The organism is Candidatus Lokiarchaeum ossiferum (assembly GCA_025839675.1).
GTDB classification, from domain to species: domain Archaea; phylum Asgardarchaeota; class Lokiarchaeia; order Sigyniarchaeales; family Promethearchaeaceae; genus Lokiarchaeum; species Lokiarchaeum ossiferum.
Genome location: CP104013.1, coordinates 519,043 through 634,385 on the forward strand (window position 1 = coordinate 519,043; position 115,343 = coordinate 634,385).

Annotated in this window: 77 protein-coding genes (2 of these 77 only partly in view); 43 read left to right on the plus strand and 34 right to left on the minus strand. The window is 32.5% G+C overall.

Annotated elements, in window-relative coordinates; genetic code table 11:
* The 3 genes from NEF87_RS02315 to NEF87_RS02325 form a co-directional block, all read left to right on the plus strand.
* On the plus strand, positions 1 to 4,008 hold the 3' portion of the coding sequence (locus NEF87_RS02315) for a hypothetical protein (RefSeq protein ID WP_457918456.1). 882 nt of this gene lie to the left of the window's left edge; the window shows 4,008 of its 4,890 coding nt (coding positions 883-4,890); its start codon lies beyond the left edge, outside the window; its stop codon occupies positions 4,006 to 4,008.
* Positions 4,009 to 4,020: 12 nt separating this feature from the next.
* On the plus strand, positions 4,021 to 10,683 hold the full coding sequence (locus tag NEF87_RS02320; RefSeq protein ID WP_457918457.1) for an SBBP repeat-containing protein: 6,663 nt from the start codon (positions 4,021 to 4,023) through the stop codon (positions 10,681 to 10,683).
* Positions 10,684 to 10,881: 198 nt separating this feature from the next.
* Positions 10,882 to 11,349: an OsmC family protein gene (locus tag NEF87_RS02325; RefSeq protein ID WP_457918458.1), complete on the plus strand. Its 468-nt coding sequence runs from the start codon at positions 10,882 to 10,884 to the stop codon at positions 11,347 to 11,349.
* 173 nt (positions 11,350 to 11,522) lie between these two features.
* Here the strand turns inward: NEF87_RS02325 and NEF87_RS02330 are convergent, their stop codons facing one another.
* The 4 genes from NEF87_RS02330 to NEF87_RS02345 all read right to left on the minus strand — a co-directional run bounded on the left by NEF87_RS02330 (position 11,523) and on the right by NEF87_RS02345 (position 17,691).
* On the minus strand, positions 11,523 to 13,385 hold the full coding sequence (locus NEF87_RS02330) for a tetratricopeptide repeat protein (RefSeq protein WP_457918459.1): 1,863 nt from the start codon (positions 13,383 to 13,385) through the stop codon (positions 11,523 to 11,525).
* A 531-nt stretch (positions 13,386 to 13,916) separates the two neighbouring features.
* Positions 13,917 to 15,146, minus strand: coding sequence for a hypothetical protein (locus NEF87_RS02335; RefSeq protein WP_457918460.1), 1,230 nt, complete (start codon positions 15,144 to 15,146; stop codon positions 13,917 to 13,919).
* A 717-nt stretch (positions 15,147 to 15,863) separates the two neighbouring features.
* Positions 15,864 to 16,610, minus strand: coding sequence for a hypothetical protein (locus tag NEF87_RS02340; protein WP_457918461.1), 747 nt, complete (start codon positions 16,608 to 16,610; stop codon positions 15,864 to 15,866).
* Positions 16,579 to 17,691 (minus strand): ArsR/SmtB family transcription factor, encoded by a 1,113-nt coding sequence (locus NEF87_RS02345; RefSeq protein WP_457918462.1) that lies wholly within the window; start codon positions 17,689 to 17,691, stop codon positions 16,579 to 16,581. The genes NEF87_RS02340 and NEF87_RS02345 overlap by 32 nt, the downstream gene beginning before the upstream one ends.
* A 190-nt stretch (positions 17,692 to 17,881) precedes the next feature.
* Here NEF87_RS02345 and NEF87_RS02350 point away from each other — a divergent pair, with 190 nt between their 5' ends.
* The 5 genes from NEF87_RS02350 to NEF87_RS02370 are packed head-to-tail and all read left to right on the plus strand — an operon-like array spanning position 17,882 to position 27,121.
* The gene (locus NEF87_RS02350) at positions 17,882 to 18,157 is read left to right on the plus strand and encodes a thermonuclease family protein (RefSeq protein WP_457918463.1); all 276 of its coding nucleotides are present in this window, start codon (positions 17,882 to 17,884) and stop codon (positions 18,155 to 18,157) included.
* A gap of 29 nt (positions 18,158 to 18,186) precedes the next feature.
* Entirely contained in the window at positions 18,187 to 18,426 is a 240-nt protein-coding gene (locus tag NEF87_RS02355; protein ID WP_457918464.1) for an HNH endonuclease, read from the plus strand.
* Between the two features lie 2 nt (positions 18,427 to 18,428).
* The gene (locus NEF87_RS02360; RefSeq protein ID WP_457918465.1) at positions 18,429 to 21,575 is read left to right on the plus strand and encodes a hypothetical protein; all 3,147 of its coding nucleotides are present in this window, start codon (positions 18,429 to 18,431) and stop codon (positions 21,573 to 21,575) included.
* Positions 21,550 to 25,170 (plus strand): hypothetical protein, encoded by a 3,621-nt coding sequence (locus tag NEF87_RS02365; RefSeq protein WP_457918466.1) that lies wholly within the window; start codon positions 21,550 to 21,552, stop codon positions 25,168 to 25,170. Before NEF87_RS02360 ends, NEF87_RS02365 begins: the two co-directional genes overlap by 26 nt.
* Positions 25,171 to 25,189: 19 nt before the next feature.
* Positions 25,190 to 27,121 (plus strand): FRG domain-containing protein, encoded by a 1,932-nt coding sequence (locus NEF87_RS02370; protein WP_457918467.1) that lies wholly within the window; start codon positions 25,190 to 25,192, stop codon positions 27,119 to 27,121.
* Between the two features lie 65 nt (positions 27,122 to 27,186).
* Here the strand turns inward: NEF87_RS02370 and NEF87_RS02375 are convergent, their stop codons facing one another.
* Positions 27,187 to 28,251 carry a hypothetical protein gene (locus NEF87_RS02375; protein ID WP_457918468.1) on the minus strand — a complete coding sequence of 355 codons (1,065 nt, stop codon included), beginning with the start codon at positions 28,249 to 28,251 and terminating at the stop codon, positions 27,187 to 27,189.
* A gap of 223 nt (positions 28,252 to 28,474) precedes the next feature.
* Here NEF87_RS02375 and NEF87_RS02380 point away from each other — a divergent pair, with 223 nt between their 5' ends.
* The 8 genes from NEF87_RS02380 to NEF87_RS02415 all read left to right on the plus strand — a co-directional run bounded on the left by NEF87_RS02380 (position 28,475) and on the right by NEF87_RS02415 (position 52,207).
* Positions 28,475 to 33,166 (plus strand): ATP-binding protein, encoded by a 4,692-nt coding sequence (locus NEF87_RS02380; protein WP_457918469.1) that lies wholly within the window; start codon positions 28,475 to 28,477, stop codon positions 33,164 to 33,166.
* Between the two features lie 21 nt (positions 33,167 to 33,187).
* Positions 33,188 to 33,319 (plus strand): Smr/MutS family protein, encoded by a 132-nt coding sequence (locus NEF87_RS02385; RefSeq protein WP_457918470.1) that lies wholly within the window; start codon positions 33,188 to 33,190, stop codon positions 33,317 to 33,319.
* A 327-nt stretch (positions 33,320 to 33,646) separates the two neighbouring features.
* Positions 33,647 to 34,495 carry a CBS domain-containing protein gene (locus NEF87_RS02390; protein ID WP_457918471.1) on the plus strand — a complete coding sequence of 283 codons (849 nt, stop codon included), beginning with the start codon at positions 33,647 to 33,649 and terminating at the stop codon, positions 34,493 to 34,495.
* 535 nt (positions 34,496 to 35,030) lie between these two features.
* A complete protein-coding gene (locus NEF87_RS02395; protein ID WP_457918472.1) occupies positions 35,031 to 37,910 on the plus strand; it encodes a helicase-related protein in 2,880 nt (959 codons plus the stop codon).
* 6 nt (positions 37,911 to 37,916) lie between these two features.
* Positions 37,917 to 41,600, plus strand: a complete 3,684-nt coding sequence (locus NEF87_RS02400) for an Eco57I restriction-modification methylase domain-containing protein (RefSeq protein WP_457918473.1) — start codon at positions 37,917 to 37,919, stop codon at positions 41,598 to 41,600.
* 14 nt (positions 41,601 to 41,614) lie between these two features.
* Positions 41,615 to 45,715 carry an Eco57I restriction-modification methylase domain-containing protein gene (locus tag NEF87_RS02405; protein ID WP_457918474.1) on the plus strand — a complete coding sequence of 1,367 codons (4,101 nt, stop codon included), beginning with the start codon at positions 41,615 to 41,617 and terminating at the stop codon, positions 45,713 to 45,715.
* Positions 45,716 to 51,067: a DEAD/DEAH box helicase gene (locus NEF87_RS02410; protein ID WP_457918475.1), complete on the plus strand. Its 5,352-nt coding sequence runs from the start codon at positions 45,716 to 45,718 to the stop codon at positions 51,065 to 51,067.
* 234 nt (positions 51,068 to 51,301) lie between these two features.
* Positions 51,302 to 52,207 (plus strand): hypothetical protein, encoded by a 906-nt coding sequence (locus tag NEF87_RS02415; RefSeq protein ID WP_457918476.1) that lies wholly within the window; start codon positions 51,302 to 51,304, stop codon positions 52,205 to 52,207.
* 6 nt (positions 52,208 to 52,213) lie between these two features.
* On the opposite strand, the gene NEF87_RS02420 is transcribed toward NEF87_RS02415, so the two are convergent.
* The gene (locus NEF87_RS02420) at positions 52,214 to 53,164 is read right to left on the minus strand and encodes a hypothetical protein (protein WP_457918477.1); all 951 of its coding nucleotides are present in this window, start codon (positions 53,162 to 53,164) and stop codon (positions 52,214 to 52,216) included.
* A 600-nt stretch (positions 53,165 to 53,764) separates the two neighbouring features.
* Between NEF87_RS02420 and NEF87_RS02425 the strand changes: the two genes are divergently transcribed.
* Complete coding sequence (locus NEF87_RS02425; protein ID WP_457918478.1) at positions 53,765 to 54,745, plus strand: HNH endonuclease; 981 nt, start codon at positions 53,765 to 53,767, stop codon at positions 54,743 to 54,745.
* Positions 54,746 to 54,876: 131 nt separating this feature from the next.
* On the opposite strand, the gene NEF87_RS02430 is transcribed toward NEF87_RS02425, so the two are convergent.
* Positions 54,877 to 55,752, minus strand: a complete 876-nt coding sequence (locus NEF87_RS02430) for a YDG/SRA domain-containing protein (RefSeq protein ID WP_457918479.1) — start codon at positions 55,750 to 55,752, stop codon at positions 54,877 to 54,879.
* Positions 55,753 to 56,392: 640 nt separating this feature from the next.
* Between NEF87_RS02430 and NEF87_RS02435 the strand changes: the two genes are divergently transcribed.
* Positions 56,393 to 56,935 (plus strand): dienelactone hydrolase family protein, encoded by a 543-nt coding sequence (locus tag NEF87_RS02435; protein WP_457918480.1) that lies wholly within the window; start codon positions 56,393 to 56,395, stop codon positions 56,933 to 56,935.
* Positions 56,936 to 57,085: 150 nt separating this feature from the next.
* Here NEF87_RS02435 and NEF87_RS02440 read toward each other — a convergent pair whose 3' ends face one another.
* Positions 57,086 to 57,259, minus strand: a complete 174-nt coding sequence (locus NEF87_RS02440) for a hypothetical protein (RefSeq protein WP_457918481.1) — start codon at positions 57,257 to 57,259, stop codon at positions 57,086 to 57,088.
* A 498-nt stretch (positions 57,260 to 57,757) separates the two neighbouring features.
* On the opposite strand from NEF87_RS02440, the gene NEF87_RS02445 reads away from it, so the two are divergent.
* The 3 genes from NEF87_RS02445 (at position 57,758) to NEF87_RS02455 (ending at position 59,794) form a co-directional block, all read left to right on the plus strand.
* Positions 57,758 to 58,402 (plus strand): TetR/AcrR family transcriptional regulator, encoded by a 645-nt coding sequence (locus NEF87_RS02445; protein ID WP_457918482.1) that lies wholly within the window; start codon positions 57,758 to 57,760, stop codon positions 58,400 to 58,402.
* 81 nt (positions 58,403 to 58,483) lie between these two features.
* Positions 58,484 to 59,053, plus strand: coding sequence for a flavodoxin domain-containing protein (locus tag NEF87_RS02450; protein WP_457918483.1), 570 nt, complete (start codon positions 58,484 to 58,486; stop codon positions 59,051 to 59,053).
* 60 nt (positions 59,054 to 59,113) lie between these two features.
* Entirely contained in the window at positions 59,114 to 59,794 is a 681-nt protein-coding gene (locus NEF87_RS02455) for a hypothetical protein (RefSeq protein WP_457918484.1), read from the plus strand.
* A gap of 78 nt (positions 59,795 to 59,872) precedes the next feature.
* On the opposite strand, the gene NEF87_RS02460 is transcribed toward NEF87_RS02455, so the two are convergent.
* The 3 genes from NEF87_RS02460 to NEF87_RS02470 all read right to left on the minus strand — a co-directional run bounded on the left by NEF87_RS02460 (position 59,873) and on the right by NEF87_RS02470 (position 63,899).
* The gene (locus NEF87_RS02460) at positions 59,873 to 60,661 is read right to left on the minus strand and encodes an ASCH domain-containing protein (RefSeq protein WP_457918485.1); all 789 of its coding nucleotides are present in this window, start codon (positions 60,659 to 60,661) and stop codon (positions 59,873 to 59,875) included.
* 192 nt (positions 60,662 to 60,853) lie between these two features.
* Positions 60,854 to 61,222, minus strand: coding sequence for a VOC family protein (locus tag NEF87_RS02465; RefSeq protein WP_457918486.1), 369 nt, complete (start codon positions 61,220 to 61,222; stop codon positions 60,854 to 60,856).
* Positions 61,223 to 61,766: 544 nt separating this feature from the next.
* Positions 61,767 to 63,899, minus strand: coding sequence for a hypothetical protein (locus tag NEF87_RS02470; RefSeq protein WP_457918487.1), 2,133 nt, complete (start codon positions 63,897 to 63,899; stop codon positions 61,767 to 61,769).
* A 146-nt stretch (positions 63,900 to 64,045) separates the two neighbouring features.
* Here NEF87_RS02470 and NEF87_RS02475 point away from each other — a divergent pair, with 146 nt between their 5' ends.
* Positions 64,046 to 64,486: a hypothetical protein gene (locus NEF87_RS02475; protein WP_457918488.1), complete on the plus strand. Its 441-nt coding sequence runs from the start codon at positions 64,046 to 64,048 to the stop codon at positions 64,484 to 64,486.
* A 68-nt stretch (positions 64,487 to 64,554) separates the two neighbouring features.
* On the opposite strand, the gene NEF87_RS02480 is transcribed toward NEF87_RS02475, so the two are convergent.
* The 3 genes from NEF87_RS02480 to NEF87_RS02490 form a co-directional block, all read right to left on the minus strand.
* Positions 64,555 to 65,349, minus strand: a complete 795-nt coding sequence (locus tag NEF87_RS02480; protein WP_457918489.1) for a hypothetical protein — start codon at positions 65,347 to 65,349, stop codon at positions 64,555 to 64,557.
* Between the two features lie 379 nt (positions 65,350 to 65,728).
* Positions 65,729 to 67,849, minus strand: a complete 2,121-nt coding sequence (locus NEF87_RS02485; protein WP_457918490.1) for a tetratricopeptide repeat protein — start codon at positions 67,847 to 67,849, stop codon at positions 65,729 to 65,731.
* A 378-nt stretch (positions 67,850 to 68,227) separates the two neighbouring features.
* Positions 68,228 to 68,650, minus strand: a complete 423-nt coding sequence (locus tag NEF87_RS02490; RefSeq protein ID WP_457918491.1) for a hypothetical protein — start codon at positions 68,648 to 68,650, stop codon at positions 68,228 to 68,230.
* A 631-nt stretch (positions 68,651 to 69,281) separates the two neighbouring features.
* Between NEF87_RS02490 and NEF87_RS02495 the strand changes: the two genes are divergently transcribed.
* Complete coding sequence (locus NEF87_RS02495) at positions 69,282 to 70,853, plus strand: TIR domain-containing protein (protein ID WP_457918492.1); 1,572 nt, start codon at positions 69,282 to 69,284, stop codon at positions 70,851 to 70,853.
* 81 nt (positions 70,854 to 70,934) lie between these two features.
* Positions 70,935 to 72,473: a phytoene desaturase family protein gene (locus NEF87_RS02500; RefSeq protein WP_457918493.1), complete on the plus strand. Its 1,539-nt coding sequence runs from the start codon at positions 70,935 to 70,937 to the stop codon at positions 72,471 to 72,473.
* Between the two features lie 54 nt (positions 72,474 to 72,527).
* Here the strand turns inward: NEF87_RS02500 and NEF87_RS02505 are convergent, their stop codons facing one another.
* Complete coding sequence (locus NEF87_RS02505) at positions 72,528 to 75,110, minus strand: SIR2 family protein (protein ID WP_457918494.1); 2,583 nt, start codon at positions 75,108 to 75,110, stop codon at positions 72,528 to 72,530.
* A gap of 175 nt (positions 75,111 to 75,285) precedes the next feature.
* Positions 75,286 to 75,954 carry a hypothetical protein gene (locus tag NEF87_RS02510; protein ID WP_457918495.1) on the minus strand — a complete coding sequence of 223 codons (669 nt, stop codon included), beginning with the start codon at positions 75,952 to 75,954 and terminating at the stop codon, positions 75,286 to 75,288.
* A gap of 195 nt (positions 75,955 to 76,149) precedes the next feature.
* On the opposite strand from NEF87_RS02510, the gene NEF87_RS02515 reads away from it, so the two are divergent.
* The 3 genes from NEF87_RS02515 to NEF87_RS02525 all read left to right on the plus strand — a co-directional run bounded on the left by NEF87_RS02515 (position 76,150) and on the right by NEF87_RS02525 (position 79,861).
* Positions 76,150 to 78,204 (plus strand): beta-glucosidase, encoded by a 2,055-nt coding sequence (locus tag NEF87_RS02515; protein WP_457918496.1) that lies wholly within the window; start codon positions 76,150 to 76,152, stop codon positions 78,202 to 78,204.
* 139 nt (positions 78,205 to 78,343) lie between these two features.
* A complete protein-coding gene (locus tag NEF87_RS02520; protein ID WP_457918497.1) occupies positions 78,344 to 78,811 on the plus strand; it encodes a DUF3795 domain-containing protein in 468 nt (155 codons plus the stop codon).
* Positions 78,812 to 78,967: 156 nt separating this feature from the next.
* Positions 78,968 to 79,861 carry a hypothetical protein gene (locus NEF87_RS02525; protein WP_371804823.1) on the plus strand — a complete coding sequence of 298 codons (894 nt, stop codon included), beginning with the start codon at positions 78,968 to 78,970 and terminating at the stop codon, positions 79,859 to 79,861.
* Between the two features lie 39 nt (positions 79,862 to 79,900).
* On the opposite strand, the gene NEF87_RS02530 is transcribed toward NEF87_RS02525, so the two are convergent.
* Positions 79,901 to 80,506 (minus strand): hypothetical protein, encoded by a 606-nt coding sequence (locus tag NEF87_RS02530; RefSeq protein WP_457918498.1) that lies wholly within the window; start codon positions 80,504 to 80,506, stop codon positions 79,901 to 79,903.
* Between the two features lie 217 nt (positions 80,507 to 80,723).
* Here NEF87_RS02530 and NEF87_RS02535 point away from each other — a divergent pair, with 217 nt between their 5' ends.
* Positions 80,724 to 81,269 (plus strand): GNAT family N-acetyltransferase, encoded by a 546-nt coding sequence (locus NEF87_RS02535; RefSeq protein ID WP_457918499.1) that lies wholly within the window; start codon positions 80,724 to 80,726, stop codon positions 81,267 to 81,269.
* Positions 81,270 to 81,452: 183 nt separating this feature from the next.
* Here the strand turns inward: NEF87_RS02535 and NEF87_RS02540 are convergent, their stop codons facing one another.
* Positions 81,453 to 82,484 carry a helix-turn-helix domain-containing protein gene (locus NEF87_RS02540; protein WP_371804826.1) on the minus strand — a complete coding sequence of 344 codons (1,032 nt, stop codon included), beginning with the start codon at positions 82,482 to 82,484 and terminating at the stop codon, positions 81,453 to 81,455.
* 326 nt (positions 82,485 to 82,810) lie between these two features.
* On the opposite strand from NEF87_RS02540, the gene NEF87_RS02545 reads away from it, so the two are divergent.
* Together NEF87_RS02545 and NEF87_RS02550 are read left to right on the plus strand one after the other, a co-directional pair.
* A complete protein-coding gene (locus tag NEF87_RS02545; protein ID WP_457918500.1) occupies positions 82,811 to 83,248 on the plus strand; it encodes a hypothetical protein in 438 nt (145 codons plus the stop codon).
* A gap of 107 nt (positions 83,249 to 83,355) precedes the next feature.
* Positions 83,356 to 83,895 carry a hypothetical protein gene (locus tag NEF87_RS02550; RefSeq protein WP_371804828.1) on the plus strand — a complete coding sequence of 180 codons (540 nt, stop codon included), beginning with the start codon at positions 83,356 to 83,358 and terminating at the stop codon, positions 83,893 to 83,895.
* Between the two features lie 160 nt (positions 83,896 to 84,055).
* On the opposite strand, the gene NEF87_RS02555 is transcribed toward NEF87_RS02550, so the two are convergent.
* The 4 genes from NEF87_RS02555 to NEF87_RS02570 form a co-directional block, all read right to left on the minus strand.
* Complete coding sequence (locus tag NEF87_RS02555) at positions 84,056 to 84,958, minus strand: hypothetical protein (protein WP_457918501.1); 903 nt, start codon at positions 84,956 to 84,958, stop codon at positions 84,056 to 84,058.
* A gap of 27 nt (positions 84,959 to 84,985) precedes the next feature.
* Entirely contained in the window at positions 84,986 to 86,026 is a 1,041-nt protein-coding gene (locus NEF87_RS02560; protein ID WP_371804830.1) for a patatin-like phospholipase family protein, read from the minus strand.
* Positions 86,027 to 86,107: 81 nt separating this feature from the next.
* Entirely contained in the window at positions 86,108 to 86,314 is a 207-nt protein-coding gene (locus tag NEF87_RS02565; protein WP_457918502.1) for a hypothetical protein, read from the minus strand.
* 1 nt (position 86,315) lies between these two features.
* A complete protein-coding gene (locus NEF87_RS02570; protein WP_371804832.1) occupies positions 86,316 to 86,525 on the minus strand; it encodes a hypothetical protein in 210 nt (69 codons plus the stop codon).
* A 542-nt stretch (positions 86,526 to 87,067) separates the two neighbouring features.
* Between NEF87_RS02570 and NEF87_RS02575 the strand changes: the two genes are divergently transcribed.
* A complete protein-coding gene (locus NEF87_RS02575) occupies positions 87,068 to 88,177 on the plus strand; it encodes a hypothetical protein (RefSeq protein ID WP_457918503.1) in 1,110 nt (369 codons plus the stop codon).
* A 143-nt stretch (positions 88,178 to 88,320) separates the two neighbouring features.
* Here NEF87_RS02575 and NEF87_RS02580 read toward each other — a convergent pair whose 3' ends face one another.
* Positions 88,321 to 88,479, minus strand: a complete 159-nt coding sequence (locus NEF87_RS02580) for a hypothetical protein (protein WP_457918504.1) — start codon at positions 88,477 to 88,479, stop codon at positions 88,321 to 88,323.
* 223 nt (positions 88,480 to 88,702) lie between these two features.
* Here NEF87_RS02580 and NEF87_RS02585 point away from each other — a divergent pair, with 223 nt between their 5' ends.
* Positions 88,703 to 90,082, plus strand: a complete 1,380-nt coding sequence (locus NEF87_RS02585; protein ID WP_457918505.1) for a hypothetical protein — start codon at positions 88,703 to 88,705, stop codon at positions 90,080 to 90,082.
* Between the two features lie 20 nt (positions 90,083 to 90,102).
* Here the strand turns inward: NEF87_RS02585 and NEF87_RS02590 are convergent, their stop codons facing one another.
* The 6 genes from NEF87_RS02590 to NEF87_RS02615 all read right to left on the minus strand — a co-directional run bounded on the left by NEF87_RS02590 (position 90,103) and on the right by NEF87_RS02615 (position 95,914).
* Complete coding sequence (locus tag NEF87_RS02590) at positions 90,103 to 90,261, minus strand: hypothetical protein (RefSeq protein WP_371804836.1); 159 nt, start codon at positions 90,259 to 90,261, stop codon at positions 90,103 to 90,105.
* An 83-nt stretch (positions 90,262 to 90,344) separates the two neighbouring features.
* Positions 90,345 to 90,893, minus strand: coding sequence for a flavodoxin family protein (locus tag NEF87_RS02595; RefSeq protein ID WP_457918506.1), 549 nt, complete (start codon positions 90,891 to 90,893; stop codon positions 90,345 to 90,347).
* A gap of 105 nt (positions 90,894 to 90,998) precedes the next feature.
* Entirely contained in the window at positions 90,999 to 91,379 is a 381-nt protein-coding gene (locus NEF87_RS02600) for a nuclear transport factor 2 family protein (RefSeq protein ID WP_457918507.1), read from the minus strand.
* Positions 91,380 to 91,477: 98 nt separating this feature from the next.
* Positions 91,478 to 92,860: a DUF4097 family beta strand repeat-containing protein gene (locus NEF87_RS02605; protein WP_457918508.1), complete on the minus strand. Its 1,383-nt coding sequence runs from the start codon at positions 92,858 to 92,860 to the stop codon at positions 91,478 to 91,480.
* A gap of 221 nt (positions 92,861 to 93,081) precedes the next feature.
* Positions 93,082 to 94,572 carry a phytoene desaturase family protein gene (locus NEF87_RS02610; protein WP_457918509.1) on the minus strand — a complete coding sequence of 497 codons (1,491 nt, stop codon included), beginning with the start codon at positions 94,570 to 94,572 and terminating at the stop codon, positions 93,082 to 93,084.
* Positions 94,573 to 94,990: 418 nt separating this feature from the next.
* Entirely contained in the window at positions 94,991 to 95,914 is a 924-nt protein-coding gene (locus NEF87_RS02615; protein ID WP_457918510.1) for a hypothetical protein, read from the minus strand.
* A gap of 176 nt (positions 95,915 to 96,090) precedes the next feature.
* On the opposite strand from NEF87_RS02615, the gene NEF87_RS02620 reads away from it, so the two are divergent.
* Entirely contained in the window at positions 96,091 to 97,320 is a 1,230-nt protein-coding gene (locus NEF87_RS02620; protein WP_457918511.1) for a M28 family metallopeptidase, read from the plus strand.
* Between the two features lie 261 nt (positions 97,321 to 97,581).
* On the opposite strand, the gene NEF87_RS02625 is transcribed toward NEF87_RS02620, so the two are convergent.
* Positions 97,582 to 98,619, minus strand: a complete 1,038-nt coding sequence (locus NEF87_RS02625) for a tocopherol cyclase family protein (RefSeq protein WP_457918512.1) — start codon at positions 98,617 to 98,619, stop codon at positions 97,582 to 97,584.
* Positions 98,620 to 98,638: 19 nt separating this feature from the next.
* A complete protein-coding gene (locus NEF87_RS02630; RefSeq protein ID WP_457918513.1) occupies positions 98,639 to 99,718 on the minus strand; it encodes an aromatic ring-hydroxylating dioxygenase subunit alpha in 1,080 nt (359 codons plus the stop codon).
* 124 nt (positions 99,719 to 99,842) lie between these two features.
* Here NEF87_RS02630 and NEF87_RS02635 point away from each other — a divergent pair, with 124 nt between their 5' ends.
* The gene (locus tag NEF87_RS02635; protein ID WP_457920115.1) at positions 99,843 to 101,405 is read left to right on the plus strand and encodes a phytoene desaturase family protein; all 1,563 of its coding nucleotides are present in this window, start codon (positions 99,843 to 99,845) and stop codon (positions 101,403 to 101,405) included.
* Positions 101,398 to 102,591: an FAD-binding oxidoreductase gene (locus NEF87_RS02640; protein ID WP_457918514.1), complete on the plus strand. Its 1,194-nt coding sequence runs from the start codon at positions 101,398 to 101,400 to the stop codon at positions 102,589 to 102,591. The genes NEF87_RS02635 and NEF87_RS02640 overlap by 8 nt, the downstream gene beginning before the upstream one ends.
* Before the next feature lie 120 nt (positions 102,592 to 102,711).
* Here NEF87_RS02640 and NEF87_RS02645 read toward each other — a convergent pair whose 3' ends face one another.
* Entirely contained in the window at positions 102,712 to 103,380 is a 669-nt protein-coding gene (locus tag NEF87_RS02645) for a cysteine hydrolase family protein (protein ID WP_457918515.1), read from the minus strand.
* Positions 103,381 to 103,545: 165 nt separating this feature from the next.
* On the opposite strand from NEF87_RS02645, the gene NEF87_RS02650 reads away from it, so the two are divergent.
* Together NEF87_RS02650 and NEF87_RS02655 are read left to right on the plus strand one after the other, a co-directional pair.
* A complete protein-coding gene (locus tag NEF87_RS02650) occupies positions 103,546 to 104,685 on the plus strand; it encodes a hypothetical protein (RefSeq protein WP_457918516.1) in 1,140 nt (379 codons plus the stop codon).
* Positions 104,686 to 104,955: 270 nt separating this feature from the next.
* Positions 104,956 to 105,903 carry a 2-oxo acid dehydrogenase subunit E2 gene (locus NEF87_RS02655; RefSeq protein WP_457918517.1) on the plus strand — a complete coding sequence of 316 codons (948 nt, stop codon included), beginning with the start codon at positions 104,956 to 104,958 and terminating at the stop codon, positions 105,901 to 105,903.
* Positions 105,904 to 106,037: 134 nt separating this feature from the next.
* Here the strand turns inward: NEF87_RS02655 and NEF87_RS02660 are convergent, their stop codons facing one another.
* Positions 106,038 to 108,707 carry an ABC transporter substrate-binding protein gene (locus NEF87_RS02660; RefSeq protein ID WP_457918518.1) on the minus strand — a complete coding sequence of 890 codons (2,670 nt, stop codon included), beginning with the start codon at positions 108,705 to 108,707 and terminating at the stop codon, positions 106,038 to 106,040.
* Between the two features lie 384 nt (positions 108,708 to 109,091).
* Here NEF87_RS02660 and NEF87_RS02665 point away from each other — a divergent pair, with 384 nt between their 5' ends.
* Positions 109,092 to 109,886 (plus strand): tetratricopeptide repeat protein, encoded by a 795-nt coding sequence (locus NEF87_RS02665; protein ID WP_457918519.1) that lies wholly within the window; start codon positions 109,092 to 109,094, stop codon positions 109,884 to 109,886.
* Positions 109,887 to 110,004: 118 nt separating this feature from the next.
* Here the strand turns inward: NEF87_RS02665 and NEF87_RS02670 are convergent, their stop codons facing one another.
* A complete protein-coding gene (locus NEF87_RS02670; protein ID WP_457918520.1) occupies positions 110,005 to 110,556 on the minus strand; it encodes an EXPERA domain-containing protein in 552 nt (183 codons plus the stop codon).
* Positions 110,557 to 110,701: 145 nt separating this feature from the next.
* Here NEF87_RS02670 and NEF87_RS02675 point away from each other — a divergent pair, with 145 nt between their 5' ends.
* The 5 genes from NEF87_RS02675 to NEF87_RS02695 form a co-directional block, all read left to right on the plus strand.
* Positions 110,702 to 111,559, plus strand: a complete 858-nt coding sequence (locus NEF87_RS02675; protein ID WP_457918521.1) for an SDR family NAD(P)-dependent oxidoreductase — start codon at positions 110,702 to 110,704, stop codon at positions 111,557 to 111,559.
* A gap of 384 nt (positions 111,560 to 111,943) precedes the next feature.
* A complete protein-coding gene (locus NEF87_RS02680) occupies positions 111,944 to 112,396 on the plus strand; it encodes a hypothetical protein (protein ID WP_457918522.1) in 453 nt (150 codons plus the stop codon).
* Between the two features lie 100 nt (positions 112,397 to 112,496).
* Positions 112,497 to 113,321, plus strand: a complete 825-nt coding sequence (locus NEF87_RS02685) for a helix-turn-helix domain-containing protein (RefSeq protein WP_371804856.1) — start codon at positions 112,497 to 112,499, stop codon at positions 113,319 to 113,321.
* A gap of 317 nt (positions 113,322 to 113,638) precedes the next feature.
* Entirely contained in the window at positions 113,639 to 114,451 is an 813-nt protein-coding gene (locus NEF87_RS02690) for an ABC transporter ATP-binding protein (RefSeq protein ID WP_457918523.1), read from the plus strand.
* A 28-nt stretch (positions 114,452 to 114,479) separates the two neighbouring features.
* A protein-coding gene (locus NEF87_RS02695) for a hypothetical protein (protein ID WP_457918524.1) crosses the window boundary here: on the plus strand, positions 114,480 to 115,343 show its 5' portion. 828 nt of this gene lie beyond the right edge of the window; the window shows 864 of its 1,692 coding nt (coding positions 1-864); its start codon is at positions 114,480 to 114,482; its stop codon lies beyond the right edge, outside the window.

Consider the following 115,343-nt stretch of genomic DNA (forward strand, 5'->3'; position numbering starts at 1 on the left):
GATAACTATGATATCACGATAAACTCATTACCCATAGGATTTCACAGCATTCGAATGCAAGTTATGGATGAAACCACCAACTATACTTCAAGCTCAACAGTGAATCTGTGGATATCAAATTCAACCCAACCTACGGTACCCTATCTGCATGAATTTTATAATGATCTCACAATGGAGGGAAATTTTATCCTTGATTGGGATGCCTCAATCCCAACTACCCCCAATACAATCATTCAGACATATGATATTCAACAAACATCTCGCACCGATATTTTATACTTGGACGATCAAGAATATATCGAGGAACAATCCACTTTCTATAACATTTCTACCGAAACAACTTATAAAATGTTTGAGAATTTCACTTCGACAACTGATTTTACCAAGTATGAAGAGGGAAAAGTGTGGTTCCGGGTTCGGGCTGTCGATAGTAATGGTATTTATTCCCATTGGACTCAACCCATTGGAATGACCGTTGATCGGGCACCTTCAAATATATATTGTTCAGGTGTTTTTGGCGAAGACGCCGAAAGAATTGATCTCCATAGTACGGAGTATACTTCCCAGAAAGGTGAGATTATCGATGATCAAATCAATGATAATTTTTTAGAAACGGGAGAATTTCGACCGAACCCTGCATTTTTCGATCTATATGAGGGTCAATTCGAACAATCAGAAAATCGAAGTGAATTTGAAACGATTTATTCGCAGTTACCTTCCACTTCCATTGAGGAAGCAATTTCCATCTTGCAATACCAACCCTTTAGCATTCACTTACAACAGGTCAACAGTTCACTCCCAATCGATCCAGATACCGAGGCAAATCAATTGCGTTACACTCTTATTTCAGATTTGGATGGAAAATTATTTTCAGGAAAAGGTTATGGAGATACGATTCAAATCTCATGGGAGGAGCAGATTTATCCCTATTTAACCTCTCAAGAAATAGATTTTTGTGGTTTGAGTGTTGGGCACCATATCATGACCATTTTGATCCAAGATACTTTTGATTTAATATATCAACTCCCTTCCCTAGTGATAAATGTGTCTGAGTACATTCCCCTTTGGGAAAATATCACACTGCAAACAACTCCTGAAAGTTTTTATGACTATACAGGCGATGGTCGTCACGATTTATCTGAAATAGTATTACAAGGGGACTTGCCCCATCTTAATCCATATTATCCCAATTGGGAATCAATCAAACCACAATATATCAAATATTGGTACTTTCAAGTCTTCCAAGAGTACGGAAATCAAAGTTTTGAAGAAATTTTCCAAGTAAATGCATCACATGTAAATACGACAGCCACCTCTTTCACCTATCTCGTCCAAGGATTGATTTCAAGTAACTATACCTTCCATATTGCAGTTGAAGATGTTCATGGCCATGTATCCAATTGGAGTACCTCTCTTTTAATCGTCAATACATCTAATGCCCCTTTAGTAGCACCCTATGATCATAAATTACCCATTTTATTGGATGCGGATAATCCCCCTCCAAATCCTGTAATTGGTCTTATAAATACCTATTATGCCGATGAAATTTCCCAGATTTCTACCGATGAACTTTTACTCTTGAATGCCTCTCAATCATCGGATCTAAATGGAGACAGTTTGGAATATACATGGCATTTTGATGGCTCGGGAATTGAAACATGGTACGAAAGCTATGATCTCCATGCAGAAGTTCTGGAGGTTAGTCCGGAAATCTGTGGAAACGATTTAGATCCAGAATTTGAACTCGATATGCGTGATGGAGATCACTATGGGGATTGGGGTGTTCACGAAATCACCCTTGAAGTATTTGATGGAGTCACAAGTGTTAACACCAGTATTCTTGTGGAAATCATTCCTCCAAATGTCGCCCCTGAAATCACTGGACTCGCATTCTATAACGGTCATGTGGATGCTGCAACTTCACTAGCGTATATGTATGATGCCGAAACATGCATTCTTTATCCAGATCATCTCTTTCATTTTGATCATCTGCTAAACCCTCAAACTCTTAGTATTTCCTACATTCTTACCGATTTGACCAGCCAATCAACCTCATATTTAGGGACAAAATCGATCCCGCGAGAAGAATTTAGTTTTGAAAATCCTCTTTTGAATCCAAATCGAGCGTTAGAATATGGAATTATTCTCCAACAAATGCAACCCGGATTTTACGATATAAATGCAACGATTTCCGATGGATATGTTTCTATCTCGTGCAACTTTTCGTTCGAAGTGAAAGTTGACATCACACCTTATGATCTTGGGATAACCCTCAAAAATCAGAATGGTGGAGAAATTGAAAAAATTGACGGTAAATATACCATTTTACTCAACCAACCTTTAAAATTTGAACTCCAATGGATTGATAATCACCCGGATTCACAAGCAGAAATTTCGGTGTCCGCTTCAGGATTGGGTGTAATTTATGAAGGTCCGGGCATTCGATTGATTGATAGTTTATCGGAAAAAAGTCATTTTACTAAAGGAGGGGAGACAGAATTGACCTTCACAGTTCGAGATCAATGGGGAAAATCCAATTCAACCTCAATAACGGTGATGGTTTATTATGTCACCATCTTGAATGATGATAATACCAATACGGTTGCCCGGCAAATTGCAATTTCCAAGGAATATTTAGGACATGGATATTCGAAGCTGAATAATTTCGGGGATGTTGATCGTTCCGAGAAGTATGTTAATACGTGGAGTTCGGAACTCGGGGACGATCAAATTGATACTGATGATGGTTATTATGCAGATACATATCTAAGTTTGGATCCTTCTATTTTTATGGATGCGGAGTATGTTAGGGTCTGGTTTCAACTCGATTCCCGATTTGATAAAGATTACTTGGAGTTTTATGATGGAGATGGGGATCTAGTCTGGAAAATACGGCGACATTCAGATAGTGCAACAGCAGGATATCAATATCTCGCGGGAGACAATACTTGGAAGAGCCTTTATCAAATGCAACTTTCCAGTACTCGAGATAATCTTGAAACCAATTATTTAAGTACCACATGGGAGCATAGTATCAATTCCCGGTTAGTCTATGTGGTGGTTCCGGGGGACACCGTGACTATGAAATGGAAAACAGGTTCAAAAGATGGAGCGCTTGCAAATGTTTTTGGAAAACGAGGATTTCGTATCGCTTACTATGAAGCTCTAGGAGAATCGGAAATCAAATTACGTTCGCCTTTAGATTTAAATTTAGATAAGTTTAATGCCTTTTTGGGGTTGAATAAAAATGAACTTGTTGGAAATGTTTTAGGCACCGTCATAAAAGCGGTTTGGTATAAACTTATAGAAATCTGGTTTGAGAATGAGTGGGATTCTCGGTGGGTGGAATTTACAGAAGAAGTGGACTATTTAGGCGCATTAACCTTTGAAATTTCTGCAATGTATAATCGATTCACTTCCGAATTTCGAGTGAATCTCGATGTGGAATACGAGCCAAAAAAAACACCTGGTGTTGGTGCCGCCATGAACTCTGTTAAACTATCAGTTGGAGGATCGGGCACATTTGCCGCAATTATTGATCCTTTCCAATTAAAAGAAGCATCTATGAGCTTTTTTGGAAAGGCGAGCAAGGAGATCAGTATTGTCGCACTCATTGGGAAACTTCCAGGCATGTCAAAAATTGGATCGAGTATAAAAAAAGCCGATAAATACCTCGACAAATATGGATATGGATTCCCAAAAATTGATTTATATGTAGAATTTCGGATTTCTGGAGGATATCGATCGGATCTAGGGTGGTACGGATTATTTGAGGTTACTGTTGGGGCATCAATTACATTTTTCAAGAAATTAGTTCATCTAGGTGTTGATTTAGGAATGTATATTGGTGGAAGTCAGAAAAAAGGTTTTACTTGGGGAATTACCGCCAACGCGTATTTCAAAATTCGTCTGACATTAAAAGCACTAATAGGAAATTATTGGTGGGTTCCTGGAAGTACCCTATATTCCAAGAAATACACCATCCGGGTGGTACTACCATTCTTTTAGGAGGAAATCATAATGAATAACATATATCAAAAAACAAGAAAGAAACTCATATTTGGATTACTTTTCGGGTTGATACTAAATCAATATATATCAACTTCTTTCCTAACGACTTATAAACCATTAGATGACGAAGAAAACCAAACAAATTATTCCTCATTCCTGGATGAACTCACTCCGCTAGTGAATCAATCATCTATTACCAACAGAAATCAAGAAGATGAAAATTTGATTCAAAACACACCACAATCTCCCGCACCATCACTTTTGGAACAAATTTATAGAGGAAAAGACCAATTCACAGGATTTATAAAAAATGAAGGACAATTAGGAGATTTCAACAGTTATGTGGAATATTATCACAATTATGAAAAGGGTAAACTCGGATTTGGAAGAAATCAGCTTCATTATGTTTACGCTCCCGATGCCTTGAGCACAGCAAGCACGAGTTTTTCAGTTCAATTTTTAGAGATCCCCGATCCGAAGATTCAAGCCTTTGATCAGAAATCAAGCTATCATAATATTTTGACAGCAAATTCAGATTTTGCACGACTTCATTCCTACGAAACCTTAAAATATACTAGCCCTTCATTTAACATCGAAACGGAATTTTTTGGAGGAGATCATGGCAACATTAATGGATTGATTAAACTTCCTTCAATTTCAGCCTTGAAACAAGTTGTAATTCGAACTTCCGCTGGATTAAGTACCCATGTGATTGATAATCAGATTCAAGTTACACGGGAGAAATCATCTGAAGTCCACCAAAACCCTCTTTTGTCTTTGTCCGAAATCTATGCATTTAGTGAGCAAGGAGAACTTTATGAATTGGGCTTCATTCAATTGGATTCTTTGTCAGTTGGATTCCAACTCATGAATATAAAAGATCCTGGACCATTTTATTTATACTTCGGTTCAATTCTCCCCGGAATGCAGAAAAATTCCAAGTTACCTCAATTTCAATCAACTCTAACCCAGCCATGGAGTGCTGCTGACGATGAAGATCCTCCCATCATCACCAATGTGAATTATGATCCTCAAGATCCGACCCCATTGGACAATGTAAAAATAGTCGCCGATATAGAAGATATTTCTGGGATTAGTTTAGCCCGAGTCTACTACAGAGCATCAACCGATTACATTTGGCATAATTCCACCATGATTTTTGATACAGGAACAACATATAATGCATTCATTGGATATTTTGAAATGGAAACTTATATTGATTATTTTATTGAAGCGTTCGATAATTCAGTTGCATATAATTCGATCAATTCTACTACAGAATATTTTTACATCGATGTAATTGATGATGAAAACCCTCCAGAGGTTTCGAATATCCAAGTTTTACCGCTATATCCAAATGATCAAGATTCGATTTTAATTCAAGCCGAAATTATTGATATAAATAGTTTTTCTGCAGTCGTTCAATATCGAAACAAATCAAATGTTTGGAATAATGCAGATATGAATCATATAAGTGGAAATATTTATCAAACTTCCATATCAAATCAAACAGGCTTTGTAGAATATAATTTTTGGGTACAAGACAATTCAATGAATATGAACAGTGCGGTCGTAAAAAATTCTAGTGAAAATTTTAACTTCACTTCAGTCGATACTCAACCTCCTGTTTTCAAATATCAATCTATCGTCCCAGGGTTTCCTACACCAGATGAACTTGTAACCATAACTACAAGTATTGAAGATAAAGGGCAAATGCAAAATGTGACTATAATTTATCAAGTTAATAGTGGACAATGGCAAAGAAAAAATATGACAAAGAAATCTGATTCCTTATATGATTATATAATTGGGCCCTTTGTATTATCCGACCACATAAATTACTATTTTGAAGCCTATGATACATTAAATCATCAGATAACTGTCGATAATAGTGGAATGTTCTATTATTTTGATGTAGAGGATAGATCTACAGCATTTTCTGATTCCTTCTGTTCATATTTTGGAGCAGGTGCTCATTCTAAAATTAAAACCCTCCAAGTAGATTCGGATGGATTTATTTATATTGCTGGTTCAACTCAGTCTTATAATTTTCCCAGCACACCAGGTTCTTTCCAAGAAACGGGATTAAGTGAAGTGTGTGCATTTATCACAAAATTAACTCCAGATGGACGGGAAATGATTTTTTCCACATTAATAGGCTCTTCAACCAATGCCGTCTCGGCAGGAAATGAAACTATCATTGAGGATATTGCCTTAGATTCATCGAAAAATATTTATGCGGTGGGATCCACAATGGGGCACAATTTTCCAATACAAGGCGAAGATGGGAAAACTCCCGTTCAAGAATACTGGACTTGGGGTTTAGAAGGATTTTTGTTGAAACTGAAACCAGATGGCACAGAACTTAGCTTTTCCACCTTTATTGGGGCGAGCACTGGACATGAAAATATTACCGCTGTGATTTTAGATGAACTCCGAAATATTTATGTAACTGGTTCATCAACCTCATCTGATATGCAAACGACCGATGGCGCTTATCGCACTTCGAGTGACTTTACACTTCCAGCAGGAAATGCTTCAGGCATTTTGGCGAAAATTTCTCCTGATGGGACCACGTATGAATTCCTAACCTATTTGGGAGGTGAACGGGATTTTCGTCCCATGGATATTGCGTTAGACAGCCAAAAGAATATTTTTGTGGTAGGAAATGCAGAATGTGGTATGATGGATTGTACTATAGGAAGGATTGGCCCCTATCGGGAAGGTTTTATAACGGAAATCAGCAATGATGGAACATCGCTTATCATGCAAAGATTCACTATTGGAAATGAATCCGAATATATTGAATCAATAGTAATTAGTAAAGATGATTACCCAATCGTGGCTGGTTACACAAATTCTTCCAGGTTGGAGTACGAATTTGGAGGGTTGTATTCTGAAAATATGGGGGGAAAATATGATGGATTTATTCTTACTTTAAAAAATGATTCATCCGGAGAAATCTGCGCGGGAACATTTATTGGATCCGATCAGAATGATCAAATATATTCACTTTCACTAGATCCCCAAAATTCCGTATATGTCGGGGGAATTACAACATCCACCAATTTAACGCTTACGACTAATGCCTTCCAAAGTACCCATGGAGGCAGATTTGACAATTTCCTTTATAGATTGGATTTCAATCTAACCACCATCCTCTATGGAAGTTATTTTGGAGGAAATTCGACTGATATCCTAACGGATATGGTATTAGATCCGAATTACTTCGCATATTTTGTCGGCGAAACAAACTCTCCCAATCTAGCAACACAGGATAATGCACTTCAAAGCACTTATCAAAGTGAAAGCTCGTATTTATTAAAAATCACACCACAACTTGCTGAAACCTCTGTGATGTTAAGTTCCCCGGAATTTATTCTGGCAGAACTTGGAAGTTCATTCAATATCTCATTGGAAGTTCAATCCTTCACAGGGATTTTTAATGCATCGATTCATTATACCCTAGATAATCAGAATTGGATAACCATCCTCGCAGAAAGAAAAAATCTCACACACTATTCAGCTAGCTTAGGCCCATTTACAGCAGGTTCTAAAGTTAAATATTACCTTGAGGTCCGAGATCTTGCCGCACCAATGGAGCCGGTGATCAATAATAACTCAAATCAATTTTATCACATTATTTATCCTCAAGCGGATTCCAGCGGGGATTTTTCTTCCCCAAACTGGAATATGTTTGAAGCCGTACAAGATAAAAATATACTTCGATTTACAGGAAATGCCACAGATTTAAACGATATTGCAGTCGTCAAGTTACATTATTCAGTAGATGGGGGTGATGAGAAGAGCTTCATATGTCAAGAGATTGAAAAGACTTATAATGAAGGAGAAATCAAGTGGGAAGTTACTTATCAAGCAATACTAGACTTTCTTTCGTTCGGAGTCGATGTAGAGTATTGGTTTCAAATTTTAGATAATTCGCTTAATCACAATTCTATAAATTATCCAATCTATCATATTAGTTTTGAGGAAACGGATATAATCCCCCCCAATATCACTGAATTGACATTATCACCGATTTCACCAACACAGAAAGATGAGATTCTGGTGACCGTCACAATTAGAGATGAGAACTCTATTGGATATACATTTATTAGGTATAGTCTTAACGGAGGAGTTTGGCAAGAACAAACACTTCAAGCATTAGGCAATGATCGATTTCAAGCAAATCTTGGTAAATTCCAGGAGTTCACCTCCATAAAATATTTCATTGGAGCATATGATCTTTCGGTAAATTCAAATTACCAAGAATTGAATAATGAAGGTCAAAACTATACTGTGCAAATCTGCTATCTCGATGAAATCAAACCAGAAATTCTGAACCTAAATTATCCAACAGAACCAATGTATACCAATCAACAGATATCAATTCAATTTGATGTATTTGACATATCAAATATATCTCAAGTAGAAATATTTTATCAATATATGGGAGAAAACTGGAATAGCTCAATTTTATCGCTAAACCAATCAAATCATTATGATTTAGAATTCAATACAGGAGAAATTAGAAATGAATTCCAATTTTATCTCCGAGTAGTTGATAATTCTTCTCTCCATTTGTCAAAAATTTATAATAACCAAGGAGTGTTTTATAAGATTCCAATTCTTTCTCGTGAAACGGGTTCAATATGGCTAGACCATTCCACTAATGGAAATGAATTTTCAAATATTCGGGTTTTTGATCAAGATCAAAATCTAAATCGAAGGGAAATAGATTATATAACAGTGAATGTAACATCCTCAGTAAATTTGGTTGAAAAAGAAATCCCTCTTTATGAATCAGGACTGGATACGGGTGTTTTTGTCGGTATACTCTGGTATAGTCCATTTAACGAAAACTTGGACATACAAATAGAGAATAGTGCAAATATATCAATCCAATATATAGATCCATCTTCTAATGAATTGGAGATTCAAGCAATTACCTACAATTTCCAATGGTATGCCACTTCAATAGCACGCCTTACTTTTGATAAAATGACCTATTCGTTTAATGAGTCAATTTTAACTTCAATTATTGATCTCGATGCAAACAACAATTCAACAGAAATTGATACAGCTTACGTCCGAATTCGATCCACTTTAGATCGGAATGGTTTCCTTTTACCTCTTACAGAAACCCATCCAAATTCAAGTGTATTTTTCGGTGCTTTTTCTGTCAATGAACAAGAAACGCGTTCTGAGAGTTATGAGATTTTTTGTTGGGATGGATGGAATGTATTTGCTGAATACTCAGATACTACACCCACGGACACAGTTCAATCTACTCTTACTGAAGAAATTAAATACTTATCGGATTCATCTCAAAATTCTTTTCATACTACAATCTTCCCCATTCAACCTAAAAATGGTGATTTGGTAAGATTTATCATTAGCGTTCCTCTAAGGATGGGAGTTGAAGAAATTACAATTCATACAGAACAAAACCAGATAATTTTGAATAAGAGTTATTCATCCATATATGAAACAGTGTTTGTAGGATGGATTCTTGCTGAGGAAGAGGACCTTAAACTCACCTATCATATAAAATTGAAATTATTGGATGGAGAATTAATCGAAAGTAAGGATTACACTCTTGATCTATTACCAGCGAAAATTAATTTCCAATGCCATTATGAGCAAAGTGGAAGTAAGGCAAAGTTTGCTTTATTGTCATTTAATTCAAGAGATCAACCACTACCTGATGTGGAATACAATATATGGGGTTATAATTTAAACAATTATCAATATCTTGATATGGTGGTTATCACATCTGAATCGGGAATTTCAACGTTTTATCTTGATCCAACAGAATTAGATTTGTCCATAGGGAGTTATAATATTTGGTTTGAAGTATCTAAACCAGATTATGATAATGTCATTATTGAATACATGATTGAAATTGTGTATGGAATACCTATGCATCGAGGGAGAAATGCAATTGAAATTGATTATAATTTAAAAATATCTTCGGTATGCACTGCAAATTGTTGGTTAGTGCTTGATGTCATGGACACCCCCGACTTAAGTAAGAAATATCAAGGATATAGTTCATTACCATCTACATTTCTCGCGATGTATATCTATCAAGATTCTCCAAAAGCAAATTGGCCGGTTACTTCGATCACAATAGATACAGCTACTTCAAATGGTGCGTTATGGCAAAGTACATATGATTTTGAATCAGGTCAATTTATAACGAATGATTTCGAGGGAAATGTAGAAGTTGTTGAAAAAAACGAATCTCAGTGGAAGATCCGAAATTCATATATGTATAAAGGATATTGGACTTCCCTGCATAGATCGAATAGGATATATCTAGCCGACCAACAACGATTAGTGACAACTTACTATTCCAGCGATTATCAATACAGTGTCGAAAAACTTAATTTCTTCGCAACTTATGGTGTTATTGCCCGATCAGAGTTTGTCAATCAATATTATGAGGAGGATTCACCCTATTATGCTGCGAGCATCCCTTCATCGGATAGTATAATTTCGATGGTAAGAAATTTTACCAACCTATCTCAATCATCCAATTTAGAACCTGTTGAATCCGATCAACAAAAAAATGAAATACACGTTGGATGGGAAATTGTACTCGGGGTAGGGTTGATTGGGATAATTTCGAGCTCACTGGGTGTATTAGTTAAAAAGAAACGAACATAATTTTTTTTCATTTTTCTTCTTTACCACCGATACCATCCTACTACCATACTTCACCCTTAGAAATCTTTAAAACCGGAAAATCACTTCTTGGCATATTATTTTTTCCACTTCTGAGAATCCTCATTATGAATGCATCTTGGCGAGATTGTCAAAACCTTTTTAACTCGGCTTGCCCAAAGTAAACCTAAGAGGAATCCTATGAACTTTAAAATCGCCTTTAAGCAAACTGGTGCCGATAAAAAAAGTACCAATAATTTCCATCGCACGAATACCATGTCTGTTTCGGAAGAAATCCTCCCCATCACCGTGCAACTCCCGATCGCTTACAATGGTCCTGCAAACAGCCAGAACCGAGAAATGCATTATACACCAGAGGATTTGTATTTGGGAGCTTTGGCCGGGTGTTTCTTTACCACCTTTAGTGTCGTGTCCAAAAACTCCAACTTTGCCTATGAAGCCTTGGATATTCAAGCCACCGGGATCATGGAGGAAGTGGAAGGCGTGAAAATGATGTCGCAAGTCACTCTGACCGTTACATTAAGCATCTCCCCCGAGATAAGTGACAAATTGGCCTTCAAAATCCTTCAAATTGCCGAACAACGATGCCCCTTAGCCAATTCCGTGAAAACTAAAATCGAAACGAAGTTTATTCTCACCCATTCCTAAAAACCCTAAAAAAACCCTAAAACCGAGAAGTGTTTGCCATTTTTTTTCTCAAATATTTGCATTCCACCCGATTTTAGTCACTAAGGTCGCACTTTCTCGAGGAATTTAGCTCCTTTTTGGACCTTCCTTTGAGAAATCCCTAAATTTAAGTAATCGCTAAATCGAGTAATCCCTTATCCATCTCGCATTAATAATTTGTTGACATTCTTTTCTAACGCGATTAACTGTAATCTCTCGGAGATTGGTGCATTTTTGCTTTTAAGCTCAACCCATTTTTCAGCTTCCTTTAGATATTTGTCGTACTCGGTGGAAATTTTATCTAATAATTGAGACAGATTATGTTCTGCCGCAATTTTTTGAGCTTCAAGCATATAATTCGCATATTCATCGAGTTGAAAGTCTAATAATTTGAGTTTGGCTTGAAAAAAGTAAATTTCAGATAATAAGGAAAATGATTTTTCTTCCAATGCGATACTATGCAATTTATCCACTTGACTTTGAATTTCTGAAATAATTTCAAGATCGCTTGTTATTTCCAACTCTTTAAACAACAGATCACAAAGATTCACTAAAATTTGAATTTTTAACTCATTCTCGGCGGATTTTTCAATTAATAGATAGGTTAACAGTATTCTGGCTTCAATTATATTCCGTAACGACCCCTTTTTTTTCAGAATTAATCCTTTCGCTAAGGTGAACCGAATTTTAATTCGTAATAATTGATTATTTGCGTAGATTGCCTGTATCTTTTGAAGACAAGATTGAGCGGATTGCAGATTGTTTCGAGCTAAATAAATCTTCACTAAAATAAATAGCAATTCGACATGGAAGATATCATCTTTAAATTTTAATTGCACATCCAGACTTTCGACGATGGACTTTTCAGCATTGGTATAGTCACTTTTTTCAAAATAAATGCTCCCAATATTGGCTAAATTTATTGCTATTTCTCGATTGTCAAGTAGCTCTTTATTGGTTTCGAGCGCTTTTTCATAATGACTTAGCGCATTATCCAGCTTTCCTTGAAAGCGAAGAATTTCTCCAATATTATTATAGGACCTTGCCATCAACATTTTATCATTTAGAGTTTTAGCGATCTCCAATGCTTGAGTCGTAAATTTTAAACTTTCAGCAAAATCCCCCAATTGCATGTAGTAGAGCCCAACACAATGATTTCCCAAAGCTCTATCTTGGTCATTTCCATAATTAATACTTCCTTCAAGTTGCAATTTGGCTTGATCAAGGGCGTTTTCTAATTCACCGATTTGCCAAAAATATCGTCCCTTATTGTAATTAAGTACAAATTTGCGTTTTTCTATTATAGGCTGTGGTAAATCTTGAATTTGGGGAAAAAGCGAATCACATTGTATTATACAATCATTTGCTTTCTCAAGAAGGCCAAGTCTTAGACTGGCTTTGCCGATGGAAAGTAACGCATCTAACATTACTAAACGGTTTCCTATCGTTTTACTATTCTCATACACCCATTCCGCTGCTTTAAGGGCATCTTTGAACCAGCTTAAGGAGTAAAAAAGATCAATTTGTAAAAGAAAGAAGGCCAATTGCCCTTCTAAGGTTAATTTTTCCACCGAATCATAGTTAACTAATAATGTGAGTGCTTCGTGATATTGGAAGTGAGCATATTTTTCTTTGGCTTTCTTTAATATCCCATGAGAATAATCCGGGACAAAATTATTTGAAAATGTGCTCTCCGTATGTGTGTTTGAAAGGGTTTGTTTATTGATGTCACCATTTAGGAGTTCGGATGAAAAATGTCGTTCGAGTAGACTCGTGATCACATCTTGGGAGAGCTTTATCGCATCATCAAATTCGGTCCCACGAATATCTCCATGTTTGTCAATGAAAAGAGTTACGGAATGAACGGGGAGCCCATGGATATATCGGAAAGTAAAAGGATAATGATCCCTTTCCACTTGAAATACATCTTCGGGTATCTGGAATTCAATCTGTTTTTTACATTTCCCACAATACATTGCAACAACATGCATTTCCTTCGAATATTTCAACATCCCCATGGTTGTATAGAATAAAGCAATTTTTTCTCAAAAAATTTGGGGTTTTTCCAGATCATGTCTATTTTTTCCAAAAATTATTTTAGGACAAAAAAGAGTAGAAAGAGTTTCTTGAATACTATTTTTCTAATTTGAATATTTTAAGATATAAAATTCAATTTACCTCCAAAAAGGACTAATAATAACTTCTTCCACCCGATACCAAGAATACAATAATGATATCTAGATTTCTTTGCCAAGAGTTCCGTTGTCATCTGAGAATCTACAAAACCTGCATTCAGTTAAGTGAATTGAGCCCATGCAAAAAGAAATGAACATAATTTTTTTTTTTATTTTTCTCCTTCACCATAGATATCATCTCGCAAAAGAAGAGACAAACTGCATATGAAAATACAAATTTTTAATCAGATAATCCCTTTTAATTATTGATTTGTTCGTTAGGACTTTAGTAAACTTAAAATATGTATTTTTGGTAATTCAACCTTCGTTTTTTCTTCTATAGAAATGAAAGATAAAATAATTGTGTTTCTTGAATCAGTGATGATTTAATTCAGGTTTAATTTTTTCAATTATTTGCTTTTTGATTTCTTCTATAGAACATACCTTCTTGTTAAGACCAAAATTTTTATCATAAGGCCATAAAAATGCGGAAAAATACACAGATCTCTTCAATTTTAAACTGTCTTGATCAATAAACAACACATCAAACCAACGTTGATATTTCTGTTCAGTATCATTAAAAAAAGTTTTAGCTAAATCCCCAAAGACTCTATCGCTCTGATAACCCCATCGAGCCAGTCGCTTATCTCTAAAATTGGTTTTTTTTCCAACATTCTTTGATATTGTCATGTGCAGTGGAATTATCTTCTCATTAATCCTCCAATACATAATCCCCACTATTCCTTCATATTGAGTTTCATTTTTAATACATTTTTCAATCAAAGACTCAATGAGGGGATCAATTTCTTTTTCATTACGATATATTTTTTGTTCATTCTTATCAAATTTGACACAAAAATTTGAATCCAAATCAAAGATTTGAGTATCAAATGTGATATAATTTGATATCCAATCATCCCAATTAAGAAAATCATCATCTTCTAGTTCGAGTTTCAACCAATGGTAGTTTTTCTTCTCCATGAGTTCCCATGAATCAATAAAATTTTTCATTATAAACTGAATTTTATTATATTGGCGAAATTTGAAGAAATTCTTCACATTTGGTTGATTAAATTGTTGTAAAAATTGCATAAATCTTTTTTCTTCCGAGGAAATTCTATAATCGGAGAAATTTATCTCTTTTCTCCCATTTTCAAATATATTTTCAGCAAAAGAAATACTATCTGGGGATGGAGGTTTAATTTCTTGGATATTAGTATAATTCATTTCATCGTAATATGGGATATTCTCACTTCGTGAACGTACAAAATATTCAAAATAAGCCAAAAATTTGTTGAAATTGTCATTTGAATCAAATTTTTTGACATCTAGGGGCCATACTTCTAATAATTTCAGAGAAAAAAAATTATCAACGAGTTTACCTACTTCCCCCGCATCATTTTTTAAATGACGTTCAATTCGCTCCTTCATCAACTGAACTTTCTTCGTTGGATCTTTCTGTTTCTTCTTTATATAGTCATGACCTGATTTTCCTACATACAAAATGCAATTTTCGTTTTTAGTGAGGGGATCCAATCCACTAAAGCGATACACTCCAGGATTATTCAAAAATTCATAATCGGTGATTTTTGGTTCTTGTTTCATCTCTTAGCTTTAAATTATTGGATAAGGTTAAAAATGTATCGTCATTCAATTTTAGAACTAAATCTCCAATACCTATATTCAATTTATTCCCATCCTACTATAAATAAATATTGCTTAAATGAAAATTTTATTCGATTTTAGTTAAATATTATTAAAATAGGATATAAAGCATAATTATCAGTAAAATAGATATTGAAACATAAAATTTGGAGCATTTAGTTAATGAAATCTTATTCTTATAAAAAATAAGTTTTTATAAATTTATTAGGGGTTCGATTCCCCCTCAGAGCCGCCAATCTCGTATTACAAGTGTAATACGTAATGATGTACCACAGGTGTGTTACTGGTGTAATACACTGAAAAAATCTATAATTGAATTATTTTGATCTAATAATTATTCAATATTATAATTTTATTAATCATTATACCTAATTATGAAGTAATTATAGCTGATATTAAACAAATTTGTGAAATTAGTGAAAATAGGGAAGATTTTTTAGAAGAAATATGCAATAAATGGTATCATATTTCGATATCCCCTTATCCTTATGACTTTTTTGTAGCAGATAGAATTAATAATTCTTGGTATCCATCTTCAATTGAAGTAAACATCCTATAGTTATAATAGAATTTATTTAGCTTGTCAAAATAAAAGACCACATTTACTTAAAGTCATTTATTAATAATGTCTTAAAGGGTTTTCATGAATCTTCCTTGCTATAAATTGAAATCTGTAATGTATTTTTGTTTTGAAGTTTGTAGGACCCTCTGATTTTCTACAAACTCTTTAATTATTGCACTGATTAAATCAAATATATCCTGAGAGTGCATAGATCTAGAATTAAATTTTATCTCACCAGAGAGGTATAAACAAACAGTTTGGTATCTATTGTTGTAGGAATAACGTATACCAATCATTTTAAGAGGATATTTTTTAATATTAATTACAAATTTAGTGTGATCTATTCGAATTGATCCTTTTCCCCCAATTTCAGTAAGATTAGTGTTTCCTGGTGAATTTGGAATTACTTTAATCTCGACTAAATCATATTTTGTTAGAATTTTTTGAAATTGAGAAATAAAAAATTCGATTTTTTCAAAATTTATATAAGATTTCCCAAAAATCTCTAAAAAAAAGTTTTCAATATTCTTTTTTACTTTTTCGCTTATTTCAGAAGGTAACAATAAATAGGGAGTATCTAAATCAGTATTTACAACATATACATCAATTATTTCAATTTGAGGTGTTTTCTTCTTTACATAAGATTGATTGAATATTGTTCTTTTTATATCCTTTCCAAAAGTGAATAAATATGCATTTTTATCAATTTGTCGCATTTTAATAAAATGGATTTCAAATTGTTCAAAATATTTGTTGTTTATCTCTTTTTGGAGAAATAACTGAATCTTTGACTCAATTTTTTTTCTATGTTCATAAATTTTGTAAATTTCGAGTTTTGTCATTCAATTTTGCCTCAGTTCTAAAAAATATTTGGATATATGGTTCTAAATTTGGATTAATAGTATAAAAAATTGATCTTCCTTCAGGGTGATAAATAACGAACTTCTTTTCTTTAAGTTGGGATAAATGGTAAGAAACAGTGGCTTTTGTAAGATTGAATTTTTCAATTAGCTTGGATGCATAAACTTTCTGATTTCGGGATAAAATTAAGATTTCCTTTAAAAAATTCTTATGTTGATTGCTTAATTTTTCTAATTCTGTTATAAGGCTTAAATTCATTTCATCTCTCGCAAAATTTATTGATTCGAGAGTAAATTCATCTAAATTCAATAGAAATTGCTTTTTCACACTTTTTATGAAAAGTCGAATATACATTTCGGGATTCCCACCGGAATACTTGAAAAAAAAGGAGTTAAAACTCAAAATGTCTTGTTTATCTCCCTTAAATTCTTGAACCAATATATCAAGAAGACTTTCTGCATTCTTTTCTGTTAAAGAATTAATATAATAAGTATTAATATTAGGAAACAAATTTAAAATTTCATCATTATTATAGAAAAAAGTATCCACTGCCCAAGATGATATTATAAGTTTATTTTTGAAGTAATTTTCTTTTGAAGAGAATATATTAAAGAAATCTTTTCGTTTTTCACAAGAATCAAACAATAAAATATTGTACAATTGAGAATCATTTAGAATTTCATCTAATTTCTCCGGATTGTCCACATTTTGCCAATCAATATAGTTTACTTTTAAATTATCTTCAATTTCTTTAATTAAAGAGAGAATTGTATTAAGATAAAGTGTTTTACCACTACCTTTAACTCCGACAAGGGAAATATGGATTGGATCATCTTGATTATTAATGAAATACCCAACACTTTTTCCTAATTTGGCGATTAAGTCAAGATCCAGTGCAAGATATTCTAGATTATGAAATAAATATTTTTTTGTTAGGTTATAATTTAATAAATAGTTTGGAAATCCTTGATTTTCTAACCAGGACATGTAATTTTCAAATTTTCCATCTTTTCCTTCTTTATACGACAGTTTGAAAGCTTTTCTTAAATCAGTGTTTTTCATTTTTCATCCAGCATTAATAATTATATGAATTTCAAACAATTAAATCTTTTCGAACTATTAAAAAAGTGATGACAATTAAAATTTTTTAATTTAAACTAGGAAGAAAGTTTATATAAGGGAGTTAATTCTAATCGTTTGATAGGTTCGAAATGTATTAATCATTTGAAATTGAAAAAATGGATTGAGAAAAATGTCAAGGTATAAGGTAGTAAAGGTTATAGATGGAGATACTTTCGTTGTTTCACCTGGTTGGTCATGGAAAGGCAAAAAAGGAAATCGAGTTAGACCTGAAGGGTATGATGCCCGTGAATTGAACCAATATGGAGGAAAAACAGATATGAAAAAACTTGAGAAACTTATCTTAGGAAAAACAATTGAAATCACTAAAAATATAAAATTTAGCTATAATCGGTTGTTATATGTTGTAAAATATCGAGGAAAGGATTTAAAGAATTCTATGAAGTGAAGAGAAATTGTGGATGTGTGTGAAAAAAAGTGTATAGATTAACATATAGAGATAAAAATGGATACAAACGATATTGTAATTCGGGAAAATTGGTTCATCGTCATGTTGCCGAATGTAAATTAGGCAGAAAGCTTCGTCGAGGTGAAGTGGTGCATCATAAAAATCGAAATAAAATGGATAATAGCCGATCGAACTTGTGGGTATGTAAAAGTCAAACGCAACATGAATATTATCACAAAAAAGATAAACGAAACACTGGGAGATGGTAAATATGTCAAAAACTGCAGTTCCTGTAAATAATGAGTCTTTTACAGTCAAATTCTGGAAAAATTTAATAGATTATTATTTTGAAATGCCTAATTTATGGACAGAAGAATTTTTGAGTTTAAAGAACTTCTCCCATTTTCAAAGCAAAATAATAGGGCAAAGTTTGAAAGATTGTTCGAAGTATAGGTCAGATAAGGCAACAAATATACGAAACGTATGGGGTGAGATTTTAAAAGAACTTCCAAAACTTGATCAACGCCTTGGCCAAATAATATATCGCTACATTAAAACCAAAGTCAAACAAAATATAGAAACCATAAATGCAAGCAAATTTGGATTTGAAAAAGAATTTGATGCACAATTACTGATGGAAAATCAAACAATTGATAGTCATTTTTCAAATATTAATAAAGAATCATTGAAGAAAGGAGAATTCATAAGTACAGAGCATCAAGACCTCCTTCCGGCAACCTTAACTATCGAAACTGATCAAGAATCGAGAGAAATTAATATTCAATTGATGCAAGTTCTTCATAAAGTATTTATTTCAAAAATTAGTAAAGAAAATCGAAGAAATGCTCAAAAATTCTTTGATTCAATGTTGGAAGGATATAAAATATGGGAAACACAAAATCAAGGGAAAAAGAATTTTATTTCCCGTTCAAAAGACCAATATAAGAAATTAAAAAAGAATCTAAACATTCTAAAAGAATACTTAACTTCAGGGGAATTGAAAGATATATATTCTGAGCTGGTTGAAACATTAAATAAAACCTCATATAAAGGTGCCAGTTTTCCTTCATTTCCTGGAATTATTCGTAAGGAAGATCTTCAACATGCTCCCCCAACAAATTTGGATCTGTTTCAATTTATAATCCCAGCATTCGGTATGGGATGGGACTTTAATAAGAATATTTATCTCAATTTCATTGGAATTAATCAAGTACTTCTAGAAATTCAAAGAGAATTGGAAGAAGAAGATCCTAATTCATCTAAACTTCAAAAAATTAAGGAGATTCAAACCAAACTGGTGCAATTCTTTTCCAGAAATTACATAATTGACATAAGTGACTTTTCTCCCGATGATTTAATGGCAATATACGCGATAATGGAGGATTCTGGTAAGCAAAAAGAAATTTTTGGAGAAATATGCTCAGAATATAGAACTTCAATTGATGGGATACAATTATTTGACATTCAATTTGGGAGAAACAATTATCCTTTAGAAATTGAAACGAGTAATGAAATTACGAACAATACTCTCAATGTCTTCATTATGGTGAATAATTGGGGAAAATCCAAAGAATTTCCTTGGAAAGATGGTGTGAATAATATATTACCAGATATGTTGTTGACATTATTAGCTAATGCAGGTATTTGGCCAAGTAAAATTGCAGTTTATGTAAAGAGTATGGATTTTGAATTAGCCCAAGACGAAAGATGGGATTATGAAAAAAGGATCTACAGAATATTGAAATCAATATTAGATGGTACGATACTTAAAGTTTTAATGGATCTTGGAGGAAAAGAAAACCGAAACATTGACCAAGAGATGATTAGATTAAATTCAAATGATGATATCTTAGTCATCCCAATTCTTAATCAATTGTCTTCAAAATTAGGTAAAAAAAGCAATCTCCATCGGTATTACTATGAATTAATTGAAGTTACTACAATCTTAAATCGTATTATCGATCATAAAGAATTCGGCCCAAGTGAGAATTTTTCATCCAAAAACATGTGTCTTACTCATATACAAGAAAAAATAATTAATTCAATACAAAGTCAGGACGAGAAAAACTGCTTTATCATTCAAATGTTCAATCGATTATTTGATATGAAGAATTTATTTGAAACAAACAATATGTGGAATAAATTTAATGAAAATGAACAAAAAATGATTTTACAATTATTTAATGAGAAGTTTTCTCAAAATTTCGAGTTTCATGATGTGTATGATGTTAGTTATTCATCTCAAGAAGAAAACTTGAAATTGAGAGCGAGTCTTTTTGAAACAAAGTCAGGGACAAAAAAAATCCTCCCTTATTACTATATAATTCACAGGATATTACGAATTCGAGCAAAAGATACTCCATTACTAGATTTTTTAAAAGGTTGTGAGAATGATAGTATTGATTTATTCGAGCAAAAAATAAAGGAATATTTTGACGATCCCTTGACTAAAAAAGCTTTAACCTATTTACCGGGAATATTTGTTAAACCAGGTGCTTTATTTCCACGTTTAATGAATACTTCTTCATCTTTGAGAAAAAACTTTGGTCTTGGATTGCATTTAAAGTTTAAAGAAGAAAAAACAACATATTCGGATGTTTTAGTAATCAATATTGAAGGAACGACGCTCAATAGTAATCAATTTGATGAAAATCAGCAAGAACGTATTATTCGAATTAGTGTTTATCAATATTCTTTGAAGAAGAAACCGAGAGTAATTTTTGATGAATTTTTCTTTAAAAATTCGACAAAAGAAGTGGATTACGATAAAATCATAGAAAATACCGTGATTTCCACTTGTGCATCCACTAATATCCCCATTATTGTACGAGCAAAAAACCGTTCAAAATCTGGTGATTGGTTAGCAAATAAAGTGGATACTGAGGAAATATCAAAAAACGCATTAATCAATAATGAAACATGGCGTGATTTTATAAGATATTCAAGGAGTAAAGGAAATCAAGACAAGAATATACCCCTAGTTGGATATATCAAAAATTATGTGCCAATTCCTTATGTGAAATTAAAATCATCTAATTCATCAGTTCGGGTTTTAAAGTTGAAGTTTATTTCTCAATTCGTTGAGCAAACCGAAATGGAAGAGTATGAATCTTTCATATACTTAATTTTCAAGGGAACTGATCAGAAAGGGACAAATTTACTATATGCTCATGCAAGTGCCTTGCTTTCTTTCACAAAAAAAGGGGATGCTCTCACAAATTCTGAAGAAAACAATATCTTTGATCTTCTTATTTTAAGTGCGGCACTCGGTGATGAAAAAAGAAGTATTGGTCTTTCTGGATTAGAAAGATTATTTGTTTATCCTTATACGGATGTAAGCTTCCGGATATATGGTCCTGCAATATTCTTATATGGATTAGAGGCGATAACTTATGCAAAAAGAAATGAATACGAATAAAAATCCTATTCCAATTCCATTGTTATTTGGAGAAGCATACGAATTAGGTAATTATATGGGAATGCTTTCAGTTGTAGAAAGTATTAAGAATAAAAAGATGCTCTCGTTAAAAGCAAATGGAGATGTCTTTAATCCCATTGAAATTGACGTAGAATGCATTCAAGATTTTAGTATCCAATTTGAGAGAATGTATGGAATAAATTTTATTGAACTAAAAGAGATCTTTGCTCGACTAAGACCTTTAGGAGAAACAATTTCAATTGAAGATCAACTTTTTCGATTTAACTCGGATTTACATGAATTTGGAAAGACAATTGTTCACAGATCAGTTAAAAGTCGTAGTAATTTCGTCAAAGTATCCCAATCTGAAATAGAGATATTGATTAAAGAATTAACAAATGAAATTAATGGAGTAAATTTTGTATTAGAAATTATTTCCGGTTTTTTTGATGGTCAATCGTTTGTTGAATGGTGTGAATTGCAATTTCATGATGATTTTAACATTTTAATTGAAATGAATCTTTATGATGAGCAAAATCCAGAGAATCACGCAAAAAAACCAGATCTAATGGTAGTTCAAAACAAAAAAGTGGTTTTAATCGGCGATATTAAATCATATTTTCCATTCATTAGACAAAATCGAACAAATCGGTTAAAAGATGCCTTAAATCAAATTCCGGTCGAAGGATTAAATAGTGAAATGTTAAAAGATTCATCATTTGTTCCTGAAGCCCTGTATTTGAATGATTTTGTAAAACGATATAATCTTTTGACCCGGTATTTTAAAATGATGATGTATGTTGAGATCATTTATCAAAATAGTGATGAACTCTTTCAACAGAATCCTTTATTTAGTATTGTTGTGCTTCCTGGAAAATCTGTATTATTCCATTTCCAAAATTATTCCGATTTTGAAGAAAAACGCGAAATCCTCTTGAAAACAATTCCGTTTAAGATCAAAGATCCAAATTCTTGTGATTATGATATAAAAGAAAAGATACTTAATGAGCATCAAGTTGATTTGGAATATGATTTATTAACAGGAGATAGATATATCGAACCAAATAATGAGAAAGGACAGTATCTAATACGAGAAAGATACTATGATAGACCAGAAGACCTAACGATTCCCTTAGGTAAAATCCCCGTTTTTTCAGCAGCGGAAGAAATAAAAACAGCAATAGAACCTCCTATTGCTAAAGGATGGAAAGGTACACCTGTGTTAAATATTCAAACACTACATTTGAAGAAAATAATTAAAAAGTTAACACAGGAAAACTCAAAGTTCCACTGTATTATTGATGGATCAGACCAAGGAACAGGTAAAAATTTCTCGTTTGCTAAATATATCAAGTATCTTGATAATGAGGATATAGAACAATCTATTTTAATGGTCTGTCCTAGAAAAGACACGCTAAATGAAACGATTATTTCAATTTGCAATAATCTAGGTATTGAAGCACCTCACTTAGATGATTATGGAAATATTCAAGATTCAGAATTTAACCAAGGTAAGGTAAAAATTCGATTAATTCGTAGTGAATTTGGCCAACAAATCGTTTTCAACCAGAGAGGATGGATAAACCAGAAATTTACTTACGGAGGGGAAGGCGCTACAAGTAAATTAAATAATTTGATAAAAACACCTAAATCTGGAATTGAAATCACATTTCTAACCGCTCAAACTTTACCCTTCTATTTTCGGTCCCATAAGCAACAGAAACTCCCCCTCCAACATTATAAAAAATTTTATCAAAGATTTGATTTAATCGTCTTTGATGAACTTACCAATTCTCCTCCTTTAGTCAGAGAAGTGTTAATTGATTTAATTAATGGATATAAGCAAATCCAAACAAGAATTCCTAATATCATTCCAAAGATGCTAGTCTTGGATGCATCTATTACAAGTCCAGATTTATTTATTCAACAATTCAAACCTTTAATTTCTGCCGATTCAAAATTTTCAACGTTTTCGGAATATATTCAAAGCTATGAAGAAAATCCAATTGAAGATGTTTTTGAAGAAGTTTTCATCAAACTTGATTATTTCAGGTATCAATTGAATCAATCTTTAATATATGGTTATTCTTCAATTGGGTGGCAAGATGACTATGTATCTATGCCGTTTGAAGAGATAAAAAACCAAATTCAAGAACAAATAACAATAATTCAAAAAAAATATTGGCCAAATTTCCCTGATTTCGATACATTACTACAACATGGGGAAGTGATGTTCTTTATTGATAACAAGTCTCTAATTGAAGAATTTAATGATTGGATTATTGAATTGGGATATGATTGTGGAATTTCAATAGCTGAACAAAAAGAGAGAGCATTTTATGATTCAAAGAATATAATTGGGACAAATTCACTTGCTTTTGGGACCAATTTCCCTTCCAAAAAATTAATGATCATAATACCTCCCTATCAAGGGACAGACTATTTCAAGTATCGACAAAATATCGAATTACTCCGACAGGTAACCAAACGAATGCGAGGTTCTGATGAGAATGTTGACCGAATGGTAAGCTTTTTAGTTTTTCCTACTAAAGAGAACAATATAGATTTATCTCAGTCAGTATCGATTAATTTCTATAGAATAAGAAACAGCATCCGGGAATTCCTTTATCAGAAGAAATACCATCAGCTTCCATCATTTTCCTCATATCTGAATAATATTCCAAGCATAAATCCGAATTACGATACAAAATTAAGGAATTCTTCTATTTATACTCCCAAGGTTCCTTCATTTGGAATGAAGGATAAGAATCAAATAAGTTTAGAATTCTTTTTAGGAACCATTTTCCCTAAATTACGTGTTATTTTTTTAAAGTGGGGATTTCGCTGTCGAACGTCTTTTAAAATTGGCTTTAATAATGATAAATATATTGGGCTACCTTTATCTAATTTCATCTGCTATACATTAGATAACCAGGATTTCTCACGTACTTTTCAAATCGAAGTCTATGCATCTAAAGCTCTTTCTGATTTGTCTAAATTGAAAAAATATTTGGCAAAAAATACTGCGGAAGTCAGAAATGATTTAGCGTTTGTATATAGAATGATGCAATGGCATAATCAACATGAAAAACAACCAAGTAAGGCTGCTTATAACATAATTGATAGAGAGATTAAAAATATTGAACAATCTGAAACAGATGGCAAAAAATGTCTAATATTATTTGCGCATTTCATCCAAAACCTATTCAATGTGAATTCGTTGCCGCTGTCTGGAACTGCATATTTACTCACATTGAACATTGCCGAAAAAACAAGTAATACTTTTGGTAATAATCTAAATATTTATCAGCAGATAAGCTATCAGAACAAGGAATATGTAAGTCAATTGTTTAAAATGACATCTCCTTTGAAATCATTATATTTTGGTGCAGGGAATTACTTTGAGCAACCTGTCTTAGTTAACATTGAGAAGAAAGGATTAACGACCGTTGGATACTTATGTCATTATCCAAATTTTGCTCATTTTGATTTTTCCCAACCAAATTATCAATTATTGAAGTATTGCCTATTAAAAGAATTATACCGGGAGAACTATGTATATCTTCCAAATTTATTAAAAGGATCTACTTTATAGAAACTTGGAGTTGAATTATATGAAAAATGACAAAAAAAAACAAAAATTGGAAAATAATGAAATCATAATCAGATCATGTGAATTAGAAATCAATAATTTAGATGAATTCGAACAAATTGCTAATTTTTTTCAATCTTCAAGTTATGTTTTCCGAGGTTTATCAAATCATAAATATGAAATTACTTCAAAGTATGATCGTGCACGATTTAATACTGCAAAGTTAGATGCAACAAGAGCAACACCATATATTCTACAACATATTAAAAAATTGGTTCTAAACTTTAAAAATATATTAGATGACGCAACGAATTCTTATTTAATTAATGATAAAATCAAGAAATTTTTAAAAGCATTAAATTCTTCTACAACAGATATATCTGATTCAGAGAAAAATCTTGCTTTACTTTGTTTACTTCAACATTACGGTTGTTCTACTCCTTTAGTTGATTTCACACGAAATATCAATATCGCCTTATATTTTGCTTGTTCTGATAAAATAAATGAAAATGGATGTATTTGGGTAGTAATGCCGTCTCGGCTTCTTTGGTCTTCAGGTCATCAAATGGTCACAGATACATGGGAAGAAAGTAATTCTCGTTTTTTTTCATTTAAAGATATTGCAAATTTAATATTCTTAGAGAATTCAAATTACCTTCATCGTCAAATTGCTTTAATAGATTTTAATCAATTTTGCATTAACTATAATTTACCATCTTTTCCGAGAATTGAAAATCAAGAAGGAGTTTTTGGATTTGGACGAGCTGATGATAAATCTTTTTGGGAACAATTTCAATCACATTCAATTTTTACTGCATTTGATACTGATAATAAAGAGGAAATTATGCAAATCCTTAATTCTCAACAAGAAAATCCGATTTTAATTGCGAAACTAATCTTAACTACAGAATTTAAGAGAAATTGGTGGGAAACAAATAAAGAAAAATATAAAAAATATTGTAGTGTATTCTTATTCCCTGATCAACAAGGAATTTTTATTGAAACAGATCTTCAAACGAAATTTTCATTTAGTTATATGGATCGAATCATTTCTGATAAAAGAAAGTATAAAAGATTACTTCAATCTATTTATGGGAAAGATTTTACAGATAGAATTTTGAATTATAATATTAGGATAAAATCTGAAAATATCATATCAACTCTAAATAAATATTATAGAAATGATCAGAAAAGATGTATGAAATGTAAAGAATATTATAATCGATTAAATATAATTGAAAAACGGGATTTTTCACAACGCAATATGGATTTTCCAGCATGGTTAGGAAATCTTGATTATACTTTGGAAAAAGGAAAACCTTATCGAAAGAACATTATGATTATTGGAGAAAGTGTTACATCAAAATTCAAAAATAAAAAAATGAAATCAGGTAATAATTTATCTAATAAGCGAATAAATAATATATGTTTTGAATTAGGAACCATTACTAAAGATTTCTCAGAATCGAATGATCCCGAAGACTTGATCTCTATTTCCGTCTTCTGGGCGAAAATCCAAGAAATGTTTCAAATCCATTCTCCTGAATTTCTAAATAATTTTTATCTCACAGATGTGGGGAAATGTGATTGTAATAAGAATCATTATATGTTATTTACATGCGGTATGAATTATCTGCTAAAAGAAATTAAATTTATCCATCCAAAGATTATTTTAATTATGGGAAGAAGAGCACAAAGGCTTTTTCTTTCCCTATTAAGTTTTGATTCACAGGTAAAATCAATCAAATATGATAATAAAAATTTACCCGCTCTATCTTATTTTAAACCAAATATGAAAAAACCTGTGAAAGGTGAATTTAGCTATTTGAAAAATCTTGAAAATCCAATTCATTTTCTTTGCGTCCCACATACTTCATCTGCGAATAACAAATTTAAAGATTGGAATCAAATTGGCGATTTCATCAGACAACAATATAGTTTTAATTTTCATTAATTATGATAATGTTAGAACTGTAAGATTAATTGAAAAAGTTTTTACAAAAATCCTGATGAATAATATTAGTAAAGATTAACAATTTTTTCATCTAATATGTCAATATTAGCATCTTGTGTAAATTTTGTAGAACTTTTATTCAATATATGCTTTACAGAAGCATTAGCTTCATTACATACAATCAATAAGAGATCTGGTTTTTTTTTTAGTCTTTCTTCAAAATTTTTTAGATATTCAATATTAGATTTTCTGATTCCTGTAGATCTAATACCACAATACAATGAAAGAAGTGCACTTCCAAATTCTGCACAAAATTCTTCTTTAGCTTTTACAAGAATTCCATTTCTTTCAAGAATTTCTTGTTTTTTGCTCTCATCATAATTTGCTTCAATAATTTTTTTTTCATATTTTGCTTTACCCCAATCACGTCCTCTTCTATCTTTATGAGTCAAACTATGGATTAATTCATGGAAAAAATCTCGATAATACTGATAAGTCATACCCTCGTAAGAATTTATATGTTTTATCAGGATTTCATCAATATTTTTCTCATAATCGTATCTATATCTAGGGATTCCTTGGGAAATATTAATTATTTTTGGGATGTTTTGCATCTGAGTAATAATATCTGTCGCTTTCTTTACTATTCTGAATTTTGGTCTGAGAAGGGGATTTACTTGATCAATATTCCAGACTTCAAACAACTTGATATCGTATTCAATAGGTTCTTTCCATGGATGCTGCTCTTCTTTTGGGAGTTTATTGAATTTCTCCATTTGTTTGTAATAATGGTAATTTCTTATACTTCCTGCTATAAATGTAGGTTGCTCATACGAATTTATACAATATCCTACTTTTTGAACGGCATCCCGAGTTATCCATTGCCTAGTCTTAAATCTCTTTTCTTGCATTGAGAGTTCACAAATTCCCTGATTGAATATGGAATATGGAATTGAGGGAGTATAATAATTGGAATGATAGAGGGATATTTCTTTATTTGGTTGAATTTGAACAGTGTTTTCATCATCTTCAAAAATTATATAATCTGAACTTTTTAAAGTTTCAAAAATCTTCTTAGAATTAGTTCTTAGAAATTTTGTTAATGAGTTCCGATTTTTTATAATGGTCATTACACACAGTTAAAATAGAACCCTTTAAGAAAACATTTACTACCTAATTAATAGCAATCGTTGATAGTGATTCCTATGAATTAACCATCATAATACCAAAATCCATTTGAATGATAAGAGAGAAATAAGAAATTAGATGATCTAAATAATTACGACATTAAATCTCAGGAAATTATGTTTATATAGATCAGCTCCTTCTTTTTTTCTATCAAAGTGATTAATTATGGTCAAAGTCTTCTCAGAAATTGGATCAAATAAAATTAGTAAACAACATAAGAAAATTATCAGATGGATGGAACAATCATCCGAATTTAAGGATGCTGTTGTATTTTTAGAATTTCGATTTCATGGATTTGGATCTCGAGATGTGGATATACTTGTTTTACTAAATGATCGGATTCATTTGATTGAATTGAAAGGACACACATTTACAGATATTCCAATGAATGGGAAGTGGCAATTTTATGATCATAAAACTCATCAAAAAAAAGAATACCCTCCTGAGGGGAGGAGAAATCAAGAAACGCCATATCAACAAGCGATTAATACTGCAAATTCATTAAAGAAATGGATTCAAAATCATTGTAATGAGCTAACTGGTGAGCTCGCTGATAGCATAAACATTCAAAACTTCTTGAAATCTGAAGAAGAATTTGATATATTTCCAATTGTTTTCATTAATGATAATAAATTTTTGGACAAAAAGAAAATACAAGAACATCCTTGGTGTAAAATTTGTGTTGGGACTGCTCAATTGAAGAAGAAATTAAAAAGAAAATATGATACAAGTGTGAAACTAGACTCTATCTTTTTTGAAGAAATGGCAGATATGTTCAATATTTCTGATCAAAAAAAATCCAAAAAGGGTAGAATTAATCAAACTCTAATAAAAATTCTCAGATATATGAAAAAGAATAACCCGAAATGGAAAGATCAAGAAATAATTAGGGATACTGTGTTTGAATCTGGTGAATGTCGTAAAGCAGAAGTAAGAAAAGCAATCAAACGGGGAAAAAAAGAAAATATTATATTCCAATCGAGTGAAGGCTTGATATTGAATGAACTGTTTAGTAAACTAATTAATCTTCAAAAATCTTCAGAAAGTGCTTATAAAGAATGGGAACATATTACTTTGCTATCAATATACCAGAGAAATGGCCCTGAACTTTTCAAACTCTACGTAGATCATATTTATGGAAATCCAGTGGATTTAACTGCACAAGATCAGATGATAAAATCAAACCAAATTTTATCTTCTATCCAAATTATCCCTGGTAATCTTTTATATTATCTTTTTAGTGAAGAAATTCAATATAATTCCCCATCTCCTTCAGGTTTTTTCCGATCAGGAGGTATAATTCACTGTGATATCCAAGATCAAAACTACGCTCCGTTCATCGATAAAACAGGATTTGAAATGAGTCAACTATTGGCACAAAAATTACGCTCTGGTAAAATAGTAGGAATCGTTGGTGCAGCTGCATCAGGAAAGTCTACATTAACTCGTCTTATTGGGTTCCAATTGTTAGAAATGCAAAAATCGGTTATTTATTTCACACCTTCTGATTTTAATGATGAAATTGTTCATCGTATTATAGAATATGAAGGAAACGCCGAAAAAGACGAAAATTCCGAAATATACATAATTTGTGAAAATATTCACTTGTTTTCTGATGTTCAAGCCCAAAATTTGGTTAAGATTATATCAAAAGCCCATTCTTCTCGTTTTCTTGTTACAAGTCGATATATTGGTGACACCTTTTTGGAAAAAATTCCTACAAAAATCAAAGATAAGAATAGGATAGACATTATTGATTTAGATGATGAGGCACAAATCTTGCAACGATATGAAGGATTAACCAGAACTTTTCTTCAATATAAGTTTTCACAGATTACAGGAAAACAGATAGATCAAGTTGTCAAATACATTCTTAAAAATTCCACTAAGGTTGTTTCACTTATTCAAATTGAATTACTTTCAATTGTAGATGTTAAAAATATTAAGGAATTGACGAATAGATGGCTCTCTCCTAGTTTTCATAACCAATATTTTGAATCTACTTTAGAAAAATATGTAGAATCAAAGATCTCAACACTTATAGATGAAAATAGTAATAAAGAAGAAGAAATTAGAACCTTATTATATTGCATTGTAGTTTTTGCATCCCTTGAGATCCCTCTAAGACAAGATTTGCTTGTCACAATCAGTCAAATTAATCCTGAGAGTATCTATGAATATTTTACACAATGGGAATCTTTGAATGAATTCCAACTAAATGAATATGCAGATATATGCCTTCATCCGGTATTAGCGCAAAAGATCTTAGACATTCTACCAAAAATTTCAGAAAATTGGAACTTTTTAGAAAGTAGTTTAATGAAATTACATGCTAAAACACCGGGATTATCAATAAGTGATAAAGTCCGTCAAATTATTGTGGAAGAAGATCCCACCTTTTTAGGACAAATTCTCGGGAGTCAAGGAGAACGTTCTCCATTCTTAGATTTTCGTTCTATTGATATTAAACGTCTTGCCTTCTATTTTGATACCATTTCTTTTGAGGAATTTGTCGAAATTATTAGAATTGTTCGGTATTATAACCCATATTGGTCTCAATTGCGATGGAATGAGTTATTTGAGTTATTGACCATCCCAAATATAATTGAAATGATATTAGAATGTGAGTCGATTCAATCTCTATTAAGTTTCTTAAGAATACTAGACGAATCCAGATGGCCTGGTTTTTGGGAAATAATTGACTCCTTATCGGTTGATTTTCTTATCGATCTATTTGATGAGGAGTTCGATGATGCAGATCGATCATTACGACAACTCAGACAGTGGGGATATCCTAAAATCAATTATCTCGAATACCAAATTGTATTTGATGCGGTATTTAGAATGATAGAAAATCAAAGAAATAGACAATATTGGAGAATTCCCTTTGTAATCACTGAACCTGCTTTTTCAACCATTCAAAATATGGATGTAGATTCATTAATTCAAAATAAACTTAAAGCGGATTGGTTGAGCTTTACAAAATTTATTGAATTCATTGATACTAACGCTGCACGTCTCCATTGTGATAACAATCTCCGCGGAAAAATGATCAACAATGTTTTATCCGACAATCTTCAGAGATATGACATTGATATGTATTGCACGGCATTAAGGTTGATAAAAAGCACCGGTTCTGATCAAAATTCTGAGGTAAAAGAAATATTAGAAAATACAGATTATAACACCTTGCGTGAGAATTTCTTACAGTTGGACGCAAGTTGGCTTAAATTTTATATTTCCCTAACAATTAAATTCGAGATCCCTGAAATAGTCGATTTTCTGCATGGATTCTCTTTGCAAGACATCATCCAAATTTGGAATAATCCAAGAAATGAGGAAGAAGGGCAGAATTACTTGGATGAATTTTTGGTAAAATTACATGAAGTTCAATGGCCATATTTATCTGAGTTTATAGAATCTTTTGGACTGGATTATTATTCTCAAAGATTAGCTGCAGAAAACATTACAAAAAAACCTGAAGAATTCTATGATTCACGTCTTCTGTGGTTTCTTTTAACACATGAATGGCCATCAAAAAATCTTTTTATCGACCATTTTGATTTTATGACATTTGTACAAAATGAGAATGCCCATGCAGCTATCCATTTGTTAGAATTAATTGCACCTATTAATCTTTCAAATTTCATTAACTTAGTAAAAGAGCTTTTTTTAAAGGTATTCTATGAAGAGAGGCATTTTGATTTACATTATGTAATTAAATATTGTATCGATGAAAAGATCCCATGGACAGAATGGGTTGATATTCCCTATATTATTAATGAAACAGAACAGGATACTCGTGAATCCAAAAGATTAATTGAAATCTTAAAGGAATCCGGATGGGAACTCCCAGAACAAGTTAATCTTCTCCTTAAGCAACAAGATTCAAAGAAAAAACAAGACCATTTAAATCGGTTAAGTTCTATTTGGAAAGCCAATTATTATTTGGAGAATGGTCAGCAAGAAAAAGGTATAGAAATATATAAAAATACCATCAATGAAAGCAATATGAAGGGAAATATAGATAAAGCCATTAGAATAATTGATGGATTAAAAAGAATCGACTCAAAAATTAAAGCAAATCTCGCTAATCTCATCTCAATTGAACTTTTCCAATCGGCTCATATTAAGGTAGAAGATCAATTCCATGATGTAGGACATTTATTGAAACGCTTAATTGATAGTGGACATTCACAAATTCCTGAAATTCTTTATGAAATTTTCATTAGAATGTCTCCAAAAAATACAAATAAATTAGTGGAAATCATCTTGAGATATTGTTCATTAGAGCAATATTATGAAAATCTATGGCATTTATTATGGAAACATCAGAAATATGAATACTTGAATGGTTTGACGGATAAATTTGATGGGATAACTGCAAAAAATCAAAATGTAATAGAACCGAAACTTTTCATCGAATTGTTGGATAATTGGTTTCTTTGGGAAATGTATCTCCGGATTTGTATTTACGTTAATGAAGATTCTTCCCAAAAAGAACAATCACTTTTAGACAGTCTTTTCTCGGATAAGCTATCCATCGAAAGACTTTTGGGACTAATTCATATCGAAAAACGGACAAAATCAAGTATCATTCAAAGATTATTTACGTTAGATCAATCGACTTTGTATGGAATCATATCTCGTTCCTCTCCGACATCTTTTATTCGATTTCTACAATTGATGCAGAGTAATTGCCCATATTCTAGTTATGCTGAATTTATTCATCGAATTGAAAACGAGAAATGGGAAAACCTCTTTGAGAATCTCGATGATGAGATGAAAATGAGCGTCAAGATACTATTTATGAGTGTTGGTGTTTCAATTTTTGATAGTTTGGAAATCTATGATTAAAACTTTGAGAGGAAGGAAAAAATGGCAAGATTGGATTTACATAATTGTACTCTTGAGGATGCTAAAATGGAAATATTTAGTTTTCTTCAACACACGCTTGTCACTCGTGATCCAACTGTGGAAATTATCCACGGGCATATTCATGACACATAAATTCGAGATTTCATTGATTCCACAGATTTCCAAGAAAGATGTCAAAAAGAGGGGATCTGCATTGAAAATAAAATTCGACATAGCTAAGGTGGAGCTACGACATTTACAATCGAAATTCCTATAATGAATTCTCCAAACTCACAACAGGATTCTGAAAATCGTTGTATATGTTGAAGAATTGTAAAAAAATAACGCTTTAATATTATTTAGTTCATCTTTTCTTGAGATTTGTTCATTTATTTATTGACTACGAAGAAAAATTGATTATCTTCTTTGATGAATGTCAAAAATCAAAATTTTTTTATATTTCATTGAAAAGAAGATATTATGGGGCATTATCTTCGTCAAAAAGATTTAGAGTATTTATTTTCTTCAAAGATTACTGTATCCTCTATTGTTGAAGATTTAGATTTACTAGATATTTCTAATTCTGTAGAAGACTTCCACGAACAAATGAAAACTAATAATTTTGATGTTTTTGGAGTTAAAAAAGATGGAAAAAATATTGGATATGTTAATTTGGTGGATATTCAAGACCAATTAGAGAAAGAACCAGAAGAAAGGGATGTTATCGAAAATATTTATAAGGAATTTAAAATCGGAGAGCTGATATCTTCTCATACTCCAATTTTGAAAACCATCCTTCTAATGAAAGAAAAAAAGCGTTTATTTATTCTAGAAAATGAAAAAATCTCTGGCATTATAACTAAAGCAGATTTGCAAAAGATCCCTGTCCGAGTTGTCCTTTTTGGATATATTAGTATCTTTGAACATTTCCTCAATACATTAATTAATGAAAAAGCACCTGAAATTAATTTATCTGGAATTATTCCAGAAGAAAAGATACAAGAAGCAAATAGACTTCTTGAACAAAAAAAAATAAATAAAGAAGAAATCGATTTAATTGGTTGTTTGACTTTATCTTCTAAAGCTAAAATTCTCCATAAGGGAATAGAAGGTAATACTTGTGAGACAATATTCAATATTTCTAAATCTAAACTTAGCAAAATTTGTTCCCATGCAGATAAGATTCGAAATAGTATATATCATTCTCAAAAAACTATTAGTTTGAATATCAAGGACAAGATTATGGATAATCTCCTCGAAATGCAAAAAATTTTGGATAATCAACCATTATTTTTTGATAATTGGCCGACTAAGAGTCTTCCAAATTAAAGATCTGTAAAAGTTTATGGTTTTTTTTATGTCTTGAAAATCAACAAGGAAAGTATTGATCATACAGTTTCAACCGTTCATTTTCACTTTTATCATTTTGGTTTTTTTTTAAATGTAGTTGTGCATTCACTCCGGTTGGTGTCTGTTTCAGTAATAATGATCGAATTCTAGTATCTAACAAACCATGCATAATCACAGTCTATTAATGGTATCAATATCTAAATTTTCGAGTTTTCTGGAGAATGGTGGTTAAATTTGTAGTCTTTCAATACATCATGATGAACATTTCCCATATATTGTTCGTACTTCTTTAGAAAGGATTCATTTTTAATTACTCTAATATAAACAAAGTATATATTTTGTAAATTTAATCATAAGGAATTAAGAAGTTTTTTATGGAGACAATAACAAGTTTTAAAAAAGAAACAGACTGAATCTTTACTTTCATTTGTAAGACAAAGAAAAATAAACATTCAAAATAGAGGTTATTAAAATTAATAGTAAATCAATTCCCGATTTTAGTATTGGTGAGATAGTGACTGCCAGACAGCGTCTTTGGCGGATAGATCAAATCCATTTTGATGAAAACCAAGAATTCTATTATTACTCAGTAAGTAATGTTTCAGGGGTACCTTCTAATGAAGTACTCTTTCCTAGCATTGAATCGATTAAAAAAAGTGAAATACCTCCTCCCGCAAAAGATAAATTAGGTTCTCCTCGATATCAACAACTCCTACTACAAGCACTCCGATTAGATTTAATTTATGGCACAACTTCTTTTATCAGCCTTCAAAATTCAAAAGTAATCCCCATTTCATATCAAATGGTTCCTGTTCTCATGGCGCTGAATATGAAAAAGGTGCGTTTACTTTTAGCCGATGATGTAGGTCTTGGTAAAACCGTAGAAACGGGACTTATTTTACAGGAATTATTAGGACGGAAACGAATTAATCGTGTGCTTTTTGTAACTCCGGCGAATCTTCGGGAGCAATGGCAAACTATTCTTCGTAATTTCTTTGGAATAGATGCCGTTATTATGTCTCGTCGTAATCGACGTCATCTGGAATCGGAATTATTAGTAGGAGGTAGTCCTTGGGGATACTACAATTTTGTGATTACATCTGTAGATTATGCCAAACAACTTGATGTACGCAGCGAAATAATGCAATTTAATTGGGATATGGTAGTAATGGATGAAGCCCATAACATTATGATGCCACACGGAGGGGTAGATGATGTTGATAATAAAAACATTAAAAAAAGTTATTTATTTGCCCGTCAATTGACCGAAAAATATCCTCACCTTTTACTATTAACCGCGACTCCTCATAATGGCTATAAAGATTCATATACAAGCTTATTGAAGATGGTTAATCCCAATATTATTGAAGAGGTTGATACCGAAATTGAGATTGACAAAGATTTGGCAATTAACCATGTCTGCCAACGTCGAAGACATGATGTGGAACAATGGATCGGGGATCGCTATGAAAAAAGTCCATTTCCAGAACGCGATTCTGATGAGATTTTCATCACTCCTTCAGACCAATTCCACCATACTATGGAAAAACTCTCTAAATTTGCGAATTATGTTATGAATTACGTAAATAAACTCACCACTGAAGATAATCAACGCAGTTATTGGACAATCTTACACTTTTTCAAACGTGCAATCAGTTCACCGGAAGCATTAATATGTTCTATTGATAATCGAAATGATGAAATAGATAAAAAATTAAATGAAAAACATCAAGCGATTGAAAATTTAACACAGTTCCTTTCGATAGAAGAAGCCGGGCAATCAGTATTAGATGGTGCAGAAACCGATCGAATTTCGGAGGAAGAACGAGATATTCGAAACGATCGAATTGTTTTAGCACAATCAATGGATTTATTATCCCAAGAAAAGGGTTTATTACTTGAGGTACAGGTAGAAGCGGAGAAATTAAAGAAAAAAGACAGAAAAGTGGATGAACTTATCAATGAAATTATTCCTAATTTATTAAAGAATTCCAAAAAAGTCATTCTATTCACCCGATATATCGACACGTTGAAATATATTCACCAAAATCTCAAAGAAACCATAGATAGCGGATCGTTGCGATATAAAGGAATGGATCTCTTTTATGTGCATGGGCAACTCCCATCTCAAAAACGTATGGAAATTTATGACGATTTCTTAAAAAATCCTGCAGCGATTTTAATCTCCACGGATTGTATGGCAGAAGGGATTGATTTGCAATTTTCTGCCAATCAAATCATCAACTATGAATTGACCTGGAATCCGAACCGGCTTGAACAAAGGAATGGACGGGTGGATCGATTCGGACAACCGGAACCAAAGGTGTTCATCCGCACCTTGATCATGAAAGACACGATTGAAATGGATATATTAGAATTACTTGTTAAAAAAGCTCAGAATATTAAAGAAGAATATGGATTTGTCCCCGGGTTTTTCGGAGATCCAAAGGATATAATTGATCGCTTGACGAAAAGACGGAAAGAAAAACTAAAACCACAAGCAACTTTGGATAGCTATTTGAAATTAACTCCTAGAATAATGGATGATTTGGTCTCGACTTTCTACAATAAAGAAAATCTGGAAGAAATTCTGAAAGATTCATTTTACGGTCATAATAATATTGATTTACAAGAGATTGAACATCGGATGCAGATGAGTCAAGAAAAAATCGGTTCAAGCGCCACGATATTTGCATTCTTAAAATCTTCAGTGCAACTCTATAAAGGGAATCTAACTCAAGCTAAAGAAAACGAACATATTTTTGAGGTGCAATTACCACCCGAAATACTACATGATCTCAATGTAGAGGTGGAGGGCCCAATTCGGGTGACACAAAATATGAATCTTGGTGCTACACGAAAAGATGTTGATGCTTTGAGCTTAAAAAATGCTTTAATTGCTGGATTAATTGAAAAGGTAAAAAATGAAGCTTTTATTGAAGAAAAACAATTTTACGGTCGAACTGCAGCATTTACGTCTACACATGCCGAAACGGTAAAAGCAATATATCATCTGAAAATCCGGTATTATATAAACACTGATCCACCGAGTATCACTGAAGAGATTACCACATTGGGTATAGATTTATTTTCTGAAGATATCTTAACCGAAAAGTCTATCAATCAAATAATCTCCGGTGAAATGAATAATGCGGGGAAACCTGATGCATTTGTATTAAAACATATTGCCAAAGCATTAGAAAATACTGATCTGGAAATAAAATTTGAAGATCTTGCAAATCGACGAAAACAAGAATTGATTAATGAGCGTACTGATTTGATCCAACGATTACAGGAACAGGGTTTGACTGCAGATTTGCAGGGGATTTCAGATGTTAAAGTTGTGGGCACAGATCTTCTCACGATCGCTATAATCTATCCTCAAGGAGATTAAAGTTAGATGGCATCACAAGCAAAATTATTACGAAATATTACCACTAATGGAGGACTATTTACCGAAAATATTTTACTGAAATTACGGGATCGTCCCAATTCTAAGAATATTGGCAAAATAACTTATTTTTATTTTCCAGAAGAGATAGAAGAGATTCAAAAAACTGGAAATCCACCACAAACTCTCGATTCTCTTGAGATAAAGCAAAAACGGGAAAAGCTGAAATCCTTACAATCTTCTATTTTTAATTGGGGACAACGTAAGTGGGAAGAAACATATCCTGATTTGGAATTAAATAAATTGGAAGATCCAGACATAGAAACAAAATGGTTGCTTCCTTTATTAGAACAGATCGGTTATGAACTTGAGCCTTTTGACCGATCTTCTGATGATGGGACTGATACAGGGGTGTTAGGTGATTTTCAAATCAAATATCAAACAACAAATCCATCTATCCAATTGTTTTTTCATTTTGTTTGCCCTAATGATGATTTAGATAAAAAAATAAAAACAAATCCCAAACAACTTTCACATCATGATATTTGCCAGCAATATGTGAACTATCATCCAGATGTGAAATGGCTTATTCTTTCTAATGGTACTCAATTACGTCTCCTCTCTACATATTATTACTCATATTCTAAAGGTTATTTGGAGTTCAATCTAAAAGATATTTTTGGAGGAGATCTTCAGGAATTTTTAGTATTTTTTAATATATTGCATCCTTCTCGGTTTATAAAAATCGAACCGGATAAACATTCACTTATTGAAGATTTTCAAGCAGAATCACAGGAAGAAGGTGTAAAAGTAGGAAATAATCTTCGAGATAATGTGCATAATGCAATCGAAACTCTAGGGAATCAGCTTATCCAACAAAATAACGAATTATATACAAATATTAAAAATGAAAAGATCAATTTACAAGAGTATTACGCCGAATTACTGCGAATCATATACCGGATCATTTTCATTTTATATGCGGAGCAAAGAAATATGTTGCCCGGATCCGGAACGTTATATTTCAAAAATTTTTCCTTATCTTCCTTTCGGATGCTGGCAGAAAAACCAATTAAAAACGATTCCCAATCGGATTTATGGCAAAAACTTTTTGTTACTTTTCAACTAGTGAGAGATGGCAATAGTTTTATGGGAATACCTTGTTTTAATGGAATCTTATTTGATAATACCAATTTGTCTATTTTATTTCCAGATGGTAAAGAAAAAGGTATTATATATTCAGTTTCAAATGATATTACATTAGGGATCATCCGACTACTTACTACAGCCCAATTTGGAAACATTCGCCAACGCATCAATTTTATAGAAATTTCAGAGGAAGAAATTGGAGCTATTTATGAATCATTGCTTGAATATCGCCCAATATTTGATAAAAGAGGAAATTTTAATTTGGAATACGAATCTAATGAAAGGAAAGGTACCGGAACCTATTATACTCCAAAAAATATAATTGATATCTTTATTAAAAATACGATAGAACCAAAAATTCGATTTATATTAGATGAACATGCTGGAAATCCACAGATACAGGAAAATGAAATAAGAAAATTAAAAATATGTGATCCTGCTTGTGGTAGTGGCACATTTCTTCTTTCAGTATTAGATTCTATGGGTGAACATTTAGCCAAAATTCGTAGTCCAAATTCCTATCCAACTGAAATAGAATTAAGAAATGCACGACGTGAAATCTTACAACATTGCATTTATGGTGTCGATAAAAATCAACTTGCAGTGGAATTGTGTAAAATTTCTCTTTGGTTACGGGCATGTGTTAAGGATAAACCTTTGAATTTTCTCGATAATCATATTAAATGTGGAGATTCACTACTAGGTATTTTAGAAAAGAAAGAAAATTTAATGATTGAACCTACAAATTATAAAAATCTAAAGTGTAATCCTAATATCAAAAGGAAATTGATTCAACAATTAAAAAATGAGGTAAATTCTTTTAAAAAATCTAAAAATAAAATAGTACCTTTAACGAAATTCCTTGATTCTAATCAAATGGTTATATTCGACATAAAAAAATATGAAAATATCAATAGTTTACCAGAAGATACAAAAGAAGATATTATTCTGAAAATGAGTAAATATAATCACTTACATGATGATCTTAATTTCAAAAAACTAAAACTAATATCAGATACGTGGATTTCGAGTTTTTTATGGTCAATTGATAAAAACATTAAGAGTATTGCAGATTTTTCTTATCCAAATAATATTTTGCTTGAAGAAATTAAATTAGGAAAAATATATAAGAGAAATAATTCTGAAGACACTTCTCAAATTAGTAAAATTCAAAAAATGGCAAAAAAAGAGAAGTTCTTTCATTGGTATTTGGAATTTCCTGAAATTTTTAATAAACCTAACAAAGGCTTTGATTTTATTTTATCAAATCCACCATATGTCGAATCTCGTGGAATACCTGACTATTATTGGAATTGGTTACGACTTCACTACAAGAGTTCATATAAAAAGTTTGATCTCTCGGTTGTTTTTCTCGAAAGGATCGTTCAGTTATTGAAACCTAATGGAAAAGCAGCTATAATAACTTCAAATAAATGGTTAGTTGCAGATTATGGTTTGAAAATAAGAGAAATATATTTAAAAGAAACTAAAATTGAATCTATTTATGACATCTCCCATTTAAATGTATTTTCTGAAGCCGATACTTATCCTATTATCATATTTGTTACTAAACCAGAATTAATTTCAAAGATTGAAGGAAAAGATACTTACTTATTCAAGCCTTCATCATTTAAAGAATTGTGGAATAATGATTATAAAAAAGAAAAATATGCGATCTCTCAAGGTTTTTTTGAAAGATTTCCTAATATTATATTTCCAACTACTATAGAACCTAAAAACATTATGTTATTAACCCACATTTGGAATTTACTTCCAAAATTTGCTTTTCTTCTTGGTGGACTAAATAGTCCATATGTTCTGAAAAAAGGAATACATACAGGCAATATAAAAGAAAAATTAATCTTAAAAAATCCATCTGTTATTCATGATTCGTTTAAGAAATTAATTACAAGCCGAGAAAAAGTGGACAGATATCATTTTTCTTGGGAAGGATATTACGTTAATTATGATCCGAGTATTATTAAAAAGGAAAATGGAGAATATGGTAGCTTAAGAGAAAAATGGATATTTGAAAGTAATCCAAAAATTTTCATTAAATTATTTGGGAAGCGCATACAAGCGGCTTTAGATTCTGAAAAATATTATGCTAATAATTCTATTATTATAGTTGTAAAAAACAATAATGAATCTAAAGAAAACTCAGATGAAATATTATCCATAAATAATGAATTTTATTATCTTATAGGCATATTGAATTCTGATTTGATTTCAGTATTTTACAAAATAATATTTCATCATACTCATGTTCGAGGAGATTTTCTCCAATATTATATCAAAGATTTGGAAAATATTCCAATTATAAAGCCATCCACAGAAAATATTGAAACTGTTATTAAAATTGGAAAAATTGCAAAAAAGTTAATTAAATTATATATTACTGTAGAGATTAATAAAGATAAAATCCAAATCTTAGAAGATGAGTTGAATAATTTAATACATATTTTGTATAAGTTAGAACAATTAAATTTGGGTTCATCATGGAATGAATTAAAAAATCAATTCCTAGATTATATTGATTTTTAGGAGTTAACAAATCAATGACATCAAACGCAAAATTATTACGGAATATAACCACCAGTGGGGGACTGTTTACAGAAAATATTTTATTGCGATTACGAGATCAACCCAATTCAAAGAATATCGGTAAAGCTACATATTTTTATTCAGTAAAAGAAATAGAAGAGATAAAAAATACTGGAAAATCACCACAAACTCTTGACTCTCTAGGCATTAAACAAAGACAGGAAAGATTAAATTCCCTTAGAACCACAATTTTCGATTGGGCACAGCGGAAATGGGAAGAAATTTTTCCAGATATGAAACTACATAAAGTAATAAAATCCGATATTGAAAAGAAATGGTTACTTCCCTTATTTGAACAGATTGGTTATGAACTTGAACCATTTAACCAATCATCAAGTGAAGAATTCGATACCGAGGTTCTTGGCGATTTTCATATTAAGTATCAACCAAAAATCCCCAAAGTGCAAGTTTATTTCCATTTTGTTTCTCCCTATGATGATCTCGATCAAAAAGTAAAATCAAATCCAAAACAACTCTCCCATCATGAAATTTGTCAACAATTTGTGAACTATCATCCCAATGTGAAATGGTTAATCCTATCAAATGGCACACAACTGCGGCTCCTCTCAACATACTACTATTCTTATTCTAAAGGTTATGTAGAGTTTAATTTACAAGATATTTTTGGTGGGGATCTGCAAGAATTCAAAGTAATGTTCAATATGATACATCCTTCTAGGTTTGTCGGTATCGAATCAGAGAAAAAATTGCTTATTGAAGATTTCCAAGCAGAATCAAAAGAAGAAGGAGTAAAGGTGGGAGATAATCTCCGGGATAATGTACATAATGCAATCGAAATGCTCGGTAATAAGCTAATTCAACAGAATGATGAGCTTTATAAGCAAACTAAACAGGAAAAGATCGATTTACAAAAATACTATGCCGAATTATTACGGATCATCTACCGGATCATTTTCATTTTATATGCAGAACAAAGAAATATGCTGCCTGGATCTGGAACTCTATATTTCAAGAATTTTTCCTTATCTTCATTTCGGATGATGGCAGAAAAACCAATTAAGAATGATTCCCAATCAGACTTATGGCAAAAACTCTTCTTAACTTTTCAGCTTGTTAAAAATGGAAATAAAAAAATGGGGGTGCCATGCTTTAATGGAAGTCTCTTCGATAATACAAATTTATCAATTTTATTTCCTAATGGTGGAAAAGAAGGTATAAAATACATTATCTCAAATGATATCTTATTAAGAATCATCCGGTTACTCACAACTGCTCAAATAGGCAATATTCTCCAAAGAATTAATTTTATTGAAATATCTGAAGAAGAAATTGGAGCTATATATGAATCCTTACTTGACTATTTTCCTGTTTTTAGCAAAAGGGATCAATTTAAACTCCCCTATCAAACCACTGAGCGAAAGGGTACGGGTTCTTATTATACTCCCAAATCTTTAATTGATATTTTATTGAAAACAACGTTAAAACCATTGATAGACGATACACTTGCAAATATCGGAATTGATCCTTTTGACCAAGAAAAAGCGATATTAAGAATCAAAATTTGCGATCCTGCTTGTGGTGGAGGTACCTTTTTACTATCTGCTTTAGATTTTATTGGAGAAAAATTAGCAAAAATTCGTAAAACAGATTCAAGTCCAACAGAGGATGACTTACGACATGCTCGTCGCGATGTCTTACAAAATTGCATCTATGGTGTTGATAAAAATTCCCTTGCGGTTGAATTATGTAAAATATCTCTTTGGTTACGAGCATGTGTTAAGGATAAACCGTTGAATTATCTCGATAATCATATAAAATGCGGGAATTCCTTAATTGGATTTGGAAAAAACCCTGAAAGTTTATTAATTTCAGATAAAAATTTTAAGGCTTTGAAAGGAAATAAACAAACAGGAATTGAATCTGAAAATAAGAAATTATGGAATGAAATTAAAAAACAAGTTCAGGATGAATTAAAAAATCTAAAGAAAACAAAAGCAAAACCTGGAACTTTGACAAAATTTCTCCCTGGACAAGAACTAAAGTTGGATATTAAAAAATTTCAAGAAATCAGTAATATGACTGAAAATTCAATTGAAGAAATAAATCTGAAAAAAAAAAAATATACTGAATGTTTTAACCGAGAGATCTATAAATCTCTAAAATATTATGCAGATGCATGGACGGCCAGTTTTTTTTGGCCATTAGAAGAGAAAAATGTTAGATTTATTGATTATAAATATCCTAATAATACTTTATTAAATGATCTGAAAAATGGACGTATTATTAGCAAAAGTCAAAAAATATTAGAGAATATTTCTGAAATTTCTAAGCAATATCAATTTTTCCATTGGTATTTAGAATTTCCTGAAGTTTTTGATAAAAAAAAGCAAGGATTTGATTTAATTTTAGGAAACCCACCATGGGATGTTATTGAATTCAAAGAAAATGAATTTTTTATTGGAAAAGATTTGGAAATAACTCAAGCAGGAAATCAATCTAAACGCAGAGAATTGATTAAATCTCGCAAAAATACTAATCATTCTTTGTGGAAAACATATAAGCAAAATTATAATCAATTATTGAAAGAAAAACACTTTTATTCTCAGTCTAATTTTTACTTTTACACTGCTAAAGGAAAAATGAATTTATATCCACTTTTTACTGAAAAATTTAGCAATTTACTAACAAAACAAGGAAGACTTGGTTATATTGTACCTTCAAAACTCATTACAAATTATTTTATGCAAGATTTTTTTAACAAATTAGTCAATGAGAAGAAAATAATCTCTCTTTTTGATTTTAATAATAAAGAAAATCTTTTTAGAGGCATAAGTTCTCAGCAGAAATTTTGCCTGATTTCTTTAGGAAATGTGTCGAAGGAATCTAAATTTATCCCAATGGCTTTTGAATTGGAAAAAATTGAAGAAATAAATCCTGTCTTAAATTTAATGGAATATTATAATTTAGAAGATATTTCAAATCAATTAAATCTTGATTCAAAACTTTTATTATTAGAGAGTAATGATTTTCAAACTTTTAATCCGAATACAAAAACATGTCCAATTTTCACTAACAATTTCACTTACAAAATTTTTAAGAAAGCATATAAGTATCCAATTTTAATTTTAAGAGATGAATCAAATAATGAATTAAAAAATTGTTGTAATATCGAAATATCAACTATTTTTAATGCTGCTTCTGATTCAAATCTATTTATTGAGAAAAAAGATTTAGAAAAATTAAAAGTTGAATCAGAAAATAAATTATCCGGTGGAATATGGAAAGATGATAAAAATAAATATCTACCACTATACGCTGGAAAAATGGTATGGCAATATGATCATAGATATCAAGGAATAATTAAAACAAAAGCAGCACAAAGAAATGAAAAATCTTTCGCAATTTCTGAGGAACAGAAGAAAAATATTCAATTTTACAACATACCTGCATATTGGATCAAAGAAGAAGATTTTATGGCAAATCTTCCCAAAAAATGGAATAAAAAGTGGTTTTTTGCATTTAGAGATATAACAGGATCAAAAAACGAGAGATCATTAGTCTGTTCGATAATTCCATTTTATCCAAGCAATCATACACTTCCAATTGTATACCAAAAGGAAGATAATGAACATAATGCGGAAAATCTTTGTATACTCATCGCTAATTTTAATACTCTTATTATGGATTACATCGCCCGTCAAAAGATATCCAGTCAACATATGAGTTTTTATGTAGTTGAACAATTACCTGTCATTCCTTTTGAAAAATATCCTACAAATATAAAAGCCCTGATAGTGAACAAAATCTTAAAATTATCTTATAATTCTCTAGATTTAGAAGAATTTGCCAAAGATTTAAATTTTACAGAAAATCCCTTTATTTGGAATGAAGAAATTAGACTTAAAATAAAATGTGAGATTGATGCAATTTATGCATTGTTATATAAAATTGAGCGAGATGAATTGGAAAAGATTATTGAAACATTTGATGTTTTAGAGAAAAAGGAATTAGATAAATATGGTTCTTTTAAAACTAAAAGTTTAATCTTAGATAATTTTGATAAATTTGCACAAAAATTGGAGTTGTTTGAATAAATGCCAGAACAATTAAAAAGACAAAAACCACAAAACATTTTTTTAATGGCCGATCGTCTACAAGAGACGTATGAACAATTTGTCCGTTCATTCCAATATTTTCAAAATGAGAAAATTCAAACGTGGGTGGACGATCAGATGGAAAAGCACGATCTACTTTTCCGAGATCCGTATATTGAATTGAATTTCCAATTTGAAAATGGAATTCCACTTGCAGAGATGGTCACCCAAAACTATATGCATGCAAGAATCCCAGAAATCTTCAAAATTTCTCCCTACAAACACCAATCTCAAGCAATTACTCGGATTCTCAAAGAAAACCAAAATATTATCGTGTCCACGGGAACGGGCTCCGGAAAAAGCTTGTGTTATTGGATTCCTATTATCAATACATGTCTGGAAATGAAGCAGAAAGGATTAGACGGGATTAAAGCAATTGTTATTTTCCCGATGAATGCCTTAGCCAATTCTCAATACAATGCATTGGTGGATACAATCCAAGATTATACGGATCTCAAAGTTGGGCGATATACAGGAGATACAGCATACTCACGGAAAGAAGGGGAGAAATTACTAGAAGAACGCGCCACACGAGAACCTTACAAATGTGAATATCTCTCCCGGCAAGAGATGCAAGATAACCCCCCCGATATTCTTATTACGAATTATGTAATGTTGGATCTCTTACTTATGCGGCATGATGATAAAAAACTCTTTCCCGGAAAACATGAAGGTCACCTCAAATACCTCGTCTTAGATGAAATTCACACCTATAATGGAAATACGGGATCGGATGTAGCTTGTCTCGTTCGCCGATTGAAGGAAAAAACCAATACCATTGGAAAACTCCGCTGTATTGGCACTAGTGCAACCATTCAGGATAATAAAAAAGACACCGATCCAAATCAACCTTCTTCGATTATCGAATTTGCAGAAAAAATATTTGGAGAACCCTTCACCAACAATAGTTTAATTACAGCAACGCACATCAAATCAGATGTTACATTCGATAAAATCGTGAAACTCCCAAAAACCATTAAAATTGATACTGAGGAACTGAATGCCTTTGATGGAACCCTCCCTACAACGATTCCAATCGCAAATAAATTACTCGCGAGCCCTCTCACTTCAGAGGAAGTGGGCGATGAATTTCAATTAGGTGTTAAATTTGAATATCATGAAACGATTTTATTCCTCCAAGATCAACTCAAAGAAATCGCTCAATCACTTAAAGATCTTGCCACCACCTACCGATCCAAATTACGACCGGGAGAATCCGAAGCAAAATGTTTACAAGAGTTAAAAGCCGCATTTTTAGTGGGAACCGTCGGAAAAATTACCAAAAACGAAGAAAAACGCCCATTAATTGTGCCAAAACTGCATCTCTTCTTCTCCCGAGGGCACGATATTCACTCCAGTCTCACCCAACTCGGCCCTTATCCCACGATAGATGGGAATGTCATTTGCCACGAAACCGAATACAAGACCTACCCGATGTATTTCTGTCGGAATTGTGGGCATGAATTTTATAGTGTGATCATATCCGAAGATAATATGGTCTATCCGCGCAATTTAGATGAAGAACAACCCGGAAAACTTTTCTATCTCACCCCTATCACTGATGCGAATAATAATTGGGAGGTTCCCGAACAATGGATCAATACAAAAGGCGATGTAAAGAAGAGTTACCAACCTGCGCAACCCACACGAACATTATACTGTCCGAAACATAACGTGATCGAAAGCACGTGCGGATGTCCTAAAGTATTGGAAGTCTGGCAGATTGCCTATCCGATCCAACTCTGTCCTTCATGTAATATTTTTTATACCAAACGCAAAGGTGAATATGGAAAACTCTTTTCGTTCAACTCCACCGGACGGAGTTCTTCCACCGATGTCTTAACGGCTAAGCTCTTGAGAAATTTATCACGAGACCAAAAAAAGTTAATTGTTTTTACCGATAACCGTCAAGATACGTCATTGCAAGCAGAACATTTGAATGAATTTCAACGACGCTTGAATTTTCGCCAGATCATGCTCGGAGTTCTCCAAAAAATTCACACACATGGCGATCGGATCACGGATCTCGAAATTGGGAATTATATCTTCGCATATCTTTCCGAAACAGGAAAACTCCCCGAGTACAGTATCGAAGAAGCGGATGAGTTTAGTTCGGCTCCCCCGCCCATTATTGAATATAAAAGTTTTCTCACATATTTGGCAGTATCCGATATTATGCAGTCCAATTATTTCCTCGACCTCAATCTGGATAAATTGGGAATTTTAAAAATCGAGTACGATATGTTGCATAAACTCGCCGGACACTCTCAATTAACCAATCATTTTATCTTTAAACGATATAACCCCACTCAGAATTATGATTATATGCGAGGATTGCTGGATATATTCAGGTGGAATGGGGCAATTGCAAACGGGAATTTTAGCAAATCGGGGAGTAAATTCAAACAATGGGAACGAAAAATTAAGGCAGACCTCCTCTTCGATATTAACAAAAATCATTTTACCAATTTTGGCTATACATTTGAGATACCGAAAAATCCCAAGACAAATAAACGCAGTCGGGTGCTCTATGATAACTACGCAGTATCATTGAAAAGTTTGACTGGTAATAACTCCGTAATTCTTAATTGGACCCAAAAATTCTTCAAAGTGGAAAAAGAGGATGCGGAAAAAATTATCATTGAAATGATTCAAATTCTCGAAAAAACCAAATTTATCCAAAAGATCTGGGCGGATCGTCCGAAAACCGATTTTTACCAAATCGCAGAAGGCAAAATCCTTTTCAAATTAAACGCAGAAGAGCAATTTCAGCAATGTCCCAAATGCCATAAAGTGTTTTATTTTGATGAATTTTCCGAGTGTGCGTGGCGGAATTGTCCGACCCTCAAATCTCATATTGTTGATCATGACAATTATTACTACAAACTCTACCAAACAGAAAATGATCCCTATTCGGAAATCCATGCGAAAGAGCATAGTGCTCAAGTGGATGGGAAAATGCGGGAAGAGTTTGAAGATAATTTCAAAGCAACAAAGAAAGAAAGCTTAAACGTATTGGTGTGCACCCCCACCATGGAATTGGGGATAGATATCGGTGACCTGTCCGCGATTATTATGCGGAATGTACCCCCCGATCCCAGTCGCTATGCCCAACGAGCCGGAAGGGCAGGAAGAAAAAATCAACCCTCAATTATTGTGGTATTCTGTGGGACCGGATATGCCAAAGGACCGCATGATCAATACTTTTATCAGCGCCCGGATCTCATAGTTTCTGGAAAGATCGAACCACCTAATTTTCTCTTGGATAATCGGAAACTGATTCAACGGCATTTGCATTCGATGATCTTTGAACATATGGATACTAAAATTTCGCAAAAATTAGGGGCGAACTGGGATCTGCAGAATGATAACACTCAACCACCATTTCCGATGCATGAAGGTTTGAAAAACCAAATCGATCGGGAAATCCTCCGTAAAAAAGCAGTCTTACTTTCTCAAATCCAATTGGCCTTTACAGCAGAAATTGGGAAATTTGATAAATGGTTCAATGAAGATTTTATCCTTAGTATTATCTCCCAGTTTCGATCCCGGCTCGATAAAATTTTCGATGAATTTCGGGATGATTACTACATACTCTTAGATGAACTTGATTTTCTGCATTCAAAGACGCGAACGGGAGATACTTCCTATAAGAAAGATCGCAAATATTCCGCGCTAAAATTTAAGTTGAAAAAGATTACCGAAGGTAATCTACCGTATACAACCTTTTCCTATCTCTCCAATTATGGGTTTATTCCGAACTATGGATTCTCGAGTTCTGCATCCATGGTGTCCATGTATAACCTGAGTAAAGATAAAACTTTTGATTTATGGCGTTCTTCTGTCATTGCCATCCGGGAATATGCTCCTTATAATCAGATTTATTTCCTCGGCAATAAATACCAAGTGACTAAAGCAGAGGTGAGAACCACTAAAGGCAAAATTGAAGTGCAGGATATGTATATCTGCCCGTATTGTGAAGAGATCTTGATGGATACACCCCAGCAAAAAGTAAAGTGTCTTTCGAATTGTCTGAGTTGTCAAAACCCAATTGATAATGGACAATTCAAGTATGCCTTCGAGTTTCCGCACATGTCCTCAATCAATAAAGAACGAATTACCTGTGATGAAGAAGCACGGATGGTCAAAGGCTATGAAGTTTCCATGAACTACAAATGGACCAATAAAGCGAAAGAATATCAAATTATCGAAACTAAGAATGATAACGCATTAGTGGAATTGTCCTATGAGCATAATGGGAAAATTTTCATTGTGAATAAGGGCGTGGTGAAAAGTGATAAAAACAACCCGAATGAATCTAATTTAGAACCCTTTTATTATTGTAGTGCCTGTGGGGCGTGGTTACATGAAACACAAGTGAATACTCACTTGGATAATTGTGAGCGAAATGGCACAAGTGAAAATCTCTATAATGATGGATATTGGCTCTTTGTCGAAGGGAATCATGATGTGTTAGAATTTAAGGTACCATTCATAGGACCAGTACATCCTTCTATTAAAGAAATTCTGACATTCTACACCACAATGAAAGAGACTATCACCCAATCAATCTTGATAACGTTCAATTTAGGGGAAAATGAAATCATGCGTTTCCTCCGACCTCAGCAAGGTACGGACAATTTTTCTATTGTAATCTTTGAGAAAGAAGAAGGTGGCACAGGAATATTGAAATCGCTGCTGAATCCCGAAATTACACGGTTTGACCAGTTTATTAAAAATCTGAAACGAATTCTTCATGTGGAAAAATTAGTTCCTTATCAAGAAACTCGGGATGCGTGCCATAAAGCATGCTATAACTGTCTCTTAGGGTTCCGCAATCAATTTGAGCACGAGTATTTGGACCGGAAGAGTATCCTCCCAATAATCACTCGGCTAGAACAAATCACTTTAGAAGCAAAGAAGAATGAATCAGAGAATGCTGAAGATCATTTCACTCAACTCTTGGACCAATGTGATTCAGATCTCGAAAAACTGGTTTTAAAGGAAATTCAAAAACAAAACTTGCATTTTCCCACCGAAGCACAGAAAACCTATTTCCAAGGTGATACTCCCATAGTAACTGCCGATTTCTTCTATACACCCGAAACCTATATCTTTGTCGATGGCCCTCCTCATGAACAAGATCATGTGGAACTTGATGATAAAAACAAACGTGGAATATTAGAAAGTCATGGTAAAATCGTGATTGAAATGGATTTTTGTGATGGGCTATATAAACACCAGCCAGAATTAATTAAAAAAGAAGTGCAAAAGTTGAAACAATATTTATAATTAATCAAAATAAATGAACGGAATATGACTGATGAACGAATAATTTGGCAAGAATCTGCTTGAGATAAAGATCGAAATTATATTAATATCTGTTTAAAATATAATGTAATTTTAAATGGTCCGGGTCGATTTGGTCCTTGGCCAAAGTGTGAACCAGAACTTCGAGAATATGGAAGAGAAATAGGAATAGATAAGGGTCGAAAGGTAGAAGATTTACGCAGATTCGCAGAACAGATGAAGGAAGGAGATATTGTTTTATTACGTTTAGGCACCGATCAAATTCATGCGGTAGGAATTGTTGTAGGAGATTATCGTTATAATGAGTTGTTCGCTGATGTAGATGGATGGGATATTCAACATGTTCGTCGAGTAAAATGGATCTGGCCAAATTCAATATATGGTGAGAAAGTTAAAAAGTTTCCAACTTATTCTGCAAAAAGTGGAGATACAACTCAGTTGCTTGGAGAAAATAGCAAAAGAAAACCCATTTTAGATTGGTTTAATGAATTGGAAATTAGTTTTGATGAAATAAATTTAAGTTTACCCCCTCTTCCAGAAATAGAAATCGATAATCGAAATATAACTTTAGATTTAATTGGAGAATTTCTTTTCGATAAAGGGGTATCTTATCAATCAATTGAAAATCTAAAACAAGTTATTGATGATCTTCAAATGATTGCTAAATGGTATGATGGAGATGCGAAACTAAAACCATCGGAATATGAAACAGAATGCTATCTAATCATACCTTTACTAAGAGCATTAGGTTGGACTCCCCAAAAAATGAAATTAGAATATAGTCCTCCCAAACATCGAAAACGAATTGATATTGCTTTATTTACATATTTACCAAGAAATGAAGAAAACATTACTACAATTGTCGAAGCTAAAAAAAAAGGGAGATCTATATTCAGAGCATTTAATCAAGCAAAAAATTATGCAGATACGAATGTTAATATAAAAAAAATCATCGTTTCGGATGGAATACGATATGCTGTTTATTTCAAGAAAGAGAATAAATGGAAATTACATGCTTATTTAAATCTAATTCGATTTCAGATTGATTATCCTATTTATAATTGTTCAGGTACATTAGAAGCGTTATGGACTATGACACCAGAATGGAAAGAAGGTTTTTAATTCAATCTAATTGTCACTTTCACGCGCAGCGAGATATAGCTTCCATTTACTTTTTTTCTTATCAAATTTAGGATTAAAGATCGCCATCCCAGGGGTAAACTCAATTATGAGTGAATTGCTATTAGTTTTTTCATTTTCAATAGATTTTAGATTTTTCTCGCATACTATTGATAAAACTTCAAATATTTCTTGAAGTTCGGATAACGAAAAGTAGGATGCATATTTTTCCTTTAATTTTTTTAATTTATTGGATAAGGCGGAAGAATCGTTATTCTTTATGAAAACACATCCACCCAAGTCATTTTCCATAAATATTAAATTTTCATGGAGAGTTCGGTACGAATTCCCCCAAGATCTAGGTTTTATTACGGGATTTACATGTATATTGGAATTTTCTCGAATTTGTTTTTTATATCTTAATTTTCCATGAGGATCAATGATAACAGAGAATTGTTCATCAATTGGTGAGAGAATTACTACCGAATGAGTATACACTTGAAGGAAAACATCATCAAATTCTCCTTGTTGTGTAATCTGATTCAATGTTTTAATTGTATCATTTATCAGTCCAAAATTGAGTTTAATTTGTGAAACTTTACTTGAAATTTGGATAGGAGATTTATTCGTGCCGATTCCTATGGTATGCATGGCATTCATGGCAAAATGAGGATTTATTACCGCCGGGAAATAGTTTTTCCAAAATTGTATAAAATTCGGAATATTCTGATTGATGTTCAAGTATTCAGGATTAACCTCTATTAATTTAGTTTGAATTGTTTGTGAAAATTCTCGACGATTGAGACTTTTTGCTAAATTTTGAGAACTTTGACTTTTAAGAATTACAGATTTTGAACCATCCGCTTCTGAATTTGATCGATTTGTGATAATTATCGACTTTTTATTTGAGTCGGCAAGTTCTGGGTTAGAATCTTGCTGTAAATCTTCAGAGATTTTCAATTCTTTCACAATACTGATATTCTTTTTGATATTATATAAAAACCCATATTAATCTCTTCATAAACACAAAAAATTCATTTTTTCTAAAAGTGTGTTACAAGTGTAATACTTTTAGATGCACTCCCCCTCAAAGCCGCCCTTTGAATATCCAAGTAACATTGATTGTTAAATCAAGTAAAAAAGATTCAGGAATAAAAACTTATTGTCAATTGCATCCTTGTAAATGTACCAGATCATCAAAAAATCTAAATATATGTAGAATAATTCTATAGAAAATAAAGCATAATAATATGGATATGATTGAATGCACAACAAATAGATTTTTTCATAGAAATATCATGTTAATGACAAAATTTAGTTTTAAAAAATTAAAAAGAGAATATTGTGAAGCTTTTTATGGAATCCCAATAAAATGTTAAAAGATGAAGGCAAAAATCTGGCATGCATGTATGATAGAAGGAAAATTCAGCCCCATTCTGCCTTTCACTGACAAAAAATTTTTCAACAAACAAGGAGCGCTTTACAATTTCTGCAAAAAATAACCCTAATTCAAATATAAGGATCGAAACACAATTCAGCCGGTTTTTCCAACAAACTAGCATGACATCTTCCTACAAACCGATCATCCTCAAAGCACTACTTCATAATGTGAAGAACAGCAAGGGGATTCATAAAAATAACATTATCCTAATCCCAATAGAGAACATTGTTGAATATTTTTTCAAGTTTAATTATGCTCTAATGAAACGTTATCGCTTGCAACAACTGAATAATCGGAAAAGCAATGTGGTAATTTACAAAATAATTGACAAATTCTACGGGAATGAATCAGGATTAAAGACTCCCAAAAAGATAGCTTCTAAAGCTTTGAAGAAAACGCGAAACTTACTTTTTCGACATGTCTTATTTCTCTTAAGAGCCGATGCCCACATCTATGATTTTTTCACAGAAGATCAGAATAAAATGGATTTACCATCCCAAATAAAAAATGAAAGAGAATTTCAAGAACTTTTAAGGAAAACAAATTCAGAAATAAAAGATATTACCTACTTAGGGATAAATCGAGACATCCATAATTTTATGCTTCGGCAAGCACCCATCCTCGAAAGTGCTCTACTCGCTTTACTGGTGCAATTTTTAGAAAAAGTGAATACGGTGCCGAATTTAAGCCAAAAATTGTTAGTAGCAACTGAAGAATATCACTTCCAACGGAATATTCCCGAAGGGGAAAAACAGCGTCTCTTTGAATATCAACAGGATATTTGTTTCTATTGTGGAAAAAAGGTTGACCCTCAGCAAGAAAAGATGCAAGCAGATCATTTCATCCCCTATACATATATTTTTGAATCTCAGATCTGGAATATTGTAGGAGCATGTCCTCAATGCAATTTGAAGAAATCCAATAGAATCACTCAAGAAACATACTTAGATAAAATAGTTTCTAGAAATCGAGATCCTGCATTTTCAGCTCAATTTTTTAAGCCGTATGATCAATCCGAATCATCGATAAAAGCCCTAAATATCTTATTAGAAAATCTATACATGAGTTGTAGGATCTATTTCAAATCAATTGATCTCTAATATTTCTACAAAATTGCTATTTATGATACACGCAAAAAATAAATATCTGAAGAAGACTGCAAGCGATTGATTTTGAATTTATTTCTCTTCTTACTCCTATCTGCCCAATTTTTTTGAAAAAAATTTATTTTCTACAATTCCAACTCAAAAGCTATTTCATTTTTATGATAATTGAGAAATTCTATCTTCAATTTATGATCATCTAAAACTGTAAGTAATTTTGGCTTAGTTATTCCCATTATCTTAAGATTTGAATCTATCCAAATCGCACCATTATCAAGTAAAACATGATGATTGGGACATAAACACAACATATTATTTACTTCATCAGGACCATTATGAGGTTTCCCAAGAGGTTTAATATGAGCCGCTTCTGCATAAAATAAATTATCTCCCTTTAATTTTAATTGAATATTACAAATTTGACATTTGAAATCATATAATTCCTTAATTTCTCGAATATTCTTTAGTTTTCGTTTTATCCTTGAGGTTGTAACTATAGTTCTCCCTGGTATGGAGATAGAAATATCTGATTCTTGAACAGGAGTATCATCTATTATTTCAAGATTATCCATTGCCTTATGTAATTCAAATCTCCAAATTATATAACCCGCTTTTCCTCTTTCATTCCAATAATTTTTGACATAATATAAACCATCATATCTATATCCTTTTCCTTTACCCAATGACCGAGTAACTCTTACCGGGAGCTCAAAGATCATAGATTTTGCAAGGGCAAGATTCTGTCGCTTTAATAATTGGTCCGCAATCTGTTTACCGGTATTTTCATCCCTACCACCATGTCCGGTATAGATAATGATATCCCCATAATCTTCGTCATCCTCATATCCTCCAGAAATAACAATGGAATCTGCACCTTCAGATTGGGCACCGGTAATGCCAGCTCTTTTATTCATGTGGATTTTTTTGTCATATAGAGCATCTCTACTTGAAAATTTAGTACCAACATCTATTCCAGGGATATGTCCAAATATTCTTTGAGTCATTTTCTTTCAAAATTTTATTTTTCTTATCAGATAAATTATTATTATTCTTAATAAAATAAAAACTCCATTTTTACAAATAGATTGAAAAAAAAGTTTGAAAAAAGATATTCTTTTCCAGTGGTGATCATTCTTGCACTTATTGAGAATAGTAAAGAAGCACCTTCACAAATATTTGAGTAGTGATACAAACTTTCTTTTCTCTTTTTGAATTATGGTTTGTTTTGGAAAATTTATCAATTGTTTATTAATATTGAAATGGATAGAAGTTTCCTCGTTCCACCTATACTTGAATGGTTTCTAGTCAATGAGGGGAAATAATAATCCACCAATAGATTCCAACAGTAAAAGAAGGTTCTTCTTCGAGATTCATATTTATATATTTATCTAAAGTGTCTGCTTCCCGAGAGAATCACTACCCTTATACTTAAGGAATGTATAATTTTAGAAAAATTCAACCTAATTAAGTTAAGCAAATGGAGATATTCCCATAGAAAAAGTAAGTTCAACTTTAATTAATATACAGTTTCTTATTGATTATATGATAAAGATAGAAAACAAGAATAATGGAATTAAAGGATTTATTAGTTATCCAGAGAAAAAGAAGGGATCTGGGATATTACTTTTGCATGCATGATGGGGATTGAATGATTTCATTAAAGATTTATCTCAAAGATTATCTGAAAAAGGATACTTGGTTTTTGCACCTGATCTATACAAGGGAAAAATCGCAGAGAGTATTGAAGAAGCAGAAAAATGCATAAATAGCATGGAAGAAGATGAAACCAAGCACATTTTGGCAGAATCAGTCGATTATCTCTTGAATATAACTAATCGATCCATAAGAGTCATAGGATTTTCTATGGGTGCAGGATGGGCGACTTGGATAGCAAATAATAAACCTGAAAGCATAGAAAAAGTTGTTTTATTTTACGGTACAGGAGAAATTGATTTTTCTAAAACTCATGCTTCCTTTTTATGCCATTTTGCAGAAAATGATCCTTATGAAGATCCTATGTATATAGATCAATTTAAAGAAGCGCTCAAGAAAGCAAATATTCAAGCTACACATTATCATTATCAAGGGACATATCACTGGTTTTTTGAAACAAATCAGGTTGATTATTATAATAAGCAAGCTTCGGAATTAGCATGGAAAAGAACTCTGAAATTTTTAAATGACTAAAAAGTTCATTCAAAGAGAAGATATATTTCATGCACATCCTTATGATTTATAACCAATTTTCTTCGAGAACTACCATTTTCGTATTAAAAAATATCTGAGACCCCGTTTTTGTGTCTTCATTTTGATGAAGTGATAAAAATGTGCACTTTTTTAAAGACCGGCGATTATTTGTATAAATACCATCTGGGAAGGATCTTCTTCAAAGTAAATCGGCGGTAATACATCGACCCCGTAGAGTAAATGAAGGGTAAATGCTTCTTCCACCAAGAAAACAACCCCCTTTTCATTTATAGAGCCAAAAATGTGTGGAAAGATCCGAGTCATTTTTTTAATTACATATTGGAAGACTCTTAATGAAAAAATTTAGTGGACTCCTCTGGGATTTTATCAAGATTTAGAGGAGGGCACTAAATTTTTTCATTTGTTCCACAAATTGAATTTTGTAGTTATCTGGGTCTAGCACATTGGAAAATTTTGTGTTGGGATTCGGCTGAAATGGTCTACTTTCAATGTTAGATCCATGTTTTTTAACAAATTCAAGCATTCGGTTTAGAGAATCTACCTCAAACCCTAAGGAGAAATGATCTTGGTATAATTTTGGCAAATTTTTGGATTTCAACTCATTCTGTTACTAATTTTGTATTGTGGGACATTTTTTGGTATAAGGATAGATTCTGAAAACACAGAAAGTATAAATAAAATAATAATTTATTTACAATGACTGATAGTCATTAAATGAATCTTAGTCATAAAATAACTATGAGTACTAAAAATCAAACTAATATCTATCGGTAATTTAGCAAGCATTCAATGTGATTGGATATGAAAAAAAACCTTACCAGAAGAGAACGTGAAAAAATCCAGCGTACTAATGAGATCCTCACTAGTGCGGAAAAATTATTTTTTAAGAAAGGATATGATGATGTTTCCGTTGAAGAAATTGCGAAAGATGTGGAATTATCCAAAGGAACGATATATTTATACTTCAAAAATAAACAGTCCCTATATTTTGCAATAATCAACAAAGGATTAGTTAAGTTACTTGAGGTATTTCAATCGGTAAGGAATCATGAAAAAACAGGTTATCTGCGCATTATGGGAATTGTGAAAGGATTTGCAGAATACATGCATGATTATGGAAAGTATTATAATCTAAACTATGCTCTTAAAGGGCAACAAATACTAGAAATGCTTGATAATAATATAATTGATAATGCAGATGAATATAATTCATTAACTAGTGAATTATTTCAAATTTTGCAAGAATCAGTTGAATTAGGAATAAACGATGGAACATTGAGGCAAGATTTAGATCCAGTACAAACTACAATACTTCTGGGATCGATAATCGAAGCGATTGTTCATATTCCTTATGAAAAACAAGTCCTTCTTAGTCATTTAAATGTAACTAAGGAAACATACATCAAGCATTCAATTGATGTAATGATGCATGGTATAGCAAATTAACGTAAAAATCGACAAATAACAATAGATGAGTCAATTACATAATGATTATTAAGTCAAATTAAAGACAGAAGTAGAACTAACATGAATCAACCAAAAATTCTTATTGTTTATGGATCTCGATATGGAGCAACAGCGGATAGTGCTAGCAGATTAGCCCACACATTCCGAAAGCATGATAAAGAGGTGACAATAGTCAATTTAGAAAAGGAAAAAGTTCCAATGATAACTAATTATAGATTAGTTGTATTAGGAACTGGAATAAAAATGGACAAGTGGAATCGAATGGCTGAAAAATTCCTTAAATTGCATCACAATGAATTAAAAAAGACCAAATTCGCTCTCTTCGTATCTTCTGGGTATTCAAGGATACTTATTCATAAAAATGATCAAGTAACTCTGGAAAAAAAAAGGAAGAAATACATCACAGATAAAATTCACAAATACAAGGTCGATCCAATTGCTATGAATGTATTTGGAGGAATTTGGGATTATAATAAAATGTCTTCTTGGTTTCGAATGGTTATGACGCCTTTTAAAGAAGAATTAATCTGTGCAGGGATCACAGAAAATCCTCAAGGAACCTTTGATACTAGAGATTTTAATCGAATAGATCAGTGGAGTAAAGATTTACTCCAATTGGTCGATAAATAGAAAGCAAGTTGAACTTTTTTCAAAGTTATAAGAAATAATAAAAATGGAATATGGATTAAAATGGAACAAGATTTAATAAGTGAAATAAAACCAACAATACTTAATAAAACGACTAAGCTTATTACTCAAGTTGTAGGTATTTTTCTTGCATTCTCGAGTTTTGAGCATGGATTATTTGAGAGCTTGCAAGGTAATAAAAAAACCGAAGGGTTTATCATTCAATCAATTTCACAAGATATGCGATTTTGGGAAGGGGGGTCTGAAGAAGCATTTACAATAATTCCGAATTACCTTGTTACGGGGATTTTGGTTATGATTTTGAGTCTTACGATCATAATTTGGCTGCTTTTCTTTTTAAATAACATCTATGGAACCAAGATTCTTGGGTTACTTTTTCTTCTCATAACTTTAGTTGGTGGGGGAATAGGCTATATTCCAATAGTGATTTCATTATTAATTCACTCTTCTAAGATTAATAAACCCATAAAAGAGCAAAATATTAAAATAAATTCAAAAATATGGCCTTTTACAATAGGTTTTGCAACCATAACATGGATAATTTTAATTGAAATTGCGATTTGGGGATATTTTCCAGGAGTGACTGGGCATGACGATCTAATGAATATCGTTTGGATATGCCTCTTATCGACATTCATTTTTGTGAATATCAGTTTCTTATCAGGATATTCTAAAGATAGAGAGAATAATTTAGAATATACGAAATCCAATAGTAATAATTAGTTTTCTCCAAAATAGTATCTGATTTCTTTATGAATTTTTTTTTTTCTACAGAGATGAATTTGTCAGATTACGATAAAACTATTTCTTTTTTAACGTTTTAACCACCCGAAATTCTTCTAATATAATTTTACTCTGCATATTGAAGGAAAGATTGGAAATCTCTGCTTCTTCTGTAAAGAATTCTATATGCACTCGCCGCCAATACTCCAACGATTTATCACCTTCTCCCTCAATTGCAGCAAATTCTGGAGACACTTTATCAAACGGGGTGATAGTCACATTAACTGTTTCAATAATACATCGGGGAAATCCAGCAAAATCTGTGATAATCGATCTTGCACCGAGTTTTGGAAAAGGTTCGTTTTCAGCCAAATATGCATCAACAAGACTAGCGGTTCCACGTTTCGTGCCAGACAAGACCAATTCTGCTAATTTATCAGCATCATGTTCATTCATACAAAAATGCCAAACTGAGAATGGAGCATCCCTTATAGAAAATCCTTCTAAAACCCCGATTTCATAAATTTCAAGGAATTTCTCAGGGGGAATTTTTTCTGGAGTTCCATCGTGAGTAGGAATGAGCAATGGGTGTGATAAAAATGCAATTGATAACCATGAATACCCGGGTATCTTTAATTCGGGTTCAGAAGGAATAAGATAAAATGTAAAATCATATAGATCTTCGGAAGAACTAAATATTTTAAAATCGGTTATGGAACCTATTGATGTTAGGGGTAATTGGTGATCATTCAACCATTCTTTTGCAGAATTTATCTTTGATGGAATGATATACTCACTATTTGTTCCATTTACATTATGTTGCACTAAAAATTGGTGATTTTTGCTAAAAATTAATTCAATATGCACTAGTATTACCTCTTGAAGGTGGTAAAGGCAGAATATAACTTAAATTTTTGTATTACATATACTTTCTGTCTTTTTTAGCGCCAGAAATGTGTGGAAATATCAGATTTTTTTCAGTTACATATTGGAAGACACTTAATCAAAAAAATTTTGTGTACTCTTCTAAATCTTGATAGAAATGCCAGAGGAGTCCACTTAATGATTTTTTCGTTCCACAAATTGAATTTTGTAGTTATCTGGGTCCAGCACATAGAAAAATTTTGTGTTGGGATTCGGCTGAAATGGTCCACTTTCAATGTTTATCCCCTGTTTTTGAACAAATTCAAGCATTCGATCGAGGCAATCTACCTCAAACCCTAAGGAGAAATGATCTTGGTTCTTTGGTATGATGATATGTTTATCCTCAATGAGTTCCACTTGTGTTTCGCCTTCTCCCAAAAAACAAATATTGATTCCTGGGCGAGCTTCAAACCTTCGATTTATGGTAAGACCCACAATCTCTTGATAAAATTTTAAAGATCTTTCCAAATCCTTGACATGTAATGTACACCAACAAAATTTCATAATTTAAACTTCCTTTTTGAGCCATTTTTGTGTATTAATCAATCCTATTTTTGACTTAGGGCAAGAGCATTTAGATAATGTCCGAAAATAGAAAATTTTAAGCATGGTTTAATCTTGTTGTAATTCTTCATGGTATTAGAATCTATCCAACCACTTCCGCCTAAAAGATATCATGAACTGTCCATGAAATAGTCACTCACATCATGGACTTCGGAAGAATTTTCGTCAAAATTTTACCCTTAAAAATATGGAGGATAATACCTTAACCATTTATTTTTTGATGAAATTACCTATTTCTTACAAAAAACCGATTTTTATTCTTCTATGGTTATAATTGAGTTAAAACAAGGAGTTTTGAATTTTTTAAGAATGTTTCTTTCACTTGTTAGTAGTGAAGCATTGATACAAACCACTGCAAAAAACCAACAACATGAAAGCGTTGACATGGAATAATAGTACACAAACGAACCGAAAGCACAATAGGAAAAATATAGAATGTAAAAAAAGAAAAAATTGAATTTAGTAGTATATTTTACATCAACGATTAAATAAATTGTACATTTGTAAACGAAAATGTTGATAACCCATATATCGATTCTGGATTATTCCCTTTCCAAAGGTCACAATTTACCTGTCCAGCAGAAGGAAAACTCACCCTAGCCCCAACCTTCAAAATAAGCGCAGTATATACTGTGATAGAGAGGCCTATCTCAATATTTTTGAAGAATGGAAGCGATAATCCAAATTCTAAGGAATCAGATGAGATATCCGAATAAGTTTCTAAAGAGTAATCTTTTTCCAAGCTTGAAGTAGATGTCCAAGGAAAAGAATCAGGATAATCATCTTGATCCGCAACGGAAAATGCAACAGAATCAGGTGTTTCTTCACCCCACGTATTCCAAGTATTAAAATTAGTTGCATCAAAAACCCATTTTATGTTTTGTATTCCAATTGGAACCCGAAATAGTATATCTGAAGAACCGGGAATTTTTAGATCATAAAAATATAAATCCATTTCTAATGCTTGATAAACTATTAAATCTTCATTCACAGGAGAAATACGATCTACTCCTCCTCCAAATTCAATATCTTCAGAACCTATTGTACCTTCAAATGCACTAGTTCCACCCTCAATACCAAATCCTGAATTAAATATATTTTCAGCAGAGACTTTCAAACCGACAGAAACATCAACATCTGTGTCAGTAAATTCATCATAAGACATGAATGGTTGTACATAACTGGAACCAGAATTATATAAAGTATTTAAGTAGATTCGATTAGTTTGTACTGTAGTTGCTACCCCACTATTACTACCTTCTAAGTAGTCAGAAAAATAATTATCAAAGTAGAAATTTCCTGTACCTCCTCCATAAAAGCGAAATAGCATGGAATTTAGCGGAGAAGTGATGAAATATGCAACTCCAAAACGATAAATCATATCATTTATTAGAATTAAATATTCAGTTGAGTAAGTTGCATCATCATATTTTCTCATCACTAATTTGAAATTATAGAGAACATCTGCCTCAAAATTGAAATCAGGGTAGAAATCTATATATTCATTCATTGAATCACAAACTTTCATATTATTTTTAGTAATCTCAATGAAAAATTCTGCAGAGGAACTTCTATCTTGAAGATCTAAGTATATGAGTGGATCTGTAACACTTCCCAATATTCCAAAATCAAATTGAATCAAAACTGGAGTTGATTCATACCATTGATAAGAATCTACACCAAGATCTTGATCTTGAAAATAAGAACCGGGACTTATTTCTAAACAATTACCGGGATTTCTTTCTAAAAATTCGGTTTCTTTATTTACTAAAGAAAAATCGTTTTGATCTCCATATGTAAAGTCGGAGGGCAAAGTTCCAACAGCTATATCTTCATAATGGTGTCCTAATGGTGAATACTCATTGTTTTCATCAGTTTTAAGAATATTTATTTCCCGATCATCTGAAATTCCATCTCCATCAGCATCATTAAGTACATTTATTGTTACATAATCGTTTTTCGTATTCCAACCATCTGAAACAGAACATCTCATAGTAAATACACCAGATGAAGAAGAACTGAATTGATATGTCAATGCTTCATTATTTTCCCATGCAAAAATTGATTTCACAACTGAACTCCCTTTATAGATTTGTGTCATTCGATAATTATAGGAAATTACTGGGGATGAAGTTGCCTTCCATGTCAAGCTCAGACTTTCACCGGTAGAAATAGAATAACTATTTGTAGGGATTAATGTAAAACTTAAGCTTGGAGCAGTTACTGAAACAGTCACATAATCTGTTTTTGATCCAAATGAATCATAGATCAAGCAATAAAATGATGATGAACCTGTTGAACTAGGATTATATGTATAGGACAAACTCGCACCGTTGGCCCAATCATCAATCTGTTTAACCTTAGTTGTACCCTTAAATATTTTTGCAACACGATTGGCTTGATTATCTGTAGAACTAGCTTTCCATGTCAAAGTTCGGGTTTGTCGAATATCTATAGAAGAATCACTAGGTATTGTAGTAAAAATTGGAGCCTCTTCAACTGGAACTGGAGGATCTGGCATAATAATACGACCTAGAGCAAATGTACCACTGTTTAAAATGCTCATTAAAAATATTGAAGTCAATATTTTCATTACAGTTTTTTTTTTTATTTTCATCTTTATCACAATTTAATATTTCACTATAATTTTTATGTTATAGTGATAACATAATTCTCGTACAAATATATAAATTTATCTAGATAACAATGAAATAGTTATGGATAAATTTAAATATGCCAACTTGTTTCCAATGCATAAGAGTTATGACAGCTTCTGCAAACGAAACAAACACTAGTTCTTCAATTTTTGATATCTCCCTCCTAAAAACATTCAAATTAATTGAGTACTTACAAATTCTAGCAGAAAATCCAAAGGGTCTTTCTAGAATTGAAATTCGAAATATGGTCCCAATCTCTTCTTCCCCCGAAATTAAGTGCACAGAGACTCTTTTTGAAGGAGGTTTTATTGTTAATGTAAAGATCTTGAAAGGAAAAAAATTCAAGTTAACACAAAAAGGGTTAAGCCTTTGGAAGTTAATTCAGGTTGTAGATTTATTTATTAAAAAAACTTCAAAAAAAACTTTAACGACAACCAATGAATTACAATTAATAACAGATGCAATTGAAGAACTGCAAAATTTTAAAGAAGATCTAAGTCGAAATAAAGGGCAAATTGATAGATTAAGTACTTTATATTTCAAATAATCTTTGGAAAGTTTACTTTATTGATATTTGCATGCAACAACAATATCCTTTTCCTATATTAAAAATCTCTAGTCAACACTTATAGGATTTAGTTCTATTTTTTCAATTTTCTCTTTTGGTTTCCTTAAAGATGAATAAATAAAAATGGGAGACATTAAAATGAAAAACTGCCCAATTAATGATGTTAACCATGTATAATTCGGAAAACATAAACCCCGTATCACAAAATAGAACATCCCTATAGGATTTAAATCAATACCTATTATCAGCATTAGGATACGTTTTTTAGTTGTTTCATCATCAGTACTTTTAAGTATTTTAACTAAATGGAACGAGGCAATTATAAAATAGATAAATGGAATTATTGCGGCAAAACCTCCTATACCGTTAAATTTTTCAGCAACGTGAAAATCTCCTGAAGGTGGTAAACTCGATGGTTCAATCACATTATTGAATTCATCCATAATTTTTATAGGAACAAACAATATTAAGCAGGATAAGCTAAAAATCAATATAGATATTTCCAAAAAATGATTTTTTAAGTCGTTAATTTTATTTTCACCATAGACAATTACCTTAACCGCATTAAAAACAAGCAATGCGTAAGTTATAAGGAGGAATTTCTGAATATTCCAAAAAATGGAACAAATTTGAAAGGCTAAAAAGCTATCGGCAGCAAATGTGAACGAAAAACAATCGATGAAGTTATAAATTGCCCAAGTAAGAAATGCCCAAAAAAAGATTTCATTAAGTAAAAACTTTTTCTGGTGTTTAATTTTAAAACCAAAGAAAATAAACACAAATGTCGATATCATTTTGGGTATAATTAGCCATAATCTCAGTTCATCTACAAGCATTTTCATTTTTCCTTTCAATAATAATTTAGTAACTTTAGAAATCTTTCATTTTTATATTTAAAAATCAACCTTTCCAAGATTGGGTGGTGCGTTACTCTTCTATTGATATGAATTTCTGAACTTTTGCAAAATGCGCATGATACACACGATGCACAAGATGCATGTACATCGATCGTTTAAAAAAATATAAATCTTTTGATATAAAATTCATGATATTTTAAATAATTGTGAAAATATTCCCGAAATATTGACAAAAATTGCTCTTTTTTTTTATCAAATTACGGTTGGTCAAGAGAACGAACAATGAAACACCCTTAATAGATGAAATGATCCTTAATAATTATAAAAAAAATAATGAATAATTTAATTTGAAAAATAGTTCCTATTAACCATTTTCGAGTTCATGGACATAAGGACTCGAAGATAGAATATCTAGATTAGAACAAAAACTTTTGATAATATCATCTCGTATTGCCTTCAACCAAGTTTGAGATATATTAACTGCATTTTGGATTTGATTGACATGTGTTGCAAAGATTGCCTTTAACTTTACGCGATTATTGAAAAGTTGTAGAAACTTTTCTGGAAAGATGAGTGTGAGCAAAATATAACTTTCATTATTGGACCGAGACGAAAGCTGACTTGAATCATGGGCAATTGTAGTATAAATAAAAGCACGCAAATCACGATTTCCAAATGGTAAGACCCCAAATAAACCAGTATGATATGATCCACCTTGTCCCAATGTAGTTGCGTAGATGCTACCACAAAGCACTAGTTCAGCATGCGTCGTGGGATCGTCCCCAGCAATATTCACAGAATTTAGAATCACAGGGCCCATTTTTTCATCCACTTTATAAGCGACCAAAGAAATTTCCTTCACATCCCCATTTTCAATTCGATTATATGATAAACCAGGAGAATTTAAGGATAAATGATCTTGAACAATGGTTAATAGCATCTGCTGATTGGGTGATACAGCAGTCTTTGAGGTAAGTTCTGCACCATCAGTTAATTTTAAGAATCCCTCAACTAATTCTCGTAGATTATCCAAGTTTTTTTGAATAGTTATAGATCGTAACTCTAAATAAATCTCTTTTGCTTCTTTTTTCTCATTTTTCAATAATTTCAATAATCCAAAGATGATTTGGACAGAAATAAACTTAGGTATTAGACCCTTTTCTTTAGTAAACATACTCAATTCATTAATGATTTCAAGGGCTTCGGTGAAGTAATCTTCTTTTTGAGTTTTTTGAAACTGTGAAAGGAGGTTCTGAGCAAGAAGAATTTTAGCATTAAATTGGATTTCTATATGATTACTTTTAATTCCATGATGTAAAGCTCGTTGAAGACCTAATTCTACTTCATGGTAAAGACCTCGAGTTAGATCCATCTTTGCTTTTACAATCAATATCTGTGCAAAAGATACCCTCGATTCACATTCAAGAGCCATTTTATCAGCCTTTTTTAGATAAAAATATGTTTCCTCAGAATATCCAAGAGTATTCCATATTTCTGCAGAAAGAATACAAAGATCAATAACACTATTATCAATTTGATATTGATTTGCCAAGGCATTACTTTTTTCTATCATACCAAGGGCTTTCTGATAATTTCCTTTAAATATCCATATTTTAGCATAGATATAGTAACTTTTGATTATTTGATCAGTATATTGTGTTTCAAGAAACATTTCCAACGCTTTTTCAATTAATTCTTGAGCATTATCAACGTTTCCAATTTCTAAGGAAAATTTTGCATAACTTTTGTTCAACAAACCAATAGTCATTTTATCCGAAATTTGGTTTGCAATTAAAATTCCCTCTTCATATGCTTGTTTAGCCTTTTCAAATTCACCAAAAAGGTACCAAATATCACCAAGATTATTTAGAGAAATGCTAGTTCCACGATTATAACTATTTTCTTTGCTGATCGTGTAGCATTGATTATAACAGTTTTCTGCCTGTTTCAAATCTCCTAAAAGTTCATAATTTAAAGCGACATTATTATAATATCGAGCAGCCATGTATTTCTTTTCAGGATAAGATTCTACTTGGGATATTAAATCATTACCCAATTCAATTGCATCGTGATATTTACCTAATCGATGCAAAGCCACAATTTTTGTATTCATTAATTCCAAATATGCATCAAATTGCGGAGTAATGGAAATCAATTTCTCTGCTTTGTCAATTATTTTTAGGGCTTCTAAATTGTATCCTAATGTTTGTTTAAAATCTGCCATAACAGCGAGAGCTTTGATTTCTACTTCTGGAAAATTTAAGGTTGACAAAATTCTGAGAATGGCATCTAATTCATCAATTGCTTGATTGACTTTGCCATCGCGAGCTCTTAAAGAACACTGTAAAATTTCAGCGCGATATTTGTATTCTTTTGAGATATTTTGCGAGAGTAATCCATTCAGTAGAATTTCTGCTTCATTTGGGGATGTATCAATTTTAATTTTTATTTTTTTTATCTGAGATTCAATTTGATTACAATCCATGATGAGCACCATTATATTATGTGGTTAAATTAAACTCAAGTTAAAATTTTAAAAATCTAACTGATTGATAATTGAATTTGAATTATTTTTTTTTGATTCTCCTACCACTTCTGTCTTATGGTAAGTTTACAGGAAATGGATGGTAATCAACCAAAAAATTCACTCTATAGATTGGTTTACTCAAATGAAAATGAGTTTAATCTCTGAAAAGGGAGAAAATCAAGCTATGCGAGAAAATATGTTCTTTCATTAAAAAATCGAAATGTACACTTCATGAAATTTTATCGAATTATTAATGATAGAAGTTTTTCTTGTATATCATAGGTTTTTAGATGAACCTATGGGGGAAAGCAAGGAAATATAGAGTTCAAAAAAGGATTAGAAGATAGATTTGAAATTAGCCACCATTTTTTCATTTTTATTGAAGAAATACTCAACCAATTTTTCAAAACCTTCAAATTGAGCAAGATTTCCATTCCATGCCAAAATATCACTCGGGGCAAATTGAGTTTTAAAAATTTCAGAGATCTCATGGAGCATTTTGTTCATGTTTTTCCGTTTCCGAGTATGAGTGCTTCGAGCTACAATCGTAGTCTTATAAGGAGCAAGATAGAGACTCATTAAAAAATTCTCACCCATTGTAATGTCATCTATCGCAGTATCGGAACATTGTCGTCCAAATTGATTGATGGCGGTGAAAAAACTTCCGAAGAGCAAGGGATTCATCTTGCTATCCACGGCATAGTTAAACATACACGATCCTGCTTCATTTAAAATCCAAAGTTCATCTAATTCATTCATAGTGGGAACCTAAAAAATTATTTTTTTTTAGAAAGTCTTAATGAGATATTCGAGCATGGTTATTTATTTGTCATTTCTCGGAAACATTGCAATACAGTTTTGATCAATTTTTTAGACAAAAGAGTATTTTTTAATGCTTTCTGAGGGTTATTTATATTGTGTTATGTAAAAATATAAATCTAAGCAAAAAAACTGAAGTAGGGAAAACAGATGGCCCATTTTGCAGATTTGACGGATTCAACTATACAGTGTATTGGAATTTACAAATTTGAAAATAATAGTTCAGTTTTGCAAAAAAAAATTTCCTTTAAATAAGTACAACCAAATCCAACAAACATGCTTATCGTTCCTTTGAGTTAATTTACCACAAATTTTCCAAGTCCAACGCCAGCATAAAAAACAAATATAACGAATAAATTATGCAGAATTGACAACCAAAATAATATAGATGTGGTATCTTAGGATTAATGGTTAATAGCACCGATCCACTTACCACAAACTATAAGAAAAATTCATTTAAAGTCAATAAATAACTTCAATTTCCTATTCCTTAGGAAAAGCGAGATAATAACAACCTTTTTTAAGATAATTCCCCAGATAATGTTATTAATGATAAAGGAATGAAAAAAAAATGACAAGTTGTATTAGATGTAAAGGTACGGGAAAGTGTAAATTTTGCCTTGGTACGGGAAAAAAAGGAAGGCTCGATTGCATGCATTGCAATGGAACTGGAAAATGTAATTTCTGCGGAGGGATAATCGGTAATAACTCCCAAGGATCATTCAATATCCCACAAGAAAATTTTGGAGGAAGACAACAAAGTGCTTCACCATTTGAAACAGCAAAATCAATAGTAGGGATGGCAATTGATAAACTATATTCCAATAATCCAATGGATCGAAGAGACGGAATTAAAATGCTTAATAGTCATGATGCATTTCATGAAAGATCTGCAGCTCTTGGTCCTGCGATTCAGATATATCCAAATGAAACAGATCTAGAAGTTAAACGAGGGTTGTTGCAAGTAATTTCTTTCGGATGTGTACGTTCAAAGGATTCCAATGCATATGCAATTTTATCATCGGCTCTAAATGATGAGGATATGATTGTTCAGTTTACTGCAATCCAAGGATTGGTAAATTTTGGTGAACAAGGAGCGATTGCCCTTCCAAAAATTCGTGAATTATATTCCAACCCTTCAACCCCAAGTGCGATTAAGCGATCCTTAATGCGAAGTATTTCTGAAATGGGAACTGTTGCTGAACCAGTTTACAGTATTATTACAGGAGAATTAGCAAGTACTTCATATTTAATGCGAAAAGCAACTAAAAATGCCGTGAAGCGTTTACGAAAGAAGGGTGTAAACATGGTTGGATATTTGATTAAACAACTTGAAGTTGGAGATTCTGACCAAAAAATTTCAGCTTGTGAAGGTTTAGGTAGTATGGCAAAGGATGCAGCGGCAAGTGCAAGTAGTTTAGGAGAACTTCTAAACGATGAATCCCCTGGTGTGCGTGCAAAAGCAGCTTGGGCATTATATAAGTTAGAAAAAAAAGCAGCACCTGCGGAAAAAGCACTAAAACAAGCTCTAAATGATGAGTCTTCTGCTGTTCAGAAATATTCTCTTAAGTGTCTTAAAAAATTGAAAAAGCTAACGAAAGAACTAAAAGAAGAAATCAAGATGTTGGAATCTCTTGATAAGGAAATGAAACTCTGGAGAAATAAATTCATTTCGATCTATCCTGAACCTTCAACAAAGGATCAAGAAGAAAATAATACTTCTGGAACTAATGAACAACAAATAAAAAATGTGTTTTTTATGAGCCATGCCCTACCCGATTTTCCATGGGTGAAAAAGTGTATGGATGTAATTGAATCATGGCCTGGTTGTCGCGTATGGACTTGTGAACGCGATATTCCTGTTGGAGGAGATTGGTTAGAATCCATTTACAACGGTCTCGAAATCTGTTCGTGGTATCTACTGTTTTGGAGTGACCATGCTGAAAAATCAAAATGGACAAATGAAGAAATTCGAGAAGCAAAGACACGACAAGTCGCCAATGAAAAACCTCATATCAGCGTCATTAATTTAGGGAAAGAAGATTGGCCAATTCTGTTGTCTCGATATCAGGGAACTGTGATGAAATCAGATGAGGATGTTGCTACATATTTGGCAAATTTAAAAACCCAAGTAGAATTCTGATTTATTTTTCTTATAAAATTTTTTCACTATTTGCTTAATGTAAACCTCAAGCTTTTTTTTCTTTAAAGGAAATCTCTAGTTATGAGTCGAATTTCCATCATAGGGGGAGGTTTAGCAGGATTAACCGGTGGAGCATTTTTAGCCAAACATGGACATCACGTTCAGATCTTTGAACAATTTACCGAATTAGGCGGAGTTGCAGCCACAATAACTCAAGATGGATACAAATGGGATATTGGCCCACTGCTTTTAGAGGGGTTTGGCCCCAATGAGCTGGTTCGTAATATATTAGAAGAACTAGATTTAATGCAACAACTCCGAATTGTGAAAGAGGATCGCGGGTTGAGTACACCTGACTTTACCTTCTGGCGCCCGAAAGAATATCAAGGATTGTATTGGCGTCGAGAAATGTTACGTAAACAGTTCCCAGACCAAAGCACCAATTTAGATCGCTATTATCGATTCTATGTGCGAATGATTCGAATTGTGACCTTATTCAAGCAATCAGAAGAAAGTCAAGGCCTAAAAAAATATTGGTTGAAATTGCGCCTACTACTTACAGCCTTACCCATAAAAAAAATGCAAGAATGGAACGCCACGCAGTTATTAGATCACTTTTTTTCTAATGAAAAAATCAAAGGAATGCTTGCGGGGATATTAGCCGATTTTGTTACCCGTCCCAGTGAATTTCAGGGAGTGGGAATTCCAATGGTGAATATTGAGACTGCCTTTGATAAACGTATTCCTCTTGCAATAGATAAGCATACGATTCAACCCCAATACAATTATATCATTGGAGGCTGTGGGGAGATGGTACAATTGTTGGTAAAATTTATCGAAAATCATGGAGGATCATTCCATACAAATTCAAAAGTTCAGAAAATCCTAATAAATCAAGATATAGCTGAAGGAATTCGATTAGAAAATGGTGAGGAAATTGAAAGCGATATTGTTCTAGCAACCAGTGATATTTTTTCAACTTGTAATTCCTTAATTGGAAAAGAATTGTTACCAAATTCAACACGACAATATTTGACGGAAATAAAATACATGGAATCAGTATTTATGGTTCATATTGGTGTAGACTTTGATCCCACCCCTTACCAACCAGCTGCATTATGTTATTACTATGGAACCTATGATATTGAAAATGCAGTGGAAAAAATTAACAACGGGATTTATCATGAAGGCGCTGATGGATTTCTGATCTATATCCCATCGATGCACTCCTCAGAGATGGCCCCACCTCATCATCATGCGATTACGATCTACACAGTGGCCCCAAACCACATTAAAGGTGGAGATTGGGAAACTCAAAAAGAAGTTCTTGCCGATAAATTACTTGAATATGCAGAAAAAACCATTCCTGGATTACGGAAACATACGAAAACGCGCATAATCATGACGCCTATTGATTTTCGAAAACGAATAAACGTCCACCACCATAGTTTTGGAGGTCTACCTCCCATTATGGGTCAAAAAGGATTTGCACATCAAACTCCTATTGGAAATTTATTCTATGCGGGATGTCAAAGTGAAAGCACAGGAGGAATTGCTAATACAATGAATGGTGGAAAGAAAGTAGCCCGGATTATTGATAGGTATTTGAAATCGAAATAGAAATTGAAAAAAAGTAGAAACTCCGAAATCTAAGTCCTATTTTTAGAACTTTTTTTAAGATTGTATAGCATTTATTACACTTGAATACCCTAGAGATTTGGCCAGAGCTTCTGCAAATTTGGCACCCAATTTTCGTGATGGCATGTTAATTGAAGCAGCATTTCCTTTATAGGCAGGATGATATTGATATAAAATATTTAAGGCTGATTTGGGATTTCCAGATTCATTCATCAGTTTTGCAGCACGATAGATAATTGTATCTGCCCATAAAGGTTGAACTGTTAATTTTATTGCATCCAAACAAATTAAATAAAAAGAAAGCGCTTTTTTTGGATCACCAGATCGTTCATAGAAAGCAGCTAAGGAACTGGGAATACCATCAGAGGTGGCTTCAGTTACAACCCCATTACTTAATTCCAAACTTTTTAGAGTAGCTTTTTCACAAAGTGTTATGTCATTCCCCATTTCACTTAAATTTACTAAGAACCCACAAAATTTCTGAACAAACCGATCTGATAAATGTTTAAATGCTTTTTTTTGCCAAATATCACAATTTTTCTTCAAATATTTAAAAATCGATGGATGACTGGAATATTTTGGTAATTCTCCTCCATCCCACATGCGTTGATATTCCTTCAATCCTGTAGGATCTAACCATTTTGTTCCCAAAATCCATAATGCTAAAATCAACATTTCCATCAATATTTCATTGTTTCCCGAATTGTAATAAGAATGATGAAATATTGCATAAAATGGTTCACGTAAAAGATTATCAAATCCCTCTAATACTATTGGAGAAAGTTCTTTTTCCTTATCTACACTAATTGCAGATACTAGAGCAAGATATTCTTGTCGCTGGTAAAATCGTTGATACCAAAGAGGTCCCATTCTCATTAAAGTGATCACTAGTGCTTCCATCTGCTCTTCAAATTTCTTTGGGTTTGAAGATCGAACGACTGCGTTTATTTGTTTTTCAATCAATTTTTCAATATCAATGGTCATCCCCATTCTAAAATTTTGAGCTGCGGTTGTAATTGTCATCATTTCTTTTTGAAAATCATCCTTAGTTATTTTTCCTGCCAGTAATTGATCCTTCAAATCCCGCATCTGCTGTTCATAAGGACGCCAATATTTTTCCTCTGGATGGAGCATATTGGCTAAACTACCTTGAATTTGCATCTCAATTGCAGCATCCTCAGAATTTTGAGAGCTAAGCTCTTTATATTTTTGAATAAATTCATAGGATTTTTTTAACGATTCTTCAACCGAGAAAAATCGAGTGAAGGATCTAAGGTACGAAATAAATGTTGGAAGGTATGACATGTTATCTGTAATTCCAGGATATTTATTTTGAGCAATGGTTTCTTTAATCGCAGGCTTAAATTTATTCCTAATCCCAGCCAACTGCATATCGATCTGAATCTGCATCAATTTTTGTTGATAATCTTCTAAGCTTATTTCTTTTTGAGCATATTTCTGGCCTAATACTGTCATTTGATCAGTAAAATTGTAGGTAATTGCATCAGTATCCTCACTTTCTTCTTTAGATTGTTGAACTACTGCTTGATATCGTTCCGAAAAGATCATACTTTGAGTGATGGACAGTCCAATAAGGTGTGATTCAGGAAATTTTTGGACCCAACTTTGAAAATATGAAAACCTATCCTGTTTAATTTTTTGTAATTGGTCTTTTCCAGCACTTTTAGAAAATATTTTCATAGTAGATCTCCCAATTTTGATGAGTTTATTAGAATTAACCGCTTCTAGAAATCCACTTGGTAGATCTGTTTCAAGAAATTGTAATTTGGAATAAAATTCCCCAAAAATTTCTTGAAAATCAGGAGTTTTTTCGTCTTTTGATCGGAGATTCCAATATATTTTTTGAATTTTTGGCCCAACACGCTTCCAAAATCGACGATAATTGAGATGAAGAAAATCCCATCCTGAATAACCTAAGAAAAGGCAGGGAAAATGCGACAAGAATGTTTCAAATACATTTGCTTTGGGAGCAGAAAAACCTTTTGCACTTTTATAGGCAGAAGCGACGCTGATAATAGTATTGGGTTGATCAATAGTCCCATGTAATTTACAGAGATAAAATGTATTCTTGGATTTTTGCATACCCGATGGAGAAAGATTTTTAATTTGATCAAATACAGTATCATATTCTTTATTGTCAAGAACTATTTTGTATTTGACCCCTTCGGCTTTTAGAGCCCGTTCTAAAAAGATATCGAAGTTAGTTGTAAAACAAGCTTTTAAAATACCTTTTTTGGCGAGTTTTGCAATCATTATATGATTTCCATTTGCGCTCCCTACATCCAAGGCTTTGAACGCGGGATACAATTCATCATCAAGAATTTCAGCAAAGGTTTCAAAAACTTCTTCAGGATGTCGTTCAGAAGAATTTAAAAGTAAATCAGAAGGAATATCATAGTCTTCGGGAATCGCTTGAAAGAAAGCTTCTAAAATTTCTTCGGTTAAGGTCCACCAACTTGGAGAACAGCTTGGTTGAGGTATGGAAATTCCGGCTCCACAAAAAGCAATAAAACCATGGTCAATTAAAGGTTCAATTACATCCTTTAACGAAGGAAGAGGGGCATGAAGGGAATTATCTTTTTTTTTTTTTATACTCATAAAACTCATATCTTGGGAAAAAATGTTTATGACCTAATGATCTCATTCTATTATTTAATAATTTTGTTTGGATTCCCAAATCAGACCTAAAACCAGAAAAATAGATAGGACTGTTTCATTCCATTTAAGCTGAAAAAATTAAGAATTCCGCCATTAAGCAAGAAGAAGATTGATTTCAATCTAGTGAAAATGGGGATAATTTTACAGCAAACTTATAGAATTTGCGAGAAACATGGCGCATATCATATTTCTTCAGATTTTTCCCCGCAATGGATGGATTTTGTCTATCGCTTTGTACTTCATATCCAGTTTGGGCAAAATAAAGATTAATAAGATGAATTAGAAAAATATGAAATTTGGGACCGAGGTTGTGACTTCCTACAATGTAGATAAATTTTCCTCTCTTATGGGATTTACATTCATCAAACCACCCATGACCCTTAGGAGAAAGAATATACTTAACAAAATATTCCGCCAGAATTTCAGGAAATTTGGGATCAAGAAAATTCTCCTTTGGATCCATTTTGGCGATCTCACTCATAGATAAATCATAAGATATTTGGGCTAATTCCAACAAATCCTCATCATTGCACCTATCGAATAGGAAATGGAGCATACTTTGAGAAAAAATAGATTTAGGATTATGATACTTTGGGTTCCCGAGATTAAGAAACATAATACTTGAAACAGAATCCCGAATCAATTGAGTTTTAGTAGTTGATACTATTTTTGAATATGTATCTAACATTTTATTTGTTTCAGAGTCTAACCGTAAGGATATACGATGATTTGCCTCTGGTTGACTTTCAAATGTTTTTTTTTTTTTAATCTCTGTTTTTTTCATTTGAATTCACAGGGTTTCTAAACTTGCATGCAAGGTTTAAATTAAAGGATCTTAATTAGAAGATTTATTTATATATAATTTGGCATATAATTCTATTTAAATAACGATCATCTTTAAATTATATTCTATCCCTAAAAAATTAAACTAATATTTTTACAGCATTAATTTTAAGATGTAGAATAATGAGTGATGTAAATGGATACATATTTAGATAACAATAAAGAAATCGAGGAAAGAGCGTCAGATTTACTACTTAGAATGACAATAGAAGAAAAAATTCTCCTTTTGCGAGGTAAAGACTTCTGGACAACGAATTCCATCGAACGTTTAAAAATTCCCTCCTTTGGGATGACGGACGGACCCTTGGGTGTAGCAGCTCATTCAAGTTTCAAGGGAAAACGTACTCGTTTCCCAGCGACAATTGGGTTGGCTGCCACGTGGAACAAAGAATTAGCCTATCAGATGGGAAAGGCTATTGGTAAGGAAACGAAATTGGCAGGCAGACATCAAATTCTAGGACCTGGGGTTAATCTAATTCGATCTCCTTTATGTGGAAGAAATTTCGAATATTTGAGTGAAGATCCAATCCTTTCCTCAGAACTTGGGGCAGAATTGGTCAAGGGAATCCAATCAGAAAAAACCGCCTCATGTATTAAACACTATATTACTAATAATAGTGAAACTAAACGGATGAAAATTAGTACCGAAATCAGTGAAAGGGCTCTGCAAGAAGTCTATGTGAAAAATTACAAAAGAATTATTGAAAAAGCTGATCCGTGGGGTTTGATGGTTTGCTATAATAAAATTAACGGCACTTACGGTGCAGAAAATAAATATATTCTTCGAGATATTCTTCGAGATCAACTACATTTTACTGGTCATGTAGTAACTGACTGGGGAGCGTCTCGTGGAGCAGTGGAAGGAGCAGCAGGATGCATTAAAGCAGGATTAAATTTGGAGATGCCTGGTCTTTTCTTGGCCAAAACTTTGAAACCCAAAAAAGTAATGAAGGCAATAAATGAAGGAAAAATCATAGAAGCTGATATTGATTATGTTGTAAAACCTTTACTCCGTACATTCTTCAGGGTAGGTTTATTTGATCATCCAACGCCTAAAACCCAGAAAATTATAGATATTCAAGAACATCAAGCAATCGCTCAAGCAGTTGCGGAAGAGAGCATGGTATTATTGAAAAACGATGGTCATATTCTTCCTGTTAACCTTGAGAAAACTAAAAAATTCGCTATTATGGGACCAAATGCAAAAAAAATTTTTGGAAAATATCTACAAGGAGGAAGTTCTGCCGCAGTTCCCCCTCGATTTGTGACGCCATATGATGGAATTACAAAATTTATTGGAGAGAAGGGAGAAATCGTAGAAGAACCCGAGGATGCAGATATAGTATTTTTAATACTTGGATTGGATCATGGAAGTAATATGCTTAAAGCAATGCTCACTAAAATGGAAGGTGATACAGAAGGAAAAGATCGCACTAAATATAATTTACCTGATGACCAAATGCAACTATTTTATGATACTATCCAACGAAATTCAAATACTGTGGTTATCTTAATTGCTGGAAGTCCGATTGATTGTGCTCCATTTTTGGAAAAATCCCCAGCCCTTCTCAATGCATGGTATCCTGGAATGATGGGAGGTAATGCACTGGCGAGAATTCTTTTTGGAGAAATTTCACCTTCGGGGAAACTCCCAGTAACCTTTCCTAAAAAATTGAAGGATCATCCTGCTCATCTCTCGAAAGATCGATTCCCTGGCGATTTAAAGAACTTAAAAATTCATTTTGATGAAGGGATTTATATTGGATATCGTTATTTTGATAAAGAGAATGTTGTTCCACAATTTCCATTTGGATATGGGCTCTCTTACACCACATTTGAACTTTCTAATCTAAGATTAGTTAAAGCACAAATTGCCAGTTCTGGAACGTTCAATGTGTCTGTGGATGTGAAAAATACGGGTTCAATTGCAGGATCGGAAGTAATCCAGATTTATCTCGCAGATGATGAAGCGACCGTTGAACGTCCTTTGAGAGAACTCCAAGGTTTTGGCAAAGTACATTTGGTTCCAGGTGAAACAAAGACAGTAATTATCACTTTGGAGAAATCTGCTTTCGAATTTTATTCTGTCAAGGATCATAAATTTATTGCGGAATCAGGAGGTTTTACCATATATGCAGGGACCTCCTCCCGAGATCTACCCCTAAATATAAATTTGCAATATCAAACCTAAATGAAACGATTTTTTTCCTTTTTTTGGTGACCCAATGATACTCTGATTTTGAAGTTCATATATTTCGAATTTAATTGCTAAATTATTGTTAGAGAGCTTATAAAGATGTCTACATTAATCTAAGTTCAGTGATAAATATATGGAACAATTAGATAGCTATTGTGGAATTTACTGTGGTAGTTGTTTTATACGAAAATCTTTAAAGGAAAACGACCGAAAATATATTCCGGAGAAATGGTCATGGATCACAGACGATATTCCTTTAGAATGTAAAGGATGTAAGAGTGATACTCTTTTTATCGGCTGTCAACAATGTAAAATTCGGCAATGCGCTAGTAGTAAGAAAATGGATTTTTGTAATCTGTGTACTGATTATGAAAGTTGTGAACTTATAAAGAATCTTGATTCTCATGCCCATCCTCATCACATCGTAGCGAAAAATAGTTTGAAATTAATACAAGAAATCGGCAAAGAAAAATGGTTAGAAAATCAAATAATCCGATGGAAATGTCAAAACTGCCAATATCCATTTTCATGGTATGAAACTGAATGCGAAAAATGTGGAGAAAAGTTATTTAACTCAACAGAAGAAGCAAAATCATTATAGAACAAGTCTTTCATTTTTTCCTAAATTCATAATACTTTCGAATAATATGTCGAAATTCAAATGAATAAAATCAAATGTATATTTCGAAATGTTTAAATTATTCCACTACCATATTTTTGATAACACTGTATTGTGATAAAACTGGTGATAAAAAAAATGGAAGTAAAATATCGATTCTATGAACCCAATCAAGGGTTAGAGGAAATTCAAGGCAAAATTTATAGTCAAGCGAATAATCGGATAGTAACTGGAAAAGAAATCCAGGAACGGTTCGAACGAGAAAAAATTGACCCAAAAACCGTAAGATATGCCTTCACAAAAGACAACAAACCCCTTGCATACATTCAAGCAAGAGATTATGAAAATGTTGGTGAAGTACACATTGGTCGTGTTTGGGCAATGCCTGAGTGTCCCGAAGAGATAAAAACAACGATGTTCGATGACTTATTAACCTATATGAAAGGACGAAAATCTGATTTACGCCTTAAATTCAATACAACGGGTGATCCAGAACAGATTAAATTTGCTGAAGAACGTGGTTTCAAGTTGGATCAGAAAGTCATTCGATTCACTATCGATAGAGAATCAATTGCTAAGTTTGATACATCAAAATTAAACTATTCCCTTCGAAGAGCTACAATGGACGATTTTGAAGAAATTAAAAAATGCTATCTGAAAGCTTTAGGGCACGTTGGAAGAACAGTTAATGAGCAACTTGCAAATTTCTTCAAAACTCAAATTGAGACTGGGTTTATGTCATTAGCTTTTGAGGGAGAAGAAATGATTGGGGTTATAGGATGTCGAGTTCCTGATTTAACCACTGATAAAGATCGCCCTAAAAACTTAGGAATTCAACCATTATTTACACTGCTCAAGAAAGAAAATGCTCTCCCAGTTTTAATGAATGCAGCATTAGAAATTGCAGCACAAGAAAAATGGAATCAAGATGTCATCCAAATAGGTTTTACGGATGAAAATCCCGATGAAATGGAAATAATGCATGCAATAGCAAAGGAAACAGCAGTCACAGGCATGCAATTTGTTCAATAGTCAAAAATGTCCCTTTTTTTTGTTATTCTACTTCCGAATTCATTTGTGTTTTTCATTCCATTCTTTTACTTTTTCAAAGAATTCCTGGATCAGAGGATGATTTAGATCTACTTTACGCCTTTCAAATCGTTTCTTCCAGCCTGTTTCGACATCTCCAGGGGCAAGTAATGCTTTAAAATCTGTTTTTGTTTGAATAAAACGTAAGTATCCATCAACGATTTCTTCATTTATTACTTTATCTCCAAAAATTTTATTAACGTGACTAGTAAATCCATAATAATTTCTCATAGGGGCGATACAATTGGTTCGATATCGGAGAACTAAATAATTTTCTTCTAAGCCATTCTTATTGGGGATTTGGTTGGAAGTGTCTTCTGAAAATAACTTTTCAAATTCATCGTTCCCATTGATAAAATTATCAAACAAAAAAGTATATAGTGAATATGGTTGTTCGTAAATTTTTTCAAAATCAAGCGTTGAATCAAAATCAATTCGAACACAAAAAATTCCTCCTTGTTCTATAATGTTAGCATCTTTTTTGTACAAAACTTCGAAAGCAACTGAAATTTGAGATAAAATCTCATATATTGACATAGATTTCTCCAAAGTATGTTCAACAGAAATTTCAAGGAAAGGAGTATCCATGATATCAGTATTAGATCCAGAGTTTAAGAATGTAATTCTTTAAATTAAAAAATCAGATTGGAAAAGGGTTAATAGAGAATAAATGAAAAGAAAATGATTGAGGATAATTCCAAAATCACGAAAATCCCTCTTTTTTTCCAATTTACGAAAAAAATTTATTAAGATGGATTTAAAGATATTTCTAAAACTTTAAAATTCATTTGAGCAATAATGAAATATGCTAAAAGGAAGAACTATTTCACTCCATCGCTTAGAAGAAACTGAAATCCCTCTTGTGCACCGATGGCGTAATAATTTGGACATAATTGGATTTTATGCGCCATTAATTCAATGTGATCTTTCAGAAAACATGAAGAACTTTGGAGAATCTACCCCAAATTCAATATTTTTCATCATTACAATGAACGATAAGACTCCAATAGGATTTGCATCCATTAATTCTTGTGGATTTCCCGGATCGGAATTTTGGGAAATTGGATATATGATTATTCCAGAAGAGCGAGGCAACGGCTATGCTTCCGAAGCGGTATTAATTTTGAGTGATTTCATTTTTCTATCAAAAGTTTCACCACGTATTCAAGCCCATGTAGATGTTGAGAATATAGCGAGTAAGAAATTATTGGAAAAAGTGGGCTACAAATGTGAGGGAATCCTTCGAAAGAATATTTTTATGTATGGTGAGTGGCGAGATTCTGCACTATACTCACTGCTTCGAGAAGAATGGGATCATCCCCGAATATTACCAAGAAGAGTCAATTCATAATTTTTTATTTCTCATTCTATTTTATCCCTTCAGATTTTTAAAGTTCATCGCTCACTGCATAAGATTTTTTTAAATCCAAACCTACCAAGGAGCTTCAATTTTATAAATTAAGCAATTTTAAGAGTATTTGGTTGCTTAGCGGATATTTTTAAACGAGTTTGAAAAAATGCTTGCTAAATTAAATTATAGAGGTTTTGATTTATACGTTGGGTTCTTATACAAAATGAGAGGATCTTCTTCATAATGCGAAATAAAGACATCTATTTTATCAATAACATGCTGTAACTGTACCAAAATATGATGATAACCGTGGTAAATACAATAGGGTGAAGTAGGGAGATTAAATTCTTCAAGGAACCCTTTGAATTTTTTTTTACTATTTCTTAGGAATTCGAGAACTTTTCCTTCCATTGATCCAAAACTATGGGTGAGAGAATGCATACGATAATATTTTTTTTGGGGATAGTAAGCAACGTAACGATCTTCAACCAATTTATCAAGTCGTTTTTTAATAGTTCGTTTATCAAAAGATGTGAGTTTTTGAAGTTCTGGCAAGGATAAACACTCTCGAGTTAGGAAATAGCAGTTTAACCAGGTCATTTTTTCATCACTTTCTTGAAAATAGTCAATTTCAATTAAATACTCAATAAAACTTGATTCAAGTAATTTGAAATCTTCAGAAAAATTATAAACTTCTTCCAGAGGCGCTTGATTGACCGTTTCAAAATTCCAATTTTTGTCCTCCTTATACAAATAATCAAAATAGTAGATATAAATAAACTGGATATCTTGAATTCTTTTTAAAAAATGAGCCCGTTCAAAAGAATCCTTGAGTTTTGACCCTTTGGAAAGATACTCCTTGAAAAATTCCTTCATATGTGTTTTTTCTATAACTCTTGGGTCTTTCTTTGTTAAAACGAATGGGATATAATTTACATTAAATATGTACTCTTTCACTTTGTGTTGAATATTGGATATTTCAATTGCTCCAATATCTTGCAATTTAGATAGTAAAATCGAAATTGTTCCTCTTGAATAACCAGTAAGTTGAGCCAAAACGGTCTGATTCAGACGTTTATGAATTAAAAAATATCCGAATATTGTAGCCAGATTTTTTGGTCTTCCATACATATAATTGATAGTAGCATAAAAATCAATGATTGATTTTTCAAATGGCACAATTTTATCATGGAAGTAATGGATTTCTTCTATCATATTATTTTAATCCCAAATTCAGATTGATTGATCATAAATTCAAAAATGAAAATCATATTTTAAAATTAACATTATTCTAATATAGACTATTAATTCTTATAAATTTAATTAAAATCCCAATATGAAATATTTTATCCATCAAAAAATAATTCTTAACAAATTTACATCATTTATCGAAATAGATATCTTGCATTTCAAATTATAGTTATTTTTCAAAAAATGTCAAGGTTTAAATTTCTATTTTAGCTAATATAGATTAACTAAATTTCATTTGAAATTTGAAGCTGGAATGTCATAATTCTTCAACAGATTTGGGTAGAAAACATATGGTATTACAAAATATCGATGCGAACATCACTATGGTCAAACAAAAGCAAAAAAACTTTTTTTTCACTGACTCGATAAAGGATTCGTCTTTAGGACTTGATAATAAAGGGCTAATCGATTTGAAAGAATTTGGAATTAAGATTCATTATCATCCAAGCCTATTTCAAACAAGTATTTCCCTAATGAATCTTCAAAAAATTCGAGACAAAAAAACATTTGAGGTCATCTTAACCAAAATCTGCGAATATTTCTTTTTCACACATGAATTTGATCAATTTGCTATAATTAACACAAAATTTCCAGAGCAATTTCAGTATTTGCTAGAAGAATTTTGTGATATCCAAGAAAATCTGACAATTATCAATAAACTTAGCTGGTTAGATTATCAAGGTTGCTTCTTCTCAAAAAGATCTTTGATGGTTTGCCATCTTTTTTGATCGAGTGAGACAATTTTATATTAAGCCACATCTCCCTTCTCTTCATTTAATTGAAATGAAAAAATATTCTTGGGCAAATTCTTAGGTCTTTAAAACCTCCAATAAATATGGAAAATGATCAAGAAAAAGAAAACAAGGATCTGAAATCAAAAGAAGGATTAAATGATTTTTTTTCAGATTTAGGGGATGATGATGCCATTGACAGCGATTATGATGAAATAGATCAAATGATTGATGAAGTGATGGCTCTATTGGAGAACTATGGAAATTATTCAGGAGGGTTAATAACTCTGGAAACCATTTTCAATTTTCTGAAAGAACGCAACTATCCTGATATTGAGCAAGAAGATTGTTTTGAAATAATTTCGCGTCTTCGCACCAATCAAGTCATCCGAGATGAAATTCTCTATAACGATTTACCCGGATTCTTCTTATATGTATTCAAAGATATCACCATCACACTAAATGGAAAAAATTTAATAAGATTATTTGTCCAAACCTCTCCACTGTCGTTATCAACCATTCAAATGAAATGGAAAAACGAACCAGATTTACTCTTAACAACACTAACCGAACTGCAGAATCAAAAAATTTTGGTTGTAGAAAAGGAATTGTATAGTATCCCAGCACTTACCTTAAAAAACTAAAAAATCAAAGAAGATATACAACTTATTTCCCATTACATAAGCCGAAAATTTAATATTTCCCTTCCTACTCACTTGAGATGATGAAAACACAGATTTTAACATATCCCGTAATATGGCACTTTATTTTTGGCTTACTTATAAAAAAAATCTACAGATCACTTTAGCTTTGCAGAGATTCGGATTCTAATGCGATTTGTCGATTGGCTAAAATCGCTCCCGCGATTAAAATCAAGATAATTCCCACCACCAATAAAATGAATGAATAATTAGTAGGAGAGTTTAGCTGATATATAAAGTAATATATCAAGATAGGGGCAATTTGTTGGGGAAGTTGTTGTAATGGCACTACGAGACTAGCGTTTCCCGCTTCAAGAGCATATTGATAATGGCTGATCCCAAGAACATTCACAACAATTGTAACCACTAAACCTATGCCAAATACAACCCAAATGATGATTGTTGCAGAACTCTCAAAAATTGGAGAGAAGGTGGCAGCAAATGGACCCATCCACAGATTATTTATAACAAATGGGAATCCAGTACCAATCGCTAACGGAATTGATTTAAACTTCTGAATTCTTTTTCCATAATAAAACAAACTCAACCATAGCACCAAGCATACAAAACTGGATGTTCCAATCCGTAAATTAAATTGAGAACTCTCAAAATATGAAATATCGGCCTCAATAGCCAGCTGTGAGCCTGAAATTAAAACAACTGCCAAAACCAACATGAAAATAGCAAGAAATTCTTTGGTGGTCAATTTTTCCTTTAAAATCATGCTTGATCCAATCGCTAAGACAATGAAGCCAGATGCCATCAATCCCGGAATCAACGCAGCACCAACCACTAATTGGGCGAGAAAAATGAATACAGCACTCCCCACAGACATTATAATAAAACCTAGTATCCAAGTTCGACTATGAATGAGCTGTTTCATTAAGTTATTTGATGCTTGCTCAGCAGGAAGATCATTTATTGCCTTTTTTTGCAGAATTTGCCCAAAGAAATTTGAACATCCTGCTAAAATGCCAAATAATATTCCGATTGCATATGAAACCATATTTTTCTCTCCCAATTTATATTTTTATTAATCATGTTTCTCTTTCTTTATATGCTTCTTTAAAGCATTTTTCTTGTTTTCGAGATTCTCAGAAATAATTTTCTTTCGATTTTCAATATTTTCGTGTAAATGTGCAATTTGGGGCACGTTTTCACGGATCCGATCCATTGCAGATTTTTCTTTATCGGGTTCTATCGACTCACGTAAATTGAGTTGTGAGGAATGAACATCACATGGTCGAATAAATTCATCAATATTGTCTTCAAACCCGCCTTTACTAAGCCATAGCTTAGTGCGATTATAAGCGCGAGAAATCAATTGTTCCGATTTCGAAAAATCATGGGGACCAACTTCGATATTTTCAGGAGGAGGAATAATGATAAGTTCCACTTTATCCTTATAAATATGATAATCTGCCGATAGTTGGCGATTTAATAAATATAGAAATGCAGGAATTAATATCTCACCTAAATTTTTGGGATCTTGATCGGGAGTATAAGGAAATCCAATTGGAAATACAACTACACGTTCAGCACCAAGTTTTACGGCCGTTGAAATAGGAGCATTATTAACCATACCTCCATCAACAAGTACATTGGATCCCATATGCTGAGGAGGAAAAACACCAGGGATTCCAGCACTAGCCATGATAGCTTCCTTCAATAATCCTTTATCAAAAACAATCTCATCCCCAGTTTTGATATCCGCACTCACAATATAAAGAGGAATTTGAGCTTCTTCGATCTTTTCATAAGGAAGATTTTCTGTGATCAAGGTCCGCAAATTTTTTGGGGAAATAAGATATTGCCCAAAAGTAGCAATGTTCTTTACCGGAGTCAAGGGAGAAGGAGTAAAGACATCTCGGGCCCTTAATTGTTTCCAAATTGATTCGAGAATCTCAACACCTTCCATGGTTGGATTATGTGCATAAAAAGCACCATTTAGACTTCCAACAGAAGTACCTAAAACTAAATCAGGTGTAATACCATGCTCAACGATTGCTTTAAGCATACCTACTTCAACAGAACCGAGACTTGCGCCACCAGAAAAAACAAAGGCTGTTTTCATAATTTTATACTTAGCTGAAAATCCTAAATAATCTTTTCTTATCCATTTTTGAAATTTGGAGAAACGGATTTTATTTCCCAATCATTTCTTCTTTTTGATAAAGAAATAGATTACTATGAAGACCACTAGGAAAACAGCAGTTAAACTCCCAATTAGTAATAAAATAAACGGAGAATCACCAGAATTGCCAAAACCATCATTAATTCTAGCAAATTGAAGGAGAAACAATAAGCCTACTAAAATGATAATTTCCACAACTCCAATCACTACTTTTGTCCCTTTTTTCATGTTAATGCTGCCTTCTTTTCATGAAAACAAATGATGCGACTAGTAATACAGGAATTACAAATGCGATAATAATATAGATATATGAACTACCTGTCTCTGAACTATCTGAAGGAGTATCATTATTCCCCATAATCAAAAAAAGTACTACAAATCCTGATAAACAAACGATTCCAAGGATAAGGGGAATTATTCTTTTAGTATATCTGCTCATGTAATTGTAGGAAAGAAAAAAACCTATATTAATTTATCTTCCCATAGGTAATTTCGTATTATTATCTAAATAAAATAAAAAGATCAATTGATTTGTAAATAGAAAAGGAGATGTAAATCTGATTTTGACTTAGCTAATTATCAAAAAATAGGAGTTTTTGCTTAATATTCATTTATTTTTATTTTAAATTAAATAATTTTAGATTTTTTGCATGAGTGTCTCTGTTTAAGATTTACCAGATTAATATAAAGAAATATAATCATCTTCTGCATTCTGAATATCAAAATTTGAAGTAGAAATTCGCATATTACATATTTTGATTATCTTTTTTTATCTTCAGGGCAATTTGAAAAAAATCAGTTTGAGTTTGTCTTTTTAAAACCTAAAAGACTATTTCATATCTCCACAAATTTATTTTATCGGACTGTTCGGGTAAATTTTACAAGATAATTAAATGGTTGTACCTATTTGACTGAAAGATTATAAGTAAAAAAACATGTTAATAATATTAATCACATAACAATCCATGGATAAACATTGTAATGCATGCAGTTTCAAACTTATTTTCAAATATCATCATTGGGCTCTGTTTAACTGGATTAATTGTTGTTTTTACTATTAAATCCATAAAAAGGGGATATTTTTTCAGATATTTTACTCTTGCTTATTTTTGCTTGGTCATTGGGATTTTATACCATTTTGTTGGTCATCTAATCTGGCCTACAAGGTATGAATCGACCCATATAATGGTAGAATTAATGTTCTTTGGATATTTTCAATTATTTTTTTATAATTACTTAAATAGCATTCAGAAATTTAAGCGTTATAGCACAATTTTTCTAATTGTATTTATATTATTTCTTCTTCAACAATTTAGTTTACATGTTTTATTACATTTCTCATCCTTAATATCGATCCAAGATGATATTTGGCTTGTTGCAGATGGAACATATAATATTAATGGATTAATTATCTCTTTTGTAGGTGGTTGCCCATATTTAATCAAGAATTATAAGAAATCTAAACAATTTATTTCCCTTTTACTGATTTTTGGATTTCTATTAATGGGAGTGGGATATCTATGCCTAACAGTTTCAGATTTATTTTCGTTTTATAGACTAGCGAATAAGATGGAATTTATTCTTTATAAAATTGGAAATAGTCTGATTATTTTCAGCATTTTGCTCATTTTGTTTCTATATTTCTTAGATATTCAACAATTTTTCATCATTCCCCATGAATTATTTATCCTTGTGATTTCGAATGCGGAGGGGAAAATTATTTTTCAATCTAAATTTTCGGATAATAATCCAGAAAAGGAAATTGGTTTTGATTATCGCCCAGTAATAGAAGGTATTGATAAGTTTTATCAACAATTTAGCGGATTAAAAAAGCCAAAAATTCATATAGTTGAAAATGCGATTCAAATTTTAACTTATTCCGAAAATGAAATAAATGCAACAATCATTTCCAATTCTACAAGTAGAATCATCTGGGATGCATTGAAACACTTCTTAAGAGGATTTCTTAAGCATTTCAACAGAGAATTAGATGAAAATAATTGTGATTTTTATAATTCAAGCCCATTTATCAATGATACTGTTGAAATGGTCATTCAAAATTTCCCATTCATCAACATATATCAAAAATGAAGGAGATAATCGACAAAGAAATAAAGAGTCTTAATTATCCTCCAAACACTAGAAATTTTGAAGAATAGCAAATAAATAGGAGGATCAATTAATTTCGTCAAAATTATAGATCATCGAGATTACACTTATTTTTTTAAGAATTACTATTCTTTTTGTAAAATTTCTACTTTCTCAGGAATTTTTCCATAAAAATCCTCAGCTATGATAATGGATTGATTGAGCTCGGACATTGCATTTTGATCTAAGCTTTTTTCCTCCACTTCACCATTTTTGTAAGTAATTTTAACAAGAAATTTATTCATAGTGATATTTCTCTCTAAAAAATAAAAGAATTGTGTTTTTGAATTAATATAAAAAGGAAAGACAAAAAAATTATTATACGTCTACTTTATTTAAACTTCTCATATCCCCAACAAACCAAAAAACAAATAGAACTATGAAGTGTAATTTAATGATTTTCATTGATATTGCAAATCAAGAATTGTATATAGAATATTTATGTTCCCTTAAGACATAAATAATGTAATGACAAATCACGTGGAATTGGAAACTGCCCCATTTCACCTTTTTTATAAGGAACAATGGCTCTGTTTTGCAGCATTTTCTCAAATGAGTGAAAAACAAATCAATTTTAAGATCGACGAAATGGACAGTTTCATTGAATCTCTCTTAAATAATGAGGAAAATTTTAAGGAGATTTCGCCTATTATTATCCCAGAAAATAGGAAAATAATGCCTGAATTTGCAAAACATTTGAAAGCAGAAATAAATTGGCACACAATAATTCCAAACTTCAATTACGGGTATAAGGATGAAACTTATAAAATTGTTGGATACTTTCTTATTCGATTGATTCCAGATTCTTTTCAAAAATTAGGTTTTGATATTAAAGAAATTCGACCAAATCATTTGGAATTCTTAATTAATTTAATTTCGGACAAGTTTCGAGCGGAATATGATGATAAATTCTATTACGATCAAACTTCGATCCCTTATTCAATCACAATTTGTTCAAAACATTCAATGTCAGAGAAAAATCTTCAATGGGATGATGAGCAATGCCGAATATATAAAAAAGAGATTGGAAAGTGGTCAGATATTTATTCTGGAGATTATTCAGACTATAAAGAATCCTTCTATGATGAATGCATTAGACCCAATCTTTCAAATAGAACGTCAGAAATGCATATCATTCTGAGGAACTCGGCGTTATTATATTTAGAACCCCATAATTATAATCGTTTTTTTATTAAAGATGAACATACTCCCCATTCAACTGGATATTTATACTTTTTTGTATTAAAAACAATATGTAGCTTTCATACCATAAAATTTACCCTTTACAAGATTAGTGAAGAAATAGATAAAGATGCTTTAAATTTGGTACAAATGGAATACATGGATCAAAAGATTGGAGAAATTAAAAGGAGACTCGATAAGACAGCATATTTGAAAGAATCTTTAGATGTCTTTATCAAACCTTTTCTTACAGATTCCCTACGAAATAAAGGGAAGCATTATTCAAAGATCCAACGTTGTTGCACCGAAATGTATGCAATTAAAGAAAATATGGAATATATTCAACGCGGAATCGAGAATAATCTGCAGGCATTAAATTCTATATTTATAGATAAACAAAACTTAGAAAAAGAAATCCAAGATGAAGAAACAGGAGTTCAAAACCTTCAAAATTTAACAGTAACCCTAATAAGTCTGTTTTTTGGCACGGATTTATTATTTGAAATGAGTGAACTCTTAGAATTACATGGATGGGGCGTGATGGATTACTTGAAGTTAATATTAATGATCCTCATGTTCGGTATCTTTGTGATTTTAATTATTCGATCATTAAAAACTCGTAAAACGGTAAAAATATTAAAAGCCAAGAAAAAGAGCCAAATTTGAAATTTGGAAATTTTTTTAGATTATATTGGTTGTAATATAGTCATTTTTTCGAGAAATCTGCCTTCAACAGGTTCAGCAAGAGAAATGGAATTTGTTATTTTTGATATTGCATCATATTCCAAAATTTTTTCTTCCGATTCCCCATTTTGATAGGTCAGCTTTACAATAAATTTATTCATGTTTCAAATTTTGACAAATGATGTTAAAAAAGCTAGAATATTAACCTAACAATATTTCCAGTTTCATTAAAAAAGAAGGGAGATTAAATTGCTTCAACCATTCTTAGGGCGAATTGTTGGGCTTTTTTTTGATCTGATTCATCAGGATGCGTCCGGAGCTCTTTTTTATAATCTTTCCATTTTTCTTTATCCGTAATAATTTTACTATGAATGAAAAGTTCAATTGGAAAAATTGCTGAACCTTGACAATGAAAAGTGCCAATTAAATTGCAATTTTTATCCTTGGCAGTAGTTTCAAAAGCTGTTTGACAGTTTCCTGCCCATTCATCATAAAGTTTCTTATAGTGCTCACTTACTTCAGGCATTGCGGTAGAATGTGTAAAGAAACCAACCAGAGGCAAATTTTGGAGATTGGGTAAATTTTGCATGAATTTCAGCATTTTTTTGGCCAACGTGGAATGATGACAAGGAGCACCTAAAAATAAACAATTGTATTCTGAAATTTTTTCAATCTGGACTTGTTTAATTGAACAAAGATCTACTTCATGGAAATCATTAAGAGCTTCAGACATGTAGGAAGCAATTTTCTGGGTATTTTTTGATTGAGTATAATATAATATTAGAATTTTCATAGAAATCACAATAAACAGTAAACTAAGTTATTTTTTTCTGAATTAATAAGATGTGGAGGCCAATTTTTTATCCAAACAAGATGTTAGTAATTGGTGCGATATAATTCAAGTTGAATAGATTTTCAATTTTTCTCGAGTTTCTGAATTATCAAGATAAACCCTCCACTCTTGAATCTTCTGATCAACAATGATTGCAGTCCAAATTGCAGGACCATCCAGTACTTTATGTGAACATGTAGAGTATCCTTCAATAATGACTTTATTTTTCTCTGTATAAAATTTTACAAAATGATTTTTATAGTTTGGATATAAGTGGAAAAATTCCTTCCAGCTAGCTACCATCGATCCCTTCCCTTTATGTATCTCATTCTCAGAATCAATAAATTGGTGATCTTCAGCCATTAAGGAAGCCAATTTTCTAATATCCCGCCGATTAATAGCATTGTTAAATTCTTTGACAATTAAAACATTTAGTTCTTCATCCACATATCAAATATGAATCTAAGGAACAAAAAGGGTTATCATTTGGTGGTTAGATCAAAAATAGAAAAGGAATTAAGAAAAATAAGAAAAATTAAAAAAATTTAGGCAATTATGGTAATACCACCGGATCCTGTCTCAAAATGGATATTAAACCCAGAAGTACCATCATAACTAAGACTAGTTAAAATTTCATCAGCATAATTGTATTCGGAAGATTGACTCAGATCAAATTCTACATCTCCACTACCCACATCACATTCCCAGTTAGATGGAACGGTTGTTGAATTCATATCTAATTGTGTGGTAATTCTTCCACTTCCTGTTTCTATATTCCCAGAAATCAAACCCCCCAACGAATGATGCTGAGTAATATCAAGATTAATATTTCCGCTAGACCCGTCAATATTCCAGTAAACATCATTCAGTAGGCTAAGATCTTCAGATATTAGAGAAAAACCTCCCGAGCCGATATTTACATTAAGATCTCCCCCAAGAGTTGTATTGATTAAATTGTACCTTACTGATCCATAACCCGTATCAGAATTAAAGGAGCCCATCAGTTGAGAATTAACTGCAACTATGTCGATACTACCTGAACCGGTATTGAGATTCAATGATTCAGTTAAATTCAACCCATCAATATTAAGATACAAAGAACCGGAACCGGTGCTAATATCTACAGTATTTTTAACATCAGTGTTATTAATATTTAGTCGAATGTTGCCAGATCCAGCGTTAAGAATTAGATCAGATGAAACTTTTGAGTTTTCATCAAGATATAGATCGATGCTACCAGATCCAGTATGGATATCTAAGTTTACAAAACTCACATTTTTAGAAATAGTTGCAATGATGTTTCCAGAACCAGTATCAATATCTAAATCATATACAATATCGGTCCGTAATGAGACTGTGATCACGGTTTGATCCCACATTGCCCAATTGAACCAATCTTCCTGATATACATGGAAATATACTAATGATTCGGATGTTTCCCAATCAATTGTATATATTTCTTCTAAACTTCGTTCTTCCCCACCACGGTAAGAGAAATCAAAACTGGCATCAATGGACACAAAATCTTCCACAGGTGAAGAATTAAATTGAAATATCACTTCAGCACTACCAACATCAAAATCAAAGGCGAGATTTGTAGGAATGGTTTCAGATCCATACGCATAGGTTCGATCTGCTTGAAGATCATATTTATGAGATGAAGCTAAAAACGAGGCACCGCTGGAGACAATTAAAACAATGAGCACAATTGCAACAATTTTTCCCGCTTTGGATCGACGCACAGGTTTTTGAATAGAAGAATGAACATTTTGTCGTCCGACATCTTGATTAGAAGCATATTTAGGCACTTCTATATAATTCTCAGGTTGAGAAGGTTGTTGATTTTGACCTTCAATCTGAGAACCGCAATTGGAGCAATATAACGTCCCTTGAGGCACATCAACTCCACATTCTGAACAATAAGTCATAAGTTTTCACAATATAGTTTGTTACTTTATTGAAAGAGATCTTGATTAAAGCCTATCTGGAAACCAATTATTAGCAGTAGAATGAAAACACATTATCTTCAATTAAATTCTTATATTGAAAGGTTTTGGGAGAATTTTAGTAGGAATTTGGTTAATTATTCTTAAATATCATCTGTATATAGTTTATGCCAATATCTCTCAAAATGAGAAAAAAAAGCATTTCAGAAATTTGTGTGGAATCTTAATTTCTCTTTCTTGCAAATATATTGAACAATATCTCTCCCATCTTTAGCAGCAGGTGGTAATCCCCCTCCAATTGTTGTCCATTGACCAATCATATAGAAGTTTTTTAATTTTGGCAATTTCTTTGGAATTTTCTTGCGCAAAGTTTTTGTGTTTATAAGCCATCCTTCGAAGGAGCCCTTCCAGTTCCCAGTATATCGCACCCAAGTCATCGGTGTAGCGATGTCACTGACATTTACATTTTGGGAAAAATTTGGAATGATTTCATCTAATATTTTTAATAAATCATTATGTATCTTTTCTTTTTCATATTCATATTCTTCTTTTTTTTCATACATTTCCTCCCAAAATTTGTATGATGTTTCAAATCCAACAATCACTACAGCTTTTCCATCTGGAGCCATGGTAGGATCAAAATTATAATGTTTGATATTGATAGAGTTAATGTAGTTAGAACCAACTTTCTTTGGTTTAGAAAATTCAAAGTCTGTGGAGTGATCGAAAAAGGAGAGGCCTTGATTAACTCCAAAAGATGCCATGATTAGGGGAGTAAACAAGGGAGTTTCATCATAATGCTTTTTAATTTTCTCATCAAGATATTTTCCTTCTAACATTTGAAATATTGTTGAATATCCGTCAGCAGCACTAATAATATAATCAGCATACACTTTTTCCCCATTATCAAGTAGAATTCCAATCGCTTTCTTCTTTTTAACTAATATTTTAACGACTTTTAAATTGTATTGAATTTTTCCTCCCATTTCAAGATAATGAGTAACGATGGATTTTGAAAAAGAATAAGCACCACCTTCTGGCCAGCCGGCATTTTTATAATGTAAATGCCCTAAAGTCATAAAAGCAGCCACCGCTGGAAAATCGGGTAATGGAAAAATTTTCGGAATCATTTCTTTCAATAATGGATTAGTAAAGCTTTTTGCATATTCTTTAATAGAAATCTTGGATAAGCGCCCCATGGATTTGAAAATAGATTTATTCTGACTGATAAACTGCAAATAATCTCTAATGTTCCACATCTTTTGAGGTTTGATGGGTAATTCCATGTCTGCGATTTCTAAAGTATCGTAATAGAATGAATCAATGGCTTCATGATCCTCTGGAGCTAAGGTGAGCATATAATCTCGAAATCTATCCGCGTTGGTATAAACCACGAATTCTTGACCCTTGTTATTAATAATGGTTTTAAAAATATCATGATTTATTATTTTCTTGTTCTTTAAAGCGCCTAACTCATCCCAAATTTGTTTAAAGGTACCGGCATCATTTCCCGTACCTATCAACCAATGAATACATCCGTCAAACCAAAATCCATCTCTTTGCCACCCTGTACATACACCTCCAGGCAAGGAGTGCATCTCATATATTTTGGGAGAAAAACCATTCATGGCTGCATAACTGCCAGCAGCTAAACCTGCGATACCTCCCCCGATGATTATTATTTTCTTACTCATTTCATCACTCTTCAAGGAATATTGATATTATCCTATAAATTGGAAAAATGAAGTCGTAATACATTTTTCAAAATGAAATCATTAATTCATTATGCTAAGATGATCTTTTCATTTCAAATAAGAAATGTGAAGTCCAACAATTAGCAAAAAAGATGTAATTTTGAACCCAAATTCCAATTTATTTTATGGTGAGATATGTATTGGATAACAATTGTAATTCAAATTTAATATAAATATTAAGAATTTTTACAAAAAGTCCATATACTACATTTTTAACAAATTTTGACTAATTTCGACTAATTTGAAATTTGGATAATTTTTTTATGAAGGAGATGTTTTCAATTACATTAGGATAGAATTAAAAAAATGCCTTCAAATTTCCAATTCATGATTTTAAGGCAATAAAATTCAAAATGGATCAATTTAATTTCTTAATGACTACGGAATGAACCTCTTCAAACTCTAAACCTTCTCGATCTTCATAGGGGTTTTCATCATCTTCATCATCCTCTTCATCATCGTCTTCTTCTTCAATAGTAGGGATTAGAACGCGTTCAAAATAATGTTCATTGTCCTCATCATCATCATAATAATTGACTGCAATTACATTTCCCTCATCATCTATTTCCCTATAAATTGGAAGGATTTGAACCGAAAGCAAGTTTGGATTAATAGAAAATTGAAACCCTACATTTCCAGCCCATAAATAGAGAATACCACCAATCACAATACTTCTGGTTTTTGAAATTCGTCGTTGTTCACCTTCGGAAACTACTTCAAATTCCCAAAAATCTTCCAATTCTTGAAAAATAATAATATCGCGAGTAAGATTGGATATTTTTCGTTTCATTTCAGAAAATCTGACACTACCAATCCAATCCCAATCCCTTCCATCATCAGAAATTTCTCGATAAATTAACCCATCACCATCTCTCGGAATTTTTAAACTGATGCAAACTTGTTCTTCTTCTTCAAAATATTCACATAATACCTTGAAAGAAAAGCCATTGATATTTATTTGTTCAACTTTCCAACCATCCCCTGTTTTTTCTAATTCAAAGGAACTCGCAGGAACTTTATGGAAATAAAGATATTCCCATTTCTTTTTTCCTTCTTCTTGATAACTAGATTGGACAATTTTTTGATTTTCCAGAAGTTTAGAAATTATTTTACGAATATTTGAAGAGAATCCATATTCTTGCAACATCTCAATTGAAAAACCCGTATCTGAATGGGTCTTTAAAAAATTTGAAACATTTTCTTCCGTAGTAACAATTTTATCATCTTTTTTGATAAACTCGATTGGAACACCCTTAATCGCCTTAGTTGTTTTTTTTACCATATTAATCATATAAAAATGATAGTATATAAATATATGTTACTTATTATTGATATCCATAACTTGTTATACTTAATGAACTTCTATTGTTTTTATTTTGTTTTGGTAATGAACTAAATAAAAACATTGAATGGAGAATTTAAGAAAGGTTTTTTTCTTTCTCTAAATCAGATATATTAATGAAAGGAATGGATTTTACCGAATTAGCGAAAAATAGTCTCAAGCATACTGATGAATTAATCCATGAATTTGGCCCACGCTTGGCGGGGACCAAACAATGTCAAAAAGTGGGAGAAAAATTGGGTCAAATTCTTTCAGAATTCTGTGATGAAAGCAGTGTTGAGGATATAGAAATTCATCCAGAATCCTTCAGTTTCTATATCAAATTTTTACCCTTAATGTATGCTGTGGGATCATTATTTTTCTATTTACGATCAAACTGGATAATTGTACCTCTTATTGGAATGATTTTTGGTATTTTCATGATGATTTCTATTTTTGGATTCTACAAACATTTCTTTGATCGATTTTTCCCAAAAAAAATAGGAAAGAACGTGTATGGTTGCATTGAACCCTCTAAAGATGTTCACCAGCAAGTAATACTCTCCGGACATCATGACAGTGCTCGGGAAATTCGAATTTTAGCATCGAGATTCCAAAAATTTTATGCTCCAGCAATTTTCATTCCATATTTCTTTTTCTTGTATGCAATCATTATCTTCATAATTGCGATTTCGGGACAATTTAACATAGTTTCATCCACTTTTATAACAATTTGCAATATCATTAGTCTACCATTCATGATTGTGTATATTTTCATGCTGAGTAGTAAAGGAACTCCAGGGGCAGGGGATAATTTAATTGCATCAGTCATGGTAATTGAACTCGGGAAGAAACTAGCCTCTCTCAAACATTCGAATGATCTATATTTGAATCATACACGTGTCATTTTAGCAAGTTTTGATGCAGAAGAAGCAGGATTACGAGGTGCCGCGGCCTTTATGGAAACCCATTATAAAAAATGGCAAAAAATCCCCACATATCATCTTAATTTTGATAGTTTATATAATGTTGATCAATTCCATATCTTGACTCATGATATCAACGGCACAATCCCACTCTCACAAGAGATGGTAGATGATGTTATTAAAATTGCTACTAAGCATGGAATTTCTTTCAGCAAATTTAGTATGACCTTTGGAGGAGGAGGCACCGATGCTGCTGAAAGTGCTCGCAAAGGGATCGCCGCAACAACAATTCTGGCGATGCCAACAGATATTGTCAGAGAAGGATTAGTATATCATACTCGAAATGACACTGTTGATTCAATTGAGTCAGAAGTTATTGAAGGATGCCTAAATATTGCTTGGGATTTTCTCTGGTTAAAAGAAAAACAAATTGAAAGTTAAAGTCATATTCACCATTTTTTTATCTTCCCCTGGGAAATGTTATAGAATTTCACGAATTTTAGTCAAGAACTGTTGAATTGAAAACGGTTTTGGTAGAAAAGATTGAGCAAATTAATATCACTCATTTTATTCAAAAAGGACGATTTATAGCCAGAGATGAAAAACATTTTGAGTTTATAACTTTTTTGAAGATTTATCTCAGCTTCAATCTATTTTATTTATGTATGAACATTATAATCATCAAAAACAATTGGAGGCAAGTTAAAAAACTGAGGTATCGCCCATGAGTTCAAGCCCAGCACAATTGCTTTGATCTTCAAATATTAATTCATATTTTTTCTCAAAATAATTGACCGGTTTTTTTTTAAATAATTTTAGCTTTATATTAGCCTTAATAGATTCGGCACATTTTGCAGTCATTTTACCTAATTGAGGTGCTTTCATTAAACTAGTTGTTTTTAAAAGAGATTTATCCTTAGTCGCAGTTATGATTAAGTAGTACTTCGAGGAACTTAAACAAATTTTGCACGATTTTGATGTTAAATATATTATATCATATTGATCAAAATTATAGGTGGTAAATCGAATAAACTCACCCAAATTGTATAAAACAGCCAGAAAACCTACAAATGTTCTTCCAAAATATTCGATTTGAGCAATGGAAAACATAAAAGATCGTTCAAATTCTTTGAAATGATTCGCTTGCATCCAGATCCACTTTTTAGGAAAGGATTTCCCCCAGTCTTTTTCAATATATCCTTTTCCATCCGAAAAAGATACTTGATTTTGATTAATCGTTAAATTGCCCGAAATCCTATGATTCATAGATACGATTCCATGGTAACACTCCATATTAGGCAAATAGGAAAAAATACCCATTATACCGGGTAAAAATCGCTGATAAGGCAATGTACGCAAGTTCACAAAGTTCAATTGTCCTTTAACTTGAATTTCTTGTGATTTTACATTAAGTTTGATGATATTTTGCGAAAAATGATTGTTTCCAATTACAATGTCAAATTTATCTCTTCGAGCTTTAAATTCTGAAATAGGAAATGATAAATAATGGTATTTCGCAGTGGAACCGTTGAGAATTTGAATAAATGCATGAGAATCATGAGTTTGTTTGCTTAAAGCAATACCCGGAATTATTGCAAAAATGGTTTGAGTTGATTCATCGACTATTTTATAATACCAACCTTCAAAATACTGTTTTTTTTTCAAATTCCCTTGAAACATTGAAGGATTATGAAATCGAAGATTCCTTTCACTTAGAAAACTGAGGTGATTTTTTATCATATGATTAACCTAACGATTTCTACAATTTATCAGCAACGGATATATCTTTAAGATTATTTTTTAGTTCATTTTTTAGTTCATTTCGACGGCGCCGATAATGAATAATCGGAAGATCTCCCGGGATTAATTTTTCTTCAGATTTCAGTTGCGATATTTTGGGAGTTTGAGTTTCTACCACCCTGCGATCCTGATGTAGGATTATTATACTAGATATCTTTCCTATGAAGGAGGCAATCTGTTTAAATATGGGAAATCTGACGAACTTCTGGATAAAGCGAGTGTAAACCATTGTGTTACTATCATCAATTGGCGTGAAAGCAACGATTATCCTTCCGTCGGACGAGAGTTTATTTTGCCAAATGTGAGGAAATTTAAAATGAAGTATGGGTGGATACAGAGGTTTTTTTAATTCGGAATATTTTGTGGGTAATTTTCCATTTTCTCGTCGATTCATGAACCACACCTTTTCGTAATTATCTGAAATTTCAACAATGGGTCCTTCTACAACAGTTTTATTCCCTCGACCGATAGTATTATGATGAACAAAAGGTAGATGCATAACATCCAACTGATTCTCGATAACACGAGAATAATGGGCTTTCCAATGATCCCGTATTGTATAATAATGAAAATCTCGATTCACATCCTCAAACCAAGGCAGAGGAGGATAGGTATCTTGAGATTTTCCCCACCAAATCCAAATAAATCCATGCCTTTCTTGAACTTTATAGGCATGAACTTTAAAAAATTTGGGAATTTTTGCAATAGAACTATTTGCGGGTATTAATGTGCACTTTCCTGTCCCATCATATTCTAAACCATGAAAGGGGCATTGAATATTATTTTCCTTTAATTTGCCGATGCTTAATGCTGCCCCTCGATGACAACACCTATCATAAAGACAATGAACTTCACCAGCAGTATCCCGCCATAAGACAAGATTTTCTCCTAAACGAGTGACTCCGATTGGCTTGTTTTTCTTTCGAATTTCTTTGCTATCTAGTATTGCATACCACTGGTTCGGTATCATTATATGTTTAGTTTGAGACTTAGATGTATTTAAATTTAGAGTTTCTTTGATCAAAAACAAAATGGTCATTTCACAATTGGCGAGAAATTGCCATTCTACTTCTAATTAATAGAATTTAATTAATTTTCCCCTGATTAATTTTCCTCGATTTTACAGCATAGGAAAATACAATCTTAATAGAAACAGTAAACAAATAACTAACATAGATATGGAGGAAATAACTTCACAACAATTAAAAAATTTTGATGTAATTGTAATTGGAGCAGGATTAGGTGGATTAGGTGCAGCAGCACATCTTGCATTAAAAAATCAAAAGGTATTGTTGTTAGAAAAACATAATTCACCAGGTGGATTTGCCACATCCTTTGTTCGAGGACGATTTGAATTTGAGGGCGCACTTCATGAACTTAATGATATTGGAACTGAGGGAAATCGAGGGGAATTATATCATTTTTTTAAAGCCTTGAATATCGTTCCAGAAAAGGTAAAATTTTTCCAAGTTCCAGAAATTTATAGCTGTAAATTTTATGATGGTAAGCAATATACCTTACCATTTGGCGTTCCTGCTTATACAAATTACTTAATCAACGAATTTCCCAATCATGAAAAAGAAATCCGAAAACTCATCAAAGTCATGGAAAATATCTATGGGGGCTTAAAAAATCTGTCCAAACCAGGAAAAATTATTTTTAAATATCCATGGTTAATACGGGTAATTGGATATACTATCACCGAATTCTTGGAACGTTTTATCCATAATCAACGCTTAATTAATGTCATTATACAGCTCTGGTGTTACTTTGGGGCGACTCCTTCTGAAAATAATGCCCTATTATGGGTAGGAGGAATGATGAGTTATTTAACAAAGGGGGCAGCCATTCCTAACTTATCTTCGCATAATCTTAGCCAAGCAATTGCTGATTCAATTTGTGATCTGGGTGGAACAATTCGGTATAATGCCTTGGTAAACAAGATCATGATGGAAAATGGAAAAACAATAGGAGTGGAATTAATAAATGGCGAAAAAATTTATTCGGATTGGGTGATTTCGAATGTAAATCCGGTGTGTACTCTACAAAAGATGATTCCAAAGGACGCGATACCTAAAAAATATCTAAAAAAAGTAATTTCCCCAAAACTGGGCACATCTATATTCACGGTTTATCTTGGCTTAAATAGAACGGCAGAAGCGCTGGGAATCACGAGTTATGAAACCTTCGTCAATACATCCGATGATATTCATGCAATTGCCCAAAATACTGGTATTAACTCAACACAGATGATTGTGGCAACCTGCTATAATTTAGTGAATCCAGAGATTTCACCAGCAGGAACCTGTATGATTGCCCTTTCCGCCCTTCACGTAGGAAGAGAATGGCATAATATTCCTCCTAATGAATATTATCAAATAAAGGATAAAGTTTCCAATGATCTAATTACCTTATTTGAAGAATATTTGTGCCCTAATGTTCGAGAAAGCATTGAAGTGTGCGAATCCGCTTCCCCTTTAACTTACTATCGCTATTCCAAATCTTTAGATGGGGTCATTTATGGAAGTAATAGTTCAGTTGACAATAGTCCTGTTTTCAAATTAGGAAATAAAACACCGATCCCCGGATTATACTTTAGTGGAGCGTGGACCAATGAAGGAGGAGGTTATTCTACAGCGCTAAATAGTGGAAGATTAGCCGCTAAATTGTTATTAAAGCAAAAAGGAAAGCAAAATAGAACATTCGGAGGTAAAAAAAATGTTTAGAGACATTCGAAAAATCATCCAAGCAGCAAAGATTATGAAATATAGAAATATGGGTATTACAAATACAACTTACTTCGATGGTTTGGGAAGATTAGCCAAATCGCTACACCCTACGAGCCAAACATTAAAAGTAGTGAATAAGACCTCACTCTCAACCAATGTGACATTGATCAGACTATGTTCAGTAGAATCTTCCCATATTCTTGCTCCGTTCAGAGCGGGACAATATATTGGATTACATGTAAATATCGATGGAGTGTTGACTGGTCGATCTTACTCCATTGTATCATCCCCTCACAATTTAGCATTCTATGAAATTGCAGTTAAAGATTTAGGATCAAAGGGATTCGTCAGCACTTATCTTTGTAATGAACTTAAGGTTGGAGGAATTATTGAGGCAACAGAACCGATGGGTTTATTTTACTATAATCCCATATTTCATGGAACCAGACTGGTTTTGGTGGCAGGTGGGTGCGGAATAACCCCATTTATCAGTATGATGCGGAATTTTCATCAATTATTTAGCGATTATGAAATTCATTTGATTTATGGATGCTTGTCAGAATCGGATATTCTATTTCAAACTGAATTACTGAGAATGTCTCAGGAGATGGCGAATTTTTCATTTACAATAATACTATCAGATCCTTCTCCAACTTGGTCCGGTTTAACGGGATTTGTTACAGCAGAACTATTACAAAAGACGATTTCCAACATGGAAGAAATTACGTGGTATATCGTAGGACCTCATGCGATGCAAACATTTTTGCAAAAAGAGTTGAAGAAAATTGATATTTCCCCTCATCAGATCCATTATGATTTAACACCTCCAATTTCAAATATCACTCAAACCTTGGGTTGGCCCAAAGAGATCAACACAAATAGTGAAGTTCTTTGCACTGTAAGTTGGATAAATGAAAATCAAAGAAAAAGTGTTTCATTCAAGGTGCCTTGTACAAAACCTCTGTTAAATAGCTTGGAGGCTAAGAAAATCCCGGGTTTAAGAATAAAAACATCATGCCGGGCAGGAGAATGTGCTTTTTGTAGGTCGAAACTACTCGATGGAAACGTATTTGTCCCCCCTCAAACGCATATTAGAAAAAGTGACCAAAAAAATGGCTATATTCATCCATGTATCTCGTACCCAATCGAGGACGTGCACATTGAAATTTATCCAGAAAAATAATTTCGATTAAGAATTATTATTCTTTTTTTTCCTTAGAATTTTTAATTTCCAAACTGGAATTTCTGATTTTATCCCTCATTAGTGAGTTTTCTTAACAATATTGAAGTGGAAACTAAGAAATTAAATCAAACTTTTGATAATTTCTTCTGCACTCATGACTCTAGCAAATCCTTTTCTCATAATCCGTAATTCTGGCTCTTGTAAGTCTGGATCATCTGCTCCTGTTATATCACTTCCAAAAATTACTTTGAAACTTCGTGCATATGCTTGGCGAGCAGTAGTATCACAGCAAAAATTTGTTAAAGTCCCGCTAATTATGACTGTGTCTTTATCTAAATTCCGTAAGATCGTTTCTAAGGGAGTATCGTGAAATGCTCCATAGGAGGGTTTATGAATAATTATTTCGTTATCTAGAGGTGCTAATTCATGCCACACTTCCCCCTTCACATAAAATTCCGATGAATCAATCCCAAGATCGGAATGCTGAATGGGCATATATTTTCCAGATTTTGGTCTATCAAAATAGTGGTGTGTGTTAGAGAAGACAGTATAAATGACCGGAACTGACATTTCCCGACAATGATCTATTACTTTTCTTAATCGAGGAACCATTTTGGTGGCTTCAGGCACCCAATCAGGTGTCCAGTGGGGTTTTACAAATTCATCTTGCATATCAATGACGAGTAATGCACAACGTTTTGGATTGATATCAAAAGTTGCCTTTCCCTCATAGTATCCCTTTTTAGCCAAGGAAAGCACATCTTGTTCTGTGAACTGATTAATTTTCAAAGTATTTTTCACCCATTTATCTAATTAATGAAGTTTTTAAAATACTTGTACTTTCAGAAGATAGAAAATTAATCTGTTATGATCCCAATAATGATCAGTAGCGAAACCTCTTAATTTTCAATAGCTTTTCATTATTTAAAGCGTATTATTCTTTGTGAGCTAGATATGATTCCGAGAAACCTTCAAAACCACTATGATCTTATTTGTGAATTCTTTGAGAAAGAAGGATTTTTTAAAGCTCGGAAATCTAAAATAACACGTATTAATGCAAATCTCTTTATTTTTGGTTCACTGACTCAATCACAATTGCAAACATTAACCAAATATTCTCAAAGTACATTATCTCGAATACTGGGAAATTTAGTAAATGCAAAAATTTATGATAAATTTTCGATTCCACCAAATAAAGCAAATTTTTACAAATTTAATTCAAGAAGAAATAAATTGGGGTTACAAGGTTACACAGATTTTGAATTAAGAGCAGTTAATGAGATGCAAGGCCTATTAAAGTTGTTAAAAAGATTGGAAAAAGAACCTAATGCAACATACGGACAAAAAATTTTTAAAAACCAGTGTATAGAGACACTCTTTCAGTTTGGGTTACATTTTCATCAATATGCGCTACTAGAAAATATTCCCTTTTCCTCAATTCCGAGCTTTGATAAATATCTCCCATTTTTAAACACATGGAAAAATCCCGACAATGAATTTTTAAAAGCTTCTAAACTTATTGAACCGCATTTTAACGAAAAGCTACTTGATTGTGAAAAGAAATACATGGAAGCTGCGTATGGACAATCCTACAAATCTTTAATCAAACATAACCATCTTTTTATTAATGCCTATTGCACAACTCGCAAGATTATTTCACAACCCACTTTGCATAAATTGACTGGACTATCTATCCCTCTTATATCAAAAGTTATGAATTTTCATACTGAACTTGGTCAAGTTACAAAAATAGATCCAAGAAAATCTAAAACAGGCCGAATTCTATACTATAGCCCAGCCCTTCCAGTAATACAAGTGAATTATGAACTCAAACTTCTCACTGAACTAATGAAATTGAAAAAGCAATTTGAAAGCTCACTATTAGAACTCAACAATTTGAAGATAGAAGAGAGAAACGAAGGCATTTTCACATCCATTTTTCATGCCATACAAACTCTGTTTTTGGAAATCTTTCCGAGATATGAAAAACGGTACAAACAAGCCGTTTATTTGAAGCAACGTTTTGAATTATCCGATCAAGTTCAATTTAGTAATTTAATGTCTCATTTATCCGATAATTTTAAGCAAATATGAATCAAATTTCTCCAAGGGACAGAATCAATTGCTTGCAAATTTCAGGACATTTTATGTAGGATATCAAGTTTCGTTTTTTTGATTCTGAACATTTTTGACTTTTTTTTTCAAAAATCTCAAATTATAAATGATTAGACTCGAATTCTTTTATATATTATTAGAAATTTGAACAAATACCGTGAAATTCTTCTTTTCAATAATAAGTTTAAAAAATTTTGTGAAGAATGCTTAAATCAATTTTCACGAGTAATTTAAAATAAGTTGAAAAATATGAGTCGTTATGATGCCACCAGAGTAAAAAATATACCTAGCATGAAAATTCTGGAACCCCATGTGATGAAAACACGTGATGAATCGGTCGCTTACTTTCGAATCCAGTTAGATGTCACGAACAGTCTTGAATTTCTTGAAAAATACAATGCAGACCACAATTTAGATAAAACTAATCGTTTAACCTTTTTCCATATTTTTTTGACCGCTTGCACCCGATCTTTTGCAATGTACCCTCAAATGAATCGTTTTATTTTAGGAAGACAATTTTGGCAAAGAAATCGGATTCAATTCTCATTCTTGGTAAAAAAACAGTTAAAGTACAAAGCTAAAGAAACTGTGGCAAAAATTGATTTTGATCCTTTTGATACTGTTGATACAGTACGAGAACGGATTCATAAGTACGTGAATAAAGCAAGATCAGAAAAAGGAAGTGAAGCAGACTCAGAGATGAATTTCTTTGGAAAACTCCCACGATTATTATTAATGTTAGGAGTAAAAATAATGCGTCTTTTGGATTTCTTTGGAATTATGCCCAAATCCATGATAGAAAGTGATCCGTTGTATACTGGAGCTATGATGGCAAATTTGGGATCGATTGGGTTAAACGCATCTTTACACCATATTTTTGATTGGGGAAACATGAGTTGGTGTTTCATGGTTGGTAACTATCGATATGTGCCAGTAGCCAATGAAAAAGGAGAGGTGTACGCCCGAAAGATGGTAGATATAGGAACAACCGTTGATGAACGAATTGCCACAGGATTATCCTATATCATGGGGATGAAAACATTGCAAAGGTTTATCGAGAATCCAGAAGAACTGCTTACCCCTCCAAAACTTTCGAGGACCCTTTTAGATGAACTTGCTTTGGTTGATTGGGAGATTTTACGAAAAACAGGGAAAAAGAAACCGCGCCAATATCCTAAAGAGTTTGTTATAGACTAATCTTTTTTGAAAACATCTTTTTTCTTCATTCTTGTTAATTAGATATTCAGAATTTAACACTTAGCCAAATTTTGTAGCTTTTTATGAAAAAAAATTAATTTTGAGAAAATAAATAAAAAAAGAAAGAATCTTAACTATTTCCGATTCTTTTTCAGTTGAATAAATATACTGAAGATCGCTAAAATTCCACCAAACAGTAAAAATACAGTTGAATATCCGGGAATATTGGCAAAAATATTTTCAAAGGGGTTATCTCGAACAGTTGACATTGTGTCAGAGGTCTCAGAAGTTTCGGTCGTTTCAGTTGTTGTAGAAGAATCTTGGCCATCACCAGGATAACTACCAGCATCACGGGGATCTTTGCCCATTTTTACTTCATAGCCATCGAAATATCCATCATTATCAGTATCATCGTCCAAAGGATCAGTTCCCAGCTTGATTTCAAAATTATCATTCAAATTATCATTATCTGAATCAAGGCATAAAGGATCTGTATGATAAACCTCAATTTCAGAATAATCGTTCAATCCATCAGAGTCGGAATCCATCACTAAGGGATTTGTTCCATATTGATGCACTTCTGCACCATCCAGTATCCCATCAGTATCAGTATCTGATAAAAGATGATTCGTTCTATAGAGATATGTTTCTTCATAATCGGCCAAAAAATCGTGATCAAAATCTGCGGGAAAGTCGGTAGAATTAGTGGGATCTGATATTTCAACACACCATTCGTCATGAAAACTAGGCAGAATTTCCACCAGATCAGAGTAACCATCTCCATCTGAATCTACATTATATGGATTGGTCCCGTAATAATGTTCATATAACAAGGATAACCCATCCCCGTCGCTATCAACTCCTGGATTACTGGAAATATCATAAGGATTTGTGCCCAAATCTAATTCAAGGGAATCAGAGAATCCATCCCAATCGCTATCAGCCCCTGGAAAATCTAGGGGATCATTTGGATCTGTACCTCCCTTAACTTCATCTCGATCCCAAATTCCATCAAAATCAGAATCTGGATTGGTCGGATCAGTCCCCAATTCGATTTCTTTTTCATACCACAATCCATCATTATCAGCATCAACACGAATTTCTCCTTTCCAAGTCATCTCATAAAATCTAAGAACATTCATAGGATTGCGTTTAGGTTCCGAAATCTCGTTGGCATATGCCCCTTGATAATTAGAAGTATATAAAAATGCCCATGGAGCTAAATCAATGATATCTTGTTGAATTTCGTAATAAAGATTTTCACGCGCAGTAGTATTATCTTCTACTAATCCAGCTTCCATCTTGGCATCAAGAGCTACATCATTAAGGTGTACATGATTTTGGCTTGATCCCCCCATAAATAGAGGGTTGACAAAATTGCTTGGATCATTATAATCGGGGCCCCAGCCAAACATAAAAACGTGACATGATCCATCACCAGCAAAAACTGCATCTAAAAATTCACCCCAGGTTTTTCCTTCGATAACCAAATTAATTCCAATTTTCGCAAAATTTTCTTTAGCTAAGTTCCCAACATTTTCTCGCATCATGTTTCCATCGTTGTACACGTAGTTGTAAGTTACAAGAGTGACCGATTCCCAGTCTTGGTCCGTTGATGATTCGCTTAGACCAAAACCACCTGGGACGATTCCTTGTTCATTTGCAGTGATCGCATCAAGCATGTGCAACCGTGCTGCAGTTAAGTTCATAAACGGAGCAGGAATTGACGGATCATGATACATTACCCCCTTAGGAATTGCAGAAGTCATCTGAGCAAGTTGTCCTTCACCCAAAACGTTGATAATATAGGAATAGTTCAACGCATCTTGCATCGCTTTACGAGTATTTATATCAACGAGGTTGCAATCGAATCCAAGATAAATAATGACAGATCCTTGCATTGGTGCACTGAGATAATGATTTGGACTCTTATCATAGTCCCACAACATATCCATATTAGGGGATTGTATAAAATCAATATCTCCAAAGAGAAAATCTTCATTCATTTTTAATGTATCATCATAACGAACCCATGTCATTTCTTGGATTGTTGGAGCGGGACCATAATAATCTTCGAAATAGGAAAATACTGTTTGGTTTTGAGTATTTGATATTTGTTGGTATGGTCCTGTTCCGATTAAAGTATCAGTTGCTGTATCGTACATATCAGCAGGAGTACTCCCAGGATAAGATGATAAGATTGAGGATCCGGTAAAACAAAGAAGAGCTTCAAATGGAACATATTTATAGTTTAAAGTGAATCGAACCGTATAATCGCCAAGAGCTTCAGTTTTATTAATAAGGAGGGGAGTTGCCCAATAAATTGATTCTAAGGGTTTATATAATTCTGTGATTTGAGTTACTGGATCGTTTGTACAGAAACCGTTCAATCGATCAAAAGTGAATACAACATCTTCAGCAGTCAAATCCGAACCATCATGGAATTTGACACCAGTTCTTAAATCAATGGTATAGTTCCATTGATTAGTATGATAACCCGGATTCCCTTCAACCCATGTTCCCAATCCGGTAGCTAATCGTGGTACAATTGCCATATTCGGATCATCTAAGTCATATGCGAACAAGCCTTCACAGATTTGCCCGATAAAATCACAAGATGCGCTATCCCATGCATATTGAGGCTCCATGTCAATAACCAAACTAGTGGTTCCATAAATTAAGGGACGTAATTCAACCTCCGCACTAGATGGCGCTGTATTATACTGTGTTATATTGGATGTCGTACTAGGAATCAAAATATAACACATTAGGCTAAAAATTATTATTTTCTTTAGTATTTTCATAAAAACTACCCGAATTTGTTTGTTTTTTTTTTTCTCAATTACTTTTTACATCGTATTTCTGATAAATAGAAGTCAAAAATTAAGCTTAAAGTACATTTTTGAGAATAAATAATTTCTGTTTTTTTTTTCCTACGAAAAACGAGTCAAATGAATTCTGAATAAAAAAAATCCCATTTTATTTAAGATTAAAATAAATAGATATATGTCAAGGGAATTAGCGGAAATTATTTGAAAAATTGTTATATTAGTCCATCGTGGGAATTGAAAAAAACTATTGTATTGTGATAAAAGGGGAGTGATTTTTTAAATTAGAAAACAAAGAAGACTATTGACTCTATTTACTAAAAACCAATCTTTTTAATATCCAAAAATTTTAGATTCTTTATGACTTCTTATTCCCAAGATCTTGATCAATTTATGAAAACCTATAATAAATTGGTGTCAATTAACTCATATCATGAAGCAGAAGAAGCAATTGGGAAATTTTTACAAAAGTATCCAAAAAGTATTGAAGCAAGTTTAGAATTAGGATGGATTTATTATATGACGTATAGATATATTGAAGCAGAACAAACCATCCAAAAAATCAGAGCAGAAATACCACCTTCCGATTCGAATATGCTCTGCAATATGTATTTTCTCTCAGCTCAAATTTATTTAGGACAAGATTTGTATCATTCGGCAGAGGAACATGCACTACTCGCGTTGGAATTGGATGAAAAAAATAGCAAGATATTAGCCTTTATATTAAGACTTTTGAAAATTCAAGAGCGTTATTCTGATATTGTGAAGATGGTTAATCAATTTTCATCCACAATTAGCCAATCCATGAACGCTACAGTTTATTTCGCAGAAGCGCTAATATATTTGAACCGTTATTCGGAAGCTGAGCAAGTTATTAAATTTATATTATCCCAACAAGCCGATTTTGTCTTAGGACTTGTTCATTTAGCAAAAATTGAGAGGGAGAGGGGACATTTTGTGCAAGCAGAACAATTACTACTGAAAGCTACCCAATCTCATAATTATGTTGATGAATATGAACCATTTCTTGCGTGGGAACAATTAATTGACTTGTATTTGGAAATGGATGAACTCGACAAACACACAAAGGCCCAATCTGAGTTCAATCAATTAGTGGAGAATTACCGAATACGGTTCCCCAATTCAAATATTTAAAAATTGGAATTTAAATGACCTTGCTTGAATTTTAATACATAAAATCTCAGTTTATTCTGATGAGCACATAAAGATTTAGAGAATGAGGAAAAATAAAAAATGGGAAAGGAAGCCATTTTTAATCTACTGATTTTGCTTCAAATGTGATAGGATACCGAGCAATTCTATAAATGACCAGAATTGGCATCAATATCCACATTAAATTGGCTAAGATAACCACCCACCAATGATCATTACCAGCATAAGCAGGATCCACAAATTCGGTAAATAAAATGATAGACACATTCGTGAGCATTATAGAAGCCCACATAATGCTTGGGATCCGAATCCAGTTTTTGCCTTTAATAAAAGCAAAAATTGCGACTGCATAAAATGGTCCAAAAAGAATAACATCAATCCAAATGGTAGCGCGCCACCAGACTGGTCGTTCTAATAAAGCAGGATCAAAATTTGCCCCAACCCAATGATTGAGATCTACAATGAATTTTGGAGGCCAGGAAGGATATACAAATGCGCTTGTGCCCCATGTTGAATGATCTAAGACTACTAGTTGCTCAATATCAAAAAGATATGAGATAAAAACCAAATTGAAAGCAAAAAAGACGATAAGAATCAAGTCAATAATTTTCATTGGTTTTATCCGATTATGTAGAGGGATATTTTCCGACATATAGACTACCTATTTTACACAAATTTCTTCTCAAAGAAATATATTGATTGGGATTAATGCAAAATTTAGATATAAACTTTATTAAACGAGTAGGAACATATAATACATGATTTTTTCTAAAAATTTATTTGAGAGATAGTCGTAAATGAAACATCAATTTAAAAAACAATACGGACCTTTTGCATTGATTGCCGGAGCATCACAAGGAATAGGCGAAGCTTTTGCTCGAGAAATTGCGAGAAGAGGAGTAAATGTCATATTAATATCACGTCGGAAGAATGAATTAGAAAAAATTGCAAATGAAATCATGGAAGAATTTGCTATTAAAGCACTCCCAATTGTTTTGGATTTAACCCAAGAAAATGTTGAATGTGAGATTAAAAAAATTGTGACTAGCTACGAAATCAATTTGTTGGTCTACAATGCTGCCCTTTCTCCTATTGGATCTTTTTTTAATCCTTCTCTGACAACCCACCGGGAAGTAATTAAACTTAATTGTCGAGGTCCAATGGAATGGAGTTATAGATTGATTCCGGATATGTGCAAACGAGGACACGGAGGAGTGATATTAATGTCTTCTCTAACTGCATTTCAAGGTTCTCCCTTTGTTGCGCATTATGGAGCTACGAAAGCATACAACCTTAGTTTAGCAGAAGCATTATGGGATGAATGTCGGGCATTTAATGTTCATGTAATGGCTGTTACAGCCGGAGCAACATCTACACCTAATTTTATAGCAAGTAAACCAAGAATAAATAACATTATAAAGCCCCCCATTCAATCTCCTCAAGAAGTCGCAGAACAAAGTCTGAATGCCTTACATCGTAATATTCCATTTTTTATTCCGGGCTGGAAAAATCGATTAAGTAGTTTCGTTTTAAGGAAATTATTACCTCGTTCTTGGGCAATTAAACTTATTGGGCAGATGAATCGTAAAATGTATGACCACGAATCTGAAAAAAAAACAATTAGCACAAAAAAAGTGAGGGATCAATTAAACTAAGAATAATAAGGTAAAAGAAAGTTTGCCAAGTTAAGGTAGAAAAAAATTCATTGAAAAAACGAATGAGCACTGTAATTTGTTTAATTTAGGGAAATTCTTTTTTTTTTGCTTACTACACCAATGATTATGAAGATTAACACCAAACCTCCAGCAATCCCACCCAAATATTCTATTGGAAGTGGTAATAATCGTTAAAGAAGTACAATATGTTTAAAATAATCTTACAAAGATTTAAATTGTCAAGTTAGCTTTACATAAATAGCAAGAAATGTAAAGGAACCTTTACATTTAAGCAAAAAATGATCCTACCTTTTCTCCACTCTAGCGAACGCTATCGAAGATAGGATCCAGAAAAACTGTAAACCTCACAGGAAAATTACATAAATGACATATATCCCCATAATTGCCCCTATCCTTACTGGGCAAAGTAACCATCGAGGTAGTAAAGCTCGAACCGCCGGAATCATGATGATTTTCATCATGGGAATCATAGCCTTTTTAGGATTCTATTTGTTTAGAATGAACTCTACAGGAAGAACTTTTTCAATTTCCTTCGAACCCGTAATCATGATCTTACTTTTTGTTATCATGGGAGTTGTAATAGTTACCACAATGATATATAAAGCGGAAATGAATTCAAAGAATTCAGTTAATACACAAAGACCAATGGATACGCATGAAATTCGTCTCTCCAGTCACCCAACATTCCAGCAAAAATCTAATGTGATTTTAAATTGTCCCGCCTGCCAGAATTCCTTGGATGAAATGGCGCTTGAAGGATTACTCGAAAATAAAGTAGTTTATTGTCAATTTTGCGGGGAGAAAATCCACCGATAATTTTTTATTCACTGAAAAGAAAGGAACTGCAGATTTGCGAGATTGCTTCTAACTTCAAAAAATAACAAATCATAATAAATATCAAAAGGAATATAAAATAATGGGACACACATTTGAACCGGTTATTGGCACTTTGGAATCCAGCTATGTGAAGAAACAGCTCATTGCAACAACCTTGGCAATGGCGATAATCAACTTATCGATCATTATTATGGGTTGGGTCATGCAATTAGTATTAGCTGAACAAACCCCTAATGGCTTATGGACAGTAATTCTTCTGATTGTTGCTGCTCTATTTATCATACCGGTATATCTGGCCTATCTTTTTGGAAATATTTATATAAAAAACTTTTCCTATGAAATCTCCGAACAGTTTATCGTGATCAAGCGCGGAGTTTTTGCACGGACGAAGACATCTATTCCATTTAGCAGAGTTCAAAATGTTAATGTTCATCAAAGTTTGTTAGATAGATGGTTAAATTTATTTACAATCAAAATTGAAACGGCAGGAGCGGTTAGCTTGGAATCGAACGCCCTATCGGAAGGATACATCCCTGCTTTAAGTGATCCAACCAAAATTGAAGCCACCATCAATAAATTGATTCATCAATATACGCAAGATGTACCCGAAAAAGTGCAGGATAAAATATTCACAGATAATAACTTAGCATTCGACGAATTTATCGCATATATTTTAGCCAAAATGACGGAGGGAGATGAGATCAAGACTAGAATTAGAGAATTACGCAAAGAAAACAACATGAGTCAAGTTGATCTGGCGGATGCTCTTGGAGTATCTCGTCAAACTATAAGTTCCTTAGAAACTGGAAAGTATATGCCTTCGTTGAAATTGGCAATGAAAATTTCACGAGTGTTTAAGATCCCAATAGAAGAAATTTTTGAAATGGAAGATGAGGAAGAATAATTCAAAATAACAGAAATTATATTCAAAAATTCAAGTTCCATTTCTTTTTTTTAACATTCTAATCAACCACGATTAGATTCCCACCCCCCAAAAAGCAATTGTGAAGAGTTTCACGGTCCATATAACCAAAATTCAAATTTCACAGAAATTTAAGAAAAGACAGTAGTGATTCCGAAGTGATATTTAGGAACCGGGTCAAGCCAGATTCAAACGCTTGATTTCTCACAAGAGATCATTACTGTCTTTTTTCCATTTCAGTGGATTTTGGGTGGAACCATTCCCATTTGTACAAAAAAACCAACTAGGAAAATAAAATCATGGCAAAAATCGAGAATGAATCAATTCAGGTTTTAAATGTTGAGCAGCTTTCAAAAAGCTTTGAAAATGTGCATGCAGTAAACGATGTTTCCTTTCATATTAAGAAAGGTGAAGTATATGGACTTTTAGGTCCAAATGGAGCTGGAAAAACGACTACGATAAAACAAATATTAGGTTTGTTAACACCGGATAATGGAAATATTAACATTTTGGGGTTACATCCCGAACGTGATGAAATCGAGGTGAAAAAACGCATTGGCTATATTGCCGAAGAGCCTTTGATCTATAAATCACTCACTCCCAAAGAATTATTCAACTTCATTGCAAGCATCAGGAGGATTACCGACCCGAAAATTACAGAACGATTGGCCCAATATTTGGACAGTTTAGGAGCAATTGAATATTACGAACGACTTATTTCAACCCTTTCCCGGGGAAATAAACAAAAAATTCAGATAATTGCAGCGTTCTTACATAACCCAGACCTTTTGATTATGGATGAACCCTTAGCAGGATTAGATGCTAAATCTGTAAAAGTGGTTAAAGAAATGGTGGAATTACACACCCAAAGAGGAGGAGCGGTCCTATTCTCAACTCACATCATGGAAGTTGCAGAAGATTTGTGTGATCGAATTGGTATTATTTCCCAAGGTAAACTACTGGCAGAAGGTACAATTCAAGACTTGCGTGATCATACGAATATGATAGATGATACATTAGATCTGGAAGATATTTTCTTAAGGATCACCGAACAAGATGAATCAGTTAATCTCATTATTGACCAATTACGAAAAACGATGCAAGCAGCATAATTTTAAAAACAAAACCAAGATGAAAACAATGAACACACAAGAATTATTTCATTTATCGAAGTATGTTTACCAAGAAGCTTGGATGGAATCACAATTAGCCATGGCAGGTTCGGGACAAGAACGTTTGTTAGAAAAAATGTCTGCAGATAAATCCTATATGAAAGGACAAGGATTTATCTTGAAATTCATGGTAGTTATGTATCTGGCCATTATGATTATTTTTCCGATTATGACATTCAGCAATATTCAAATTGCATTATCCCAAGGAATTTCGGAGACATGGGTGATTTTTGCGGGAAGTATGATACTTGCCTCCTTTCTATTAATGCAAATTTTATTGTTAGTGTCCCTATCACTTATGTTTTCTTCTGGTATTTTAACGGGAGAAGCTTTTCGATGGCTTGCGACCTTGCCATTAGAAAAGAAGCACATGAGTAAAATCAGTATTTTTGCCTTTTTCCGCGGATTGGATTATCAAATTTATACTATGATATTAGTCTTGCCCATTGGAGTAGCTATAGGGACACAAAGCATATTATTGACCTTCTGTGCGTTGATTCTGTCAGTGGTCAATATCATTCTTGCCTTTACCGTTCTGGTACATGTTGGGGAAAAAGTGAGTAATGTACTAACCAACCGAGAAGCCAACACCAAAAAAAATAATTTAATTCGGATTGGAGTTATTTTTGGATATGCTGGAGGATCTTTGATAATTATAATGGCGATTATGCTATCCATAGAGTTAATTCCACAATTTTTCTATCCGACAATTATTCCTTTTGATGCTTCAATGCTCAACACATATTTGGGAATTATCCCTTTTCCATTAAATGGAGGATATGTATTGATACAACTATTCATGCAAAGTACAAATTTAGCTTCAACCCCACTT

What these genes read in the sequence shown, in the direction of transcription:
- NEF87_RS02580 (WP_457918504.1), bottom strand. Translation starts at nt 88,479, where the DNA reads ATGAATAAATTTCTTGTTAAAATTACTTACAAAAATGGTGAAGTGGAG.
- NEF87_RS02340 (WP_457918461.1), bottom strand. Translation starts at nt 16,610, where the DNA reads ATGACAAAACTCGAAATTTACAAAATTTATGAACATAGAAAAAAAATT.
- NEF87_RS02370 (WP_457918467.1), top strand. Translation starts at nt 25,190, where the DNA reads ATGAAAAATGACAAAAAAAAACAAAAATTGGAAAATAATGAAATCATA.
- NEF87_RS02385 (WP_457918470.1), top strand. Translation starts at nt 33,188, where the DNA reads ATGGCAAGATTGGATTTACATAATTGTACTCTTGAGGATGCTAAAATG.
- NEF87_RS02595 (WP_457918506.1), bottom strand. Translation starts at nt 90,893, where the DNA reads ATGAAAATTCTAATATTATATTATACTCAATCAAAAAATACCCAGAAA.
- NEF87_RS02670 (WP_457918520.1), bottom strand. Translation starts at nt 110,556, where the DNA reads ATGTCGGAAAATATCCCTCTACATAATCGGATAAAACCAATGAAAATT.
- NEF87_RS02445 (WP_457918482.1), top strand. Translation starts at nt 57,758, where the DNA reads ATGAAAAAAAACCTTACCAGAAGAGAACGTGAAAAAATCCAGCGTACT.
- NEF87_RS02330 (WP_457918459.1), bottom strand. Translation starts at nt 13,385, where the DNA reads ATGGGGATGTTGAAATATTCGAAGGAAATGCATGTTGTTGCAATGTAT.
- NEF87_RS02555 (WP_457918501.1), bottom strand. Translation starts at nt 84,958, where the DNA reads ATGGTTTCATATGCAATCGGAATATTATTTGGCATTTTAGCAGGATGT.
- NEF87_RS02400 (WP_457918473.1), top strand. Translation starts at nt 37,917, where the DNA reads ATGGCATCACAAGCAAAATTATTACGAAATATTACCACTAATGGAGGA.
- NEF87_RS02510 (WP_457918495.1), bottom strand. Translation starts at nt 75,954, where the DNA reads ATGAAAAAAACAGAGATTAAAAAAAAAAAAACATTTGAAAGTCAACCA.
- NEF87_RS02410 (WP_457918475.1), top strand. Translation starts at nt 45,716, where the DNA reads ATGCCAGAACAATTAAAAAGACAAAAACCACAAAACATTTTTTTAATG.
- NEF87_RS02675 (WP_457918521.1), top strand. Translation starts at nt 110,702, where the DNA reads ATGAAACATCAATTTAAAAAACAATACGGACCTTTTGCATTGATTGCC.
- NEF87_RS02390 (WP_457918471.1), top strand. Translation starts at nt 33,647, where the DNA reads ATGGGGCATTATCTTCGTCAAAAAGATTTAGAGTATTTATTTTCTTCA.
- NEF87_RS02685 (WP_371804856.1), top strand. Translation starts at nt 112,497, where the DNA reads ATGGGACACACATTTGAACCGGTTATTGGCACTTTGGAATCCAGCTAT.
- NEF87_RS02575 (WP_457918503.1), top strand. Translation starts at nt 87,068, where the DNA reads ATGCATGCAGTTTCAAACTTATTTTCAAATATCATCATTGGGCTCTGT.
- NEF87_RS02320 (WP_457918457.1), top strand. Translation starts at nt 4,021, where the DNA reads ATGAATAACATATATCAAAAAACAAGAAAGAAACTCATATTTGGATTA.
- NEF87_RS02465 (WP_457918486.1), bottom strand. Translation starts at nt 61,222, where the DNA reads ATGAAATTTTGTTGGTGTACATTACATGTCAAGGATTTGGAAAGATCT.
- NEF87_RS02615 (WP_457918510.1), bottom strand. Translation starts at nt 95,914, where the DNA reads ATGGTAAAAAAAACAACTAAGGCGATTAAGGGTGTTCCAATCGAGTTT.
- NEF87_RS02545 (WP_457918500.1), top strand. Translation starts at nt 82,811, where the DNA reads ATGGTATTACAAAATATCGATGCGAACATCACTATGGTCAAACAAAAG.
- NEF87_RS02415 (WP_457918476.1), top strand. Translation starts at nt 51,302, where the DNA reads ATGAAGGAAGGAGATATTGTTTTATTACGTTTAGGCACCGATCAAATT.
- NEF87_RS02365 (WP_457918466.1), top strand. Translation starts at nt 21,550, where the DNA reads ATGCAAAAAGAAATGAATACGAATAAAAATCCTATTCCAATTCCATTG.
- NEF87_RS02605 (WP_457918508.1), bottom strand. Translation starts at nt 92,860, where the DNA reads ATGACTTATTGTTCAGAATGTGGAGTTGATGTGCCTCAAGGGACGTTA.
- NEF87_RS02350 (WP_457918463.1), top strand. Translation starts at nt 17,882, where the DNA reads ATGTCAAGGTATAAGGTAGTAAAGGTTATAGATGGAGATACTTTCGTT.
- NEF87_RS02530 (WP_457918498.1), bottom strand. Translation starts at nt 80,506, where the DNA reads ATGGATACTCCTTTCCTTGAAATTTCTGTTGAACATACTTTGGAGAAA.
- NEF87_RS02380 (WP_457918469.1), top strand. Translation starts at nt 28,475, where the DNA reads ATGGTCAAAGTCTTCTCAGAAATTGGATCAAATAAAATTAGTAAACAA.
- NEF87_RS02660 (WP_457918518.1), bottom strand. Translation starts at nt 108,707, where the DNA reads ATGAAAATACTAAAGAAAATAATAATTTTTAGCCTAATGTGTTATATT.
- NEF87_RS02550 (WP_371804828.1), top strand. Translation starts at nt 83,356, where the DNA reads ATGGAAAATGATCAAGAAAAAGAAAACAAGGATCTGAAATCAAAAGAA.
- NEF87_RS02665 (WP_457918519.1), top strand. Translation starts at nt 109,092, where the DNA reads ATGACTTCTTATTCCCAAGATCTTGATCAATTTATGAAAACCTATAAT.
- NEF87_RS02640 (WP_457918514.1), top strand. Translation starts at nt 101,398, where the DNA reads ATGTTTAGAGACATTCGAAAAATCATCCAAGCAGCAAAGATTATGAAA.
- NEF87_RS02375 (WP_457918468.1), bottom strand. Translation starts at nt 28,251, where the DNA reads ATGACCATTATAAAAAATCGGAACTCATTAACAAAATTTCTAAGAACT.
- NEF87_RS02625 (WP_457918512.1), bottom strand. Translation starts at nt 98,619, where the DNA reads ATGATAAAAAATCACCTCAGTTTTCTAAGTGAAAGGAATCTTCGATTT.
- NEF87_RS02570 (WP_371804832.1), bottom strand. Translation starts at nt 86,525, where the DNA reads ATGAGCAGATATACTAAAAGAATAATTCCCCTTATCCTTGGAATCGTT.
- NEF87_RS02325 (WP_457918458.1), top strand. Translation starts at nt 10,882, where the DNA reads ATGAACTTTAAAATCGCCTTTAAGCAAACTGGTGCCGATAAAAAAAGT.
- NEF87_RS02520 (WP_457918497.1), top strand. Translation starts at nt 78,344, where the DNA reads ATGGAACAATTAGATAGCTATTGTGGAATTTACTGTGGTAGTTGTTTT.
- NEF87_RS02655 (WP_457918517.1), top strand. Translation starts at nt 104,956, where the DNA reads ATGAGTCGTTATGATGCCACCAGAGTAAAAAATATACCTAGCATGAAA.
- NEF87_RS02540 (WP_371804826.1), bottom strand. Translation starts at nt 82,484, where the DNA reads ATGATAGAAGAAATCCATTACTTCCATGATAAAATTGTGCCATTTGAA.
- NEF87_RS02500 (WP_457918493.1), top strand. Translation starts at nt 70,935, where the DNA reads ATGAGTCGAATTTCCATCATAGGGGGAGGTTTAGCAGGATTAACCGGT.
- NEF87_RS02475 (WP_457918488.1), top strand. Translation starts at nt 64,046, where the DNA reads ATGACAGCTTCTGCAAACGAAACAAACACTAGTTCTTCAATTTTTGAT.
- NEF87_RS02440 (WP_457918481.1), bottom strand. Translation starts at nt 57,259, where the DNA reads ATGACTCGGATCTTTCCACACATTTTTGGCTCTATAAATGAAAAGGGG.
- NEF87_RS02565 (WP_457918502.1), bottom strand. Translation starts at nt 86,314, where the DNA reads ATGAAAAAAGGGACAAAAGTAGTGATTGGAGTTGTGGAAATTATCATT.
- NEF87_RS02585 (WP_457918505.1), top strand. Translation starts at nt 88,703, where the DNA reads ATGACAAATCACGTGGAATTGGAAACTGCCCCATTTCACCTTTTTTAT.
- NEF87_RS02505 (WP_457918494.1), bottom strand. Translation starts at nt 75,110, where the DNA reads ATGAGTATAAAAAAAAAAAAAGATAATTCCCTTCATGCCCCTCTTCCT.
- NEF87_RS02345 (WP_457918462.1), bottom strand. Translation starts at nt 17,691, where the DNA reads ATGAAAAACACTGATTTAAGAAAAGCTTTCAAACTGTCGTATAAAGAA.
- NEF87_RS02525 (WP_371804823.1), top strand. Translation starts at nt 78,968, where the DNA reads ATGGAAGTAAAATATCGATTCTATGAACCCAATCAAGGGTTAGAGGAA.
- NEF87_RS02455 (WP_457918484.1), top strand. Translation starts at nt 59,114, where the DNA reads ATGGAACAAGATTTAATAAGTGAAATAAAACCAACAATACTTAATAAA.
- NEF87_RS02335 (WP_457918460.1), bottom strand. Translation starts at nt 15,146, where the DNA reads ATGAAACAAGAACCAAAAATCACCGATTATGAATTTTTGAATAATCCT.
- NEF87_RS02450 (WP_457918483.1), top strand. Translation starts at nt 58,484, where the DNA reads ATGAATCAACCAAAAATTCTTATTGTTTATGGATCTCGATATGGAGCA.
- NEF87_RS02680 (WP_457918522.1), top strand. Translation starts at nt 111,944, where the DNA reads ATGACATATATCCCCATAATTGCCCCTATCCTTACTGGGCAAAGTAAC.
- NEF87_RS02620 (WP_457918511.1), top strand. Translation starts at nt 96,091, where the DNA reads ATGAAAGGAATGGATTTTACCGAATTAGCGAAAAATAGTCTCAAGCAT.
- NEF87_RS02610 (WP_457918509.1), bottom strand. Translation starts at nt 94,572, where the DNA reads ATGAGTAAGAAAATAATAATCATCGGGGGAGGTATCGCAGGTTTAGCT.
- NEF87_RS02650 (WP_457918516.1), top strand. Translation starts at nt 103,546, where the DNA reads ATGATTCCGAGAAACCTTCAAAACCACTATGATCTTATTTGTGAATTC.
- NEF87_RS02470 (WP_457918487.1), bottom strand. Translation starts at nt 63,899, where the DNA reads ATGAAAATAAAAAAAAAAACTGTAATGAAAATATTGACTTCAATATTT.
- NEF87_RS02630 (WP_457918513.1), bottom strand. Translation starts at nt 99,718, where the DNA reads ATGACCATTTTGTTTTTGATCAAAGAAACTCTAAATTTAAATACATCT.
- NEF87_RS02515 (WP_457918496.1), top strand. Translation starts at nt 76,150, where the DNA reads ATGGATACATATTTAGATAACAATAAAGAAATCGAGGAAAGAGCGTCA.
- NEF87_RS02535 (WP_457918499.1), top strand. Translation starts at nt 80,724, where the DNA reads ATGCTAAAAGGAAGAACTATTTCACTCCATCGCTTAGAAGAAACTGAA.
- NEF87_RS02360 (WP_457918465.1), top strand. Translation starts at nt 18,429, where the DNA reads ATGTCAAAAACTGCAGTTCCTGTAAATAATGAGTCTTTTACAGTCAAA.
- NEF87_RS02690 (WP_457918523.1), top strand. Translation starts at nt 113,639, where the DNA reads ATGGCAAAAATCGAGAATGAATCAATTCAGGTTTTAAATGTTGAGCAG.
- NEF87_RS02490 (WP_457918491.1), bottom strand. Translation starts at nt 68,650, where the DNA reads ATGAATGAATTAGATGAACTTTGGATTTTAAATGAAGCAGGATCGTGT.
- NEF87_RS02485 (WP_457918490.1), bottom strand. Translation starts at nt 67,849, where the DNA reads ATGGATTGTAATCAAATTGAATCTCAGATAAAAAAAATAAAAATTAAA.
- NEF87_RS02425 (WP_457918478.1), top strand. Translation starts at nt 53,765, where the DNA reads ATGACATCTTCCTACAAACCGATCATCCTCAAAGCACTACTTCATAAT.
- NEF87_RS02405 (WP_457918474.1), top strand. Translation starts at nt 41,615, where the DNA reads ATGACATCAAACGCAAAATTATTACGGAATATAACCACCAGTGGGGGA.
- NEF87_RS02480 (WP_457918489.1), bottom strand. Translation starts at nt 65,349, where the DNA reads ATGAAAATGCTTGTAGATGAACTGAGATTATGGCTAATTATACCCAAA.
- NEF87_RS02495 (WP_457918492.1), top strand. Translation starts at nt 69,282, where the DNA reads ATGACAAGTTGTATTAGATGTAAAGGTACGGGAAAGTGTAAATTTTGC.
- NEF87_RS02560 (WP_371804830.1), bottom strand. Translation starts at nt 86,026, where the DNA reads ATGAAAACAGCCTTTGTTTTTTCTGGTGGCGCAAGTCTCGGTTCTGTT.
- NEF87_RS02590 (WP_371804836.1), bottom strand. Translation starts at nt 90,261, where the DNA reads ATGAATAAATTTATTGTAAAGCTGACCTATCAAAATGGGGAATCGGAA.
- NEF87_RS02430 (WP_457918479.1), bottom strand. Translation starts at nt 55,752, where the DNA reads ATGACTCAAAGAATATTTGGACATATCCCTGGAATAGATGTTGGTACT.